The organism is Pseudogulbenkiania sp. MAI-1 (genome assembly GCF_000527175.1).
GTDB lineage: Bacteria > Pseudomonadota > Gammaproteobacteria > Burkholderiales > Chromobacteriaceae > Pseudogulbenkiania.
In genome coordinates this window covers 2,731,525-2,843,928 of the sequence record NZ_AZUR01000001.1, presented here as the reverse complement: position 1 = coordinate 2,843,928, position 112,404 = coordinate 2,731,525, and the positions used below count along the sequence as shown (strand labels likewise).

Here is a 112,404-nt window from a genome sequence, read left to right as displayed (position 1 = left end):
AGGGGGACGCCGTGGGTGAGCACCACCGTCACGGTTTTGAGTTCAGACATGCCAGCTCCCAGTTGATAACGTGGCGGGCGTTTCACGCCCATGCTGGCATTCTGGGTGGTGGTGAGGTGCGGGATAAGGGGGGGATTTGGGGAGAGAACAAGCCAGCGGGGGCGGGCTAGGTCTGTGCCACTGTGCAGTGGCAAACCGGCGTCTTATCTTCTGCGCCGGCCTCGTCCCCAGCCTCTCCCTCTGCTCTTGCCATAAGAGCGTGCAGAGGGAAAGTCGGTATAACTGTCTGCCAGATAGTCTGAGTGGACGCGCTTCCGTTTCGATGAAGCGGCAACCTGCTGGCGTTCCTCTTGCTCAAGTTCGCGCCGAAACTCTGCCTCCTGTTGCTGAAAAGCGAGCTGTTGCTCGCGTTCCTCTTGTTCCCAGCGGGCGCGCAGCTCTTCCTGCTTTCGTTTTTCTTCGGCCAGGGCCTGTTCGCGACGCTGCTGTGCCAGCGTCCGATTCTCATCGCTCAGTGCCGCATACATCGCGTTGGCGGCATGGACCTTCTCGTTGTAGGCATCAACAAGCGGTTTTGAAGCCGACAGTCTGTATTGTGCGACTGGTCTAGCTGTCCGGGAGACCAGACCGAACGTGCGTTCCACCTCTGCAAAGCGGCTTTCCTGCTTGTCCTCTGCAAACTTCTCGGCGGCGGCATGAAATTGCTCAATGGCGTCGAAGGATTCAGTCAGCAGCATATAACCAACGGTTCTGTTGGTATCCAGCGATTTATTTCTCCGGATCTCGGCCATATGACCCTTGGCTGTGACGACATCTCCAGCTATCAAGCTTTTCTCCAGATCATCTGCCGGGGAAGTAAATAGGCCGCCTGCTAACAAGGGATTTCCGCACCCTACAAAGAACAGGATAAGCGCCGCCAACGCCGCCTTTCTCATCGACTGCACACCTTCTTCGACTTACTGATCGTCCCGTCCTTGCACACAAACTTGCTACCGGAACAATGAGACACGCCGCCCTTTTTACCGGAGCACGGTGTGTTGCGGGCTTCGGCTAGCGGAGCGAGGAGAGAGAGGGACAGCAGGGCGAGCAGGAGTGTCTTCATGGCGTGCCAAATGCATAGTTAATGATTTTGGCATTTTGCAGAAAAGCGAAGTCGTGTACAAGAAGAAGCCCCGCCGAAGCGGGGCTGGAACGGTTGCCACACCGTGTGAAGGAGGAAGACACGCAGAAAGCACGGCCATTCTCTCGCCACGCGCCGTGCGGAAACAGGGGTGGAAATGGGTTACACCCGCTCGGCCGGTGCTCCGGTGAAGGTGATGTCCACTTCCTTCCCCTTCATTTCCACCTCGCCCTCGGTGCCGGCGTCGCGCACCAGGTAACGCTGTCCGCTGTCAGTCTCGAACACCAACGTGGCGCCCTCGATCTGCTGCAGGGCGACCAGGTCGGTGTCGTCGGCATGCAGCAGCGTGCACTTCACCTCGGCCGGCTTGATCTCTTCCGTGCTGTGGCCCGCGAAGCCGTTCACATCGGTTTCGGCCTTCCTGATGGCGCCGCCCACCTTGAGGCTGGCACCGGGCTTGGAGCGCAGCCGCGACCCGTTCAGGTTCACATACACAATGCCGGTCAGTTTTGCCATATCGATTTACCTCAAAGTCTGTACTGGACCGCGCCAGCGAACGTGATGAACTGGTTGACCATGTCGGGAGGAAGAACCGCATTGACGGCATCGACGTCGGCGGCACTGCGAACGACCTTGAGGTTTTTCTTGTACCCCTCGACGTCCTCGATCAGTTCCCCTTCCAGTTCGTAGGCCAGGGCGATCAGCTCGGCCTGAATGTCAGACGGCCTGACGGTTTTCGAGCAGGGGGCCACCCTGGTGCCGTCGCTCGCCAGCTTGTGCCGGGGAAAGCGCAGGGCGATCCGCACACGGTTGGCGTAGCGGAAGTAGTCGACAGACCACTTGGTTTCCAGACGCAGCAGGCTCTCGTCATCGATCCCGATGGGGTTTTTCTGATAGTTGGTGATCACGCGCTCAAGGATCACCTTGCCGCCCGAGTCCACAAACGTACTGCTGATGCCGTCACGCAGCAGCAGCTCACGCTCATTGCGGCCGAACCGGTCTTTCAGTCGAGGCGCCAATACCCCCGGCACGTCCAGGTTGCGTAGAGGTAGGGCGGGATCGATCGCGCCATTGAACTCGCATACGGCAGCAAAGGCGGCGGCGCGGACCGGCGCCCACGTCGGGCAGCCCTTGAGCCCCCAGGTACTGCCGTGCGGGCTGTTTCGGCCGGCGCCCCAGGTGGTGAGCTGGGCATGCGTGCCGTCCTTGGCATTGAAAATGTGGCCGGTACGCATGTCCATACCGCCCCAGCGGCCGTCCATCTCGGCCTCGAGCACGGCCAGGTTGGCCGCGTCGGTGTAGGGACTGACGATGGTGTAGTACCAGTCGTCGGCAATGGCCGCCAACGCGCTGCCCACGTCCGGATTGCCGGCGCCGTTGGCCAGGTTGACGCACACGGTGGTGATCCCCTCCGGCAGCACGTCCTCGTCGTAGTAGCTGGTGGCTAGTTCCATCCCGTTACCTGCCTCCCCCTTGTGCCGGCAGGTAACGGTGAGCACGCCGGCGACGGCGGCCGCCGTGACGGGCAGATCCGGGCTGGCGTTGATGGCGTCGGCAAGCTTGGTGGCCAACTGGGCGTTGGTATCGTTGAGGCTGGCCGCCACGCGCACGCGCTCGCCGCCAATGTACAGCGTGAGGACGCCCGCCTTGGTCACGGTGCCGGTCAGCGTCACCGTGCCGGCCGCTGCCGTACCGGACTCCAGATCGTCCAGGACGACAGCCCACACGTCGACCAGACCGTACCGCTTGATGACGGCATCGGTCGCAATGGCCATGCGATGGAGCATGGAGCCCTGGCCAAACTGGCCGGCAGCCTGCCCCGCATTGAGAATCCGCACCAGCGTATTGGTCGGCACGCTGCCGCCTGGCAGGCGCTGGCCGATCATCAGCAGCTTGCGCTCCATCTGTGGCAGGCCGTTGACCGCTTTGGTGTGATCGATCTCCAGAAACACGCCGCCTGTACGGCTGCCGACCGGAATCGTCATGAAAGTGATGTTATCCGGCATGGTCGCTTACTCCTTTGCCTTTTTGGTGGCACCGGCCGGAGCCGGCGCTTCGGTGTCCGCCAGGCGCTGGGCGATGGCGGCGTCTCGCTCCTGGTCGGTGCCCAGTTCCGCGTCGCCGTCACCGATGCGACGGCGCCAGTAGCTGGTGAGCGGCAGCAGCTTGCCGGCGGCCGGCAGGAAACCGCTGCCGTCCTCCAGCCGCACACTCAGCCCGGGCGCGGGCTTGATCAGTTCTTCATTCATGGGGTCGTCTCCGGAGTGATGTCTGCCTGTAAATCCGGCTGGCTGGTGCTGTAGTCCCCAGTCAGCCACTTGTTGTGTTCCGACGGCTGCTCATGCGGCCGGATGTCGATATCGACGTGCGCGGTTTTCAGCTCGCCGATCACCACCGACGGCGGATAGATCTCGTCATCGGCGCCATCGGCCAGATCCAGCGGCCCGGCGGTGACCTCGAGAGTCACCCAGCCGAACGGGAATTCCATCTGTGAGCTGGTGCGGAAGCTGGTCACGTTCAGCCGCGGTACGCCGGCGCCCGGGTTGCGGGCGAAGGCCAGCAGCTGCTGCAGGAGGGCCAGCTCGGCGTCGCGCACCTGGCGTGTGGTGCCGCCACGCTCCACCACCTTGACCTGGCCGACCAGCGTCAGCTTGAGGTCGGTCTCCCACTCGCTGGGCAGCGAGCCGGAGGGCAGCAGCAGGCACACCACACCGAGGTGGAGGTCCTCGACCTTGCGCTGTGGGTGGTCGACGAACTGGTCGCTGACCACCCGATCGGGTAGGGCGGCGATGAGTCCCGCCGTGATGCTGTCGAGGGCACGGGTGATCGGGTCGCTCATTTCCCACCACCCCGTGCGTCAAGCTGTCGATCGACCAGCTTGTCCAGCTTGGCGCTGATGTCCTTCAGCTCGCCCTTGACCTCGTTGTTCTGGTCTTTCACCCGTTCATCCTGCTGACGGTCGATCGCTACCTGCTGAGTCTGTTTCTCCTCGAGCACGGTCACGCGCTTGTCCAGGGTGATCATGAACACGGCCAGCGTGCCGACCAGGGCCACCGAAGAGAGGATGTCTCCCAGGTTGATCCGCTTCTCGAACTGCCACCCGGCAGTAGATGCTCGGCTCTCGGCGCTCACGGCTGGCCCCCTTTCGGTAACAGGTTGATCAGTTCGTCTCGCTGCGCTGCTACGGCCCGGCACCAGAGGCCGAGGTCGCGGGAATGGGCGAGGAGGTCCTCGCGTGATACCCCGCTGTCAGCGGCGCCGGCGGCGGCACCTTCCTGGTCAGGTTGATCGGTACCGGCGGTGCCGGATCCGGCATGCAGGCCGAAGGCGGCGTTGTAGAACTGCAGGCCGTCAACAGACAGCAAGCCAGGAGCAGGCTGGCCAGCCAGGGGCTGGGGCGGTTGTGCCGCATGGGAAATCCTCCGGGTGAGTTGTGCGCGGGCGCTGTCCAGATACTGTTGCACCTGGTCGAGTTGGGCGCTGGCGGCGGCCAGCGCGTCGACCTTGGCCTGGTAGCGGGTTTGGGCAGCGTCGGCATCCTTGGCGCGCTGCTCGGCCACCTGCAGCTTGTAGGCCGCCAACTCGACGCGGCCCACCTGCAGGCCAGCGTTGAAGCGGGTATGGCCGTACCACAGCACGGCACCGGTGACCAAGCCAGCCGAGACCAGCAGGGCAATCAGCTTGGCTTTACTCGGCATCGGTGCCTCCCTTCTGGTCTGGCATCAGCGCACCGACGATGCCGGCCACAAACAGCCCAGCGGTCACGATGGCCTCTTGCTGTTCCGGCGACAGAGAGACGCCCAGTGCGGTGGCCACCAGCACCAGGCCGCGCCAAGTGGAGGCTTCTCGAGCACGGGCCAGCAGGTAACGTTTCAGGCGGTCGCGTTGCATGCGGCCTCCTGCAGATGGTCAGCCAAGGGCCGCATACCGCCGGCCAGCCAGGTTTTCACGTTGAAGCCCGGGCAGATCTTCAGCCACTCGTTGCGTTCCACCACGCCGTCGCCGTCTTTGTCCGGGCTGTAGTCGCGGTGACCCAGCACGCTGGCCGTCGGGTGCTGCTGTTTCAGGTTGGAGACCAGATTGCGCAGCGTGGCCCACTGATCCAGGGTGAAGCGATCGGTGCCGATCAGGCACACGCCCAGCGTGAGGGAGTTGCTGCCCTGCACGTGGGCGCCGATCTCCTCGGGGTGGCGGCCGGGCTTCAGCGAGCCGTCGGTCTCGATCACGTAGTGGTAGCCGATGCTGGGCAGCTCATGGCCGAGCGCCGTCTTGTAACGGGTGATGGCCGCCGGCTGGCGGTGGAAGCCGCGCTGGCGGTGCATGGCATCGATGTCGGCACGGGTGAACGGCTTGCCGTTCGGCGTGGCGGCGCAGTGGATCACGACGCCGGTAATGGTTCGGGGCATGGTCAATCTCCGTAAGAGCTGCCGGTCATGGCGTAGTGGCCGCGCACGCCCAGGACAGCACGCACGCCCTCGGCCGCGCCCTCGCGCAGCATGGCCATCAGGCGGGTTTCGTTTTTCTCGAAAGCGGGTTTGAAGAAGGGGCGGGCCTCGGTGCCGTGGTCGCGGATATAGCGCGCCAGGCCGAAAGCGCGGCGCTTCGCCTCGCGCTCGTCGAGGCCGTGCTTGATGCGCAGCCACTCGGCCAGCGGCCGGGTCGGCGGCAGGCCTCGGTAGCCGGCCTGGGTGCCTTCCTCCACTTGGCGGGCGTACTTCACGCCGGCCCTCACGTCCCGGGCCAGAGGGAACGGCCGCTCCGGGCGGATGCTGTTCATCAGCGTCGAGAAGCCCATACTGCCGTTGCGGCGAAGCTCACGGCGGACTTCGCGCGCCAGGAACTGGCCGGCCTTGCCGACCGTGCCGTCCATGACGCGGTTCATCACGCCCGGCGCCCGCTCGAACGCCCGGCGCACCACCTCGTCGCCGATATGCACGCCGCCGATCACAGCTTCACCCTCCGCTCGAACTCGTCCATCAGCACGGTGTGCAAGTACGACGGCGTACCGTTACGCGGCGTGGCGCTGATGCCGTCACGCACCTGGTACGGTACGGTCGTGTGCTTGGCAGCCAGCTCGCGCAGCGCCTCGGCCTGTGCCCGCAGCACCACAAGCGGCACGTCCTGGTCGGCCAGCGTGCCGTCGGTCTCGCTCACCATGTGGGCGGCACCGTAGCGGTACGTGCAGGCAGAGCCCAAGAGGCTGATCTGGCGCGCCGAAGGGGCCGGCGTCAGGTACAGCACCCGGTTTTCACCTTGGCGCATGACGCGGATGGCCGGCAGCGCGCCGGGCCAGCGGTTGTCCCACGGGTCGAGCGTCAGCTTGGCGTCGCGCCCCCAGTCGCAGCCCAGCACCACGGTCAGTTCCGCGGGGCAGGGATACAAGGCCAGCCCGGCCTGCAGCGCCAGCGTGTCCACCATCTCCAGCGGGCGGTACCGGCTGAAGTCGGCAACCGCCACGTGCACATGGCGAGCGAAGTCTTCCGGGAGGAAGGACTCCGCAGTTGCCAGCAGCGAGGCCTGCAGCTTGGTGATCAGGCTGGCCTGGGTGGTCATTTCTTGGCGGCCTTAGCCGGGGTAGCGGTTTCAGCGGCCTCGCCGCCGGGCGCCTCTCCACCTTCGCCGCCCTGTTTGTCGCCCAGCTGCTCACCGCCAGCCTCGCCCGTGCCACCCTGCAGCGTGGTGTCGTGCTCGGCGGCAGCGTGCTCGAGCAGACGCTCAGCCACGGCGGCCAGCACTTCCTTGCGTGCCGCACGATCCTGCTCCAGCTCGCCCAGCAGCTCCACGTCCTCGATCGCCAGCGAAGGCAGCGCGGACAGAATGGCGGCCGAGGTGCCTGCCAGCAGCACGTCGACGATGTGCGTCGGCTCGGCCTGCACCGACTCGGCCTCGGCCGCCCGGTATTTCGGGTGGTGGGTCGGGTCGATCTCGCGGGCTTCGCCCGGCGGAACCATCACCCCGCCGATGAATTCGGTGTGCTTGTGGGGGTTGAGGTAGGGGATTTTTTCCATGTGAGGCTCCCGCCCCGGCCGCCGTCAGGCAGCCAGGGCGCTGACGGGGTTAGATGGCGGCGCGGGCGGTGGCGCTGTACGCCACCACACTGGTGAAGCGGTTGCGCACCGGCTTCGGCACGGTGATGGCGTTGTACTCCTCGCCATAGGCCACCTTCTTGCCGATGGGCTGGCCGTTGTTGGTCAGCTCGATCGGCTCGCCGGTGATAAACGGCTTGGCCACGGTATACGCGCCGACGCTACGCTGGCCCATCAGGATGCGTTCGTCGCCCAAATCCACGCCCGGGGCGTTGGTCCCAAAGCTCGGGACGCCCTTGATCGAGGCCAGATCGCCCTGACTGTCGGTGTCGCTGCCATCGCGCTTGCCTTGGGCGACGAACTGCTCGGCATTGGTGATGGTGTCGTTCAGCGATTCCGACATCAGCATGAAGTTCGGCTTCACGTAGCGCTGGCTGCTCATCATCGCCTTGCGGCTGCCGATCTTCTGCACCAGGCCGTTCAACCAGACTTCGTTGGTGACGCCTCCCTGGATGTCCAGATCAAACTTCACCACGTTGGTGGCCATGCCATAGCTGATGGTGTTGGTGCCGGCGTTGGCCGGAGTGACCGGCTCGCCCGCCTGGGTGACGAACTGGATCGTGCCCAGGTTGTACGACAGCACGCGCCAGTAAGTGCCGGCGGGCTGCTTGCCGCTGCCGTCCCATTGGCTGATCACCGTGCTGTTGAGCGTGACGGTGATCGGGTTCTCGGCCGTGCCCACGGCATTGCCCTGCAGGTCGCGCGCCTGGAACGGACGAACGATCGGGAAACCGGTGGTCTTGATGGTGTGCTTGGCGCCGGTCAGCTGGGCGGTGAACGACTCGTTCGCCACCGGCAAGGCCAGATAGCTGTCGGCCGCGCGCTGCAGTTCGTTGCAGATACGGCGGTGCACCAGCTCGCGCAGTACGCGGGCGTTGCTCTCGATGTTGCGCGCCAGGGCATCCCAGTTGATCGCCGAGGCACGGGTGAAGTGCATCACCTCGTTGGTGATCGACAGCGCCAGCTTCATCGGCGTGATGTAAGCCAGGTCCATCGCCTGGGTCACGCCGGCGAACGGAATCGGCTGCCCCTCGTAGACGATGCCGTCGTTCATCACCTGGCTGGTATCGCGCACCTCATACGGGATCTGGGTGGTGGCCTGAGCGCCGAAGTCGGTCAGCGTCTGCACCAGGGCCAGCACGTTGAGGTCGGATAGGGCCTCGCGGATCACTTCGCGCTGCACGCCCACCGGCAGGCTGGTGCTGCCCATGTCGGTGGCGCCCTGCGCCAGCACCTTCAGCTCGGCGTCCAGTTGGTAACCATGGATGCGATCGAACTCGGACAGCACCAGGGCGCAGAACGGGTGCAGCGGGGTTTTGGGGTCCAGGTGTAATTCACCGGCCGTGGAGGTGCGGCTCAGGTGCTCGCGGTACAGCTCGGACAGCTTCTTGGTGCCCTCATTCGGCACGACGATGTGCGGGGTGCCGGCCGGGTTGTAACCGATCACCGACAGCTGACGCGCGGCCACGATCTGATTGCCGACGTTGATCTGGCTCTGTGCCAGTGCGCGCACCTGGTCTTCGGACCAGTCAGCGGTGATGACGCTGTTCACGCCCTCGGACAGTTCCTTTTTCAGGCCTTCGTCCAGGCCTTCGGCGGCGCCGATGGTATCGGACAGCAGCTTGCGGCGGGCGTCGGTGGTCTCGGCCAGCTGACGCGCGCTGGTGGCTTGATCGGCCAGCACCTTGGTCACGGCGGCGTTGATGGCGTCCTGGCTCAGCGAGGAACCGACAGACAGCTGGATCACCGGGGCCGCATGGCCGGCCGGCAGATTGGCCAGCTGCTCGGACAGCTGCACGGCGGCCTGTTCCAGCAGCCCGCAAATGCGCTGGGCTTCGGCCTCGTCGGCAACGTCTTTCAGCTGGGTCTCGCCCAGTTGCTTCACGGTGTCCAGGGCTACTTGGGACAGATTCTTGGCCGCCAGTTTGTCCAGCAGCGCTTTCAGCACTTTATTCATGGTTTCTTTCGCCTCGGAGAGAAGGATTCGTGCAAGTTCGGGGTGAATGACTACAGTGGTGTCGCCGCCGGCGTCGCACGACAGCTGAACGGGGTCGAGGTGCTTGATGACCGGACGGGTGGTCAGGCCGGCACCTTGGAGCAGCGGGCCGTGGAGGTTGCCCTGCTCGTTGTCTCTGAAATTCTCGTGGTAGTCGGCGGAGAGATACTTGAAGCCGCGCTTCTGCACGGCCTCGACGCCGTAGTCGGTCCACTCCACCAGCGCGCGCAGCTTGTTGCCCTCGATGGCCAGCTTCTTGACCGTGGCCGCGGCGCCCTTGTCCGGCTCGTGGGCGACGTCCAGAAAGACGTCCACGCCCAGCGTGCGGGCATCGAAGTTCTTGATCATGCCCAGCAGCATGTCGCGGGTGATCTCGAACCGTCCGTAGCGCGGATCGGTGAACGAGCCGGTGCGCGTTATCGTGACCCAGCTCTGCCGGGTGCCATCGTCGGGAAGTAGGGCCTCACCGGCCAGCACCCGGATGTGCCGGTGTGCGGAGCCGTCGGAAAGTCGGATGTGTCGGGGTTTCTGCATCGCCTATCTGCCAGAAAACCCCGGCGGCTGGGAGGTCCGCCGGGAGCCGGTTGCCCGGCTGGTAGCAGATTAGGCGTGAGGGAGGTGCGGAATAAGGGGGGGAATTGGGGCGATGCCCAATAAATAAGCGCCGCAGTGTGCGGCGCTTTGGGGCTGGATTATGTTCGCGTGATAGCGGGGTTATCCACAGAAACTGTGGACGACGTTTCGGGTGTCAGCCGGGGACGTTGTTATCTTCAACCATCGCCTCAGCCAGAGATCGAAAGTAATTCGCCAGTTCGAGCGCTTCCGCCTTGTTGAGTTCTGAAATCTGGTAGTAATCGACTGAGTCGAGCAGCACCATCTGTTTTCGGTCAAGAGTGAGTCCCACATGCATTGGAATAAAGCATGGAGCAGGAAGCTCCAATACTGGATTCGGTGAGCCGCTGGCACCCCATGGTTCCCGGTTGGATTCCTGCAGGGTTATTTCCATATGTTCTAGTCCTAACAAGGTACTCAAAGCCGGTTAACTGTGGTCCGTCTATTATGGGCTGTCAAAAAGTCCTTTTCTGTCACTCCCCCTCGAACACCACCTCGACGAAAGATAGCGTATTCGGATGCGCCGGCCACGGGCAGCTGGCGCGATCCGGGTACACACCAGGCCCCAGCCCGTACAGATCCCGCGTGGCGTGCTCGTCGCAGATATCCCGCACCCGATGGTTCGGCGACAGCATGAACCGCACCCCGACCACCCCCTCCGTCTCGAACGCCCCGGCCATGTAGGCTTCGCCGTGGGCGCGGTTGATCTCCGTCCTGAACAGCCGTTCCGCCTGGTACACCACGCCCTTGCCGTTGACCGGGTCGGCCTCGCCCGTCATCAGGGCGCGCACCCGCCGCCCCAGCACCCCGGCCTTGGCGCCGTTGTAGGCCCGGGCGATATCGTCGGGCACGCCCCCGCCACGTCCCATGCTGCGCAGCATCGCTTGGTGCGCGCTCTCGCCGTTGATCACCGCGTACTGGATGTGATCGGACAGCGTTTCCACCACGCCGCGGTTCATCCGCCACAGCCGGTCCGACAGCTGCAGGCCGTCGGCGGCGACCAGCCCGCGCACAAACGACACCGCCTGGTGATTCACCGCAAACAGCGTGGAAGAAGGCAGCTCGCCAGCGAAGGCGCCGACCCCCAGCGCGGCGGCCTTATCCAGGTGGCGGTACAGCATCCCGTCGCGCTTCTCCTCCAGCTCCTTCAGCTGCTTGCGGACCTCGCTCAGCACCTGCTGCAGGTGATCCAGCGTCACCCTGTCGTCGCTGTTGCTGGCGCGCTCGATGTGCTCGGCGATCGCTTCGCCGGCATCGTCGTAGATCGTCACCAGCTGCTGGATCGCCTGGTCGCCCAGTTGGTTGCGCTCGCGTACCGCCTGCAGCGTCGCCTCGCGGATCTTGGCCGCGCGCTCGGCGTTAGTGGGCATGGCTAATATCCGTCGCTGATTCCCCCTTGCGGCCGTTGCCGGGTGTGACCTTCACCGTCGGTGCGCCGGCCTTGTCCGGCTCGGGGTAGGGGTCGTAGTGCTTGGCATCGCTCTGGCGCCTCGCCTCGACCTCGGCGGCGTTGTAGCCGATGGTCTCCCAGATCATCGACTGGGGCAGCCCCAGCGCCTTCAGCTTGAGGCTGCGGTCGACGGTCTGGCTCAAGGTCTCAGTGCGGCGCTCGGCGAAGGTGATGGTGAACGGGATCGCGTCCGGGTTGAGCCCCCGCAGCAGCAGCTGCAGGCGGAATCCGAAGTCGTACACCCACGCCATAATGTCCTGCAGCTGGTCCACCTCGTCGTAATAGTCCCGCTTCAGGTCCTCGAGGATGTCCCGGGCCAGCCCGTCGGTGTAGCCCATCAGGCCCTTGGGCAGCGGGGTGCCAGCGAAGAAGCTGTCGAGCAGGTAGACCACGTCGCCGATATCGCCGAGCGTGGCATCGCCCTGCATGGCGGTGACGCCGCCTTTTTTGTTCAGGTAGAAGTCGGTGGTGATCAGGTCCTTGTTCGCCTCCACCCTGTCCTGGTACGCCTGCAGCTCCGGCTCGGTCGCCCCCTCGAGCACGTGCGACAGCCGCAGCGGCGCCCTGTGTTTGCGGCGGATCACCAGGTCGGTGTCGGTCATGCGCAGCTTGCGCCAGATCTCGCGGCTGGCATCGATGAAGGGCCGCCCCAGGGCGGACATGTCGTCGAAGTTGTCGGGATCCATCCGGGCGACGGTCAGCTGCCACATCGGGAAGCTGGCCAGCTCGGTGCCGTTGAGCAGATCCATCTGGGTGTAGGCGGCGCGCACGTCCTTGAAGCGGCCATCGATCCCCACGTTCGGCCGGATCGTCTCCGCCGGCATCCGCACGGCGGACACCACGTTGCCGGCACCGTCCAACACCCACTGTATCGGCAGATTGCCCTCCATCAGCAGCCCGCGCGCGTCGCTTTTCAGTTTCTCCGGCCGGTTCAGCTGCAGGCGGCGGACAAAGGCCTCCCACTCTCGCCGGATACGCGGGTCCGGGTCGTTCTGCAGCAGCACCAGCCCGCCGCGGGTGACGTCGCGCGCCACCCGGTTGTGGATCCGCTTCACGCGGCCGTCCTGGCGGTCCATCGTGCGGATGTCCAGGATGGTGGACCGCAAGTCGTAGTCCACCTGCAGCTGCCGATAGACGGCCTTCATCTGGTTTTCTTGCGTCGGCCGTCGGCCCGCCTCGGTGGTGCCGGCGTTCTGCTGGTTGGCCGGCGAGGTCGCCACCGGTACGTCAGAGGCGGCTGGAGCCGCCACCGCTCGCTGAAGTCCCACGCGGGCCAGCAGGCTATCAATCATCCCCATGGTTCTGGTCCTCGATTGGGGTCACGGAAATAACGTCACGCCAGCCGTGAATCAGGCCGGCATCCACGAGCTCGCGGATAAAACTGTCGTCGCCGTTGAAGTGTTCGCGCCACTCGGCGCGCATACGGGCCGCGCGTTCGCGCTGCGCCGGCGTCAGCGGCGGCGCCGGCCTCAGCACAGGGCGGGCGGAGGGGTGAACGTGTTTGTATTTGCCGTAGCTCATCAGTGCATTCCAAGAAGCTGCTCGGGCGAGACCGCCCGGCTGCCGATGACGGTCGGGACGTAGCTCTGCACGCCGCGGGTGATCAGCGCCCACACGCCGGCGCTGGCCGCGTCGAACAAGTCGTCGCCGAACTTCGGGTTCGCCATCTTGTAGCTGTTATAGCTGGCACCCTGTACCGGCTTCGCCTTCAGGTTGCCCAACTGGCGGATGAACTTGCTCCAGTCGCTGGCATCCGGCTGCACCTGGTCGAGTGACGATGGGCCCCAGTGTGTGTTCGCCCGGTTCTTGGCGCGCAGCGCGTCGCTGCCGTCGTCGACATAAGGAATCGCCGCCTGGCCGTTGTGGAAGGCGGCGCGCAGGGCCGATGCCATGCTGTGCTTGGTCATGCCCTCGAAGCGAATCGGCGCGAAGGCCCAGTGCTGCCAGGTACTGGCGGTGGACTGGCCGTCCCCGATCGCGCGGCGATCGACCTCGGTCAGCCCCTGGGCAAACAGCTTGTCGTTCAGGCTGGTCAGCATGCCCAGGCCGTAGGCGTCGCCCATGGCGTAGTCGGGCCGGAAGTACTCCCACAGCCCCAGCAGGTCCCGCTCGACCACCGCGTCATCGGTGCCGGCCGGCCAAGTCTTCACGAAGGGGAAGGTGACGAAGTTGCCGACCTGCTCGCACACCACCAGCGCGGAACAAGAGGCGTGGGCGCTCTCGCCGTGGCCGGAATGGTCATACCCAAACGACAGCAGCCCGCGCTTGCGGTACCGCGCCCCGGGCAACGGCCCGGCCGGCTGCAGCCCGGCCGAGAGCCCCACCGCCATGGCCCGGCGGATATGCTTCTCCCAGATCCAGTTCTGAGCCGCGGCGTTGACACACAAGAACTGCCGGATGTATTCCGCCTCCGGCAGCTGGCTCTGCATCTCTAGCACGAAGGCCTCGTTCAGGATGCCGAGCTCGATCCCCAGGTACACGTCGACCGGCGGCAGGATGTGATAGCCCCCGGTTTCGATCAGGTGCGACAGCACGTCCGCCCCTTTGTGCACCCCGGTGATGCGGATCTGTGGCTTGAAGCTCACGCCCTGGTCGACGCCCAGGCGCCGCGCCGAGCCCAGCATCGGCAGGAACCGGGAGAACAGGCGATCGGCCGGCATGTCGTCGGTCTCCTCGAGGGAGGCGAACGAAATGCCGTCACCGTCGATCTGCGACATGATCCCGTAGCAACTGGCCTTGCTGCCGTTGGCGAACTGGTACTTCAGGTCCGCGATCTGGCGTCGGCCGCTCTTGTAGGCGATCCAGCCGGTCAGGATATCGGAGCGCCGGATGGCATCGAGGTGATAGGTGATGTTGGTCTGGCTCTGCTGCAACCGCGGCGCCACGATGCCTTCTTCCTGGAACGGCGTGGTAGCCAGGAATTCCAGGGCGTACATCTCTTTGACGGCCGTCTTGCCCGTCCGCCGGCACGAGAAGTCGACCGTGTTCTCGTGGTCGTCCATCTCCTGCATCTTCAACACCTGCATGGCGTCCAAGTCGACGTTGTGCACGTGCTTGGCCCACAGAGCATGCGGCTTGATCCCCGTCACCGGGTCCGGCCGCGCATAACGCATCACCTCCACCTCGGCCCGGTGCTGGATCTTGATACGCTGCGCGGCGCTGATGCGGTCGGAGCTCACTGGCCGTCACCGTTCTGCTGCTGGTACTCGATCAGCACCGGGTCGCGCTGCTTGCGGGCGTTGGCACGCTCGGCCAGCACCTTCAAGGCCTGCAGGGATTCGGCCTGTTTGGCGGCGAAGTCTTCCAGCGTCAACGTGGAAGGCTGCCCCTGGCCCGGCTGCAGCTTGCCCATCTGCTGTTCCTCTTGCTCAATCGCCTTCGGCGTCATGCCCATGTCGGCCAGCGAGAGGTTGTTCCTGGACAGGAATTCCTGCAGAGGCTTCAGAAGCGGGTGAGCCTTCACCTCCATGATGCGTTTGGTCTGGCCGGTGGCGATGTCCTGGTACTCCCCGATCACCACATTGCCCTCGCGGTCCACGGCCCAGGCCGGCGCCTCGAGCTTCACCCCGTCGGCGATGATGGTCTGCAGGATCTGCTGGATGATCGCGGTGATGCTCGCCTGGATGGAGGAGTAGATCGGCGTCAGGTGCTTGGGGTTACGCTGCTCGAAGGCGGCGTGGTGGACCATGAACAGCTGCGTCTGTTTGACGCAGGCCGGCTGCTGGGCGCAGTAGGAGTGATCGACGTCGCAGCTGCTGCAGGCGGGGTACTTACCCGGCCGGGAAGGGAAATACTGCGCGGTCTCGGCTGACATGCCGTGCTTCATCGCGTTGAAGCGGGTGCGTAGCGACTCCTCCGGAGTGGGGTGCCCCTCGATGTTTTTCGTGACAGCCGCCTTGCCGGCCGCCGTCCGAGGTCCCGTAGCATTCGCCCAGGCCTTCACCAGCGCCTTGTGGAACGGCGCCTGGCCGGCTTCCTCGCCGCAAAGCGGACACTCCGCCACGTATGAAAACGGGTGGTGTTCTAGCTCGGGCTCTTCATCCACTCGCAAGGGCTCGGCGTCGAAGGTGTGACGGCACGGGTTGCAGCGGAAAGAGACGGTTTCGAGGGGCTTGGATAGGTCGCGCTTTGGGGCCATGATGACATTGAACGTCACCCAGCCATGCGGGATAAGGGGTGGATTTGGGACTAGGCGGCTTTACGGAGAAAGCGGGAAGGCAGGTCAAAAGCGGCTCGGGCGGTTCGTAGTAAGACCTTCTCGGGGAGCCAGATTTATGAAAGGCCAGCACAATGTGCTGGCCTTTTGCATTCCAGACCAGCCGGCTCTTCCTACTGCCCGGTGGCAGCCGCTTCCCGCTGTCCTATAGTTCGCAGTACCGACATTCCCCGTTTCCTGCATCCCAATCCGGCGCGAGGCTGCGATGCGGCGATATCCCTGGCCAATGGCCCCATCTTGCGGCAAGAGCCTGCTGTGTCTGCTGCTCGCCCTGGTGCTGACCGCCTGTGGCCCGATGGAAGGACGACCCGACCTCGCCCGGCTGTACCGCATCGGCACCGGGGCAGGGGATGCCACCCCCGTCATCCTGATACCCGGCCTGTTCGGCTCCAAACTGAGGGACGCAGAGACCGGGCAGGAGGTGTGGCCGGGGTCCTGGAGCGACGTGCTGCTGAGCGACTACCGAGCGTTGGCCCTGCGCTTCGATCCCGTCACCCTGCGCACCCTGCCTGACCGGCTGGAAGCGTTCGACCTCGCCGAAACCGTGCTCGGCCGGGATTTCTACGGCCCCATCATCGACACGCTGCAGCGCTACGGCGGTTATCGCCGTGCCGTGCCAGGCGTGCCGGCGCGGGCAGGGGAGCGGCGCTACTATCTGTTCCCCTACGACTGGCGCCGCGACAACGTCGAGCAGGCGCAGGGGCTCGACCGGCTGATCGAAGCCATCCGGCGCGACTACCGCAACCCGGCTCTGCGCGTCGACATCGTGGCGCACAGCATGGGCGGGCTGATTGCCCGCTATTACCTGCGCTACGGCCCCGTCGACGTGCTCACCGGTCGCAGCGAGCAGGTGACCCAGTACGGCACCCCGCGGGTGCGCAAACTGGTGCTGCTGGGCACGCCCAACCTCGGCTCGGCCTCGTCGCTGCACGCCTTTCTTACCGGCGAGCCGGTCGGTCTGGGACGGGTTCCGCCCGAGGTGCTGGCCACCATGCCCAGCGGCTACCAACTGTTTCCCCATCCCCTGCTGACATGGCTGATCGACTCGAACGGCCATGCTCTGCACAACGACCTGTTCGACGTCGCCACCTGGCGCCGCTACGGCTGGTCGGTGTTCGATCCGGCGTTGCGGGAACGCATGGCGGCCGAGCCGGGTGGAGCGGCACGGCTGAAAGCGTTGCAGCGCTTTTTCGCCTACCGGCTGGAGCGGGCGCGCCGCTTTCTCTGGTCGCTCTCGACCCCGGAGCCGGAAACCCCGATCCGCTACGTGCTGTTCGGCGGCGACTGCACGCTGACGCCGGCACGCCTGATGCTGGAGAGCGAGAACGGGCAGCCGGTAGCACGCCTGGCGCCGGGCGATATCGAGCGGCGCATGCCTGGCGTGCCATACGAGGCACTGATGCTGGAGCCCGGCGACGGCAGGGTGACCAAGCCCTCCTTCCTGGCTCGCGAATCGCTCGATCCCACCGAACGCCCCAGCGAGGATACCGCCATCCCCATCGCCTACTGGTTCTTCCTGTGCGAGCGGCACGACCGGCTCACCGGCAACATCAACTTCCAGGACAACCTGCTGAGTGTGCTGCTGACGCGCAGCCTGCCGTGGGAAATGTCCGGCCCGGCGCGTTGAGAGCGGCGTCGTACAACGGTGGTTGTGGACACGGCACGGCTGTATGACAATGCTCTGCGTCGCTCAACACGCTGTTTTCATCCATGACACAAATTCTCGCCATCTGTGCCGGCGCCTCCAGTGGAGCGTTGCTGCGCTGGGTGCTGGGCCTGCGCCTGAACGCGCTGTTCCTGCCGCTGCCACTCGGCACCCTGTGCGCCAATCTGCTGGGCGGCTACCTGATCGGCTTCATCGTCGCCCTGCTGGCGCAGCATGCGACCCTGCCGCCGGAGTGGCGGTTGTTCCTGGTGACCGGCTTCCTGGGAGGCCTGACCACCTTCTCGACGTTCTCGGCCGAGGTGGTGGACATGCTGCAGCAAGGGCGTTTCGGCTGGGCGGTGGCGACCATCCTGGTGCACGTGGCGGGGTCCTTGCTGATGACCCTGCTCGGCCTCTGCACCTGGCAGTGGCTGCGCTCAGTCGTCTGACGGCCGCTCATCGGGATAGGCCCGCAGCAGTGAGTCCAGCAACAGGCGGGCCTGGGTCGTCGCCAGCACGGTGAGCTACGCGCAGTAAATGATTCCCTGGTGATCCGGGTGTCCGGCGACGTGGGGCAGCCCAGTGTGGTGTCCGACTGGGTGCCGAAGCCGGGCCGGGACGCAAAAAAGCCGCATGGGATTCCATGCGGCTTGTCTTGGCTGTAGAGCTGCAGCGGTCGGGAGGGGCGCTTACAGCTTGCCGGTCACCCAACCGTTGACCCCGGCCAGCGCCTCGGCCAGTTTTTCCGGCTGGGTACCGCCCGCCTGGGCCATGTCGGGACGGCCGCCGCCCTTGCCGCCAACTTGCTGGGCGACGAAGTTCACCAGCTCGCCGGCCTTGATCTTGCCGGTCAGGTCGGCGGTGACGCCGGCCACCAGCGACACCTTGCCGTCGGCCTTGGCGGCCAGCACGATGGCGGCGGATTTCAGCTTGTCCTTCAGCTTGTCCAGCGTCTCGCGCAGCGCGGTGTTGTCGGCGCCTTCCAGCTCGGCAGCCAGCACCTTGATGCCACCGATCTCGACGGCGCTGTCGGCCAGGGTGTCGCCGGCCGAGGCGGCCAGCTTGGCCTTGAGGCGGGCCAGCTCCTTCTCCAGCGTCTTCAGGTTGTCCTGCAGGCTGCCGATCTTGCCGACCACTTCCTCGCTGGTCTGCGCCTTCAGCGCGCCGGCGGCTTCCTTCAGCAGGGCCTCCTGCTGCTGCGCGTAGGCCAGGGCGCCTTCACCGGTCACGGCCTCGATGCGGCGCACGCCGGCGGCCACGCCGCCTTCCGCCACGATCTTGAACAGGCCGATGTCGCCGGTACGCTTGACGTGGGTGCCGCCGCACAGTTCGGTGGAGAACTCACCCATCTTCAGCACGCGCACCTCGTCGCCGTACTTCTCGCCGAACAGCGCGATGGCGCCGGCGCGGATGGCGTCGTCGTAGCTCATCAGCGTGGCGGAGACCTCGACGTTATGCAGCACGATGCGGTTCACCACGCGCTCGATCTCGGCGATCTGAGCGGCGGATACCGGTTCGTTGTGGGCAAAGTCGAAGCGGGTGCGCTCGGCGTTGACCAGCGAGCCCTTCTGCGCCACGTGGCCGCCCAGCACGTGCCGCAGGGCGGCATGCAGCAGGTGGGTGGCGGAGTGGTTGCGCGCGGTGGCGAGGCGCTTGTGCAGGTCGATGGTGGCCTGCACGGCGTCGCCGACCTTCAGCGTGCCACGGGCGAGGTGGCCGGCATGGCCGAACACGGCGGCCTTGATCTTCTGGGTATCGGCCACGTCGAACAGGGCGCCCACGCCGCCGGCGCTGGAAATCTCGCCCACGTCGCCGACCTGGCCGCCGCCTTCGGCATAGAACGCGGTGTTGTCGAGCACCACGATGCCTTCGTCGCCCGCGACGAGCTGTTGCACCGGTTCGTTGCCCTTGTACAGCGCCACCACCTTGGCGTCGACGCTGGCGGTCTCGTAGCCGTGGAAGGCGGTATCCACGCCCTCGTAGCTCACATTGCCGGCTACCTTGAAGCTGGAGGCAGCGCGCGCGCGTTCACGCTGGGCTTCCATCGCCCGTTCGAAGCCGTCCATGTCGACTTCGATATTGCGCTCGCGGCAGATGTCGGCGGTCAGGTCGACCGGGAAGCCGAAGGTGTCGTACAGCTTGAAGATGGTGTCGCCGTCCATCCGGGTCTTGCCGCCCTGCAGCGCGGCATCGACCAGCGCCATGCCGTGTTCCAGCGTCTCGGCGAAGCGGATCTCCTCGGCGCGCAGGTTGTCCTCGATGTGGGCCTGCTGCTGGCGCAGTTCCGGGTAGGCGTCGCCCATTTCGGCCACCAGGTCGGCCACGATCTTGTGGAAGAACAGCCCCTTCTGGCCTAGCTTGTAGCCGTGGCGGATGGCGCGGCGGGCAATACGGCGCAGCACGTAGCCGCGGCCTTCGTTGGACGGCAGGATGCCGTCGGCGATCATGAAGCAGCAGGCGCGGATGTGATCGGCGATCACTTTCAGCGACGGCACGTCCTGGCTGTACTCGACGCCGGTTTCGCGGGCGGCGGCGCGGACCAGACAGGCCAGCCCGTCGGTTTCGTAGTTGGAGTGCACGCCCTGCAGCACGGTGGACAGACGCTCCAGGCCCATGCCGGTGTCGACGGACGGTTTCGGCAGCGGGTGCAGCGTGCCGGTCTCGTCGCGGTTGAACTGCATGAACACGTTGTTCCAGATTTCCATGAAGCGGTCGCCGTCTTCGTCCGGGCTGCCCGGAGGGCCGCCGGCCACGCTCGGGCCGTGGTCATAGAAAATCTCGGTGCACGGACCGCACGGGCCAGTATCGCCCATGGTCCAGAAGTTGTCGGAGGCGTACGGCGCGCCCTTGTTGTCGCCGATGCGCACGATCTTCTCCGCCGGCAGGCCGACGACCTTGTGCCAGATGTCGTAGGCCTCGTCATCGGTGGCATACACCGTGACCATCAGCTTTTCCTTCGGCAGGGCGAGCCACTGTTCGCCGGTCAGGAATTCCCAGGCGTAGGTGATGGCGTCGTGCTTGAAGTAGTCGCCGAAGCTGAAGTTGCCCAGCATCTCGAAGAAGGTGTGGTGGCGCGCGGTGTAGCCGACGTTTTCCAGGTCGTTGTGCTTGCCGCCGGCGCGCAGACATTTCTGGCTGGTGGTGGCGCGGGTGTAGTCGCGTTTCTCGAAGCCGAGGAACACGTCCTTGAACTGGACCATGCCGGCCACGGTGAACATCAGGGTCGGGTCGTTGCCGGGAATCAGGCTGCTTGAGGGCACCACCTGGTGGCCCTTGGAGGCAAAGAAGTCCAGAAACTTCTGGCGAATTTCAGAGGTTTTCATAAATGTTGTTTCGTCAGGGTCTTTAAGACGGGCCGCCAACCGGGTGTTGCGGCGCACTAGGACATGGGTCGATTGTGTCAAGCCGTCCCGGCGCTGGCAAGGGTTTCGGCCCGCTTCTTGACGGCTTCGTTCATGCCGGAGAAGCCGTCACGGGTATGGTTGAGCAGGGTTTCGGAAAACAGCGGGGTCAGCAGGCCGCGAAAGGTCTCGCGCTGATGCAGCCGGGTGACGCCGCTATCCAGCGTTTCCAGCTCGAAGGCGTGCTCGCCGCAGAACAGCCGTTGAGCCAGCAGGATGCCGCGCCAGACCAGCTTCTGTCCTGGTTCGAGCTCGATCAGGGTCGGCCGGAAGGTCATGCGGCGCGTCTGGGGAGGGTGCAGCGTCACGCACAAGCGGGCGCCGCGCTGCAGCTTGCCGTGCAGGCCGACGATGAAGGGATTCCAGTACGGGTAGCTGGGCCAATCGGTCAGCACCTGCCAGACCTGTTCCGGACTGGCGTGGATGTCGATACGGCAGTCGATGGTCTTGATCGGCATCGCTCTACTCCTCCACGTCGGGAAAGTCTTCGTCCACCGCCCCTTGCAGTACCCGGCGGATCACGTCCATCGGGAAGCCGCGCGTGGCGAGGAAGCGCATTTGCCTGGCCCTGTCCTGCGGCGAGGCGGGTGGGGTGCCGAACTTGCGCTGCCACAGCGCGCGCGCCACCGCTTCGTCGTCCTGCTGCTCCAGCGCGGCGTGGATCGCTTCCCGGTCCAGCCCTTTCTCCCGCAGCGCCTGGGCGATGCGGCGGCTGCCGTACTTGCGGCCCTTCACGTCAGCAAACTGTTCGGCGAAGCGGCTGTCGGACTGCCAGCCGCTCGCGGCCAGTTCGTCGAGCAGGGCGGCGAGCTGCTCCTCGCTCTCGGCAAACGGCGCGAGCCGCCGCTCCAGCTCCCGGCGCGAGTGCTCGCGCCGGGAGAGGAGGTCGACGGCTCGCGCCTTCAGGCTTTTCTCCATGTCCCGGATCAGAACATGTCGTCGGCCAGTTCCTCTTCTTCCGGCTGGCCTTCGGTGATGGCGACATTCACGCCGACCGCTTCGCGGATCTTGCCCTCGACCTCGCGTGCGATGGCCGGGTTGTCCTTCAGCCACAGGCGGGTATTGTCCTTGCCCTGGCCGATCTTCTGGCCGTTGTAGCTGTACCAGGCGCCGGATTTCTCGATGAAGTTGTGCTCCACGCCCAGCTCGACGATTTCACCCTCGCGGCTGATGCCCTCGCCGTACAGGATGTCGAAGCCGGCCTGCTTGAACGGCGGGGACACCTTGTTCTTGACGACCTTGACGCGGGTCTCGTTGCCGATGATCTCCTCGCCCTTCTTGATACCGCCGATACGGCGGATGTCGAGGCGCACCGAGGCGTAGAACTTCAGCGCGTTGCCGCCGGTGGTGGTTTCCGGGCTGCCGAACATCACGCCGATCTTCATGCGGATCTGGTTGATGAAGATCACCAGCGTGTTGGTGCGCTTGATGTTGCCGGTCAGCTTGCGCAGCGCCTGGCTCATCAGGCGGGCGTGCAGGCCGACGTGGTTGTCGCCCATTTCGCCTTCGATTTCGGCCTTCGGCACCAGCGCCGCCACCGAATCGACCACGATCACGTCGAGGCCGCCGGAACGCACCAGCATGTCACAGATTTCCAGCGCCTGTTCGCCGGTGTCCGGCTGCGAGATCAGCAGGTCTTCGACGTTGACGCCGAGCTTCTGGGCATAGGTCGGGTCGAGTGCGTTTTCCGCATCGATGTAGGCGCAGGTACCGCCCAGCTTCTGTGCTTCGGCCACCACCTGCAGACACAGCGTGGTCTTGCCGGACGATTCCGGGCCGTAGATTTCGACCACGCGGCCGCGCGGCAGGCCGCCCACGCCGAGCGCCAGGTCCAGGCCGAGCGAACCGGTGCTGATCACCTGCAGGTTTTCGGTGATCTGGTTGTCGCTCATGCGCATGATCGAACCCTTGCCGAACTGCTTCTCAATCTGGGCAAGGGCTGCGGCCAGGGCTTTGCTCTTGTCTTCGGAACGCTCCGCCATGCTGTCTCCAAAAAACGGGTTTGATTGATAAAACGTACCGGCGGATTATCGCACAAAGCCCTTGGGGCTCAAACGCGCGTGTGCGGCCTGCCGGTGCCGTCGGTGGCAGCGAACTGGGCCGCAGGTGCTTGAAATGTAGGGCAGATGCAGCCACTTCTCTCTCCACGGGGGACGTGTAAAATGACTGGCATGCTGAACGAACGAGCGCAACGCCTGCTGAAAGCCCTAGTCGAGCGCTATATCGCCGACGGGCAGCCTGTCGGCTCGCGCACGCTGTCGATGGTGGCTGGGCTCGACCTGTCTCCGGCGTCGATCCGCAACGTGCTGGCCGATCTCGAGGAGATGGGGCTGATCGCTTCGCCGCACACCTCGGCCGGCCGCGTGCCGACCGCCAAGGGCTACCGCCTGTTCGTCGACCGGATGCTGACCATCCGGCCGCTGGAAGAGGGCACCCTGCACGAGCTGGAGCACAACCTGCAGCCGGACAGCCCGCAGCGCATCGCCCAGTCGGCCTCGTCGCTGCTCTCCGACCTGACCCATTTCGCCGGCGTGGTGATCACGCCGCAGCGGCTCGACGTGGCGTTCCGCCAGATCGAGTTCCTGCGCCTGTCGGAGCGGCGCATCCTGCTGATCCTGGTGACCATGGACGGCGATGTGCAGAACCACCTGCTCAACCCGTCGCGCGACTACACCCCGGCGGAGCTGATCGAGGCCGCCAATTTCCTCAACCAGCATTACGCAGGCCAGGGGCTCGCCAGCATCGCCCAGCGCATGGAGAGCGAGCTGCAGCAGCTCAAGGGGGATATCACCGAACTGATGGCGGCGGCCATCCGCTTCGGCCGCAGCGCGATGAGCGACGCCCCCGCCTCGGTGGTGATCGCGGGAGGCACCAACCTGCTCAATGTGCGCGACCTGTCCGACGACCTGACCCGGCTGCGCGAGCTGTACGAGACCTTCGAGCGCAAGACCGAACTGCTGGAACTGCTGAGCCAGAGCCGCAATGCGCAAGGGGTGAGTATCTTTATCGGCGAGGAGTCGGGCGTGATGACGCTGGGCGAGTGCTCGATCGTGACCGCGCCGTACTGCATCAACGGCCAGGTGGTGGGCACGCTCGGCGTGGTCGGCCCGACGCGCATGGCGTACGAGCGCGTCATTCCCATCGTGGACATCACCTCGCGCCTGGTGTCGAGCGCGCTGTCCTATCAATAACCCAGTCAGCCGGCCCTGATGCCGGCGGATGCCATACCGGAAGTCCCTGATGAAATTCCTTACCCGCCTGACCGGCGCCGCGCTCGCCCTGGGGAGTTCGCTGGCGCTGGCCGACGCCGCCTTCCTGGCCCGTCCCGACGTCCAGCGCTATATCGACGAGAAGGTAGCCGGCGGCCAGTTCAACCGCCCGGAGCTGGAGGCGGTGTTCGCCAACGTCGAAACCAAGCCGAACATCCTGCAGATACTCGACCGCCCGTCCACCTCGCGACCGTGGTACCAGTTCCGTCCGGCGTTTTTCAACGACCGCCTGATCGACGGCGGTGCGGCGTTCTGGAAAGAGAATGCCGACACGCTGGCGCGGGCCGAAGCGACCTACGGCGTGGCGCCGGAGATGATCGTGGCGATCATCGGCATCGAGACCGGCTACGGCCGCAATACCGGCAGTTTCCGCGTGGTGGATGCCTTGTCGACCATCGGTTTCGACTACCCGCGCCGTGCCGAGTATTTCCGCGGCGAGCTGACCGAATTCCTGCAGCTCGCCAAGGAGGAGGGCAAGAACCCGCTGCTGTTGAAGGGCTCCTACGCCGGGGCCATGGGCTGGCCGCAGTTCATGCCGTCGAGCTACCGCAAATGGGCGGTGGACTTCGACGGCGACGGCCACCGCGATATCTGGGGCAGCGTGCCGGACGTGATCGGCAGCGTGGCGCATTACTTCCAGTTGCACGGCTGGCGCCACGGCGACGACGTGATCCTGCCGGCCAGCCTGCAGCCGGGGGTGCAGGTCGATCAGTTGGTAGCCGACAAGTTCAACCTGCACTATACCGTCGGGGACCTTAAGAAGATGGGCGTGCAGCCGGACGCGCCGGTGGGCGACCAGGTGCCGGCGGTGCTGGTACCGCTGGAGAGCTCGCCCGGCGTGACCGAGTACTGGCTCGGCCTGAACAACTTCTATGTCATCACCCGCTACAACAAGAGCACGCTCTACGCCAAGGCGGCGCAGGAGGTGGCCGGGGCCATCCGCGAGCGCTACTTCGCGCAGCAGTTCGTCGCCCAGCAGCCCGCTGCCACGCCGCCGGCACCGTGAGCCGGATAGGGACGAAAAGGGTCGCCTTGCCTGCCAATTGGAATTAGAATCCGCCTCCATGACTTATCAAGTGCTTGCCCGCAAGTGGCGCCCGAAACGCTTTGCCGATCTGGTCGGCCAGGAGCATGTGGTGCGCGCCCTCACCAACGCCCTGGCCGGTGAGCGGCTGCATCACGCCTACCTGCTGACCGGCACGCGCGGCGTGGGCAAGACCACCATTGCGCGCATCTTGGCCAAGAGCCTCAACTGCGAGACGGGCACCACCGCCGAGCCGTGCGGCGAGTGCTCGGCCTGCCGCCAGATCGACGCCGGCCGTTTTGTCGACCTGCTGGAGATCGACGCCGCGTCCAACACCGGCATCGACAACATCCGCGAGGTGCTGGAAAACGCCCAGTACGCGCCCACCGCGGGGCGCTACAAGGTCTACATCATCGACGAGGTGCACATGCTCTCCAAGAGCGCCTTCAACGCCATGTTGAAGACGCTGGAGGAGCCGCCAGCCCACGTCAAGTTCATCCTCGCCACCACCGACCCGCAGAAGGTGCCGGTGACGGTATTGAGCCGCTGTCTGCAGTTCTCGCTGCGCAACATGACGCCGCAGCAGGTGGCGGGCCACCTGGCGCGCGTGCTGGACGTCGAGCAGGTGAGCTACGAGGCGCCGGCGCTGGCGCTGCTGGGCCGCGCCGCCGCCGGCTCGATGCGCGACGCGCTGTCGCTGCTCGACCAGGCCATCGCCTACGGCGTCGGCAAGGTCGAGGAAAGCGGCGTGCGTGCGATGCTGGGCGCGGTCGACCGCGCCTACCTCTATACTCTGTTGGAGGCCCTGGCCGAGGCCGACGGCCCGCGCCTGATTGCCGAGGCGAAGGCGCTGGCCGAGCGCGGCATCGGCTTCGATAGCGCGCTGGGCGAACTGGCCCTGCTGCTGCAGCAGATCGCGCTGGCGCAGACGGTGCCGGAGGCCATCGCCGCGGACGATCCCGACGGCGAGGCGGCGTTGGCACTGGCGCAGTTGATCGCGCCGGAAGACGTGCAGCTTTACTACCAGATCGCCATCCACGGCCGCAAGGACCTGGCCTTGGCGCCGGACGAGCACGCCGGCTTCACCATGACGCTGCTGCGCATGTTGGCGTTTCATCCGCTGAATGCCCCAGGGGACAGCAGCGCTCCGGCTCCCCGCCCGACGGTGCCAAGCCGTCCCGAACCGGCAAGCCGGCCGGCCGCGCCGAGCGAGCCGTCGGTGGAAGGAGCCTCGGCGGCCAAGGCCTTGCTGGCCCGCTTGGCCGGTCGCAACGGCGGCGCCCGCAGCGTGGCCGCGTCGCCGGACGAATCCGCACCGGCCGATCCCGAACCCGAGCCGGCGCGCGCCGAACCGCCGCTCCAGGCGCCCGTCGTGGCCGCCGAGCCGGTTGCGAAGCCGGTGCCGCCGGTGGTGGCGGAGATGGCAGCGATGCCGCAGGAACCGGCGCCGTGGGAGGATCTCCCGGACGACGACGGCGGCGACGTAGCCCCCGAGACGTGGAATGCGAGCGAGGCCGGCGATGTCGCTGGCGAGCCATGGCCGGAGCCGGTTGCGGTGCCTCCCGCCGCCGCCGAGCCCTACGTGTTCGACGGAGACTGGCCGGCCTTGGTGGCCGAGCTGGGTTCGCGCATGGGTGCGAGCCGCATGCTGGCGCACAACGCGGTGCTCAAGTCGTGGGACGGCCAGCGCCTGCAGCTGGCGGTGCCGGAGAGCTTCCGGCACATGGCCACGCGCGACTACCAGGAAAAACTCAAGGCCGTGCTGGCCGAACGCTTCGGCCGTGCGCCCGAGCTGTCGGTCAGCGTGGAAGAGCTGGGGCAGGAAACCCCGGCAATGCGCGAGGCGCGTTTCCGCCAGGAGCAGCTGGCGGCGGCGCGTGTCAATTTCGAAAACGATCCCGTGGTGCGGCAGCTGGTCGGCGAGTTCAACGCCGTGCTGCTCACCGAGACGATTCAACCTGTGCAGGAGTTGTAGCCCATGTTCGGAAAAGGTGGTATCGCCGGCCTGATGAAGCAGGCCCAGCAGATGCAGGAAAACATGAAGAAGGCCCAGGAAGAGCTGGGCAAGGTCGAAGTGGAAGGCCAGTCCGGCGCCGGCCTGGTCAAGGTCGTGATGACCTGCCAGCACGACATCAAGCGTGTGTCGATCGACGACAGCCTGCTGGAAGACGCCAAGGACGACAAGGAAATGCTGGAAGACCTGATCGCCGCCGCCGTCAACGACGCGGTGCGCAAGGTCGAAAGCACCACGCAGGAGAAGATGTCGGGCTTCACCGCCGGCCTCAACCTGCCGCCGGGCATGAAGCTGCCGTTCTGATCGCCTGTTCCTCACAAGGTTGGCCGAAGCGCAGGCTTCCGCCAACCTTTTTCCCTTTTGTGCCGCTCCCTGATGAAAAATCCCCCCTCGCTCGACCAACTGATCGCCGCGCTCAAGGTATTGCCCGGCGTCGGGCCCAAGTCGGCCCAGCGCATGGCCTTCCACCTCTTGCAACGCGACCAGGCCGGGGCCGACCGCCTAGCGCGTGCGCTCGACCGGGCGCTGGCCAACCTGACCCACTGCGAGCGCTGCAACACCTTCAGCGAGACCCCGCTGTGCAATCTGTGCGCCGACCCGGCCCGCAACCAGCGGCAGCTGTGCGTGGTGGAGATGCCGGCCGATCTGCTGATGCTGGAGCAGGCGCGCTGCTACGAAGGCTTGTACTTCGTGCTGATGGGGCGGCTGTCGCCGATCGACGGCATCGGTCCCAAGGACGTCAACCTCGACAAGCTGATGGTGCGCGCGCTCGACGGCGCGGTGGAGGAGGTGATCATCGCCACCAACTTCACCGCCGAGGGTGAAGTGACGGCGCACATGATCGCCGAGCTGCTGAAAGACCGCGGCCTGGCGGTCAGCCGCATCGCGCGCGGCATGCCGGTGGGCGGCGAGCTGGAATACGTCGATCCCGGCACGCTGGCGCAGGCGTTGTACGAGCGGCGCCAGCTGGGCGGGAAGTAGGGCGCTCCTGGCCTTGGCGGTTTGATTGCGCGGGCGAAGAGACAAGAAATGGGCCGAAGGCAGCGTTGCTTTCGGCCCATTCTTTGTCGGCGTCGTTACCCGGAGTGGTGGTCAGTGCGCCAGCTGCGGAAACAGCCGATACAGCCCGTCGACGATGATCTCCACCGACACCGCCGCCAGGATCATGCCCATCACCCGGTTGACGATGTTGATGCCGGTCTGGCCGAGCCAGCGGCTGATCGGAGTGGCCATCGCCATCGCGGCGTAGCAGGACAGCGCGATCAACAGGCCGCTGACGATCAGGTAGCCGACCGACATCCAGTTGTGCGCCGTGGTGCTGTAGATGATCACGGTGGAGATGGTGCCCGGCCCGGTCAGCAGCGGCATCGCCATCGGCACCACGGCAATGTTGGTGCGCAGCTCTGCCTCCACCCGCTCCTCGTCACTGGTCTTGGTCGGGTTCGGCTTGGCGTTCATCAGCGCCAGCGCGATCATCATCACCAACAGGCCGCCGCCTACCTGAAACGAGCCGATGCTGATGCCGAGGAACTTGAGCAGGCTCTCGCCGATCAGCGCCGAGGTGATGATGACCACCGCCACCGAGGTGGACGAAATCTTGGCGATCCTGCGCCGCTCGATCTGGCTCGCGTTCGGCGTCAGGCTGATGAACAGCGGAATCGCGCCGAGCGGATTGACCAGCACCAGCAGCGAGATGAAGATCTTGGCGATTTCCAGTTCTTTCATGAGCCGGATTCCCTTATTGTTCTAAAAGGCCGTTGGGCCGAGTGGTTCGGGGATGTATTCAAGAAAAATCGGCAGACGCGAGGTCTGCCGACGGCCTGCTTGCGGACGAACGGCATCAGAGCAGCAGGTTCTTCAGCGCGGCCTCGTAGATATCCGACAAGCGCTCGATGGCATGCACCTCGACGCACTCGTTGAGCTTGTGGATCGAGGCGTTGACCGGGCCGAATTCGGCCAGTTCGCGCGCGATGCGCTTGATGAAGCGCCCGTCCGAGGTGCCGCCGGTGGTCGACAGCTCCGCGTCCACTCCCATCACCTGCTTGATGGAGCGCTCCAGTGCCCGCGTCAGCGGCCCTTCCTCGGTCAGGAACGGGTTGCCGGACAAGGTCCAGTGCAGCTCGTAGGCCAGGCCGTGGGCGTCGAGAATCTGGTGTATACGGTCCTTCAGCGTCTCGGCGGTGTGCTCGGTCGAGAAGCGGAAGTTGAACTTGATCTCGCAGGTGCCGGGAATGATGTTGGTGGCGCCGGTGCCGGCGTGGACGTTCGAGATCTGCCAACTGGTCGGTGGAAAGTGGTGGTTGCCCTGGTCCCATTCTTCGGCGGCCAGTTCGGCCAGCGCCGGGGCGGCCAGGTGCACCGGGTTCTTCGCCAGGTGCGGGTAGGCGATATGGCCCTGGATGCCGTGCACGACCAGGTGGCCGGACAGCGAGCCGCGGCGGCCGTTCTTGATGGTGTCGCCCAGCACGTGGCTGGAGGTCGGTTCGCCGACGATGCAGTAGTCGATCAGTTCGCCGCGCGCTTCCAGCGTGTCCACCACGCGCACCGTGCCGTCGATGGCGCTGCCTTCCTCGTCCGAGGTGATCAACAGCGCGATCGAGCCGGGGTGGTCCGGATGCTGCGCCACGAAGCGTTCGATCGAGGTGATGAAGGCCGCCAGCGAGGCCTTCATGTCGGCCGCGCCACGGCCGAACAGGTAGCCATTGCGGATGGTCGGTTCGAACGGGTGGCTGTCCCATTTGTCCAGCGGGCCGGTCGGCACCACGTCGGTATGGCCGGCAAAGCACACCACCGGGCCGGTGCTGCCGCGCCGGGCCCAGAAATTGTCGACGTCGCCGTGGCGCATGCGCTCGACGGTGAAGCCGATGGCTTCCAGGCGGGCGATCATGCGCTCCTGGCAACCGGCGTCGTTCGGCGTGACCGAATCGAGACGGATCAGCTCCTCGGTCAGCATCAGGGTATTGGTCATCGGCCGAACGCCTTTCCGTAGAGGTCTTCCTTGAAGCCGAGCTCGACGGCGTCGCCGCGCTCCAGCACCGGGCGCTTGATCAGCGAAGGGTTGGCCTGGATCAGGCCGATAGCCGTGCCGGCATCGTCGGCCAGTGCCTTGTCGGCGTCGGAGAGCTTGCGCCAGGTCGTGCCCTGGCGGTTGATGAGCTTGTCGAGGCCGACGGCCTGGATCCAGTGCTGCAGGCGCGCCTCGGCGATGCCCTGCTTCTTGAAATCGTGGAACACGTGGTCGATCTGGTGCTGGGTCAGCCACTGGCGGGCTTTCTTGACCGTGTCGCAGTTGGGTATGCCGTAGAGGGTGGTGGTCATGTCGATGCGGGTTAAACGTCCAGGGTGAAGCCATCGAAGCTGGCGGGGGCATCCTTGCCGGCGGGCTTGGCCGAAGCCGGTTTCTGAGCGGACTCTTCGCCGGGCTTGTCGTGGCCGTGGTTGATCAGCCAGTACAGGTTGGTCGGCGAGTCGGCATTGCGCAACGCCTCGTCGAGCGTAATCTTGCCATCGCGGTAGAGACGGTACAAGGATTGCTCGAAGGTCTGGGCGCCTTCGCTCATGCTGTGCTCGATCGCCTCCTTGATGCTGGAGATCTCGCCGGCACGGATCAGTTCGGCAATGTGCGAGGTGTTGAGCAGCAGTTCCACCGCCGGCGTCAGCGTCTTGTCGACCGCCGGCACCAAGCGTTGCGAGATCACCGCCTTGAGCGAGACCGACAGGTCCATCAGTAGCGCGGTACGGTTGTCCGGCGGGAAGAAGCTGATCACGCGGTTGAGCATGTGATAGCTGTTGTTGGCATGCAGCGTGGTGATGCACAGGTGGCCGGACTGGGCATAGTTGATGGCGTACATCAGCGTTTCGGCGTCGCGGATCTCGCCGATCATCAGCACTTCCGGCGCCTCGCGCATGGCGTTCTTCAGCGCGGTCTGATAGCTCTTGGTGTCGATGCCGATCTCGCGCTGGTTGACGATGGACTTGTTGTGCTCGAACAGGAATTCGATCGGGTCCTCCACCGTCAGGATATGCCCGCTCTTGCTCTGGTTGCGGTGCTCCAGCAGTGCGGCGACGGTCGAGCTCTTGCCGCTGCCGGTGGCGCCGACCACGATGATCAGGCCGCGCTTCTCCATGATCAGCGGCTTCAGCATGGGCGGCAGGTTGAGTTTCTCCAGCGAGGGGATGGTCGGGGCGATGCGGCGGATGACCATCGCCGGCAGCCCCTTCTGGCGGAAGATGTTGACGCGGAAGTTGCCCAGATCGTCGACCTTGCGTGCAAAGTTCATCTCGAACTCGCGCTCGTATTCGGCGATCTGCTCGTCGTCCATCAGGCTGTAGATCAGCGTCTTGGCCTGCTCCGGGGTCAGCGGCTTGTCATTGACCGGCAGCGTCACCCCTTCGATCTTGATCTGGGCCGGCGCGTGGGCGGTGAAGAAGATATCGCTGGCGCTCTTGTCGGCCATCAGTTTGAAAAACGGCAACAGCAACATGGTTTGGCTCCTGCAATGCTTTTTGCAAGTGTAGCCTTAAATGACATAAAGAAACCCGCTCGCAGCGGGTTTCTTCGTGTCAGATGACAACGGCGTGGCTCACGGCGTCTTGGCCAGCTCCTGGTCGCGCAGCGCACGGCGCAGTATCTTGCCGACGTTGGTCTTGGGCAGTTCGTTGCGGAACTCGACGTAGCGCGGCACCTTGTAGCCGGTCAGGTTCTTGCGGCAATGCTCGATGACGTCTTTCTCGGTCAGCGAAGCGTCCTTGCGCGTCACGAACACCTTGACCACCTCGCCCGACTTCTCGTCGGGCACCCCGATGCATGCCACTTCCAGCACGCCGGGGTGCATGGCCACCACGTCCTCGATCTCGTTGGGGTAGACGTTGAAGCCCGACACCAGGATCATGTCCTTCTTGCGGTCGACCAGCTTGACGAAGCCTTCCGGCGTCACTATGGCCATGTCGCCGGTGGCGAGGAAGCCATCGGCGCCGATCACCTTGGCGGTCTCGTCGGGGCGGTTCCAGTAGCCCCTCATCACCTGCGGGCCGCGGATGAACAGCTCACCGGCTTCGCCGACCGGCAGCTCGCGGCCTTCGGCGTCGCGGATCTGGATCTCGGTCGACGGCACGGGCAGCCCGATGGTGCCATTGTACTCCTTCAGGTTGAGCGGGTTGATGCAGGCGGCCGGCGAAGTTTCGGTCAGGCCGTAGGCTTCCACCAGCGTGACGCCGGTGACCTGCTTCCATTTGTCCGCCACCGCCTTCTGCACCGCCATGCCGCCGCCCAGCGTCAGGCGCCAGCTCGAGAAGTCGATGGTCTTGAAGTCGGGGTGATTCAACAGCGCGTTGAACAGCGTGTTGACGCCGGTGATCGCCGTCACCTTGTAGTTCTTCATCTCCTTGATGAAGCCGGCGATGTCGCGCGGGTTGGTGATCAGCACGTTCAGCGCGCCGACCTCGGTGAAGGTCATCAGGTTGGCGGTCAGCGAGAAGATGTGGTACAGCGGCAGGGCGGTGACGATGACCTCCTGCCCCTCGTGGACAACCGGGCTGATCCAGGCGCCGGCCTGCAGCATGTTGGCGACGATGTTGCCGTGGGTCAGCATCGCCCCCTTGGCCACGCCGGTGGTGCCGCCGGTGTACTGCAGGAAGGCGATGTCGTCATGGCCGAGTTCGATGGGCGTCGGCGCCTGGCGGCGTCCTTCGGCCAGCGCGGCGCTAAAGCGCACGTGCCCCGGCAGGTTCCACGCCGGCACCATCTTCTTGATCTTGCGGATGACGAAGTTGACGATGGCGGACTTGGGGAAACCTAGCATCTCGCCGATCGATGTCACGATCACGTGCTTGATCCTGGTGCGCGCGATGACCTCCTCGAGCACGCTGGCGAAGTTCTCCAGGATGACGATGGTCTCGGCGCCGGAATCGTTCAGCTGGTGCTCCAGTTCGCGCGGCGTGTACAGCGGGTTGACGTTGACCACGGTCAGCCCGGCGCGCAGCGTGCCGAACACGCCGATCGGGTATTGCAGCAGGTTGGGCATCATCAGCGCGACGCGATCGCCTTTCTTGAGCCCGAGGCCGTGCTGCAGGAATGAGGCGAACGCGGCGGAATGGCGATCCAGATCATCGTAACTCAGCACCTTGCCCATATTGGCCATGGCCGGGCGGCTGCGGAATTTGCTGACCGAGCGCTCGAACACTTCGACGGCGGACTTGAAGCTGTCGACGTCGATGTCGTGCTCGACACCGGGCTGATAATGCTTGAGCCAGATTTTTTCCATATTGTGTTTCTCCATCGTGCTTGATTGGGGGCGCTTCGTTTCAGGTTTTTTGCCGAGCGTCTTTTTTGTTATTAGGTCAGTTGCCGTCGTTTGCCATGAACAAACGATCGTTTTATTTGTGTGCCAATGTACAGGAGCGACGATGGTATCGTAAAGACGCCCCCGCGCGGCATGTTGCGTCCGGTGCGCGATTGTTGCCGGGATTTCCTTTCGGGAAGAAATGTATTACAATCCCGACGGTTAGGGATGGGCGTTTCGCCCATTTTTTATTTGTGGAAAAAGCAATGGATGTACGTTTGCTGCTGGAGAACACGCTGCCGGGTCTGGGCTACGAGCTGGTGGACTTCGAATTGACCCCCGGGGGCGGTTTCAGGGTGTTCCTCGACAAGCCCGGTGGAATCACCGTGGAAGACTGCGTCAAGGTGAGCAACCACCTGACGCGGCTCTTCATGGTGGAGAACATAGATTACGAACGGCTGGAAGTATCGTCGCCGGGCCTGGACCGTCCGCTCAAGAAGGAGTCGGACTTTGTACGCTTCTCCGGACAGCGGGCCAAGATCAAGACCCGCATGCCCATCGAGCAGCAAAAGAAATTTTCCGGTCGTCTGGCTGGCGTCGAGGATGGCGCCGTACAGCTGGAAGTCGAAGGCCGGACCGTGGCCATTCCGCTCGCCATCATCGACAAGGCCAGGCTGGATCCTGAGTTCTGATCTGGGCGGGATCGACCCCACGGAAATGAGGAAAATTCGGAGGATTGCATGAGTCGCGAGATTTTGTTGCTGGTTGATGCCCTGGCGAGCGAGAAGAGCGTCAGCAAGGACGTGGTTTTTACGGCGCTGGAATTGGCGCTGGCGTCCGCCACCAAGAAGAAATTCAATCAGGATGATATCGACATCCGTGTCGAGATCGATCGCCATACCGGGCAGTATCATACTTTCCGCCGCTGGACCGTCGTCGAAGACGACATGCTCGAATTCGACGGCAAGGAAATCGAGCTGAGCGAAGCCCGCGAACGCGATCCGTCCGTCGAAATGGGCGGTTTCATCGAGGAGCCGATGGAAGCGGTCGAGTTCGGCCGTATCGGCGCTCAGGCGGCCAAGCAGGTTATCCTGCAGAAGATCCGCGACGCCGAGCGCGAGCAGCTCCTGAGCGAGTTCCTGCAGCGCCGCGAGCACCTGGTCAGCGGTACCGTCAAGCGCATCGAACGCGGCAACGCCATCATCGAGTGTGGCAAGCTGGAAGCCGTGCTGCCGCGCGAACAGATGATCCCGAAAGAAAACCTGCGCGTCGGCGATCGCGTCAAGGCCTACCTGATGCGCATCGACCGCCTGGGCCGCGGCCCGCAACTGGTGCTCTCCCGCACCTCGCGCGAGTTCCTGGTCAAGCTGTTCGAACTGGAAGTGCCGGAAATCGAAGAAGGCCTGCTGGAGATCAAGGAAGCCGCCCGCGACCCGGGTCTGCGAGCCAAGATCGCCGTCAAGGCCAACGACCCGCGCATCGACCCGCAGGGTACCTGCATCGGCATGCGCGGCTCGCGCGTGCAGTCGGTGACCCAGGAGCTGGCCGGCGAGCGTGTCGACATCGTGCTGTGGGCGCCCGAACCGGCGCAGTTCGTGATCAACGCGCTGTCCCCGGCCGAAGTCAACCGCATCATGATCGACGAGGACAACCACGCCATGGACGTGGTGGTGGAAGAAGACCAGCTGGCGCTGGCGATCGGCCGCAGCGGCCAGAACGTGCGCCTGGCGGCCGAGCTGACCGGCTGGTACCTCAACATCATGACGGTGGCCGAGGCCGAAGAAAAACATCAGGAAGAAGACGCCGCGCTGCGCGAAACCTTCATGAAGCACCTCGGTGTGGACGAAGCGACCGCGATGACGCTGGTGCAAGAAGGGTTCGCCACCCTGGAAGAAGTGGCGTATGTGCCAATTGCCGAAATGCTCGAGATCGAAGGCTTCGACGAGGAGTTGGTCAACGAGTTGCGCAGCCGCGCCCGTGACGCTCTGTTGACGCTGGCCATCGCCTCCGAGGAAAAGGTGGAAAGCGTATCGGACGACCTGAAGGGCATCGAAGGACTGGAAGATGCCGATCTGGTGCGCAAGTTGGCCGAAAATGGCGTGACCACCCGCGACGAACTCGCCGACCTTGCCGTGGATGATCTCGTTGATATGACCGGTATGGAGGCTGAAGCCGCACGTGCAATCATCATGAAGGCGCGCGAACACTGGTTTGCCCAGTAAGGCTTCGGGAAGTTATTGACGGAATTTGGGAAGACGCATGGTATTGACGAATGTAAAACAGTTTGCCAGTGAGCTTGGCTTGACACCGGATCGCCTGCTGGAGCAGCTGCGTGCCGCCGGTGTCGGCAAGAGCTCGCTGGATGACACCCTCTCCGAACGGGACAAATCCCAGCTCCTGGACTACCTGAAGCGCTCGCATGGTGCCCGTAACGAGACCCCGATCACGGTGACCCGCAAGCAGACCAGCGAAGTGCGTACGGCCGACGGCGGCACGGTGAAGGTGGAAACCCGCAAGAAGCGCGTGGTGCAGCGTCCGCTCGAGGTGCCGGCTCCGGCTGCCGCGGTGTCTGCCGCCAAGCCCGAGCCTGCCAAGGTGGCGGCTCCCGAGCCGGTTGCCCCGGCCCCGGTCGAAGTCAAGGCCGAGGTGAAGCCGGAGCCGGTCGTGGCGAAGGTGGAAGTCAAGGAAGAGAAAAAGCCCGAAGCGCCGAAGCCGGCAGTCGAGGCCAAGGCGGCAGCCAAGCCGCAAGAACCGGCTGCTGCGGAAGCCAAGCCGGCCGCCCCGGTGCGCCCGGCTCCGCTGTCCATCCTGTCGCCGGAAGAAATCGCCGCGCGCGAAGCGGAAGAGAAGCGACAAGCCGCGTTCCGTGCTCGCCAGGAAGCGCTGATGCGCGAAAAGATCGAGCGCGAAGAGCGTCGCCAGGCCGCCAAGCTGGCCGCCGAAAATCCCCCACCGGCTCCGAAGCCGGTGGAGGCCAAGCCGGTTGAAGCACGCCCGGCTGCCGCGCGTTCGGCCGATGGCCGTCCGCAGGAGGGGCGTGGTCCGCGCAGTGGCCAGCCGGCCGCCGGTCAGCGTCCAGGTTCTGCCGGCGTGCGTCCGGCCGCGGGCGGCCAGCGCTCGGCTCCGGCCGGAGCGCGTCCGGCACCGGCTGTCGCCGCTGCGGCAGCGGCTCCGGCACCGGCGCCGGGTTCGGCCGCTCCGAAGAAGGGCAAGAAAGGTGGTAGCGAACGCAGCTGGGATGACGGCAAGAAAGGCCGTGGCCTGCGCGTCAAGGGCGGCGATACCGGCAACGACTGGAAGAGCCGCAAGGCTGGTGGCAAGTCGCGCGCCAACAACCAGCATGCCTTCACCGCGCCGACCGAGCCGATCGTGCACGAAGTGCTGGTGCCGGAAACCATCACCGTGGCCGACCTGGCCCACCGCATGGCGGTCAAGGCCGTCGAGGTGATCAAGACCCTGATGAAGATGGGCATGATGGTCACCATCAACCAGGTGCTGGACCAGGAAACCGCGCTGATCGTGGTGGAAGAGATGGGCCACATCGGCAAGGCTGCCCAGATGGACGACCCGGATGCCTTCCTCGAGAACGTCGAGGGTGGTGCCGAGGTGGAGCGCCTGCCGCGTCCGCCGGTGGTGACCGTGATGGGTCACGTCGACCACGGCAAAACCTCGCTGCTGGACTACATCCGCCGCGCCAAGGTCGCCGCGGGCGAAGCCGGCGGCATTACCCAGCACATCGGTGCCTACCATGTGGAAACCCCGCGCGGCGTGGTGACCTTCCTCGATACCCCGGGTCACGAGGCGTTTACCGCCATGCGTGCCCGCGGTGCCAAGGCAACCGACATCGTGATCCTGGTCGTGGCCGCCGACGACGGCGTGATGCCGCAGACCATCGAGGCCATCCACCATGCCAAGGCGGCCGGTGTGCCGATCGTGGTCGCGGTGAACAAGATCGACAAGCAGGGCGCCAACCCCGAACGCATCCGCCAGGAACTGGTGGCGCAGGAAGTGGTGCCGGAAGACTGGGGCGGCGACTCGATGTTCGTCGAGGTTTCCGCCAAGACCGGCCAGGGCATCGACGACCTGCTGGAAGGCTTGCTGCTGCAAGCCGAGGTGCTGGAGCTGACCGCTGCGGTTGAGGCGCCGGCCAAGGGCGTGATCGTCGAAGCCCGTCTCGACAAGGGTCGTGGTCCGGTGGCCACGCTGCTGGTGCAGTCCGGCACCCTGAAGAAGGGTGACGTGGTGCTGGCCGGTACCGCCTTCGGTCGCGTCCGTGCCATGATCGACGAAAACGGCAAGCCGGTTGATGAAGCCGGTCCGTCGATTCCGGTGGAAATCCTCGGCCTGTCCGATGTGCCGGCCGCCGGCGAAGACGCCATGGTGCTGGTGGACGAGAAGAAAGCGCGCGAAATCGCGCTGTTCCGTCAGGGCAAGTTCCGCGACGTGCGCCTGGCCAAGCAGCAGGCCGCCAAGCTGGAGAACATGTTCGCCCAGATGGCCGAAGGCGAGGTGCAGAACCTCTCCATCATCATCAAGGCCGACGTGCAGGGTTCCTACGAAGCGCTGTCGCAGAGCCTGCAGAAGCTGTCCACCGACGAAGTGCGCGTCAACATCCTGCACTCCGGCGTGGGTGGCATCTCGGAATCGGACATCAACCTGGCGATCGCTTCCAAGGCCATCGTGATCGGCTTCAACACCCGTTCCGATGCCGCGGCGCGCAAGCTGGCCGAGAGCGAAGGTGTCGACATCCGCTACTACAGCATCATTTACGATGCCGTGGACGAGGTGAAGGCCGCCATGTCGGGCATGCTGTCGCCGGAGAAGAAGGAGCAGATCACCGGTACCGCAGAAATCCGCCAGGTGATCCCGGTGTCCAAGGTCGGCAACATCGCCGGTTGTATGGTGACCGACGGCCTGGTGAAGCGTGGTTCGATGATCCGCGTGATCCGTCGCAACGTGGTGGTGCATACCGGCGAACTCGAATCGCTCAAGCGCTTCAAGGACGATGTGAAGGAAGTGAAGCAGGGCTACGAGTGCGGCCTGATGCTGAAGAACTTCAACGACATCCAGGAAGGCGACCAACTGGAAGCGTTCGAAATCGTCGAAGTGGCGCGTACCCTTTAAGCGTGTCGTTCGGGCGAGCGTCCCTCTGGCTGCGGCCAGACGGCGCTCGCTTTTGTGTTTTCAGTGAATCAGGACTAACACCATGGCCAGAGCCAAAAAAGGTTTTTCCCGCTCGGATCGCATCGCCGACCAGATCCAGCGCGAGTTGGCTGAACTGCTGCGCAAGGGCTTGAAAGACCCGCGTGCCGGCTGGATTACCATCACTTCGGTCGAGGTGACGCGCGATTACTCGCACGCCAAGATCTATTACACCGTGATGGACGACAAGACGCGCGAGGTGACGCAGGAGGCGCTGGAGCACGCGGCAGGCTATCTGCGCAGCGAACTGGGCCGTTCCCTCCAGATCTTCACCACGCCGCAGTTGCATTTCGTCTACGACGAGTCGATCGAGCGCGGCATGCACATGACGCGCCTGATCAACCAGGTGTCCGAAGAGTACGCCGAGCGTCAGGACAAGCCGGAAGAGGGCGACGAGGCATGACGCAGATGCGTCGCAAGAAGCGCGCCGTCAGCGGCGTGCTGCTGCTGGACAAGCCGTACAACGTTACCAGCAACTCGGCTTTGCTCAAGGCGCGCTGGCTGTATAGCGCCGCCAAGGCTGGGCATACCGGCGTGCTCGACCCGCTCGCCACCGGCCTGTTGCCGGTGTGCCTGGGCGAAGCCACCAAGTTTTCGTCCTACCTGCTCGACGCCGACAAGGGCTATCGGGCAACGATCTGCTTCGGCAAGGTGACTTCCACCGGCGACCTCGAAGGCGAGGTACTGCGCGAGCGTCCGGTAACGTTCGACGAGGCCGCGCTGCGCCGCGTGATGGCGCAGTTTCTCGGCCCGATCAGCCAGGTGCCGCCGATGTATTCGGCGCTCAAGTTCCAGGGCAAGCCGCTGTACGAGTACGCCCGGGCCGGGGTCGACATCGAGCGCCAGGCGCGCGACGTGATCATCCATGCGCTGGAACTGGTCAGCTTCGATGGCCGCGAGGCGGTGGTCGACGTGCTGTGCAGCAAGGGCACCTACGTGCGCACACTGGCCGAGGATATCGGCGAGGCGCTGGGCTGCGGGGCTTTCCTGACCGGCCTGCGGCGCACCACCACCGGCGGTTTCGCGCTGGATCGGGCGATCACGCTGGAGGCGCTGGAGGCCGTGGCCGAAGCCGAGCGCGACGCATTGCTGCTGCCGGTGGACGTGCTGGTGGCGCACCTGCCGGAGATCGCCCTGGCGCCGGAAGAGGCGGGTCGTTTTCGCCAGGGGCAGCCGGTGCGCATTGCGAAAAAATGTGAGACAATGCCACGCTTCCGGGTTTACCTAGCGCAAACGCGGGAATTTGTCGGGCTGGGGGAGGTCAGAGAACCTGGCGTTCTTTCCCCCCTTCGGCTCATGGCTGCCTCGGCAGCCGAAGCGTGAAGTGCGGATGGGTTTCGGCTCGCCGCACTTGTCGGGCTTAACCGCCCTTACCTGATTGTGGAGTTCATTAGAAATGGCCATCACCGCCGCTCAAAAAGCAGAGATCGTTAAAAACTTCCAACACAAGGAAGGCGATACCGGTTCGTCGGAAGTGCAAATCGCCCTGCTGACCGCTCGTATCAACGATCTGACCCCGCACTTCAAGGCCAACACCAAGGATCATCACAGCCGTCGCGGCCTGCTGAAACTGGTGAGCCGTCGTCGCCGCCTGCTTGACTACCTCAAGCGCACCGACGCCGACAGCTACCGTGCCCTGATCACCCGTCTGGGTCTGCGCAAGTAATCGGTTCAGGTTCGAAAAAGTCGCAGCCCGTCTGCGACTTTTTCGTTTCCCGACCCACTAACTAAATGACACGACGGGAGGAGCCTCTAGACATGCCGGTTACCGATGCCAGCCGGTATTTCTAGGGGTTCCCGTTGTGAGTCCACTTGCCTCAAACAAATAGCAAAAGGGATGCCCTGTGTTCAACAAGATTAGCAAGACTTTCCAGTACGGCCGTCACACCGTGACCCTGGAAACCGGTGAAGTGGCCCGCCAGGCCTCCGGCGCCGTTGTCGTCACCATGGAAGACACCGTGGTGCTGGTATCCGTGGTCGGCGCGCAAAGCGTCAAGCCGGGCCAGGACTTCTTTCCGCTGACCGTCGACTACCTCGAGCGGACCTACGCCGCCGGCAAGATTCCGGGCGGCTTCTTCAAGCGCGAAGGTAAACAGTCCGAGAAGGAAATCCTGACCAGCCGCCTGATCGATCGTCCGATCCGCCCGCTGTTCCCGGAAGGCTTCTATAACGACGTGCAGATCGTCGCCACCGTGATGTCGCTGAACCCGGAAATCGACTCCGACATCCCGGCCATGATCGGCGCCTCCGCCGCGCTGGCCATTTCCGGCCTGCCGTTCAACGGCCCGATCGGCGCGGCCCGCGTCGGCTACGCCAACGGCGAATACATCCTCAACCCGACCAAGACCGAGCTGGAAACCTCCCAGCTCGACCTGGTTGTAGCCGGCACCCATCGTGCCGTGCTGATGGTCGAATCGGAAGCCAAGGAACTGCCGGAAGCCGTGATGCTGGGTGCTGTGGTGTTCGGCCACGATCAGATGCAGGCCGCCATCAAGGCCATCAACGAGCTGGCTGACGAAGTCAACCCGGTGATGTGGGACTGGGCCGCTCCGGCCCAGAACGACGAGCTGATCGCCAAGGTGCGTGAAGTGTCGGGCGAGAAGATCGCCAACGCCTTCCGCATCCGTCAGAAGCAGGCGCGCAGCCAGGTGCTGGCCGAAGCCTGGAACGACGTCAAGGCAGCGCTGATCACCGAAGAAACCGACACCCTGACCGCCAACGAGATCAAGGGCATCTTCAAGAGCCTGGAAGCCGAGATCGTGCGTGGCCAGATCCTGGCCGGCGAGCCGCGTATCGACGGCCGCGACACCCGCACCGTGCGCCCGATCGCCATCCGTACCGGCGTGCTGCCGCGTACCCACGGTTCGGCGCTGTTCACCCGCGGCGAAACCCAGGCCATGGTGGTGACCACGCTGGGCACCCAGCGCGATGAGCAGATTATCGATGCGCTGGCCGGCGAGTACACCGACCGCTTCATGCTGCATTACAACTTCCCGCCGTACTCGACCGGTGAAGCCGGCCGCATGGGCCCGCCGAAGCGCCGCGAGATCGGCCACGGCCGTCTGGCCAAGCGCGCCCTGGCGCAGGTGCTGCCGTCGGCCGACGAGTTCGGCTACTCGATGCGCGTGGTGTCGGAAATCACCGAGTCCAACGGCTCCTCGTCGATGGCGTCGGTGTGCGGCGGCTGCCTGTCGCTGCTGAACGCCGGCGTGCCGCTGAAGGCGCACGTGGCCGGTATCGCCATGGGCCTGATCCTGGAAGGCAACCGCTTCGCCGTGCTGACCGACATCCTGGGTGACGAAGATCACCTGGGCGATATGGACTTCAAGGTGGCCGGTACCGCCGAAGGCGTGACCGCGCTGCAGATGGACATCAAGATCCAGGGCATCACCAAGGAAATCATGCAGGTCGCGCTCGACCAGGCCAAGGAAGGCCGTCTGCATATCCTGGGCCTGATGAAGGAAGCCGTGGAAGGTCCGCAGCAGCTGTCCACCCACGCTCCGCGCCTGTTCGTGATGAAGATCAACCCGGACAAGATCCGCGAAGTGATCGGCAAGGGTGGCGAGACCATCCGCTCCATCACCAAGGATACCGGCACCGAGATCAACATCGAGGAAGACGGCACCATCACCATTGCCTCGGTGACCCAGGAAGGCGCCGATGCCGCCAAGAAGCGTATCGAGGAAATCACCGTCGAAGTCGAAGTGGGCAAGATCTACGAAGGCACCGTGGTGAAGATTCTCGACAACAACGTCGGCGCCATCGTTTCCATCCTGCCGGGCAAGGATGGTCTGGTACACATTTCGCAGATCGCCAACGAGCGCATCAAGAACGTGTCCGACTACCTGAAGGAAGGCCAGGTGGTGAAGGTCAAGGCGATCGAGATGGACGACCGCGGCCGCATCCGCCTGTCGATCAAGGCGCTGCTGGAAGACGAAGCCAAGACGGCGCGCGAAACCGCCGACGCTTTCGGCCTGAAGGCCGGCAACTAAGCTGCTTAGGCAGCCAACGAAAAGCCCGCGGATACGCGGGCTTTTTTGCTGCGGGGGAGGAACGAGCGTGGCTTGGGCCACCCCCTTGCCGCCGCCGTCAATCTTCGGCCGGGCGGCTCAGGTAGAGGGTCACGCCGCCGTCCGTGCCGGTTTCGAAGCGGTACTGGATCAGCGGGTAGTCGTCCAGCAGCGGAATCAGCGGGCCGGGAAAGTGCGGCAGGATGAAGGCTGCTTCGTCCCCGGCTTGCAGCTCGTCGGCGGCGTTGAGGATGATTTCGATCGGGCCGGGTGGGGCCATGTTTCTCAGGTCTTGGGCTGGCATAATGGCTCTCTTTGTAGGGTCGATAGTTATGCTATGGATAAAGTCGGCATCAACCGGGCTTGCCGTCCTCGCGCCGTTTCAGGTAGATGGGGATGAACAGCCTACCCCAGCATAGCAGCGTGAGCAGCCAGCCGCAGGCGGCCAGCACGTAAAGCAGCCCGGTCAGGCCGGCGGGCAGGATGTCGGCCAGCACGCGCGCCAGCGCCATCCACTGCGCGGCGAGGTAGAGACGCCAGACGCCGGGGCTGGCTTCGAGCGGCCGGCCGGAATGGCCGAGGCTCACCCGTGTCACGAAGGCGATCACCATGGTCAGGAAAAAACCGGTGGTGATGGCGTGCAGCGGGGCCAGGCCGAGCAGGTTGTGGCCGAAGAGGGCGGCGACGTCTTGCAGCGTGTAGAGGGCGAAGCCGATCGCCAGCCAGGCGAAGGCCAGATGCAGCATGCCCAGGAGGCGTACCGACAGGCTGGCGCGCAAGCGCCAGCGCCACGAGGTGTAGGCCAGCAGCACCGTTAGTGGCAGGTCGGCGGGCAGGGTGGTGACGGCGGCGATATGCAGCAGGCCGTGGCCGAACGAGCCGGCCAGCAGTGCGTACAGCAGCCAGTTCGGCCGCCAGGCTTGATAGCCGGTCAGCACGGTGGAGGAGAAGAACGGTACCATGCGGTGGCTGACGGTCAGGAAGACCGGCAGCAGAAAACCCCAGAGCGCCAGGTCGCGCATCACGGCCCAGCCGGTGATATCGCCGCTGAGCAGCCAGTAGAGTGCAGCCAGCAGGCCGGCGAGGCCAACGGCGAAGGCCAGCTCCACCGCGATGGCGTGGCGGCGGTCGGCTTGCGGGCTGGCCGCGATCGTTTTGCCGAAGACCAGCACCAGCCCGGCGAAGCCCAGCGTATAGCTCAGCAAGCCAGCCACGGACAGGGTGCTACCGAAGGCCAGGCCCGCCAGCCACAGCACCAGGCCGGCCGCCATCAAGGCCGGAATGGCAAGGTAGCTGCGGCGCGACGGTGCGGCGACGTTCAGCCAGCGCGGGCCGGCGGTCAGAATGAAGCCGGTCATGAAGAACGGGAAGATGCCATACAGCATCAGGAAGCCGTGCGCCAGCGTGGCGGGGATCGAGAGTGGCAGGGCGAAGCCGGCCACACGGCTGCTCATTTCCAGCGACCAGCCCGCCAGCAGCACGATGGCGAACACCATGCCGGGCAGGAAGGCCACGCGGTGCGGCGCCTGCAGGAAGGCCGGTATTGTGACCGCAGGTGACGGTTTCGGTGCAAGGCTGGGGGTAGGGGATAGTGGTGGCATTTTCATACAACTCCGGATGGGGTATCTGGGAGTATCGGGCGCTTGCCGCTCGAGCTGAATGATCAGAGTCAAGAATCGGAAGGAGAAAACCATGTCGGGGCCGTCAACGCACGCCTTTCTCAAGCACATTCCGCTGTTCAGCGCCTGCCACGAGGACGAACTGGCAAAGCTGGCCGACAAGGCGGTCGAGCAGCGTTACGAAAAGGGGCAGGTGCTGTTCCAGCGCGGCGACCCTTGCCAGGGCATGTACGTGGTAGTGTACGGCCGCATCAAGCTTGCCATCGTCGCCCGGCAGGGCACGGAGAAGGTGATCGAGATCATCCATCCGTCGCAGAGCTTCGGCGAGGCCGTGATGTTTCTCGAGCAGCCCTATCCGGTGATGGCGCAGGCGGTGGAGGATTCGCTGGTGCTGTTTATCCCGGCCGATACCTTGTTCGCCGCGCTCGACGAGGACAGCCGGCTGGCGCGGCGCATGCTGGCCGGCCTGTCGATGCGGCTGCGCACGCTGCTTCGTGACGTGGAAGCCTACACGCTGGAGTCGGCCGTGGAGCGGGTGGTGGGCTACCTGCTCAACAGCCTGGAAGACAGTGACGGCAATGTGGTCAGCCTGCCGGTCAACAAGCAGACGCTGGCCTCGCGGCTGAATCTGACGCCGGAAACCTTCTCACGGGTATTGCAAAAGCTCTCCGAGCAGGCCGGAATCGTGGTGGAAGGTCGCGAGATTCGTGTCCCAGACCGTAATAAACTATCCGAAATGCGCAATCTGGCATGATTTGCGCGGATCTGTCGCCCATTCGGGCTCCAAGGTTTTTGTAATCGCATGTCGCAAACCGGATATGGGGGTGTTTGCGGATTCGATTAGAATCGTTCGGACAATTACCCAAAAGTAGCCGTTACTGCACCAAGGAACTATCAAGATGAGCATCGCTGTTACCCGCGCCACGTTCGACCAGGTCATGGTCCCCAACTACTCTCCCGTCGAGTTCATTCCGGTGAAAGGGCTGGGTTCTCGTGTATGGGATCAGCAGGGCAATGAGTATATCGACTTTGCCGGCGGTATCGCCGTCAACTCGCTCGGCCACTGCCATCCCGAGCTGGTGGCCACGCTGACCGAACAGGGCAACAAGCTGTGGCACCTGTCCAATGTGTTCACCAACGAGCCGGCGCTGCAACTGGCCACGCGCCTGACCGAACTCACCTTCGCCGAGCGCGTGTTCCTGTGCAACTCGGGCGCCGAGGCTAACGAAGCGGCCTTCAAGCTGGCGCGCAAATACGCCACCGACCATTTCGGCGCCGACAAGTACGAAATCATCTCCTGCAAGAATTCGTTCCACGGCCGTACCGTGTTCACCGTCAACGTCGGCGGTCAGCCGAAGTACAGCGAGGGTTTCGGTCCCAATCCGACGGGCATCACCCACGTCGAGTTCAACAGTATCGAGGCACTGAAAGAGGCCATCTCCGACAAGACCTGCGCCGTGGTGATCGAGCCGGTACAGGGTGAAGGTGGCGTGTTGCCGGCCGACAAGGCCTACCTGGAAGCGGCCCGTGAGCTGTGCAATCAGCACAATGCGCTGCTGATCTTCGACGAAGTGCAAACCGGCGTCGGCCGCTGCGGCACGCTGTACGCCTACCAGGCTTACGGCGTGACTCCGGACATCCTGTCCTCGGCCAAGGGTCTGGGCGGCGGTTTCCCGGTAGGGGCCATCCTGACCACCGAGGCCATCGCCAAGAGCCTGGGCGTGGGCACCCACGGCACCACCTACGGCGGCAACCCGCTGGCGTCGGCCGTGGCCGGCAAGGTGGTCGAGATCGTCAGCCGTCCGGAAGTGCTGGAAGGCGTGCGCGCCAGGCACGACCGTTTCGTGGCCGGCCTGAACGCCATCAACGCCAAGTACCACGTGTTCAAGGCCGTGCGGGGCATGGGGCTCTTGATCGGCTGCGTGCTGGCCGACGAGTACGCCGGCCGCGCCAGGGATTTCCTCAAGGCGGCCGAGAAGCAAAAACTGATGGTGCTGGTGGCGGGTATGAACGTGGTGCGTCTGGCGCCGTCCCTGGTGATCGAGGACAAGGACATCGACGAGGGCCTCGCTCGTCTCGATGCGGCCATCGCCGAACTCGTTAGCGCCCGCTAAACCCGCTCCCTTCTCTTAACAATCGACGTTTTTCTCCCGCGACCTGCCTGCTTGGGCAGGTCGTAGGGGACGGCTGCGCCTGAAAAACGTCGCGATAATGATTTGACATGCTTGGGAGGGCTTGCCCATGTTAGTCGTCCGTCCAGTCCGGACCTCCGATCTGCCTGCGATTGAGCGCATGGCGGTGGCCAGCGGTATCGGCGTGACCAGTTTGCCCAACGACCGGGACAAGCTGTTCGAACGCATCCAGCAGTCGGCCACGTCTTTTGAGCACGAGGCCGTCCCGGATACCGGCCGCGAATTCTACATGTTCGTCCTGGAGGAGCACGGCGAGGTGGTGGGCACGGCCTCGATCAGTGCCTCCGCCGGTTTCGACGAGCCGTTTTACAGCTATCGCAGCGAGACCTTCGTGCACGCTTCGCGTCCGCTCAAGGTCAACAACCGCATCCATGTGCTGAACATCTGCCACGACCTGACCGGGATGGTCCAATTGTGCGGTTTCTACGCCGACCCGGCCAACGGCGAGCTGGGCAGTGAACTGCTGTCCCGCGCCCGCCTGCTGTTCATCGCCGGGCAGCGCGAGCGTTTCGGCAAACGCATCCTGGCCGAGATGCAGGGCATCCATGACGCGCAGGGCCAGTCGCCGTTCTGGAACGCCATCGGCCGCCGCTTCTTCAATATGGACTTCATCCAGGTGGAGCAGGCCTTCGTCTCGCACAGCAAGACCTTCATCGCCGAGCTGATGCCGGCCTACCCGATCTACGTGCCCTTGCTGCCGGATGAGGCGCAGAACGCCATCGGCCAGGTCCACCCGGATTTCGAGCGGCCGTTCAAGCTGCTGACCAACGAGGGCTTCGAGGCCGACAACTACCTCGACATCTTCGATGGCGGCGCCGTGCTGACCGCCGACGTGGACCGGCTGTGGACCGTGGAGAGCAGCCGCACCTACCCGGTGGAGGCGTCGGCCAGCCTGCCGGAGTCCGCCACGACCATGCTGCTCTCCAACGAGCGCGCCGACAACTTTACCGCCGTGGCCGCCAGGGTGGCGCTGGTCGATGGCGTGGCGCTGACGACCCAGGACGTGGTGCAGGCGCTATCGCTCGCCAACGGGCAGCCGGTGCGCGTGGTGCCGCTGCATGAGGCCAAGGAGAAAAGATCATGATGGTTATCCGTCCCATTGCCAGCCAGGACCTGCCCGGGCTGATGAAGCTGGCCGCCAGCGCCGGCGTCGGGCTGACCTCGCTGCCGATCAACGAGGAACGGCTGGCCAAGCGCATCCTGCGCTCGGTGCGCTCGTTCAGCGGGGAGGCCGAGTTGGCCGAGCAGGGTTACGTATTCGTGCTGGAAGACTGCAGCAACGGTACCGTCGCCGGCATCTGTGCCATCGAGGCTGCCGTCGGCCTGCGCGAGCCCTGGTACAACTACCGCGTCGGCACCATCGTGCATGCCTCGGAGGAGCTGGGCGTCTACTCGCGCCACGATACCCTGTTCCTGTCCAACGACCATACCGGCTATTCGGAGCTGTGCACGCTGTTCCTGCATCCGGATTACCGCGTCAACCGCAACGGCGGTCTGCTGTCGAAGAGCCGCTTCCTGTTCCTGGCTCAGTTCGCCGACCTGTTCGGCAAGATGGTGGTGGCCGAGATGCGCGGCGTATCCGACAGCGACGGCAAGTCGCCGTTCTGGGAAGCGCTCGGCCGGCATTTCTTCTCGATGGAGTTCGCCGAGGCCGACTACCTGACCGGCGTGGGGCAGAAGGCTTTCGTCGCCGAGCTGATGCCCAAGCATCCGGTGTACATCGACTTCCTGCCGCCGGCGGCCCAGGCGGTCATCGGCCAGACCCATGAGAATACCCGCCCGGCCGTCGCCATGCTGGAGTCCGAGGGCTTCCGCTATGAAGGCTACGTGGACATCTTCGACGCCGGCCCGACGGTGCAGGCCTATACCAGCGAGATCCGCGCCGTGAAGCAGAGCGTGCTGGCGAATGTTCACATCGCGACCGCGCCGGCTGACGGCGGGCGCAAGAACCTGCTGGTGTCGAATACGCAATTCGAAGGCTTCCGCGTGATCCTGGCGGAAACTGCGGTGGCGGATAACGAGATTTGGCTATCGCCCGAAGAGGCGCAGGCCCTGAACGTCGGCGAAGGTGACCCGGTACGCTGTGTCACGCTCTCGCCCAAGGAGACTATCTGAATGACAACGCTGTGTATCAATAGCCAGTGGTTCGCCGGGGAAGGCGAGCCGCTGAAGAAAACCAACCCGGCCACGGCCGAGGTGATCTGGGAGGGCAGGGGGGCTTCGGCTGCCCAGGTCGACGCGGCCGTCGTCGCCGCCCGCGCCGCCTTCAAGAGCTGGTCGCGCACTTCCTTCGATGAGCGCGTGGCCGTTGCCCGCCGCTTCGGCGAACTGTTGGCGGCCAACAAGAACGCCTTGGCCGAAGTGATCGCCAAGGAAACCGGCAAGCCGATGTGGGAAGCGCTGACCGAAGTGACCACCATGGTCAACAAGGTCGACATTTCGATCAAATCGTACAACGAGCGCACCGGCGAGAAATCCGCTGTCATGGGGGATGCTCAGGCGGTGTTGCGCCACAAGCCGCACGGCGTGGTGGCGGTGTTCGGTCCGTATAACTTCCCGGGTCACCTGCCCAACGGCCATATCGTGCCGGCACTGCTGGCCGGCAACACGGTCATTTTCAAGCCGTCCGAGCTGACGCCGTGGACCGCCGAGGAAACCGTCAAGCTGTGGCTGCAGGCCGGCCTGCCGGCGGGCGTGATCAACCTGACCCAAGGCGCCAAGGAAACCGGCATCGCCCTAGCCAACCATGCCGGCATCGACGGCCTGTTCTTCACCGGCAGCTCCGCCACCGGCAATTTGCTGCACAAGACCTTCGGCGGCCAGCCGGAAAAGATCCTGGCGCTGGAGATGGGGGGCAACAACCCGTTGATCGTCGGCAAGGTGGCCGAGGTCGATGCCGCCGTGCATCACGTGATCCAGTCAGCCTTCGTGTCGGCGGGCCAGCGCTGCACCTGCGCCCGTCGTCTGCTGGTGCCGGCCGGGGAGTGGGGCGATGCCTTCGTCGCCCGTCTGGTGGAGGTGGCCGCCAAGCTCAAGGTGGGCCTGTACAACGACGAACCGGCCCCGTTCATGGGCTCGGTGATTTCCAACGCCGCCGCCGAGGCGCTGCTCAAGGCGCAGGCTGCGTTGTGTGAAAGTGGCGGCAAGGTATTGCTGGAAATGCGCCGTCTGTCTGAGGTGGGCGCCATCCTGTCGCCGGGCATTATCGATACCACCAATGCCGAGCGGCCGGACGACGAATTCTTCGGTCCGCTGCTACAGGTGATCCGCTATACCACGTTCGACGAGGCCATCGAGATCGCCAACGATACCCGCTTCGGTCTGGCCGGTGGCGTGCTGTCGGACGACCGTGCCGAATACAAACACTATCTGCAAGAAAGCCGCGCCGGCGTGGTGAACTGGAACAAGCCGCTCACCGGCGCTTCCAGCGCCGCGCCGTTCGGCGGCATCGGCGCCTCGGGCAACCATCGCCCCAGCGCCTACTACGCGGCGGACTACTGCGCCTGGCCGGTGGCCTCGCTGGAATGCGACAGCCTGACCGTTCCGACTCAACTTTCTCCGGGGATCGTACTGTGAGCAACGCTTTTGAAGTGAATTTCGACGGCCTGGTCGGCCCGACGCACAACTACAGCGGCCTGTCCTACGGCAACGTCGCTTCCACCGGCAACCAGAACGCCGTATCGAACCCTAAACTGGCCGCCAAGCAGGGGCTGGCCAAGATGAAGGCGCTGCACGATCTCGGCTTCAAGCAGGGCGTGCTGGCTCCGCACGAGCGCCCGGACGTGGCCAGCCTGCGCCGTCTCGGCTTTAGCGGCAGCGACGCCCAGGTGGTCGAGCGCGCCGCCAAGGAAGCGCCCGCCATCCTGGCGGCGGCCTCGTCGGCCTCCTGCATGTGGACCGCCAACGCCGCCACGGTGAGTCCGTCCGGCGACACCGCCGACGGCCGCGTGCACTTCACTCCGGCCAACCTCAACAATAAGTTCCACCGCTCGATCGAGCACCCGACCACGCGCCGCATCCTGCAGGCGATGTTCGCGAACCAGGAGCGCTTCGTCGTGCACGAGGCGCTGCCGGCCCAGATGCACTTCGGCGACGAAGGCGCGGCCAACCATACCCGTTTCTGCGACCGTTACGACGGTGCCGGCGTGGAGTTCTTCGTGTTCGGTGCCTCGGCGTTCGATACCCGCTATCCGAAGCCGGCCAAATTCCCGGCGCGCCAGACGCTGGAAGCCTGCCAGGCGGTGGCCCGCCTGCACGGACTGAAGGAAGAGGGCGTGGTCTACGCCCAGCAGGACCCGGATACCATCGACGCCGGCGTGTTCCATAACGACGTGATCTCGGTCGGCAACCGCAACGTGCTGTTCCACCACGAGAAGTCTTTCCTGCATCAGGGCGAGGTGCTGGCCGAGCTGGACCGCAAGCTGGCGGCAGTGGGCGGCAAGTTCATCGCCATCGAGGTGCCGCAGGCCGAAGTGACGGTGGACGAGGCGGTGAAGAGCTATCTCTTCAACAGCCAGCTGCTGTCGAAGCCGGATGGCGGCATGATCATCGTGGTGCCGGAAGAGTGCCGCAACATCGAGCGCGTCTGGGCCTATCTGGAGAAGCTCAAGGCCTCGGGCGGTCCGATCAACGAAGTGCGCGTGTTCGATCTCAAGCAGAGCATGCAAAACGGCGGCGGGCCGGCTTGCCTGCGCCTGCGCGTGGCTTTGTCCGAGGCGGAGATCGCGGCGGTCAATCCGCGCGTGATGATGTCGGAAGCGTTGTTCGGCACGCTGAACGCCTGGGTGGACAAGCATTACCGCGATCGCCTGGCCCCGGAGGACCTCGGTGATCCGCAACTGTTGCTGGAATGCCGCACCGCGCTGGATGAATTGACCCGGATCATGGGGCTGGGATCGGTTTATCCGTTCCAGCTGGGCTGAGTCCGGTTCTGGTGCAAGAAAGGCAACCCGGTGCGGGTTGCCTTTTGTATTTTGTATACAACAAAAACTGACGACCCGAGTCGGGAAGGAGAGGAGAAAGACCTTGTTTTCTTGGCGATTTCCTTGTTGCCAGTGTGGGAGCGTGGCGTTAAATCTCTGTTTGGCTTGACATTCACAGGAAAATCGCCGGTTCAATCCGGGGCGTGGAATGTTTTGTTCTGGTGCAGTGCGGTATAAATGATGACTGGTCCGTTTGTTGTTTGAAAAATGCAATAAAATCAATTGCTTGTGTTTGTTTCTGCGGGTGATTAGTTAGGGGGTTTTTCGGCTCTTGTTAAGATTGACAGTCGATTGTAGACACACGCATAATCCGCCGAAGTTTCCGGATAGTGACAGCAAAAGTCATCAACCGGACACTAGATAGGCGATAACGAGAAGAGGGCTACCCCCGTCGTATCGCCGGGTCTTCAATCAAAGGAGAATTCCCACCGTGGACATTTTTTTTCAACAGATCCTCAATGGACTCGTCCTGGGTAGCATCTACGCGCTGATCGCGCTGGGCTACACCATGGTGTACGGGATCATGGGGCTGATCAACTTCGCCCATGGCGAAGTCGTCATGATGGGGGCCATGGTCACCATCACCGTCGTCACCTCCCTGATGGGCGCCGGCCTCGGCCTGCCCGGACCGGCGCTGGTGCTGATCGGTCTCTTGATTGCCATCCCGGCCTGCGCGCTGCTCGGCTTCACCATCGAGCGTGTCGCCTACCGCCCGCTGCGCAACGCCCCGCGTCTGGCGCCGCTGATCACCGCCATCGGCCTGTCGATCGTGCTGCAGCAGGTCGCCATCCTGATCTGGGGCCGCAACTACATCCCGTTCCCGCCGATCCTGAGCCATGACACCATCGAGATCTTCGGCGCCAGCATCACCATGCTGCAAGTCATCATCATCGTGCTGTGCCTGGCCATCATGGCCGGCCTGCTGATCATGGTCGAGAAGACCAAGCTCGGCCGCGCCATGCGCGCCACCAGCCAGAACCCGGGCGTGGCCTCGCTGATGGGCGTCAACGTCAACACCATCATCTCCACCACCTTCATGCTGGGCTCCGCGCTGGGCGCCATCGCCGGCGTGATGGTCGCCACCAACTACGACCAGGCGCACTACTACATGGGCTTCCTGATCGGCCTGAAGGCCTTCACCGCGGCGGTACTGGGCGGCATCGGCAACCTGGGCGGCGCGGTGGCGGGCGGCATCCTGCTCGGCATCATCGAAAGCCTGGGCGCGGGCTACATCGGCACCCTGACCGGCGGCTTCCTCGGCAGCCACTACCAGGACATCTTCGCCTTCATGGTGCTGATCCTGGTGCTGATCTTCCGTCCGTCCGGCCTGTTGGGCGAAAAAATGGCCGACCGTGCCTGATCGAAGGAGAACACACACCATGACCATGGCACTCGAAATGAACAAGCAAGCCAGCCCCAAGAAAGTCGGCCTGTTCCTGGTATCGGCCGTCGCCCTCGCGGTGCTGCCGTTCCTCATTGGCGGCCTCTTGGGCAACTCCTGGCTGCGCATCATCGACTTCGCGCTGCTCTACGTGATGCTGGCGCTGGGCCTCAACATCGTGGTCGGCTTCGCCGGCCTGCTGGACCTGGGCTTCATCGCCTTCTACGCCGTCGGTGCCTACACCTTCGCGCTGTTGGGCTCGCCGCACTTCGATATCCACCTGCCGTTCTACATCACCATCCCGCTGGGCGCCTTGCTCGCCGCCTTCTTCGGCGTGCTGCTGGGCACCCCGGTGCTGCGGCTGAAGGGCGACTATCTGGCGATCGTGACGCTGGGCTTCGGTGAAATCGTGCGCATCTTCATGAACAACCTGAACGCGCCGGTCAACATCACCAACGGCCCGCAAGGCATCAACCTGATCGACCCGGTCAAGGTCGCCGGCCTCTCGTTCGGCAAGCCGCTCGAAATCGCGGGCTACACCTTCAACAGCGTCTACCTCTACTACTACTTCTTCCTGGCGCTGACCGTGCTGGTGGTGATCATGGCCTGGCGCCTGCAGCACTCCCGCATCGGCCGGGCCTGGGTCGCGATGCGCGAAGACTCCATCGCCGCCGCCGCCATGGGCCTCAACATCCGCAACATCAAGCTGCTGGCGTTCGCGCTGGGCGCCTTGTCGGGTGGCGTGGCGGGCGGCCTGTTCGCCTCGTTCCAGGGCTTCATCTCGCCGGAATCGTTTGGCCTCTTGGAATCAATCATGATCCTGGCCATGATCGTGCTGGGTGGCATGGGCCACATCCCGGGCGTCATCCTGGGGGCGGTGGTGCTCACCGTGGCCCCGGAAATCCTGCGTGACGTGATCGGCCCGCTGCAGATGAAAACCTTCGGCCGCATGCTGATCGACCCTGAGAACGCCCGCATGCTGCTATTCGGCCTCGCCCTGGTGGTGATGATGCTGGTCCGTCCGGAAGGCATGTGGCCCTCCAAGCGCCGCAAGGCCGAATTCGACGACGCCAAGAAAGGTTAAGCCATGGCCCACGCCCTGCTCAAAATCGACGGCATCAACAAGCGCTTTGGCGGCCTGCATGCCCTCAACAACGTCGCCCTCACCATCAACAAGGGTGAAATCTACGGTCTGATCGGCCCCAACGGCGCCGGCAAGACCACGCTGTTCAACGTGCTCACCGGGCTCTACCAGCCCGACGAAGGGACCTTCACCTTCGACGGGAAGGACCTGTTCCGCGCCAAGCCGCACATCGTGGTCGAAAGCGGCATCGCCCGCACCTTCCAGAACATCCGCCTGTTCGCCGAGATGACCGCCCTGGAAAACGTCATGGTCGGTCGCCACATCCGCTCCAAGGCCAACGCCCTGGGCGCCATCCTGCGCGACAAGAAGACCATGGCCGAGGAAAAGGCCATCGAAGAGAAGGCCTGGGAACTCTTGGCCTACGTCGGCATCACCGACGTCGCCTATGAGCGCGCCCGCAACCTGTCGTACGGCCACCAGCGCCGCCTCGAGATCGCCCGCGCGCTCGCCACCGAGCCCAAGCTCTTGGCGCTCGACGAACCGGCCGCCGGCATGAACCCGAGCGAAACCGAAGACCTCAAGGCGCTGATGGAAAAGATCCGCAAGGACGGCGTCACCGTGCTGCTGATCGAACACGACGTCAAGCTGATGATGGGCCTGTGCGACCGCATCGCCGTGCTCGACTACGGCAAGAAGATCGCCGAAGGCGTGCCGGAAGTGGTGCGCAAAGACCCGAAAGTGATTGAAGCCTACCTGGGAGCGGCCCACGCATGAGTCTCTTGGAAGTCAAAAACCTGCAGGTGTCGTACGGCGGCATCCATGCCGTGAAAGGCATCGACCTGCACATCGAACAAGGCGAACTGGTCACGCTGATCGGCGCCAACGGCGCCGGCAAGACCTCGACGCTGCGCACCCTGGTCGGCATGGAAAAGAAATCCGGCGGCAGCATCGTCTACGACGGCAAGGAAACCGCCCACATCCCGGCGCACAACTTCGTGCGCCACGGCCTGGCCATGGTGCCGGAAGGCCGCGGCATCTTCGCCAAGCTGACCGTAGAAGAAAACCTGCTGATGGGCGCGTTCTACCGCGACGACAAGGCGGCGATCCAGGGCGAGCTGGAACACGTCTACGAGCTGTTCCCGCGCCTGAAAGAACGCTTCAAGCAGCTGGCCGGCACGCTGTCGGGCGGCGAACAGCAGATGGTGGCGATGGGCCGGGCGATCCTGTCCAAGCCCAAGCTGTTGCTGCTGGACGAACCGTCGATGGGCCTGGCGCCGATCATCGTGCAGAAGATCTTCGAGATCATCCAGATGATCTCGGCGCAGGGCGTGACTATGCTGCTGGTGGAGCAGAACGCCAAGCTCGCCCTGGAGATCAGCCAGCGCGGCTACGTGATGGAGAGCGGTCGCATCACCATGAGCGGCCCGGCGCGCGATCTGCTGAACGACGAGCGGGTGCGCAACGCCTATCTGGGCGGCTGACCCGAGCAAGCAATGAATGCGACTCTTGGCCCCGGCGTGCTGGTTCACCAGCTCCTCGGGGCTTTTTTATTGCCTCCGCTCAATGTCATCCTGCTGTTGCTGCTGGGGCTGTGGCTTAGGCGGCGCCACCGCTTTGCCGGCGGGCTGCTACTGACGCTGTCTCTGGTGCTGCTGTACGCCTTGGCTACCCCACGGATGGCGATGTGGCTGAGCGGCTCGCTCGAGCGCTTCCCGGTAGTGTCGCCGGCCGAGGTGCGGGCTACCGGCGCCATCGTGGTGCTGGGCGGCGGCAAGAAGCCGGCACCGGAGTACGGCCGCAACGAGCCGTCGGCCGACACGCTGATGCGGCTGCGCTACGCCGCCCATCTGGCGCGGCGTAGCGGGCGTCCGCTGCTGGTCAGCGGAGGCGCGCCCTTGGGCGGCGAGCCGGAAGGGGTGGTCATGGCCCGTACCTTGGCGGAGGACTACGGTGTGCCGCCGCGCTGGGTGGAGCAGGGCTCGGACACCACGCTGGACAACGCCCGCCTGTCGGCGCAGTTGCTCAGGGCCGACGGGGTGCGTTCCATCACGCTGGTGAGCCAGGGCTGGCACTTGTCGCGGGCGGTGCCGATGTTCGAGCAGCAAGGGCTGACCGTGTTGCCGGCGCCGACCGGTTTCGTGCGTTACGACGGCAGCGGCCCGATCTGGTATCTGCCTTCGGGGCGGGCCATGCAGGAAACCCATGCCGCGCTGCGCGAGTGGGTAGGGCGGCTATACTATGCTGGACGCGAGCGCCTGAGCGGGTTGAGTGCCCGGTTGCGCAGTTGAAATCACCCATTTCTCGGGAGCTGACCATGCAGGTAGGAGCCATCATCATTGGCGACGAATTGTTGTCCGGCAAGCGCCAGGACAAGCATCTGCCGGCGCTGATCCGCATTCTGGCGGCGCGTGGCATGAAGCTGGCCTGGGCTGAGTACCTGGGCGACGATCCGGTGCGCATCGAGGCGGCGCTGAGGCGGGCCTTCGCTAGCGGCGATCTGGTGTTCAGTTTCGGCGGCATCGGCGCCACCCCGGACGACCATACCCGTGGCTGTGCAGCACGAGCGCTGGGGGTGGAGCTGGTGGTGCATCCCGAAGCGCGTACCATCATCGAGGAGCGCTTTGGCGCCAAGGCCTACCCGCACCGCATCAACATGGGGGCCTTTCCGCTCGGGGCGTGCCTGATTCCCAACCCGGTCAATCGCATCGCCGGATTCTCGGTGGCCAACGTGCACTTCGTGCCGGGTTTCCCGTCCATGGCGTGGCCGATGATCGAGTGGGTGCTGGATACCCAGTATCCGCACTTGAAGAACGAGACACCCGACGTCGAGCGCAGTGTGATCGCGCTCAACGCGCGCGAGGGCGACCTGATCGCGCTGATGGAGGAGTTCAGCGCGCGCTACCCGGCGCTGAAGCTGTCCAGCCTGCCCAACTTCGGCAACGAGGCCATTCCGGAGATGCATATCGAGTTCGGCTTCAGCGGCCAGCCGGCGCTGGTCGACATCGCGCTGGACGAGTGGCGCAGGGCATTGTCCGAGCGGGGTTATGAGCTGCGCGACAAGGCATGATTCCCAAGTATTTGTTTTGAAATAAGCCATTTATTTGGCATTATTTTAAATTGTTTATATTTGTTTCGCGCGCTTGAACCTCTCCGGACGAGGGGCTAGGGTGGCGGCTTTTTTGCCCGCCCCCCCGCCATGAAACGTTTCCTGCTCCTGCTGTTGCCGCTCGTCCTGAGCGCCTGCCTCGGCCATGACCGACGTGACTCCGTCGCTGGCGATCCACAGGCAGCAAACTCTGTTCAATCCGAGTCCGTCGACTTGGTGTCCGGCAAGAAGGCGGTCGGCCATCGTGACTTTAACAACGCCAAGAAGGTGTTGCCTCAGGTATATGCCGGAATGGAGGAGGATTTCTATTGCGGCTGCGCCTACCACGGCAAGAAGGTCGACTTCGCCTCCTGCGGCTATGCGCCGCGCAAGAATGCCGAGCGTGCCAGCCGCATCGAGTGGGAGCACGTGGTCCCGGCCTGGGTGCTGGGCCATCAGCGGCAGTGCTGGCAGAACGGGGGACGTAAGAATTGCACATCAACCGACCCGGTTTTCCAGATGGCAGAGGGTGATCTGAACAACCTCGTGCCGGCGGTGGGCGAGGTCAACGGCGACCGCGGCAACCTGTCCTACGGCGCGTGGACGCGCCATCCGACGCCGATGTACGGCCAGTGTCAGACCATCGTCGATTTCAAGAACCGGCGCGTGCAGCCGCGCGAGGAAGTGCGCGGGCGCGCCGCCCGCATCACGCTCTATATGCACGACCGGTACGGCCTGCGCATGAGCAGCCAGGATCGCCAGCTGATGTGCGCCTGGGCCAAGAGCTACCCGGTGGATGAGTGGGAGCGCACGCGTGAGGAGCGCATCGTTGCCCTGCAGGGCAGCGGTAACCCATACGTGAGCGATCCGCAGCAACTGGCCAGGCGTTGCGGCTGAGCCGGGCTTGGAGAGTCAGGGGAGCTTGTCTGCCACGGGAATAGGTGGCCCGCCCGCTGCACGCCGGTTGGCGTGCAGCGGGCGGGCCGTTGCTCAGTCGCGGTAGAAGTGCTTGAGGATGCTGGAAAAATCCAGCTTGCCGTGCCCCTCGGCGACGTGTTCCTCGTACAGGTTGCGCGCCAGCGCGCCAAGCGGGTTGGCGGCATGGCAGGCCAGCGCCGCCTGTTCGGCCAGGCCCAGGTCCTTCAGCATCAGCTCCGCCATGAAGCCGCCGCTGTAGCCGCGGCTCGCCGGGACGTTTTCCATCACGCCGGGCCAGGGGTTGTACAGTTCCAGCGCCCAGTTGCGGCCGGAGCTCTTGGCCATGATCTCGGACAGCACCTTGGGATCGAGACCGCTCTTGACGCCCAGCGCCAGCGCCTCGGCGGTGCCGGCCATCAGGATGCCGAGCATCATGTTGTTGCAGATCTTGGCGCTCTGGCCGGCACCGTGGCCGCCGGCGAGGAACACGTTCTTGCCCATGGCCTCGAACAGCGGCCGGGCTTGTTCGAGGTCGGCCGCCTCGCCGCCGACGATGAAGGTCAGCGTGCCGGCGGCGGCGCCGGCGGTGCCGCCCGATACCGGGGCGTCGAGCATGCGCAGCCCGGCGGCGAGCGCGGCCTCGGCCACCTTGACGGCGCTGGCGGCGGCGATGGTGCTGCAGTCGATCACCAGCGTGCCCTTGGGCAGCCGGGCGATGAGGCCGTTCTCGCCGAGGTACAGGCCCTCGACGTGATGGCTGGCCGGCAGCATCGACAGCACGATGTCGGCGCCGGCGACGCAATCGGCGGCGCTCGTTGCCACCTTGGCGCCGGCTTCCGCCAGCTTTTGCATCGCGTCGGCCGAGAGGTCGAACACCGTGAGCGAAAAGCCCTTGCGGACGAGGTTGAGGGCCATCGGCCCGCCCATGTTGCCGAGGCCGATGAAAGAAATGTGTGTCATGGCTGTCTCCTTGCACCCCTTTCATTAGGCGGCTGCGCCTTTGCATTTTGAGTGCCGGCAGTGCGCGGAATCCTCATGTACTTCGTGTACATTCCGGTTCCTGTGCGCTGGCGGCCCTCAACCTGCTTTGGCTCGCTCGCCTACTGAAACGGGTTCTTAACTTTATTGGTAATTGATACAACTCAGCCCAGTGCCGCCAGCGGATGTTCGCCGTCACTCCACGGCGTGGCGAAGTGGCTGTCCACCCAGGCCTGGTCGACCTCGACCAGGGTCTTGCGGCTCCACTGCGGCTGGCGGTCCTTGTCCACCAGCAGCGCGCGCACGCCTTCGCGGAAGTCGGGCTTGCTGCAGAAGTTGACCGACAGAATCAGTTCCATGCGCAGCGCTTCGGCCAGCGACAGGTGCTTGGCGCGGCGGTAGATCTCCCAGGTGACGGCGGCCGAGCTCGGGCTGCCGTGGGCGAAGCTGTGCGCCGCCGCCTGCAGCCAGGGGTCGTCGAAGCGGGTTTCGGTCAGGGCCTGCGCCACGGCGGCGAGGCTGCCGCGGTTCATCAGGCGGTGGATGGCGACCAGCTGGCGCTCGACGTTGGACATCGGCAGGGCGGCGTGGGTCCCGCATTCCATCTCGTTGAGCAGGGCGGTGACGGCGGCGTGGTTGCTCGATATCGTGTCAGCCCAGTCGGTGGCCGCGAGCCGGGACAGCAGCTCGGGGTAGCCGTCCAGCGCGACGACGTGGTCGGCCAGGTTGACGATCAGCGCGTCGTGGGCGTTGAGCGGCGCGCCGGTCAGGCCGAGGAACAGCCCGAGCTTGGCCGGCATGCGCTGCAGGAACCAGCTGCCGGCCACGTCCGGGTACAGGCCGATGGTGATTTCCGGCATGGCGATGCGCGTGGCCGGGGTGGCGACGCGGTGGCTGACGCCGACCATCAGCCCGAGCCCGCCGCCCATGACGATGCCGTGGCCCCAGACAATGACCGGTTTGGGATAGGTGTGCAGGCGATGGTCGAGGGTGTATTCCTCGCGGAAGAAGGTCACCACTTCGGGGATCGGTCCGTCGCCGCGATGTTCCAGGATCGCGTCGCGCACCGCGCGCACGTCGCCGCCGGCGCAGAACGCCCGTTCGCCGGCGCCGCGCAGCAGCACGCAGGCGATGGCGTCGTCCGCCGCCCAGCGCTGCAGCTGCGCGTCGAGCAGGCGGATCATGCCCAGCGTCAGCGCATTGAGGGATTTCTCGGCGTTGAGCGTGGCGATGCCGATGCGCCGGCCGTTGGTGCTGTTCAGTTCGTCAAACACGACTTCGTCGGTCATGATGGTGTTCCTTTCGGCCAACTTGTCAGGCATTTTTCCACTGCGGCGGGCGCTTCTCCAGGAAGGCCGTCACGCCTTCGCGCTGGTCTTGGGTGTCGAACAGCTTGATGAAGCGCTCGCGTTCGTGGATCAGGTTGTACGACGGCGGCTCGATGCGGGCGCGCTGCACCAGCGTCTTGCATGCGGTGACCGACGAGGGCGACTGGCGCGCCACCTTCTCGGCCAGCGCCAGCGCGGCGGCGCGGGCCTGTCCCTTGCCGACCACTTCCTCCACCAGCCCGATGCGCAGCGCGGTGGCGGCGTCCACCCGTTCGCCGCACAGGATCATGCGCTTGGCCCAGCCTTCTCCTACCAGCCAGGGCAACAGCTGGGTGCCGCCGGCGCAGGGCAGCAGGCCGACGGCGGCTTCCGGCAGCGCGAGCTGGGCTTGCTCCTCGGCGATGCGGATGTCGCAGGCCAGCGCGCATTCCAGCCCGCCGCCCATGGCGTAGCCGTTGATGGCGGCGATGCTGACGCCACGAAACGCCGAGAGCGCCTCGAAGGCCTCGCCGAACAGCATGGTCATCTCGGTGGCGACGGCCTTGTCGCCGTCGGCGAACAAGGTGAGGTCGGCGCCGGCCGAGAAGAACTTCTCGCCGGAACCGATGATCACCAGCGCGTAGATATCGCGATCGGCGTTCAGGTCCGCCACCAGCGCCTTGAGCGCGGAAAGGCTCGCATGATTCCAGGTGTTGGCGGGTGGGTTGGCGATGGTCACCAGCGCGGTGTGGCCGTGTTTTTCGACGTCGAGATGGGCGTAGTTTGGCAAGATGTTCTCCTTGTTGTTGGCTGTGTCCCTGTGTCGTCTGCCGGTGGGCGGGTTTCTCCGAGCATGCCCGGTATGCGGGATGGGCGGAAGTGCCCAGAGCTGGAACCCCTCGGGGACGAGGGATGGGGATCGCCGTGCGCCACCCATCCCGTGGTGCTTTCGCTCCGGCCTGGCGCTCAGCGCAGCGTGTCCAGCGCGCCATCCTTCATCAGATGGCGGGCCACGATCATGCGCATGACTTCGTTGGTGCCCTCCAGGATCTGGTGCACGCGCAGGTCGCGCACGTGGCGCTCGAGCGGGAAGTCCTTCAGGTAGCCGTAACCGCCGAAGAGCTGCAGCGCCTGGTTGGCGACGTTGAAGCTCAGGTCGGTGGCCAGGCGCTTGGCCATGGCGCAGTAGGCGGTGGCGTCGGGGCTGCCGCTGTCGAGCTTCCACGCCGCCAGGCGCACCATCTGCCGCGCGGCGATGAGCTCGGTCAGCATGTCGGCGAGCTTGAACTGCACCGTCTGGAACTCGGCCAGCGGCTGGCCGAACTGCTGGCGCTCCTGCACGTAGCGTTGCGCGGCATTGAGTGCCGCCTGGGCGGTGCCGACGGCGCAGGTGGCGATGTTGATGCGCCCGCCGTCCAGCCCCTTCATGGCGAAGGTGAAGCCCTGGCCTTCCTCGCCCAGCAGGTTCTCGGCCGGAATCTCGACGTTGTCGAAGGTGACGGCACGCGTGGGCTGGCTGTTCCAGCCCATCTTCTTCTCCTTCTTGCCGTACTGCACTCCAGGGGCGTCGGCCGGCACCACGAAGGCCGACACGCCTTTCGGGCCCGGGCCGCCGGTGCGCGCCATCACCACCAGCACCTCGGTGCTGCCGGCGCCGGAGATGAACATCTTGGAGCCGTTGAGCACATAGACGTCGCCCTTCTTCTCGGCGTGGGTCTTCAGCGAGGCGGCGTCGGAACCGGCGCCCGGTTCGGTCAGGCAGTAGCTGCCGAGCTTGTCGCCCGCCACCATCTGCGGCACCCAGCGCTCGGCCACGGCGGGTTTGGCGAAGCTCGCGATCATCCAGCTCACCATGTTGTGGATGGTGAGGTAGGCGGCGGTGGAGGTGCAGCCGGCGGCGAGCTCCTCGAACACGATGGCGGCGTCGAGGCGGCTGAGCCCCAGCCCGCCGTAGGCTTCCGGCGTGTAGAGTCCGAGGAAGCCCATCTCGCCGGCGCGGCGGATCACGTCGAGCGGGAAGACTTCATGTTCGTCCCACTCCGCGGCGTGCGGCGCCAGCTCGTGCGCGGCGAAAGCGCGCGCGGCATCCTGAAAGGCGATCTGTTGTTCGGTCAGAGCAAAGTCCATGTTTCGGCCAATCCTGTCTGGCCCGCCGGGTAGGCGGGCGGATGTCGATGTGCGGTGCGTCCAGGGTGGTGAACGTACCGCCCTGAGAGCCGCTCACAATACCCTGCTGGCGTTGTTGCGCTCGCGTGCGAATCTTTGATTCGCCCAGCAAGCACGTGCCGTACTGCCTGTACTGTCTGCGGCAGCGCGCCTAGCCCGCATCGCTACGCTGGGTTTTGCTAGCGGCTCTTGATGGTTTGTCAGTGCAGCGAAATCGTCGTATTCACCTTGCCGCTCGAGGCGGCGTCGTCGAACCAGCGGCTGGTGATGGTCTTGGTCTGGGTATAGAACAGGATCACCTGTTTGCCGTAAGGCCCCAAGTCGCCGAGTTTCGAACCGCGCGAGCCAGTGAACGAGAACAAGGGCACCGGCACCGGGATCGGCACGTTGATGCCGACCTGGCCGACGTCGATCTCCTCCTGGAACTTGCGTGCCGCCGCGCCGCTCTGGGTGAAGATGGCGGTACCGTTGCCGTGCGGGTTGGCGTTGATCAGCGCGATGGCGTCGTCGAGCGAATCGGCCGCCACCAGGCACAGCACCGGCCCGAAGATTTCCTGGTCGTAGATCGCCATGCCGGGTTCGACGCCGGAGAAGATGGTCGGGCCGACGAAGTTGCCCTGTTCATGGCCGGGCACCTGCACGTGGCGGCCGTCCAGCTCGAGTTTCGCGCCTTGCTCGATACCCTTGGCGATCAGCCCCTCGACGCGCGCGCGCGCCGCACCGGAAATCAGCGGTCCCAGATCCGGGTTGTCCTGGCCCGGGCCGACCTTGAGCGCACGGGCCTTGGCCACCAGCTCGGGTATCCAGTTCTGCGCCTCGCCCACCAGGATCGCTACCGAGATCGCCATGCAACGCTGGCCGGCGGCGCCGAAGCCGGCCCCGACCAGCTGGTTCAATGCCTGCTCCTTGTTGGCGTCGGGCAGCACGATGGCGTGGTTCTTGGCGCCCATCATGCACTGCACGCGCTTGCCGGCCTGGCTCGCGCGCTGGTAGACGTGGGTGCCGACAGGGGTCGAGCCGACGAAGGACAATGCCTTGATGTCCGGGTGGTCGCACAGGGCGTCGACCACCGCCGCGCCACCGTGCACCACGTTCAGCACGCCGGCCGGGATGCCGGCTTCCAGCGCCAGTTCCACCAGCCGCATCGTCACCATCGGGTCCTGCTCGGATGGCTTCAGCACGAAGGTGTTGCCGCAGGCGATGGCCATCGGGAACATCCACAGCGGGATCATCGCCGGGAAGTTGAACGGGGTGATGCCGGCGCACACGCCCAGCGGCTGCTGCACGGTGTAGGTGTCGACGCCGCTCGCCACGTTCTCGGCGTGTTCGCCCAGTTGCAGGTTGCCGATGTTGGCGGCGTGCTCGACCACTTCCAGCCCGCGGAACACGTCGCCCTCGGCGTCGGCCAGCGTCTTGCCTTGCTCGGCGGTGAGGATGGCGGCGAGTTCCTTCATGTGTTCGCGGATCAGCTGCTGGTATTTGAGGAAGATGCGGGCGCGCGCGCCGATCGGCGTCTTCTTCCAGCTCTGGAACGCGGTCTTGGCGGCGGCCACGGCGGCGGCGACTTCCTCCGGCGTGGCCATCGGCACCCGCGCCAGCACTTCTTGCGTGGCCGGGTTGACCACGTCGCGCCAGTCGCTCGTCTTCGACTCGACGAACTCGCCGTTGATCAGCAGCTTGATGGTGGGAAGGTGGCTCATGGTGCTATCTCCTGATGTTGTGACAGCCGCTGCGGTGATTGCATTGGCCGCAGGCTTTTCTTTAATCGTAGTCGCCGGGGCGGAGATCATTTTCCTGATCTGCCGGGCGGCGGGAGCGGTTCTGGCATGGGAGCCGCTTCCTGGCGCGAACGCGGCGTCATCCTGGTGGGCGACGGGACCGGTACGGACCCAGCGTCGGCACAGCCAGGGCGGGGTATGACATGGCGTCCAGTAGCCTGATTACCTTTACGTAAAGGTAATGCTTTCTCGTTAAACTAAGCAAGCGCTTGGTTTTTTGCAAGGGCTTTGTGGGCCGACCGGCGAGAGGAAAAAACCGGCTGTTGTGCTTCCGTCACACCCGGCGGGCGGGTGTGACGGGGATTATAGGTAATGCGCTGATTAATAAGAGTAAAAGCCTTTTCCGCTCTTGCGCCCGAGCCGGCCGGCCGCCACCATCTGCGCCAGCAGCGGGCAGGCGCGGTACTTGCTGTCACGGAATTCGTCGTGAAGGATGTTCATGATGGCAAGGCAGGTATCCAGCCCGATCAGGTCGGCCAGCGCCAGCGGGCCGATCGGGTGGTTCATGCCGAGTTTCATCACCGTGTCGATGTCCTCGGCGCTGGCCAGGTTCTCGTACAGCGCGAACACGGCCTCGTTGATCATCGGCATCAGGATGCGATTGGAGACGAAGCCCGGGCCGTCCTTCACCGTCACCGGCGTCTTGCCCAGCTCCACGGCCAGCGCGTGCACCTGCTGGTGGGTGGCGTCGTCAGTCTGCAAGGCGCGGATGATCTCCACCAGCGGCATCAGCGGCACCGGGTTCATGAAATGCATGCCGACCACCCGTTCCGGGCGCTCGACCCAGGCGGCGATGCGGGTCAGCGAGATGGACGAGGTGTTCGAGGCCAGGATGGCCTCGGCCGGCAGGAGGCGCGCCAGCTCGCGGAAGATACTCTCCTTGATCGTGGCGTTCTCGGTGGCGGCTTCCACCACCAGCTCACAGCCGGCCAGGGCGGCCAGGCTGCCGGCGGTGGCGATGTTGGACAGGGTGAGGGCAGTGTCGGCCGGGCTGAGCAAGGCTTTCTTTTCCAGCTTGGCCAGGCTCGCGCGGATGGCGGCGAGCCCGTTTTCCAGCGCCTGCGGCGAGGTATCGACCATCGTGACCTGAAAGCCATGTCGGGCGAACGTCTGGGTGATGCCGTTGCCCATGGTGCCGGCGCCGATCACGCCGATGCGGGTAATTGCCATGATGCCTCCTTGTGGGATGTGCCCACCAACATAGTGTAACGTTTACGTAAACGTCAATATGCGTCGTCGCGAAAACGTCTTGCATGCCTTCTTCAGGATAGGTGTATTTCAGCACCCCGCGAGCGGCGCATCTTCGCGCGAGGCTCGCCGGGCATGGCGGGGCAGCATGGCCGGATGGCCGATCCTGCCGCCGCCGGCCGGTGCGGCATTCTCGCCACGCCGATTCACCCGCCGGCCTGTTTCTGGCGTATCGCCAGCAGCGCCTGGTTGCGCAGCGCCTTGAGCAGGTTCAGCGTTTCCGCGTCGGGCTTCAGGCTGTGGGCGCGCTGCCGCTCGCCGTACAGGCAGCCGATCGGCTTGTTCTCCAGCACCAGCGGCAGGATCAGGAAGGTCTCCGCCGGCGTGGTGCGGCGGAACCACTCCGGGATGCGGCCGGCGATATTGGGCGCGTTGACGTCCTCGATCAGGATGTCGGCGTTGCGCTCGAGCGCAACGCGGAACACGTTGGCCGGCTCCTGCAGGCTGAAACGGAAGCACGGAATCAGTTCGCCGATGCGCTCGCCGAAGCCGAAGCGCGCCACCATCTGGCCGAGCCGCGGGTCGCGCGTGCACAGCAGCACATGCTCGAAGGGCATGGCGCGGAACAGCGTTTCCAGCACCGTCTGCAACAGCTCGTTCAGGTTGAACGGAGCGAGCAGGGCATGGGTGATTTCCTGTATGCCGGCGCTGAGCAGGCGCTGGCTGCTGGCGCTGGCCGGTTCGAGGGCGGCGGCCGGTTCCAGCATCAGGTCGAGCTCCAGTTCCAGCGGGCGGTTCGACAATACGGCCTGTATGTCGGGCCGCGGCGGCGTGCCAACGCGCTTGGTGCCGGCCAGCAAGGGCGTGCTGCGCAGGCGGGTGAGGAAGCTGTCGGGGCGGGCCGTGATGCCGATGGAGTCGACATGTTCATCGAATGCCCTCAGCGCCTCGCGCAGATGCCCGATGACCTTGTCGGCGTTCAGCGGCAGCACGCGCTGGTAGCGTTCCAGCAAGGTTTCCAGCGCCTGGCGCGGGTTGCTGCCGGGGGCCTGCGCCAGCCGCGTCAGCTCGGCCGCGAGGTTGGCCAGGATGCACAGCCGGCCTGCGGCCCCCGCCGGCGGCCGGATCGGCCCGGCCGGCAGCAGCTCCATGCTCTGCACGATGCGTTCCGGGAAGCTCCAGTGTTCGGCCACGCCCATGCCCAGCGCGGCGAAGTCCAGCCCCAGCGTGTGAATGGCCGCCTGCGTCAGGCTCAGGCCGTTCTCCACCTTGAGGTCGATCAGTCGGCTCTCTTCACGGAAGTAGAAGCGGCAGAGCAGTTCGCCCAGGTGGTGGAACATGCCGCAGATCAGCGCTTCTTCGCTGTCGCCGGCGGGGCCGTCCTGCGCCAGTTCGCGCGTCAGCAGGCCGCAGAAGAAGGTGCGCAGCGCGGTGTCCTTGAGGGCGGCGGCGTGCACCTTGTTGTGCATGTGCTCGAACAGCAGCAGCGTGATCGCCAGGTTGCGGATGGTGTCGAAGCCGAGGATGACGATGGCGCGCGACACCGTGCTGACCGCGCCGCCGAAGTGGCTGTAGTGCACCGAATTGACCACCCGCAGCAGCTTGTTGGTCAGCGAGAAGTCCTGCAGGATGATTTCCGCCAGCTCCTGCACCCGGCCGGTATTCTCCTCGCTGACCTGGTTGATGGCCTGGATGGCCTGGGACAGGGCGGGGAAGTCGGATGAAACGCGCATGCGTTCCAGCAGGTTGTCCCAGGCGGTCGGGTTGGCGCTGCCCTTGATGAAGCGGTGCTGGCTGGTCAGCCAGGCCTGCAGCGCGGCGAGCAGCGAGGCGGCGTCGGCAAAACCCTGCCCCGGTGCGCTCTCCAGCGCGCCGGCGACGATGGATTCCAGCTCCTCGTCGATCAGCGGGTTCAACTGCCGCAGGGGCGTGGAACAGGGCGGCTGGCCGGTCAGCAACTGGTGCAGGATGCCGCCCAGTGCGTTCAGGTCGCGCTGGCGCATGCGCGGCAAGCCGCTGGCCGGCGGGGCCGGCAGCAGTCCGAGCCCGATCAGGTGCGGTTTGCGCTCGTCGTCGAGCAGCACGTGTTCCAGGTTGAGCCAGCCGTGCACCAGGCCTCGCGCGTGGGCATGCATCAGGGAGCCCAACAGCTCGCAGCACAGCGCGACCGCCTCCTTGGCCGGCAGCACGCCCGATTCGGCCAAGAGGCGCGCCAGCGGATGCCAGGCCGGCAGATCGTAGTGCCACAGGCAGAGGCCGTCGTGGTGTTCCTGATCGCTCGGCGGGGCGATGCCGGGGTGTTTCAGCGCGGCGGCCGGGAAATCGGGGACGGTCAGTTTCTGGGGCAAGGACAAGGTGTGGCGGGCCGTACCCTCAATGGTGGCCGGTGCCGTGGCCGGCCGGGCGGTGTCGTGGCGCAGGATCGGTGCGGTTGGTTGCATTCTTTTCTCCCCCGCAGACTATATAAGCAATCCGCCGTCTCGGGACAACTTTTCCTCGCGCCATTTTGTGGGCGGTTGCCGGTGTGGCGGCTATATGTCTGGTTATACAGTTTTTTCTGTCTAATAGAGCATATTGATATATCCATTCGGTTTTGCCTGGCTAGGGGGCTTCCGGTAGATTGGCGTCAAATGGCAGGCGGGTGTGCCGTCTGCACGCAGGAACAGAACTGGCCACGTGCCAACAGCGGGCGGAGCAAGATGACTATCAGTGAAGCAAGACTGACTCACCTCAAACAACTGGAAGCGGAGTCGATCCATATCATTCGCGAAGTGGCGGCGGAATTCGAGAACCCGGTGATGCTGTACTCCATCGGCAAGGACTCGGCGGTGATGCTGCACCTCGCGCTCAAGGCGTTCTACCCGGGCAAGCCGCCGTTCCCGCTGCTGCATGTCGATACCACCTGGAAATTCCGCGACATGATCGAATTCCGCGACCGCATGGCGGAGAAGGTCGGCATGAAGCTCCTGGTGCACACCAACGAAGAAGGGCGGGCCGCCAACATCAACCCGTTCGACCACGGCAGCGCCAAGTACACCGACGTGATGAAGACCGAAGCCCTGAAGCAGGCGCTGAACAAGTACAAGTTCGATGCCGCCTTCGGCGGAGCGCGCCGCGACGAGGAGAAGTCGCGTGCCAAGGAGCGCGTCTATTCGTTCCGCGACAAGAACCACCGCTGGGATCCGAAAAACCAGCGTCCGGAACTCTGGAACATCTACAACAGCAAGATCAACAAGGGCGAGAGCATCCGCGTGTTCCCGCTGTCCAACTGGACCGAGCTGGACATCTGGCAGTACATCTACCTCGAAAACATCGAGATCGTGCCGCTCTATTTTGCCAAGCCGCGCCCGGTGGTGAACCGCGACGGCATGCTGGTGATGGTCGACGACGAGCGCCTGCCGCTCAAGCCGGGCGAAGTGCCGGAAATGCGCAGCGTGCGCTTCCGCACCCTGGGCTGTTACCCGCTGACCGGCGCGGTCGAGTCGGAAGCGGCCACGCTGCCGGAAATCATCCAGGAAATGCTGCTGACCACCACCTCCGAGCGCCAGGGCCGCCTGATCGACCACGACCAGGCCGGTTCGATGGAGAAGAAGAAGATGGAAGGCTACTTCTAAGCCGGTCCTGAACAGCTTGTCGCGAATACCGCGTGCCGACGTGAACGCCCCCGGCCTCACGCCGGCCGAAGATGACGGAACACACCATGTCTCACCAATCCGAACTGATTGCCAGCGATATCCTGGCCTATCTCAAACAGCACGAAAACAAGGACCTGCTGCGCTTCATCACCTGTGGCAACGTCGATGACGGCAAGTCCACGCTGATCGGCCGCCTGCTGCACGACTCCAAGCTGATCTTCGAAGACCAGCTCGCCGCGATCCAGAAGGACAGCAAGAAGTACAACACCACCGACGACGACATCGACCTCGCCTTGCTGGTCGACGGCCTGCAGGCCGAGCGCGAGCAGGGCATCACCATCGACGTCGCCTACCGCTATTTCTCCACCGAGAAGCGCAAGTTCATCATCGCCGACTGCCCGGGCCACGAGCAGTACACCCGCAACATGGCTACCGGCGCCTCCACCTCGGACCTGGCGGTGATCCTGATCGATGCCCGCCGCGGCGTGCAGACGCAGACCCGCCGCCACAGTTACATCGTGAGCCAGCTCGGCATCCGTCACGTCATCGTCGCCATCAACAAGATGGACCTGGTCGACTTCAGCCAGGAGGTGTTCGACAAGATTCGCGACGATTACCTCGCTTTCGCCGAGCACCTGTCGATCCCGGACATCCGTTTCGTGCCGATCTCGGCGCTGCGTGGCGACAACGTGGTGAAGCCGAGCGAGCGCGCTCCGTGGTACGACGGCGCCACCTTCATGCAGCTGCTGGAGTCGGTCGAGCTGTCGCACGACAACGCGCTCGACGCCTTCCGCCTGCCGGTGCAGTACGTCAACCGCCCGAACCTGGACTTCCGCGGCTTTTGCGGCACCATCGCCGCCGGCCGCGTGCACCCGGGCGACGAGATCACCGTGCTGCCGTCGGGCAAGACCAGCAAGGTCAAGGCCATCGTCACCGCCGACGGCGATCTGGCCAGTGCCCACGTTGGCCAAGCCATCACCCTGACGCTGGAAGACGAGATCGACTGCTCGCGCGGCGACATGATCGTGCGCACCGGCGAGGCCGCGCCGCAGGTGTCGGCCGCCTTCGACGCGCACATCGTGTGGATGAACGAAACCCCGCTGCAGGTCGGCAAGGAGTACGCCTTCAAGCTGGCCGGCAAGAACGTGTTCGGCCGCGTCGAGCACATCCTGCACCGCGTCGACGTCAACACCATGGAGCAGTTCGCCGCCGACGAGCTGAAGCTCAACGAGTTCGGCCTGTGCCGCGTCGTCGTCAACGCCCCGGTGGTGTTCGACGCCTACCGCCAGTGCCGCGGCAGCGGCAGCCTGATCGTCATCGACCGCCTGTCCAACGCCACCGCCGGCGCCGGCATGATCATCGGCGCGGCGCAGAGCGACAGCAGCGCGCACGAAGCCAACGACCTGGCGCGCCTGCGTGCCTTCGAACTGGAGCTCAACGCGCTGGTGCGCAAGTACTTCCCGCACTGGGAGGCCAAGGACATCAGCCAGCTGCTGAAGTAAGCCCGGCAGTGTCCGAACAAAAGCCCACGGAGTTCATCCGTGGGCTTTTTGTATTTGGGGCGGTGCGGAAGCGTGGCCGAAGCCTCAGTTCTCGTGCTGTTCCAGCGTGAAGCCGGCGCCCTTGTCCACCCCCAGTACCTCGACCAGGTAGGGCATCACCTGTTCTAGCGTGGCGTGCAGCGTCCACGGCGGGTTGAGGATGAACATGCCGCTGCCGTGCATGCCGAAGCCGTCCTTCGACGGCGCCTGTATCGACAGCGTGACGTTGAGCCAGCTCTTCACCGGCAGCTTTTTCAACTGCTGCGGCAACTCCTTGGCTTCCTGCCGTTGCAGGCAGGGGTACCACACAGCGTAGGTGCCGGTGGCGAAGCGCTTCAGCCCTTCCTTCAGCGCCGTGACCACGTGCTGGTAGTCGCGCTTGTCCTCGTAGGGCGGGTCGATCAGCACCAGGGCGCGGCGTGGCGGGGGCGGCAGGATCGCCTTGATGCCGTCGAAGCCGTTGGCCGCCTGCACCTGCACCCGGCGTCCGGCATCGGCGAAGTTCCGCTGCAGGATCTGGCTGTCGCTCGGGTGCAGTTCGAACAGGCGCAGCTTGTCGCTCTCCGGCATCACCTCGCTCGCCACCAAGGGCGAGCCGGGGTAAAGCCTGAGCCGGCCGTCCGGGTTGAGGCGGCGCACCACCTCGACGTAGCCCGCCAGCGGCTGGGGCAGGTCGTCGCGCTGCCACAGCCGGGCGATGCCGGTTTCGAACTCGGCGTTCTTGGTGGCGTAGCCTTCTTCCAGCGAGTAGCAGCCGGCGCCGGCGTGGGTGTCGATGTACCAGTAGGGCTTGTCTTTCTGCCCGAGGTAGCGCAGCAGCTCGACTTCGACAAAGTGCTTCAGCACGTCGGCGTGGTTGCCGGCGTGAAAGGCGTGACGGTAACTCAGCATGAATCGGTCTTTCTTCGGTCAGGCGCAGATTGTAGCCGATGGCCGGGCCTGCCGCTGTCAAAGCGTGGCCGAAGACTCGTCTCCCAGCCAGGCCGTAGGATGGGTGGAGGCACTTGGTGCCGGAACCCTTCGATGATGGGTTGCGCTGCGCTCCACCCATCCTACGCGTAGTGCAGAATCCCGCGCCGCAGGATCGTGAACCGGTCAGCCAAGCTTGGCCGAAACCCCGTCTCCCAGTCAGTGTGCCGGCAGCGCCTCGCTCCAGCCCAGCGCGCGTACCACGGCGGCGAAATCGTCGGCCAGTGGTGCGGTCAGCGTCACGGCCTCGCCGCTTTCCGGATGGGTGAAGCGCATTTCCATGCAGGCCAGCAGCAGGCGCGTGCTGCCGAACAGTTCGCCGAACAAGCGGTTGTGCCTCCCCTTGCCGTAGGTGGCATCGCCGATGATGGGGTGCGAGATGTGTTTCAGGTGGCGGCGCAGCTGGTGGCGCCGGCCGGTTTCCGGCGTCAGCTCGACGAGCGCGTAGCGGCTGTGCGGGTACTTGTCGACGGCGTAGGGCAGTTCCACCGTGGCGAGGCGGCGGTAGCGCGTCAGCGCCGCCTGCGGCGTGGTGTCGACCTTCTCGCCGACCCATTCCAGATCGTCCGGACGACGCGTCAGTGCGTGCTCGATCACGCCCTGTTCGTCCGGCCAGCCGCGCGCCACCGCCAGGTAGCGCTTGTCGACCTGCTGGCGCTCGAACTGCCAGCTCATCTCGCGCCCCATGTCGCGGTCGAGCGCGAACAGCAGCACTCCCGAGGTGCCCTTGTCGAGGCGGTGCACCGGGTAGACGCGCTGGCCGATCTGGTCGCGCAACAGCTGGATGGCGAAGCGGGTTTCGTGCTTGTCGAGCACGGTGCGGTGCACCAGCAGGCCGGACGGTTTGTGGATGGCGATCAGGCGCTCGTCGCGGTAGAGGATGGGCAGCATGGGAACGGGGCGGATGCGTGAAGAGCCGGCATTATGCGCCGTGTGCTCCTGGCTTGGGAACCGTCGCCTTGTTCCGTGCGGGAACGGAGCCGCGGCAAAGTGTTCTATGGTGGTAGTACACGACATGACGTTGGAGATCGCCATGGTGCTTGGTGCAGCGCAGAGCTTCCTGCCTTCTTGGCCGCTGCCGGTGGGCGGCGTGTTCTGGATGGCGGTGACGCTGGTGTTGACCGGTTTGGTGGGCGAGTGGTGTTACCGCCGCCTGGGTTTTCCGCGCATCGTGGCGTATTCCGCCACCGGCATGGCCATCAAGCTGGCCGGGGTGGCGCCCTTGGTCGGGGTGGCCGACAGCGGTCTGCGCGTGGTGCTGGACCTGGCACTGGCGCTGCTGCTGTTCGAACTGGGCGCGCGCGTCGACGTGCGCTGGCTGCGGCGCAATCCCTGGCTCCTGGCCAGCAGCGTGGCCGAGGCGGGGCTGAGCTTCGTGGTGGTGAGCTTCCTGCTGTCCCGGCTGGGCGTCTCGCCGCCGGTGACCTTGAGCGTCGCCGCCATCGCCATGGCGACGTCGCCCGCCATCGTCAGCCGGGTGGTCAGCGAATTCCAGGCGGTGGGGCAGGTCACCGAGCGTCTGCTGCTGATGACCACGCTCAACAGCATCTACGCCATCCTGCTGATCAAGCTCTTGACCGGCTGGATGCACAGCACCACCGGCAACCCCTTGCTGGCGGTCAGCGTGCCGCTGTATGTGCTGACCGGTTCGCTGCTGGTGGCGCTGCTGCTGGCCGGCGGCGTCGAGCGGCTGTCGCGGCATCTGGATGTGCAGAGCGAGGCCGCCACCGTGCTGCTGTTCGGCCTGATCCTGCTCGCCACGGCGCTGCTGCAGATGCTGAATCTCTCCACCCTGCTGGCGCCGTTGCTGGCCGGCGTGGTATTCCGCAGCCGCCGCGTGCGGCCCTGGGTCTGCCCCGATCACTTCAGCGCGGCCGGCAGCCTGCTGGTGGTCGTGCTGTTCGTGGTGAGCGGTATGATGCTGTCGCCGTACCTGCTGCTGACCGGCGCCGCGATGGCCGTGGTGGTGCTGGCGGGGCGCTTTGTGGCCAAGCTGGCCGGGGTGCTGGTGTTTGCTCGGCTGAGCGGGCTCAGCCTGCGCCAGGGGGTGATGCTGTCGCTGGCGCTGACGCCGGTTTCGATCATCGCCTTCGTGCTGGCTACCGATCTGGGCCTGACCTTTCCCGGACTCAGACAAGAGCTTGCGTCGGTGCTGATGGGCGCGGTGGTGCTGATGGAGCTGGCCGGCCCCCTGCTGGTGAAATGGTCGCTCGAACGCAGTGCGGAGATAAAATCATGAGCCTGGAGCGCTTTGCCTCGTCCCGACCGCTGACCATGGGAGTGGAGCTGGAAATCCAGGTCGTCAATCGCCACGACTACGATCTGGCCCCCAGCGTGGAAGACCTGCTGCGCGTCCTGAAGGGAGTCGATATTCCCGGCGAGGTCAAGCCGGAGATCACCGACTGCATGCTCGAGCTATCGACCGGCGTCTGCAACAGCTACCAGGAAGTGATCGATCAGCTGGAGCTGATTCGTGGCGAATTGCTGCGCGCCGCCGACAAGCTCAATCTCGGCCTGTGCGGCGGCGGTACGCACCCGTTCCAGCAGTGGACCCAGCGCCAGATTTTCGAGGCCCCGCGCTTCCGGCATCTGAGCGAACTGTACGGCTATTTGTCTAAGCAGTTCACCGTGTTCGGCCAACACGTGCACATCGGTTGCCCTGGTCCGGACGAGGCGCTGTGCATGCTGCACGCCCTGTCGCGCTACATCCCGCACTTCATCGCCTTGTCGGCCTCGTCGCCCTACGTGCAGGGGGTGGACACCGGCTTCGATTCGGCCCGCATCAATTCGGTGTTTGCCTTCCCGTTGTCCGGCCGGGCACCGTTCCTGCTCAATTGGGACGATTTCACGCGCTATTTCGAGCGCATGACGCAGACCGGGGTGGTCGAGAGCATGAAGGACTTCTATTGGGATATCCGGCCCAAGCCGGAGTACGGCACCATTGAGGTGCGCGTGATGGACACGCCGTTGACCGTGGAGAAGGCCGCCCGCCTCGCCGCCTACATCCAGGCCATCGCACGTCGTCAACTGGTGGAAAAGCCCGACCGCCCACTCGAGGACGACTACCTGGTCTACACCTTCAACCGTTTCCAGGCCTGCCGTTTCGGCTTCGACGGGGACTTCGTCGATCCGCGCACGCTGGAGCATCGCACGATCCGCGACGACATCCTGCTGACCCTCGACCTGCTGGAACCGCACGCCATCGAACTGGGAGGCGACGCGGCCTGCCGCGAATTACGGCTCGATGCGCTGGGGCGCGGCAACGATGCCGGCTGGATACGGGCGCTGCAGCGTGAAGAAAACCTGCTGCCCGAGGTGGTCCGGCAGCAGTGTGTGCGCTGGAGTCAGTGAAGCAGGGCGCTTATGGACAAGAGACCCCTGAAGATCGGACTCTCCGCACGGCTGATGCACACCCCGCCCACGGAGTTGGGGTTCCGCAACAAGACGCTCCAGTACATCGAGCAATCCATCGCCCACTGGGTGATGGCCCACGGCGCCCTGGCCTTCATGGTGCCCACCCTTGAGACGGGAGGCGAGGTGGAACGCTCCAGCCTGTCGGTCAAGAACGTGGTGCGCGAGCTCGACGCCTTGCTGCTGCAGGGCGGGGCCGACGTCTGTCCGCTGAGCTACGGCGAAGAGCCGCTGCGACCGGAGTGGTCCGGGGACCGCATTCGCGACCTGTACGAGATCGAACTGTTCTGGGAGTTCGTGTTCCAGCGCAAGCCGGTGCTCGGCATCTGTCGCGGCTCGCAGCTGATCAACGTCGCCATGGGGGGAACGCTGTACCAGGACATCCTGACCCAGCGGCCGGAAGCCCACCCGCACGTCGACGCCGACCTCTACGACAAGTACTTCCACCGTATCGAGATTTTGCCGGAATCGCACCTGGCGCAGCTTTATCCCGACCAGGCCGTCGCCCACGTCAACAGCATCCATCACCAGGCGGTGAAGGATCTGGGCAACGACCTGGCGATCGAGGCGGTGTCGGAGCAGGACGGTATCGTCGAGGCCATCCGCTGGAAGGGCGACGGCTTCGTCGCCGGCTTCCAGTGGCACCCCGAGTTTCACGGCAGCAACCGGAATCTGCTCGACAGTGCGCCGGCACTGCTGGACTTCCTGTTCGCGGCCGAGCAGCAGCGGGATAGCCGGTAATGCCCTTGTGGTAAGTATTTGTTAATGTATTTTCAATTTAAATAATAGGAATTTTTACGAATACCGCCGCATGGCCTAGGAAGCTATAGTTCGTCCGTCGAGTATCGAACCTGGTGTCAAGGCGAAGTGCCCTTGGCAGGCGGGAGAAGCGTCATGCTGAATGTCGAGGTCAGCCCACATTCATGATGACCTTTTCGATGTCAGGTCTTCCTTCGGTTTGGTTTGTTTCGATATTGGTAATTGGTCCCTTGCCCGGGTCCGCCACAGGCGGATCCGGTTTTTTTTTCGTCCTTTCCTCGGGACAGCGGCGTGCCTGACGCATCCCGTCATGGCCTCCTGCCGCCGTATCTCCTACAATACGGGCCAGATCAACCGGGCGGCCAAGCAGCCGCTTTTTTCTTTCAGGATGTGCCATGGAACCCGTACGACTTTCGAAACGCCTCGCCGAACTCGGCATCTGTTCGCGCCGCGAGGCCGACAGCTATATCGAGCAGGGCTGGGTGAAAGTGGACGGCCAGGTGGCGGTGCTCGGTCTCAAGGTGCTGCCTCATCAGCAGATCGAACTCGACCCACGCGCCAAGAAGGCGCAATCGGCGCGCGTCACCATCCTGCTCAACAAGCCGGTGGGCTATGTCTCCGGCCAGGCCGAAAAAGGCTACAAGCCGGCCGCCATGCTGGCGGTGCCGGCCAACCACTGGGAGGGCGACAAGAGCGGCATCCGTTTCAGCCCCAACCACCTCAAGGGCCTGGCGCCGGCCGGACGGCTCGACATCGACTCGGTCGGCCTCTTGGTGCTGACCCAGGACGGCGTGGTGGCCAAGCAACTGATCGGGGAGAACTCCACGGTGGAGAAAGAGTATCTGGTGCGCGTCACCGGACAGTTGATCCCCGACGGGCTGAAACTGCTCAACCACGGCCTGTCGCTCGACGGCCAGCCGCTGCGCCCGGCCAAGGTGACCTGGCAGAACGAAGACCAGCTGCGCTTCGTGCTGCGCGAGGGCAAGAAGCGCCAGATCCGCCGCATGTGCGAACTGGTCGGCCTGCAGGTGGTGGGGCTCAAGCGGGTGCGCATCGGCAACGTCATGCTGGGCGATCTGCCGCCCGGGCAGTGGCGCTACCTGCGCGAAGACGAACGGTTCTGAGCGGCGCATGCCGACACGGTAAGTCCCATGCTCAAGCAACTGGTCGATCTGCTTCTCAACCGGCGTAGCGGTTCCTCCAAGAACCGCCGGCAGTTGCTGGCCGAGTTGGAGCGGGTGATCGAGACGGTCGAGCCGCGCTTGCGCCTGGCGCCCGGCTACCCGCGCGCGTTGCTGCGCGGCATGACGCGGACGCTGGATTTCGCCGGGCAGCTGACGCAGGACCTGCCCGAGCCGTTGGAGCTCTCCTGGCGCAGCTTCACCACCGACCGCCGGCTCGGGATGTTCTTTGCCTCGCCGGCCAGCCTGCTCGACCTGCTGCAGACCAGCGAGGAGCTACGCGATTTCTTCTCTCATCCCGCCAACGGCGACTGCGCATTCTGCCTGCTCATCATGCATCGCAGCGACAACCAGCGCCTCGGCATGGTCAACCATAACGGCGAGGTGAGGGCCGAAGTGCCGCAGGTGGTGGTCAGTTTCGACAATCATAGGCTGACCCTGCCTTGCGCCTCGCTGGAGCAATTCGTCCCGCAACTGGCCGAGCGAGGGGTGGAGCGGTTGACGACGGTGATCTCGCGCCGCCTGCGCGACAAGGAAGCGCGGCGGGTGGAGTTGGAGAGCGAGCTGCTGCGCGTCGAGCTGCGCCTGAAGACCCTGCGTGCGCCCGGCCAGGTGGTGGTGGACGCCATGGCGGACCAAGGGCCGGCCTTGCCCGATTCGCCGCAGGCGCTGAAACGCCATTTCGACGAGGTGCGCGCCGAATTGGCGGCGCTCAAGTCCCAGTTGACGCTGGATGGCATGCTGCGCGAAGTGCGTCAGATTCTGGAGCATCCGACCGACTACTTCAGCAGCAGCCGCGTCACGCTCAATCTCGACCGCATGGGTGTGGTGCAACCGGACGACGGCTCGGGGAATGGCAATCCGATCTGTTTCGAAGAAGTGGTGCTGTGCGAGATTCCGCCGGTGCGCCGCGTGGTGGTGCCGGCCAGGGTCACCCGGCAGGCGATCCGCGAACTGGAAGCGAATTTCGGCGAGGGCTGAACGCGGGCGCTTCAGCCTTGCTGGTCACGTTTTGCCGGAGAGGCGGAGAGCGTTTCCGACTCGGCCAGGATCACCGGCCACAGCCGTTCGGCCTCGGCCGCGTCGTAATCGTGGTGTTTGCGCTTGACCACGCCGAACGCCGACAGCACCACGTGGCGGTCCGCTTCTACCCCTGCGTTGGCGAGACAGGCCTTGACGCAGGCGAGCGGACAGCCGTCCAGTGCCAATATCGGCCGCCCCGAGCGGGCGAGCCGCACCAGCGCCGGCACGCCCCCGCCGACGCCGGAAATGCAGGACATTTCGGCCGCGCCGTTGCGGGTCAGCCGCAGGGCAAAATCGTTGGCCATCTGGGCCGCGCTGGAACAGCCCGAGCAGGCGTAGACCAAGGGTAGAGGAGTCTTCGCTTTCATCGGCCCACCATACGCCTGCCATGCGTGGGTGACCATCCACCGCTCGTTTTAGGGGCGCTAGTCCATCTTGCCTATGGCGAGTATTCCGTCATGCCCGTGATGGCCGGGGTTGCGGCTCAGCGCCCGTCGAACACGATCAGCGGCACCGTCATCTCCGCCGCGCTGACGCCGGCGTGCACGCCGGGCAGGTAGTAGGGCTTTTCGCCGGGGGCGAGGTCGCGCAGCGTCCAGTCGTCCTTCATGATCAGCGCCACCTCACCGATGCGCCGGGGGAGCCCGGCGTGCTGCGGGCCGGGGCCGAAGGTGCCGGCTTCGAGCAACTGCCGGCTCTCCAGGCACCAGGCGGCGTGGCCGAGCAGGCGGCGGGCGTTGGCGAGGAAGCGCTCCTCGCGGCCGGGGCGCACGTGGCAGAACGCGACGCGCCGCTCGCCGGACAAGGGAGCGCGCAGATCTTCCAGCAACTCGGGGTAGTCTTCCAGATCGAGCTGTCGCTCCAGCGGGGCGTCGATGAAACCGTGATCGGCAGTGACCAGCACCGTGACGTCCTGGCCGCGCAGTGATTCGGTGAACAGCCGGAACGCCTGATCGATCTGGGCGAACAGCTGCCGCACTGGCTCGGCTCCGGTGCCATGCGCGTGCATCGCCGCGTCGAGCTGCGGCAGGTAGCCATAGATGAAACTCGGGCCGCTGTCGGCCTGCACGATCTGCTGCAACTGCTCGAACATGTCTTCGATGCTGCGATAGGGCAGGCGTTGCGCCTGCCCCGAGTGCTGGCGGCTGTAGGGTGAGTCGGCGATGTAGACCGGATGCAGCACCGTCGCCGGGCGGGCAAAGCGGTCGAACAGCGCGGGCGTCTCGAACAGGGTGTCGGCCACGGTGGCGGCATCGCTGGTGTCGTCCTCCGGCCAGCGTACCGACAGCGGCAGGGCGGCGACGATGCGCTCCGGGTTTTCCTGATAGACGTGCCAGCCCGTCAGCCCATGCCGTGCCGGCGGCTCACCGGTCATCAGCGTGGTGATGGCGGCGGCGGTAGTCGATGGAAACACCGAGGTCAGCGTGCTCTGCTGGTGCTGGCGCAAGGCACTGTCCGGCCCCAGCGTCTGAAGCTGCTGCTGGCCGAGCCCGTCGATCACCAGCAGAATCACGTGTCGGCGCGTGGCCAGCCCGGCGAGGGCCGGGTGGCGCAGCGGCGCATGGCCGGTGGGGGCACCGAGAGCGGCGGCCAGGGTGGCGGTCAGGTTGAGCAGGCTGCAGCCGTGGTAGTCGGGCCAGTGCGAACCGGGGCAGTGTTGGAGCATGGGTGGATATCTCGCGGTAAGAAACGGTTTCCGATCAGGGGCGCGTAGTAAGATCGTGAATGGTTTCTGAGGGTTGCCCGAGGTAGGGGCATGAGGGCATTATCCGCCAGAAACCCATCCGTAGCCTGCAATCTGGAGTCCCCACCGTGACAGACCGTCTGCACAATGCCTGTCTTTCCTGTGGCGCCTGCTGCGCCGCCTTCCGCGTCACCTTCCACCGCTCCGAGCTCGATTGCGAGCCGGGCGGGCGCGTCCCGGAACGGCTGGCCGACGAGGAAACCGCCTCGCTGGTGCGGCTGCGCGGCACCGATTACGCCCGGCCGCGCTGCATCGCGCTGGTCGGCAAGATCGGCCAGGAAGTGCGCTGCGGCATCTACGAACACCGTCCGTCGCCCTGTCGTGAATTTGCGTCACGGGCGGGCATCGGGGTGTACGAGGAGGCCTGTAACCGGGCTCGCGCGCAGCACGGCTTGCCGCCGCTGCCGCTGGAATGACACCGGTGCGCGGCGATTGATTTTACGTTGACGTTAACGTAATGTAACTAGATCAATGTCCCCTTCAGCGAGGTGCAGCATGCAGAACCAGTCTATCGTGATCGTCGGAATGGCCCGGACCCCGATGGGGGGGCTGCAGGGCAGCTTGTCGGCCTTGAGCGCCAGCGAACTGGGCGCGGTGGCGATGGCGGCGGCGGTCGAGCGCGCCGGCGTCGATCCCGCCAGCGTCGACGAAGTGATCATGGGCTGCGTGCTGCCGGCCGGGCAGGGCCAGGCGCCGGCGCGCCAGGCCAGCCTCAAGGCCGGGCTGCCGCTGGCCACCGGCTGCACCACCATCAACAAGATGTGCGGCTCCGGCATGAAGGCGGTGATGCTGGCGCACGACCTGCTGCTGGCCGGCTCGGCCAAGGTCATGGTGGCCGGCGGCATGGAAAGCATGTCCAACGCCCCCTATCTGATTCCGAAGGCACGCGGCGGCCTGCGCCTGGGGCACGGCGAACTCAAGGACCACATGTTCCTCGACGGCCTGGAAGACGCCTACGACAAGGGCAAGCTGATGGGCGTGTTTGCCGAGCGCTGTGCCGAGCATTACGGCTTCAGCCGCGCCGCTCAGGACGAGTTCGCGCTGACTTCGCTGGCGCGGGCCGTGGCGGCCATCGAAGGCGGCGCTTTCGCCGGCGAGATCGCTGCCGTCAAGCTGCCCGGCAAGGGTGGCGAAACCGTGGTCGACACCGACGAGCAGCCGCTCAAGGCCCGCCCGGACAAGATTCCCTCCCTGAAACCCGCCTTCAAGCCGGACGGCACGGTGACCGCCGCCAATGCGAGCTCGATCTCCGACGGTGCCGCCGCGCTGGTGCTGATGAGCGAGGACGAGGCCCGTGCACGCGGGCTCACGCCGCTGGCGCGCATCGTCGGCCACAGCACCTTCGCCCAGGAGCCCTCCTGGTTCACCACCGCGCCGGTCGGCGCCATCCGTCAGCTGTTCGCCAAGACCGGCTGGCAGGCCGACGAGGTCGACCTGTACGAGATCAACGAGGCGTTTGCCGTGGTGACGATGGCGGCGATGCAGGAGCTGGGCCTGCCGCACGACAAGGTCAACGTCAACGGCGGCGCTTGCGCGCTGGGGCACCCGATCGGCGCCTCCGGCGCGCGCATCCTGGTGACGCTGATCGCCGCGCTGCAGCGCCGTGGCGGCAAGAAGGGCGTGGCCAGCTTGTGCATCGGCGGCGGGGAGGCGACGGCGCTGGCGGTGGAGCTGCTGTAAGCCTTCCCCATTAAGTCGGCTGCGCCTTTGCATCTTGAGCGCTGGCGGTGCTCTGAGCGTGCGAGTCTCTTATAGAGACTCGCTCAGCCATGATCCTCATGGACTACGTGTCCACTCCGGTTCCTGTGCTCCGGCAGTGCTCAACCTGCTTTGGCTCGCTCGCTTACTGGGGCTGGCCCCGTGGCTGTTACGCTTCGGCCTCGGTCTCTTCGTCGTTGTTCAGCCAGAACTGGAACAGCGTGAAGCCGATCGCCAGCAGGGTGGGGCCGATGAACAGGCCGATGATGCCCCAGGCCAGCAGGCCGCCGATGACGCCGAGGAAGATCAGCGACAGCGGCAGCTTGGCGCCCTGGCTGATCAGCAGGGGCTTGAGCACGTTGTCGATGGTGTTGACCAGCAGAAAGCCCCACAGCAACAGGAACACGCCCATGCCGGTGGCCCCGGTGTAGAACACCCAGCCGGCGGCCGGCAGCCAGACCAGCAAGGTCGGCAGCTGGGCGACGGCGATGATGAAGCACAAGAAACCCAGCGCCAGGGCACCGGGCACGCCGGCGATCAACAGGCCGATCACGCACAGGATGGTCTGGACCAGCGCGGTGCCGACCACCCCGGTAGTGACGCCGCGGATGGTGCGCGCCACCACCTGCGGCAGTTCGCTGGCCGAGGCGCCGCCCAGCTTGTTGATGACGCGTTCGGCGGTGCGCCACAGGGTCTCGCCGTTGGCCAGCAGCAGGCCGGCCACGATGATGGCCATGACGATCTCCAGCAGGCTGATACCCAGCACGGCGCCGCGCCCCAGCAGCCAGAGCACGGCCTGGTTGATCCAGGGCTTCAGCTTGGCCAGCAGGCCGGGCAGGTCGTTCTGCGCCGTGATCCAGTACTGGCTGAGCGATTCGCCCACCAGCGGCAGGCCGCTCAGCCAGGCGGGCGGGGGCGGGAGCGTCACGCCGGCGAGCTCGTGGGCGACGCTGTTCAGATGCGGGATGGTGTCGGTCAGGGTCATCACCATCAGCCCCAACGGCACGGCCAGCGCCAGCCCCAGCAGCAGCACGACCAGCAGGGCCGCCAGCTTGCCGCGGCCGTGTAGCCGGCTCGTCAGGCGCAGGTACAGCGGCCAGGCGGAAATGGCGATGATGGCGGCCCAGGTCAGCGCCCCGAGAAAGGGCAGGATGATCTGCAGGCAGGCCAGTACCAGCAGGGCCACGATGGCGACTCGCAGCACGGCCATGACGCCGATCCCGGCAAAACCCTTGTCCAGCATGAAGGAACCCCGTCGGGTAAGAAAACAGACGTCATTCTAACGGGGTGGGGCCGGCTTGTCCGGCCGGCGCGGAGTCTGGCGGCTCAGAACCTGTTCACAATCTGTCGCGAGTGGTTCATAGGATGGGTGACGCGCAGCAGAACCCATTCGTTCCGATGGGTTACGGCACTGGCTGAGCGAGGCAAGCGTAGTGTCGCGAAGGAATAGTGCCTCCACCCACCCTACGTTGCTGGGCAGTGCATGAGGAGCGTGAGCAGGGTCTCAGCGCGCCAGCTTTTGCAGTCTCACCAGGAACGGCTCGGCCTCCATGAAGCCGATGACGCGGTCTACCTCGCGGGCTTGTCCGTCGAACAGGATGATGCCGGGCGGGCCGAACAGGCCAAAGCGCTTGAGCAGCGCCTGGTGCTCGGCGCTGTTGGCGGTGACGTCGGCGCGCAGCAGCGTGAAGCGGCCCATCTGATCGGCGACGCGGGCGTTGCCGAAGGTGTATTCCTCCATCTCCTTGCAGGAGATGCACCAGTCGGCATAGAAGTCGAGCAGGACCGGTTTGCCGCCGGCGGCGGCCAGCCGCTGCTCGAGCTCGGCCACGTTGTTGACCGGTTGGAAGGCGGGCGCCGTGCTGCGCGCCTGGGCGCTGGTGCCGGCCAGCCATTTCAGCGGATAGCGTGGGTTGGTTTCGCCGCCCAGCACGCCCAGCAGCTGGGCCGCGCCGATCAGGAACAGCGCCAGCCCGATCGCCTTGCCGATCTTGGCGACCGGGTGGGCGTTGCCGGTGAGGTTTTCGAAGGTCTTGAGGAACACCGCCGAGCCGATGCACAGCGCGGCCCACAGCAGCATCACCAGCGTGCCGGACAGGAACGGCGTGGCGAGCCAGATCGCCAGGGCCAGCATCACGACGCCGAAGATGCCCTTGACGCCGCGCATCCAGGCCCCGGCGCGCGGCAGGATGTGACCGCCGTAGGTGCCGATCAGAATCAGCGGCAGGCCCAGGCCCAGCGCCATGGCGTACAGCGCCACGCCGCCTAGCAGCGCGTCGCCGGTGCTGCCGATATAGCCCAGCGCCAGCGCCAGCGGCGGTGCCACGCAGGGGCCGATGATCAGCGCGGACAGCGTGCCCATGCCGAAGACCGTGGCCACCTTGCCGCCGCTCAGGCGGTTGGAGGTCTCGCTCAGGCGGGTCTGCCAGCTGCTCGGGAGCTGGATCGAAAAGATGTCGAACATCGACAGCGCGAAGATCACCAGCAGCGCGCTGGCCGACAGCACCACGGCCGGCTGCTGCAGCCATACCGTGAGCAGCGAGCCGGTCAGGCCGGCCACCACGCCGACGGCGGTATAGGTCAGCGCCAAGCCCTGCACGTAGGTCAGCGACAGCTGGAAGCCGCGGCGGCGGGTCAGGGTGTGGCCCTGGCCGGCGATCAGCGACGAGACGATGGGCAAGAGCGGGTACATGCAGGCGGTGAACGCCATGCCAAGCCCGGCCAGGAAGAAGGTGCCCAGCGTCGCCAGCCAGCCCTGGCCGGCCAGCCGGGCGCTGTCGTCCTGACCGGCGGTGGTGGCCGCCGCGGGCTTCAGCCAGTCTGACAGGGCCGAGGTGGCTCCGCCCACGCTCAGCGTCTGGGTGAACGGCGGGTAGCAGACGCCGACGTCGGCGCAGCCCTGGGCCGTCACCTGGAGCTTGAGTCCGTCCGCCGTGGCTGTCTTGAGCGGCACGGCGATGTGGATTTGCTTGTGGTACACGCTCTGCTTGCCGAAGAATGGGTCGTTCTTCTCGTCGGCGGGCGGGAAGGCCGGATCGCCGATCTGCCCGGCCGGGTCGGAGACGATCTTGGTGCGGTCGCGGTAGAGATAGTAGCCGTCGGCGATGTCGAAGGTGACCCGCAATTGGTTGCCGTCTTGTTCGACGCGGGCGGGGAAGGCTTTCTCCGGCGGCAGCAATTCTTCCGGGGAGACGGCCAGGGCGAGTGACGAGGCGCACAGGAACGCCAGCAGCAGGGCCAGGCGGCGCCAGAGGGAGGGGGGGCGGGTCTCGGTCATTATCAACGGCGTTGTTCCAGGGGCTGGCGGAAAGACCACGGCGGATGGCCTGGGTTCCGCGGCAGACCTATTCTGCACTAGCGTCATCGGGGGAAACAGATCCCGTATGATAGCGCAGCCATCACTGGAATTATCTGACACGAATCAGGGGCTAAGCAAAAACATCAAGGAAATCGTGGAGAAAGACATCGTCACATTTGGCGCACGCCACAGCTTTCCGGCCAGCGAGTACTGTAAGTTACTCGATAGCTTAGAACCTGTTCACGATCTTGCTGCGCGTCCCTGATCGGGGCTCATGCGCACTGCGTGCGAATCTATTGATTCGCTCAGCGATCGGAAATCCTCATGTACTGTGTGTGTACATTCCGGTTTCTGCGCTGCTCTTCACCCCGCTGAGGGCCGCTCGCGACAGATCGTGAACAGGTTCTTAGACGGCATTCGGGCTTAAGGAAACGCACGAACGAAAAAGCGGCATCCCACGGATGCCGCTTTTTCGGAGAGCACAGAGACTCAGCCCTTCCGCTTGTCGCGTTCGATCAGCGCGTAGGCCGAGTGGTTGTGGATCGACTCGAAGTTTTCCGATTCCACCACGTAGGCGTGGATGCGCTCGTCGCGGTCCATGGCGGCGGCGACGTCGCGCACCATGTCCTCGACGAACTTCGGGTTCTCGTAGGCGCGTTCGGTGACGAACTTCTCGTCCGGGCGCTTGAGCAGGCCGTAGAGTTCGCACGAGGCCTGGTCTTCGGCGATGTCGATCAGTTCCTCGATCCAGACGTGCTCGTGGGTGCTGGCGGTCAGCGTGACGTGCGAGCGCTGGTTGTGCGCGCCGTACTGGGAAATCTTCTTGGAACAGGGGCACAGGCTGGTGACCGGCACCACGACCTTCATGGTGAAGTGGTACTGGCCGTCGCGCAGTTCGCCAACGTAGGTCACTTCGTAGTCCAGCAGGCTTTGCACGCCGGAGACCGGGGCGACCTTGTTGACGAAATAGGGGAAGCTCATCTCGACGTAGCCGGATACGGCCTCGAGGCGTTGCACCATCTCGCGCACGATGGTCTCGAACGAGGACACCGAGATCTCGCGTTCATGGTGGTTGAGGATCTCCACGAAGCGCGACATGTGCGTGCCCTTGAAGTGGGCCGGCAGGTGCACGTACATGTTGAACAGGCCGACGGTATGCTGCACGCCGTTGTCGCGCTCGGCTACCTTGATGGGGTGGCGGATGGATTTGATGCCCACCTTGTTGATGGGAATGTTGCGGCTATCGTGCGAGCTTTGCACGTCAGGGATGGCGGTTTGGTTCATTGGCGTTATTGTGTAACACACTGGGTGGGTACTCGGGCAGTATAACGCCGGAGTAATAGTTGAGTAAAGAAGTCGGATATCATTCGCATCAACTTCCGCCGGCGGCACTGATCAGCAATCCTCCGATCATACCCGCGATCGAGGCGATGAAGGTCGGCAGGCAGCGCCAGGCGAGGGTGCGCCCGCCCAGGCTGGCGATCAGGCCGTACTTGAACATGTTGTTGGCGAGCACCGCCAGCACCACGCTGTTGACCACCTGGCTGATGCCGAGGCGATTCTCGCCAAACAGGTTGAGCACGGTCAGCGTGATCGGGTCCACGTCGTTGATGCCCGAGATCAGTGCCACCGCATACACCCCCTTGCTGCCGAAGAGGTCGTTCAGCCAGGCCGAGCAGAACATCACCACGGCAAACATCGCGGCAAAACCGAGCGCCAGTTTCAGTTCGGTGGGGTTGGACAGGGTCAATTCCGGGCGGGACTCCCGGGTCTGGTCGTGGCGGAAGCGGATGACGGTGGTGATCAGGCCCAGTGCCAGTGCTGGCAGCATCACCAGGGCTACGGGCCCTAGTGCGGCAGGCATGATAATGGCCGCCAGCACGGTCAGCCGCATGAACAGCACGATGTTGGCGAGCAGGATGACCGAGGTGGCAAAACCGAGCGAGCCGGGATTGCTACGTGCTTCGCGGGCGTAGACCAGGCTGGTGGCGGTGGAGGACACCAGTCCACCCAACAGGCCCAGCAGGGGGCCACTGGCGCGTTCGCCAAGTAGTCGTACTGCAAGATAACCGGACAGGCTGACTCCGACGATCAGCACCACCATCAGCCAGATTTTGTGCGGATTGAGCGCCAGATAGGGTCCCATGGCACGGTCGGGCAATATCGGCAGGATGATAAAGGTCAGCGTGGCGAACTGCAGCAGCGACAAGAGATCGCGTCGTTCCAGCTTGTGCGCCATGCCGGTCAGTTCGGGTTTGAGGTAGAGCAGGGCCGTGGCGAGGATGGCCGTGGCGATGGCCAGCTCGCTTTGCCGGTACCACACCAGCACACCCAGCCCGTAGGCCAGCATCAGGCTCACCAGCGTGGTGGTGCGGGGCTCCTGCACTTCGGCTTCCTGGTGGCCCTCCGGCAAGAAGCCCAAGGCGATGATGCCGACCAAACCGACCGCGATCAGTACTGGACTGACGGTCGTCTGCGCCAGCATGGCGATCAGGGTGCCCAGCATGGCGGCCAGTGGAAAGGTGCGGATGCCGGCCAGCGGATGCTGCTTGCGTTCGCGCTCGACGCCCAGCAGCAGGCCGATGGCGAGGCTGGTCACGAACAGCGACAACGGCTCGAAGGGGGTGCCCTCCAGGTTCAGCCATTCTTCCAGGCCGAGGCCGCTCATGCCGGCTCCTTGTTTGTTTATTGTGCCGCCAGGCGAGCCGCGATGCGGTTCTCGATGCCTTTCGCGTCCAGCCCGCAGTCGGCCAGCAGCAGGTTCGGGTCTCCATGTTCAACATAGTCGTCGGGCAGGCCGAGCAGCAAGGTTGGGGTGGTGATGCCCATGTCCTGCATGGCCTCGAGACAGGCCGCGCCGGCGCCGCCCATGACGACGTTTTCCTCGACCGTGACGATCAGCTCGTGGCTGTCGGCCAGGGTTTTGATCAGCTCGGTGTCCAGCGGCTTGACGAAACGCATGTCGGCCACGGTGGCGTCGAACGCCTCGGCGGCCTGCAAGGCCGGCGTCACCATGCTGCCGAAGGCGAGGATGGCCACCTTGCCGTGCCCTTGGCGGCGGATGTGGCCGCGCCCGATCGGCAGCGTACTCATCTCGTGCTGCACGTGGGCGCCCGGGCCGGTGCCGCGCGGGTAGCGCACGGCGGTCGGGGTGTCCAGCGTGAACGCGGTGTACAGCATCTGGCGGCATTCGTTCTCGTCCGACGGCGCCATCACCGTCATGTTGGGAATGCAGCGCAGGTAGGAGATGTCGAAGGCGCCGGCGTGGGTCGGGCCGTCGGCGCCGACCAGGCCGGCGCGGTCGATGGCGAACACCACCGGCAGGTTCTGCAGCGCCACGTCGTGGATCAGCTGGTCATAGCCGCGCTGCAGGAAGGTGGAGTAGATCGCCACCACCGGCTTCATGCCGTCACAGGCGAGGCCGGCGGCGAAGGTGACGGCGTGCTGTTCGGCGATGGCGACGTCGAAGTAGCGCTCCGGGTGTTCCTGTTCGAAGCGCACCAGGCCGGAGCCTTCGCGCATGGCCGGGGTGATGCCGACCAGCCGCGTGTCGCGCTTGGCCATGTCGCAGATCCAGTCGCCGAAGATCTGGGTGTAGCTGGGTTTGCTGCCCGATTTGCCGCCCGCGAGGCCGTTGGCCGGATCGAACTTGGACACGCCGTGGTAGGCCACCGGGTCGTTTTCGGCGAGCTTGTAGCCCTGGCCCTTCTTGGTGACGATGTGCAGGAACTGCGGGCCTTTCAGGCTCTTGATGTTCTTTAGGGTGTCGACCAGCACGTCGAGGTCGTGGCCGTCGATCGGGCCGATGTAGTTGAAGCCGAACTCCTCGAACAGCGTGCCCGGCGTGAACATGCCCTTGACGTGCTCTTCGACCTTGCTGGCGATCTCGCGCAGCGGCGGGGCGATGCCCAGCACCTTGTTCGAGCCCTGTTTCATCGCGGCGTAGAAGCGCCCGGACATCAGCTTGGCCAGGTAGTTGTTGAGCGCGCCGACGTTGGGCGAGATCGACATGTCGTTGTCGTTGAGGATCACCAACAGGTCGAGATCCATCGCCCCGGCGTTGTTGAGCGCCTCGAAGGCCTGGCCGGCGGTCATCGCGCCGTCGCCGATGATGGCCACGCTCTTGCGCTCGATACCCTGCGCCTTGGCCGCCGCCGCCATGCCGAGCGCGGCGCTGATCGAGGTGGACGAGTGGCCGACGCCGAAGGTGTCGTATTCCGACTCCTCACGCTTGGGGAAGCCGGCCAGGCCGCCCTTCTGGCGCATGGTGTGCATCCGGTGGCGGCGTCCGGTGAGAATCTTGTGCGGGTAGGTCTGGTGGCCCACGTCCCATACCAGGCGGTCGTGCGGGGTGTCGAAGACGTAGTGCAGGGCGATGGTCAGTTCGATGCTGCCGAGGTTGGAAGCGAAGTGACCGCCGGTCTTGCTCACCGACTCCACCAGGAACTGGCGCAGTTCGCCGGCCAGTTGCGGCAGTTCATGGCGCGCCAGGCGCTTGAGGTCGGCCGGATAGTTGATCGTGTCGAGCAGCGGATACATTGTGTGTTTGCGTGTGTGCAGATTTAGAAGGAGCGGGCGACGATGTAGTCGGCCAGGTCCTTGAGTCGTTGGGCGCCGGGGCCGAAACTGTCCAGCGCGGCGAAGGCTTCGTCGCGCAGCTCGCGGGCGAAGGCGCGCGCTTCGGACAGGCCCATCAGGCTGACGTAGGTCGGCTTGTCGTTGGCGGCGTCCTTGCCGGCGGTCTTGCCGAGCGTGGCAGTGTCGGCGTCGACGTCGAGCACGTCGTCGACCACCTGGAAGGCAAGCCCGATGCGCTTGGCGAAGTGGTCGAGCCGCTCGGTTTCGTCGGCCGAGAGCGGCTTGCCGGCCAGCGCGCCCAGCAGCACCGCGGCGCGGATCAGTGCGCCGGTCTTGAGGCAGTGCATGTATTCCAGCTCGGGCAGCGACAGCGTCTGGCCGACGCTGGCCAGATCGATGGCCTGGCCGCCGGCCATGCCGCCGTGGCCCGAGGCGCGCGCCAGCGTGCGCACCATCTCCAGCTGGGCGGTGGGCGCCACGCCGTCCATCGGGGTGGCGATGACGTCGAAAGCCAGCGTCTGCAGCGCGTCGCCGACCAGGAGGGCGGTGGCCTCGTCGAAGGCCACGTGACAGGTCGGCTTGCCACGGCGCAGCACGTCATCGTCCATGCACGGCATGTCGTCGTGCACCAGCGAGTAGGCGTGGATCATCTCCACCGCCGCGCCGATGCGCGCGAGGTGCTCGGGCTGGGCGCCAACCAGTTCGCCGGCGGCGTGCACCAGGAGCGGTCGCACGCGCTTGCCGCCGTCCAGCGTGCTGTAGCGCATCGCCTCGTGCAGGCGCTGCGGCGCCGTGTCGGGGTTGGGCAGGAAGCGCGCGAGCGCGTCTTCCATGGTTTGCTGGATGCCGGTCATCCAGCCGATGAAGTCGTCATTGGCCATTCGGCAGATCCAGCGTTTTGAGTTCGTTGTTTTCGAGGATTTTCAGCTGCTGCTCGGCGTCGGCCAGCTTGGCCTGGCAGAACTTGATCAGTTCGACGCCCTGCTTGTACGAGGTGAGGGCGGTCTCCAGCGGCATGTCGCCGCTTTCCATTGCCTGGATGATGTCCTCCAGCTGGGCCAGCGAGGCTTCGAAGCTGGCCGGGGCCTTGGCGGATTTGGCCATGGCGGTCCTTCCTGGTTCTTTGGGATCAGACCGTCATTTTACGGGGTTTGTCCCCCGCCTGTCAGCGCGGGGGCGGCGAATTGTTGGCCCGGCCGGCCGTGAGGGGTGCCGGGTTCAGGGATTGGTGGCGTTGAAGGCGATCGAGATGCGCTCGCCGACGCCCTCGAATGGCGCGACGCGGTGTTCGAGCCAGGCCGGGAACAACAGCAGCTGGCCGGTGGCGGGTGAAAACGGCACGCCGGTGCCGCTGCCGACCCACGGCAGCTCGATGCCGGGCGTCTCGTACATCGCCACGGCCGGGCCGCGCGGGTCGCGGAACACGATCTCGCCACCCTGCATCGGCTGCGGGACGCGCACGTAGTAGACGGCCGAGAGAAAACTGCCCGGATGGCAGTGCAGCACGTTGTAGTCGCCCGCCCGGTTGACGTTGATCCAGCCTTCCAGCCGGAAGCGGTCCTGCTTCTTGCGCTCCGGCGGGCGGAAGTGGTTGAGAAAGGCCTGCACGTGCTGTTCCATGTAACCGCGGAACGCCTCGACCACCGGCTCGTCCAGCCGGAACAGGTCGTCAGCGTAGTGCCAGCCCCCGGCGTTGGTGCGGTGGCCGGCGTTGCGTTCGTCCTGCATCAGGCGGTGGGCGAGCTCTTCCAGCGGGCCGTTCAGGTTGCGCGGCCCGTCTTCGCAGAGGTAGACCCAGCTCGAGAACAGCGGCATCACGCCGACTTTGACTTGCCTGTGGGGCGCATCGGCGGGGCGTTCTTCCGTGCCGGCGGGCGGGGAAGCGGTGGCGGTGCTCATGTGGGGCTCCTGGATGAATGCGGGGCGGCTTACCACCATGACCAGAATTCGACCCTTAGCGTGCTGATCAGGTCGTGCCCCAGCACCGCGATCAGCGGCCGGTCGTCGGCTTCGATCTTGGCGACTCCCGTCATGTCGGACTTGAGCAGGCCGCCGGCGTTGTCGATCACTGTCCGGACGCGCACGACCTTGGAGCCCGAGGGGCGGTCGGATGCGGCGGTGGCGGGCGAGATGCCGGTCACTGTGCCCTCGAAGGTTTCGCCGGCGAAGGCGCGGGCCTTGAGCCGCACCGGCTGGCCGACCCGCACGTCGGCGATGTCGAGCTCGGGCACCGAGATCTCGGCGGTCACCTTGTGCAGGTCGTGGACCTTGGCGATCAGCCCGCCTTTGAAGACATGCTGGCCGACCATCTCTTCCAGCCGGGGCGTGGTGATCACGCCGGCGTGGGGGGCGCGGATCTCCGCGCGCTGGATCTGGTCGCGCAGATTGGCGCGCCGCGCCTCGAGGCTGGCGACCTCGGCTTCGGCGGCCTCTATCTCTTCCGGGCGGCTGCCGGCCTGCAGGCGCTGCAGTTCACGCTCCGCCTCCTGGCGGCCGGCCGCGGCCAGCGCCATGTCCTTACGGCGCTCCTCCAGGTTCTGGGAGCGTACGTATTGCAGCGTGGCCTGGGCTTCTTCCAATGTCTTGCGCCGGATCACGGCGTCCGATTCGGCTTCCTTGAGTTCCAGCGGCGAGATGGCACCACTGCCCTCCAGTGGCTTCATCTGCACGAATTTCTCTTCGGCGAACTTGAGCTGCTCCGCGGCTTTGCTGGCGCCGGCCTGGGCGGCGGCCAGGCGTGCCGCATGTAGTTGCACCTCTTCGGCATAGAGCCGTTTCGTCTCTAGTTCGCGCGTACTGGCGGTGGCCAGCCGCTGGCGCAGCAGTGCGATGTCTTCGCTGCGGGCGCCGAGGCGCAGCATTTTCAGTTTGGCCTGCCGTTCCAGGATCGCCGCGTCGAGCTGGTCGAGCGCGGCCTGGCGGTCGCGGTTGGACAGCCGGGCGATCAGCGCGCCTTTCCCGACCCGGTCGCCTTCCTTGACGTAGATCGCTTCGATGACACCGTCCACGTCGGGGCGGATGTCGGCGTTCTGGGTCGGCAGCACGGCGAAGTTGCCGGATACCATCATCGGCACCGGCAGCACGGCGATCAGGGCCAGGAGGGCGAGCACCGCGATGCGGGTCCGCCGCTTCGTCGAGTCGGAGCCGGCGAGCCCCGAGCGCAGGCGCTCGGGCAGCACGTGCAGCGACTGCTTGAGAGGATGCCTGAATATCATGATGAGCAGTCCCATAAAGATCAGAAAACCCAGTCCCCGGTAACGCTCGACGAGGTACTGGCCGAACCAGGCGGCGACGTAGCCCAGCAGCAGGACGGAATAGATGCCGGCGAGTACGCCGTAGGCGATGAAGATGCGCCGCTCGCGTGCCGTCGGCGTGTCGGTGGGGGCGGATGCCCCCCACAGCCGGCGCCACAGTCCGCCCAGGTAGCGGAAGGCGCGGAAGCGCAGATTGTGGATTTCGACCAGGTCGGCGAGAAAGTAATAGGCGTCGAGCTTGATCAGTGGGTTCAGGTTGAGCAGGGTGCGGGCTACGGTGGTGAGCATCACCACCAGCGCGGTGAAATGGACCCAGCTGTCGGGGTCCGTCACGCGCCAGACGACGGTGGCGATCGCCCACAGCAGCATGTCCAGGTACGGTCCCGCCGCCGCCACCCAGAGCCGTTTCGATTTCTCGGCGAACAGCCAGGCATCGTTGACGTTGCAGTACACCGCCGGCTGGAAATAGATCAGCATGAAACCCATCTCGCGCACCTGTCCGCCGAAATGCTTGCAGGCCAGGCCGTGGGCGTACTCGTGGCCGGCCATCGTCGCCAGCAGGACGAACCAGGCGTAGGCAAGGGCGTGGAAGTGGTCGAGCCGGGCGAATTCCTCGCGGACATCCGCTGCGTTGCCGACGAGGATGGCCGACGCCAGCAGCCCCACTAGCACGCTGCAGACGACGAAGCCGCGCGTGAAGCAGAAGCGGAACTTGGGCAGCAGCCATTCCAGCTGTCGGTCCGGGTCGATGGCCTTGAGTCGCAGGTAGAGCGGGTCGCCGCGGACCCGCCTGCGTGCGGGGGCGGGTCCATTATCACCGGGTTGTTCCCCCTCCAGCAGCCCGATGCTGCGGGCCTGGCTCAGGAATTTCTCCAGCACCTCGGCCGGCAGTTCGCTGCCGAACCGGGCCTCGGCACGGTGGCGGATTTCCTCGGGGGAGGTGGCGCCGTCGAGCTGACGGGCGATGAAGTATTCCGACTCGCCGAAGCGGAAGAAGCGTCCGCCCTCCGGTGTGCCGATGACGTAGACGGTACCCTCGCGCGTGTTTTGCTCGCTGATGCGCAGATCGTGACGCAGCCGCGGATACTCGCAGAAAGATTCGCGTAGTGGGGTCGCCGTATTCATGGCCAATAACCTGGCGCAAAAAAAACGCGCTATCACCGGCCCCCTTGATGGTGGATGCAGCTGTTTCTTGATGTCGACAGACGGCCTCACGATGTCTGCCTCGTATCTTCCTGCGCCTCAGGTGCACCTGGTGGTGGCGAAAGAGGATACGGCAGCCTCGTGAGGCCGTACCGTTCCTTTGTGGAGTTGCAACAGCTACTTAGCCGACGGATGCGTCGTCAATCACGGATTGTGAGCGGCACCGCCTTGGTTACCCGGCTGGCCTTCGTAACCCTGCAGGCCGTTGCCTTGGTTGCCCGGCTGGCCTTCATAGCCCAGTTGGCCGACTGCTGTCGGGGCAATCCGCTCTTCAAGCTCTTCGATTTGCAGGTCGAGCTTGTCTACCATTTGATCCGATTTGCTCATAGCGAAAAACTCCTTTCCTCTCTGAACCGGTTACGGCCGTACTGCCCACCGTGATGGCAGGGAAGGTGCCGACTGCAACCTCCTTGCGCCGATTGGGTTGGCGATCGCTCGCCACCGGCACAACCTTGCACCCCTTGCGGTATTCGCTGCGGCATACCGCAAAACCGGGGCGGCTTTAAAACAAAACCGATACATTCCCCCTCCTTTTGGTGCCAACCGCCATAGCGGTTCTTGCCTCAATTCAGGGGTCTCTGTATCGGACCTTCTTTTCTTGCTTAAAGCGTAGGCGGCTATCTTGCCGGGCGCAGGAGGGGGTTGTCCTGTTTTGCAGGGGGCAGGTGTACCGAATATGAAGGGGGGAAGGCGGGACAAACGTCCCGGAGGTGGTGGGATATTACGACCCGGCTGTGTTGTCTGGCGATTGCCCCAGTCCGCATTGACTGGCGTAAGCGAACAGGTCGAGGCGGTTCGCCACGTCCAGCTTGCTGTAGATCCGCGACAGGCGGTTGCGCAGCGTGTGCTCGCTGAGGTAGAGCAGGTCCGCCAGCTCGCGGGTGCGGGCGCCGGGGTGGTTGACGACGGCGGCGATAATGTCGAGCTCCCTGGGGGTGAGCGTCGCCAGCCGCTGTGCCTCGGGGTCGGGCGGGCTGTTGCCCGACAGCTCCCCGAACAGGCTGCCGGTGGTGATCCGGTCGAGCCAGAGTTCGCCTTCATGCACCCTTTCGATGGCCTTGACGATGGCTTCCACCGGCTCTTCCTTGCGCAGGATGCCGTGCGCGCCGTTGAGGACGGCGCGGTCGAGCTGCTGCTTGTCGCTGGTCCCGCTGAGGATCAGCACCCGCCCGTGCGCGTCGCGCAGCAAATCGGGGATGAGGTCGATGTTGTTCTCGCCGCCCAGTTCGAGCTCGAGCAGGGTCACGTCGGGCCGGTACTTCTCGGTCAGACTCAACAACTCGGCGTTGCTGATGGCCTTGGCGATGACCTTCATGCGCGGTATCTCGGCGTTGATCAGTTTCTCGAGGCCCCACAGGATGATCTGGCGATCATTGGCCAGCAGCACGCGGATGGTATGGACGAGGGTCCGCCGCCGATGAAATTTGCCGTTGTTGAGGGTGCCGGTATCGCCCGGCGGGGTTTTCCCCGGGGAGCCGGGTTGCTCGCCGGCCAGCCGGAACGACAGCCGCGTCAGCTCGGGCGCCGTGCGGGCAGGTCGAGCCGGGACGGAGGCGGGAGGGTGGGGGGAGCGCCGGTGGCGGGCAGGGGAAGCCGCCCTGGAGGCTCCGGTAGCGTGAAAACCTCCCACAGGCCGATCGATCCGATCGCCCCGGTGGGAGGCGGGTAAACGCATGGGGAAATTTCGCACGGCAGGCCTCGCGCCACGACCATTCTTGTTACTTGTTGCTGCGATGATTGAGTATAGCTGTCAGGGGGCGGGCGCAACAAAAATCACCCTCGGAAGGCCGAAAATCGGGGGTGGAGGGCCAGTAGTGGGGCAGCAAGGCCGCTACGTTCAAGCGAAGCGCACGCAATAGACCGGCGGCAGGTGGTCCGAGAGGCACTGCCAGCTCTCGCCGCCGCTTTCGGACAGCCACAGGCCGCCGGTGGTCGAGCCCATCGCCAGGCGCTCGCCCGAGGCGTCCACGGCCAGGCCGTGGCGGTACACCAGATCGTAGGCCGGGGGCGGTGGCAGGCCGTCGTCCAGCGCCTCGAAGCTGCCGCCGCCGTCGCGGGTGCGAGTGACGACGAAGCGGCCGTCCACCGGTACGCGGCACTGGTCCTTGACGGCCGGGACGAACCACGCGGTGTCGGGCTCCAGCGGATGCACGGCGACGGCAAAGCCGAAACTGGAGGGCTGGGCGTACAGCCGTTGCCACGAGGCCCCACCGTCGGTGGAGCGGAAGATGCCGTTATGGTGCTGGATCCACAGCATGTCGGGACGATGCTCGCATTGCACCATGCGGTGCGGGTCCTGGATGTTGGGGTCTTCGCAGCGCTCGGGCGGCATGTAGTCGGCTTGCAGGCCGGCGCTGGTGCAGGTCCAGCTGGCGCCGTCGTCATGGCTCTGCCACACCCCACCGCAGGACACGGCGATGGTGACGTGGCGGCTGTCGCGCGGATCGACGCAGATGGAGTGGATGCCCGGGTAGTCGTAGCCACCGCCGAACCATTCGCTGCGTTCCGGACGGTCCCACAGCGCCCGGTTCAGCTCCCAGCTGTCGCCGCCGTCATCGGAGCGGAACAGGCCGCCGGGGATGGTGCCGGCCCACAGCGTACCGGGCTGGTCGCGGCCGCCGGCCTCCAGCGCCCAGATTTGCTGCACTGACCACGGTGCGGCGGGTGGCTGCCCCGGCAAGGGCTCGGGCAGCGGGTCCGGCTGTGGCGGATAGCGCGGTACGATGCATTCCTCCCAATCCGCAGCAGCGGCACGCCGGCGCCACAGCTTGACGCCGAAATGGCCGAGGTTGAGCGCGGCGTACAGCGTGTCGTCGCGCGGATCGGCCAATGCCATGCTGACCGGTTCGCCGAGGAAGTGGGTCTGGGTCGTCTGCCATTGCCCGCTACTGCTGCGTTGCAGGATGAACAGCCCTTTGCGCGTGGCAACGAGAAGTCGGTCGCTCATGGGGAGGGTCCTGTGTCAACCGCCGGACAGCGCCTGCACCACGTAGAGGCGGCTGTCCTGGCCGATCGGGTCGCTCAAGTGCTGACGATCGCGGATGGCGCGGCCGTCGACGAAGATCGCCATGTGGCGGCGCAATTGTCCCTGATCGTCCAGGATGTAGCCGCGCAGCTCAGGCTGGATGCCGAACACCGCCTCCAGCGCCGCGCCCACCGTCGCCCCGGAGACGTCGCGTTCCGGGCTGGCGATGTGTCGCTGGATGGCGGGGGCGAAGACGATATGGGGCATGAGGGAGGCGTCGGGAAAAACGGATACCTCTCAGTGTAGGCCATTCCAGCGTGCTTGCCGTGTGACTTGCCCTCCGGGTTTTTTGTGGCCGGGCCGCTGGCGGTTCAGCCAGCCTGCATCCGCCTCAGCACCGTGCCGAACGCGCCCTGCGTCAGGCTCACCCCCAGCAGGATCAGACCGCCGCCCAGCCAGTGGTAGGCGTGGATGGCTTCCCCCAGCGTGGCGCTGGCGATCAGTGCGGTGAACAGCGGCAGCAGGTTCATGAAGATGGCGGTGCGCTGGCTGCCCAGGCGCGCGATGCCGCGCATCCAGAAGTAGGCGGCCAGCACCGAGGAGGCGATGCCAGCGAACAGCACCAGGCCCACGCCCTGCGGCGGGATGGCCAGGCTGTCGGCGCTGAGCGCCAGCGGGGTGAGCATCGCCACCGCCAGCAGCACCTGCATGTAGAGGTTCAGCCATGGCCCGAACGGCGGCGCCCAGCGCTTGAGCAGCAGACCGTACAGCGCGTAGGCGGTGGAGCCGATCAGGATCAGCCCGTCGCCGAGGTTGACGCCGGAGGCGAGCAGGCTGGCCGGGTTGCCCTGGCCCAGCAGGTAGAGCACGCCGCCGAGCGACAAGGCCACGCCCAGCATGGCCGACGGGCCGACACGCTGGCCGAACACCAGGCCGGAGAGCAACAGGCCCAGGAGCGGGATCAGCGCGCAGATCACCCCCATGTTGGTGGCGCTGGTGCTGTGCGCGGCGTAGTAGGCCAGGCACTGGTACAGCACCATGCCCAGCAAGGACAGCACGGCAAAGCGCGGCAGGTGCGGGATCAGGGCGCGACGCTGGCGCCACAAGGGAAGGAGGCAGAACGGGGTGAGCACCAGCGCGGCCACCAGCCAGCGGTAGAAGGAAATCGCGGCGGGATCGAACACCGTGGCAGCGGCCTTGGATACCACGGTATTGGCGGCCCAGATCAACACCGCCAGCAGCGGGAACAGCACGGGCATGGTTGGCTCCCAGGGATGGAATGCCGCCAGTTTAGTGGTGTCGTATTCTCTGCTTATAATTCGAATCGGACAAAGCGATGCGACAAAGCCGACAATATGGACCTGCCCTATAGAGACGCCGACCTGCAGTTGCCGCCACCCGCGCCGCTTCACTTCCGCTATGACCAGTTCGAACCCCATACCGGCTTCGAGCTGCACCGGCACCCCTGGGGCCAGCTCAACCGCATCAGCCTGGGCCTGATCGAACTGGAGGTGGAAGGACGGAAGCTGACCGCGCCGGCCGATTACCTGGTATGGGTGCCGGCCGACCTGCCGCATGCGGCCTACGTGCGTCTGTCGATGGAATACGCCTCGGTCTACGTCAGCGAGGAACTGGCGGCACGCCTGCCGGCCGGGCCATGTCTGATCGCGCAGACCCCGGTGGTGCGTGCCTTGCTGGAGGATTTCTGCCAGCGCCGCGTGTCGGCCATGACGGACGACTGGGACGTGCGCCAGGCCGAGCTGCTGGTGGAGCACTTGGTGCGTGCCGGCAAGGAAGACAGCTACCTGCCGGAGAGTGCCGATCGGCATCTGGCACCTATCCTGCACGCCATCCGCTTCGACCCGGCCGACGCCACTACGCTGGCACAGTGGGCCGTGCGCGTGCACAGCACCGAGCGTACGCTGGCGCGGCGCTTCCAGCGTGAGCTGGGCATGAGCTTCGTGCAGTGGCGCAACCGCGTGCGCCTGCTGCAGGCACTGGCGTGGCTCAAGGACGGCTGGCCGGTGCACGAGATCGCGGCGCGGCTGAGCTACGGCACGCCCTCGGCCTTCATCGCGATGTTCCGCAAGCAGGCGGGCTGCTCGCCGGAGCGCTACCGGCGGCAGTTGCTGGGCGCCTGATGCACTTTATGCGGTGATGGCCAAGCCTGTTAATCGTTCAGCTTGTGGTTTTGCATGGGGGCATCATTCATCGAGATGTCCCGGCGTACCCTTCGCAGGTGTTGCTCGACGTAAAAGGCCGCCGCCTCTTCATCACCGTGGACGATGGCTTCATAAATAAACTGGTGTTCCGCGACGTAGAGACTGATGCGTTCTGCGTCGTAAATGCCGTCATCCCGCAGGCGCTGCCATAGCGGTTGCTCCATCGTTTTCGCAATTTCGTCCGCGATACGCACCATCAAAGAGTCTCCGGTCATGACCGCCAACTGCCGGTGGAACAGGCGGTCGCATTCACTCCAGAGTGCTTGCTGCGATTGGATGTCGATGTTCTTGACGTTCTTCATCAACGCCAGATAGTGCTCGGCTTTTTCATCTCGCCGACCTCTTCGTGCCGCCATGCGGGCGATGGCGGGTTCCAGCATGAGCCGTACTTCCAGGGTCGATACGGGGCTGTCGTCCGAGTGGCCAAGGTCGCCGGCTGGCCTGGTTTGCTGCAGCAACTGCAGCGCATCGGCGCACACATACGTCCCGGAACCCCGGCGAGTCATGACCAACTGTTGGTTTTGCAAGGCACCGATGGCTTCGCGCACCGCCGGTCGGCTGACGCGGAAACGCGCCGCGAGGTCACGCTCCGATGGCAGGCGCGACTCGGGCGGGAATTCCCCTCCAGCAATGCTGTTGCGAATTTGTTCTGCAACCTGCTCGTAGATGGGGAGAGGTTGAAAGTGGTTCTGCTCTTGCATGGCGGCATCCATGATTGGTTCCTTTGTGGCCAATTTGTTGCGCATTGGTGACAAATTTGACCGGTGAGCCGGTATCTGATCGGTGCTGCTTGCCCGCTGCTTCGATTATTGGTAATTTTTAAGACATGTTTTAGCTGCAAGTGTTCCGATTGTCGACCAGTTGGTGGTGGTTCTACTCCAAACTCATGAGTGTTCACCTTTATCTGGTTTTAATTTTACCAATTTCAAGAGGTGACACCCTATGTGCAGTGCCACAAGTCTGCCGGTTCTTTCTGCCCGTCAAACCAAAGACCTGCTGCCGATTTCCCTCCTTTGCCAAGCCCTCGCCGCAGCGGCAGAGGAGTACATGGCTGGGCGGATACGCAGCCCGGAGCGCCAGGTGTTGCCGTTGCAGGGGGAGGGGGTGCTGCTGTCCATGCCTGCCACCGCCCACGATATCGGCATGCACAAGCTGGTCAATGTCTGCCCCCACAACACCAACCATGGCTTGCCCACGATCCATGGCGTGGTCAGTGTTTACGACGCCGCCAACGGCAGACCCTTGCTGATTCTGGATGGTCCGACGGTCACCGCCCAGCGTACGGCGGCGGTATCGATGTTGGCGATCCAGTCCTTGCATTCGCGCTCCCCCCAGCATGTCGCCCTGATTGGTTCCGGCAAGCAAGCGTCTGGCCATCTCGACGCCTTGGCCGAACTGTTCCCGGGCATTCGGGTGGATGTGCATGGCCTGGATTTGGCATCCGCTACCGAGTTTTGCCGACAGCACGCTGAACTTGGCCTGGTGCTCCAGCCCAAGGCTGGCCGTATTGCCGACGAGGTGGAGGTCGTGATCATGCTGACTACCAGCAAGGTGCCTGTCTACAACGAAGCGGCGCGGGCCGATCGCTTGCTGATCGGGGTGGGCGCTTTCCGCCCGGACATGGCCGAATTGGGGCCGCTATCGATTGCCGGCAGCCAGCTGTTCTCGGACGACCCGGTGGGGGCGCGCCATGAAGCGGGCGATCTGATCCAGGCCGGTATCGACTGGTCGACGGTGTCGTCGCTGGCCGATGCCGTGGCCGGACGATTCGATGCCGATCGCCCACGCCTCTTCAAGAGCGTTGGGACCGCCGCTTGGGATTTGGCGGCGGCGCGTTGTGCCTTGGCCAATTATTCCTCGAGCGGAGCTACCGATGAGTGTCGTGGCTGAGGGCGCTGCTGATGTCATCGTGGTGGGGGCCGGCGTGGTCGGCATTGCCACTGCGTTGCAACTGCGCTTGGCCGGCATGGATGTCCTGCTGCTTGATCGTGACCCGCCCGCAGCCGGTACCTCGTCGGGCAATGCCGGCGCACTGGCGATCAGCGAGGTGATCCCGCTGGCCGAACCGGGAGTGCTGCGACAGGTGCCGCGCTGGCTGCTTGATCCCCTGGGGCCTCTGGCGGTTCGCTGGCGTTATCTTCCGGGATTGCTGCCGTGGCTGAGCCGTTTTGTGCTGGCCAGTAGGCCTGCACGGGTGGAGACGCTGAGCCGCCAACTGGGCAAGCTGCTGGCGCGGGTCATTCAGGATTACGCCCCGCTGATCGCGCGCAGCGGTCTTGGCGACAGTTGGCGCCGTCATGGCGCATTGGCACTCTATCCCGACGCCGGGACGCTGCAGGCCAATCTGGCATGCTGGCAGCGGCGCGGCGAGCTTGGCGTACGCTGGCGGCGCTGCGATACGGCGGAGCTGGGCCGTATCGAGCCGGCCCTGCGAGCGCCGTGGCAGCAACAGGGCGTGCTGATTCCCGATTGGTCGCATGTGGACGATCCCTACCTCTTCAGTCTCGGGCTGTTTCAGCAGTTCTTGCGTGAAGGCGGGCGATTTGTCCAGCAGCCGGTGGATGCTGTTCGCCAACAGTCTGGTCAGGTGACGGGGGTCGTTCTGGCGAATGGCGAGCGCCTTCGGGCCGGGCAGGTGGTGATCGCCAGTGGCGTGTGGAGCGATCGCTTTGCCAAGCAAACCGGACAACCCCTGCCACTGGAAAGCGAGCGTGGCTATCACCTGAACCTGCCAAAGGCCGGTCTTGTCTTGCAGCACTTTTTGCTCAATGCCACGGAGAGCTTCGTCATTCTTCCTATGGCCAACGGCGGTTTACGTATCGCCGGGACGGTGGAACTGGCCCATCGCGATGCCCCTCCCGATTACCGGCGCGCGCATCTGTTGCTGGATAAGGCCCGTTCCATGCTGGGCGATTTGGGCACTGACGGAATGACTGCATGGATGGGGAATCGCCCCTCGGTTCCGGATACCGTGCCGGTCATTGGCCCCTCATCGAAAGTAAAAAACCTGTTCTTTGCCTGCGGCCATGGCCACCTCGGGTTGACCCTGGCCGCAACCACCGGTGCGCTGTTGCGCGACCACCTGACAGGAGTGGCCGACATTCCAACCGAGCTCTGGCCCGGACGTTTCCGCTAGCGATTCTGGCGGGATGTAAATGCAGTCGAAGTAAAGCTGTCGCTGTGCCCCTTGTTGATTCATCTACTTCATCAGGATGCAAAAATGAAACACACCCTCCTCGTTACACTGCTTGCTCTGGGCGGTATCAACGCTGCTTCTGCCGCCGAAGTGGTAAAGATCGGCTTCATCGGTCCGCTGACCGGGCCCGACGCCCATTGGGGCAAGGACAACCAGAACTGTGCCCAGCTCGCCATCGACACCCTCAACCGCAGCGCGCTGAAAATCAACGGCAAACAGGTGCAGTTCGAACTGGTGTCGCAAGACGATCAGGAAGATCCGAAGCAGTCGACCCTGGCCGCCCAAAAATTGCTGGATGAAGAGGTAAAGGCGGTAGTTGGCCCGTTTACCTCGGGCACCACCATTCCCGCCGCACGCATTATCAATCAGGCCGGGCTGCCGCAATTCTCGGTGGCGGTCAACGCCACTTATACCAGTCTGGGTTATGGCAACGCTTTCCGCCTGAGTGCGGTGGATACCCGTATGGGGCCGGCCATGGCGCAGTACGCGCTGAGTGAACTGAAGGCCAAGCGTATTGCCATGATCGATGATCGTACTGCGTATAGCCAAGGGTTGGCCGACAAATTCGAGGCCGAAGCCAAGCGCCTCGGCGCGCAAGTGATCCGCCGTGAATATACCACTCCGGGACAGAACAACTTTAGCCCCATCCTGACGTCAATCCGTGCCGCCAAACCCGATCTGCTGTTCGTCGCCATGTCGGATAGCCAGGCGGCGCCCTTGGCACTGCAGATGAAGCAGTTGAGTTTGTCGACCAAGGTGCTCAGCGGCGACATGATCCAGACCGACACCTTCATCAAGCTCTCCGGCAGCAACAGCGAGGGTTTCATGGCGGCGGTGGCGGGCAACGTGTTGGAGAAGCGTAGCCAGGGACGGGAATTCATCAAACAGTACCAAGCAAAATACGGCAAGTTGCCCTTGTCCTACGGTCCGCAACATTACGACGCCGTGATGTTGATTGCCAAAGCCATGCAGCAAGCAAACAGCACGGAGCCGGGCAAGGTGACTGCCGCCCTGAAGAAGATTTCGTATGAGGGTGTAAACGCCAATTACCGTTTTGATGCCCGCGGCGACCTGATACAGGCTCCGATCACGGTTTATCAAGTAAAACAGGCCAAGTGGGTCCCCGTAAAAGTTACTTACTGATTTTCCCTGTAGAGTAGTCACTCTTTGCCCGGCCTTGACCGGGCATTTTTTATAAGCCCAGCGCGATGTTCTCTTTGCCAGACAGTGGCCGGCAGCCGCGTTGTGCTTCACACAATTCATCGCAACGAAGAGGTGGGCAGAGATGAAAACAGAAGAATGGGAAGGCTTTGTCGTCGAAACGGTCGAGATGCATACCGGTGGTGAACCGGTGCGGATCGTCTGCAATTTGATCGATCACATCGAGGGCAACGACATTCTCGCCAAGCGACGCTTCATGAGTGAGAACCTTGATGATGTGCGGCGCTTGCTGATGTTCGAACCGCGCGGCCATTACGACATGTACGGTGCCGTATTGGTGCAGCCTTCGCTGCCTGGGGCCGACCTGGCGGTGTTGTTCACGCATAACGAAGGCTACAGCACGATGTGTGGCCATGCGGTGATCGCATTGGCCCGCTTTGCCGTGGATACCGGTCGGGTGCCGGCTGTCGAGCCCTTGACCCGAGTGGGCATCGAGTGCCCTTGCGGTCTGGTCGAGGCCTACGTCGAAGTCAGCGAGGGCAAGACCGGGGCCGTTCATTTCGACAGCGTACCGGCTTTCGCTTTTGCTCTCGATCTGCCGGTGAAGGTGCCGGGTGTGGGTGAGGTGACGGTGGATATCGGTTACGGCGGTGCCTTTTATGCCATCGTCGATGCAGCAAAACTCGGGGTTTCGCTGGATGGCCGGCTCCGCGATCTGGTCGACGCTGCCTCGGTGCTGTCCCAAGCGGTGCGCGACACGATTTCCGTCCGCCACCCTGCGGCAGAAGACCTCGGCTTTCTCTACGGCAGCATCCTCACCGATGGCCGCGATACCTCGAGTGCCGGTATCAGCCGCAACGTCTGCGTCTTTGCGGACGCCGAAGTGGATCGCAGCCCGACCGGTTCCGGTGTGACGGCTCGCATGGCCCTGCGTCACGCCAAGGGGCTTGTGCAGATGGGTGAGAGCTGTGAATTCGAGAGCCTGACTGGCGCGCGATTCACCGCCTCGGTCAAGGAACCGGTCGCGTTGCCGGGGCACGAGGCGGTGACCGTGCGAGTCGCCGGCCGCGCCTACTACAGCGGCAAGGCCAGCTGGTCGCTGGAAGCCGGCGATGTGATTGGCCGGGGCTTCCTGTTGCGTTGATCTGACAAAGGCAGGTTGCCGGCGGCAGCTCGCCGGCGTCCGGCACCTCTCACGGCCGCTTCCCCTCTGCGCTACTATTAAAGGCACGCTTCCAGCCAAGCGAGCCCACTCGTGAACCCGGTTCCCTTCTTTCATCCGGCGGTGGCACAGTGGTTTGTCGATACCTTCTCCACGCCCACCGCCGCCCAAGCGCAGGCCTGGCCGGTCATCCAGTCCGGCCGGCACGTGCTGATCGCCGCGCCGACCGGCTCCGGCAAGACGCTGGCAGCCTTTCTCGCCGCGATCGACACCCTGGTGCGCGAAGGGCAGGGCGGCGAGCTGCCGGACGAAACCCAGGTGGTCTACGTCTCGCCGCTCAAGGCGCTGTCCAACGACATCCACAAGAACCTCGAAGAACCGCTGGCCGGCATCCGCGAGGCCTTGAAGGCGCGCGGCCTGCCCGAGGTGGAGATCCGCACCCTGGTGCGCACCGGCGACACGCCCCAGGCCGAACGCGAGAAGATGCGCCGCCGCCCACCGCACATCGTCGTCACCACGCCGGAGTCGCTCTACGTGCTGCTGGGTTCCGAATCCGGCCGCCGGATGCTCGCCACCACGCGCACGGTGATCGTCGACGAGATCCATGCGCTGGCGCCGAACAAGCGCGGCTCGCACCTGAGCCTGTCGCTGGAGCGGCTGGCGGCGCTCACCGGCAACAAGCTGGTGCGGGTCGGCCTGTCGGCCACGCAAAAGCCGATCGAGGAGGTGGCGCGCTTTCTGGTCGGTGCCGCGCCGGACGGCAGCCCGGCCGCCGAATGCACCGTCATCGACACCGGCCACGTGCGGCAGCGCGATCTGGCGCTCGAAGTGCCGGCCTCGCCGCTCGAGGCGGTGATGTCGGGGGAGGTATGGGAGCAGACCTATGGCCGGCTCGCCGAGCTGATCGACCAGCATCGCACCACGCTGGTGTTCGTCAACACGCGCCGGCTGGCCGAGCGGGTGACGCGGCACTTGTCGGAACGGCTCGGCGAAACGCAGGTTGGTGCGCATCACGGCAGCCTGGCGAAAGAAGCGCGGCTCGACGCCGAGCAGCGCCTCAGACGCGGTGAACTGCGCGCCCTGGTCGCCACCGCCTCGCTCGAACTCGGCATCGACATCGGTGACGTCGACCTGGTGTGCCAGCTCGGCTCACCGCACACCATCTCGGCCTTCCTGCAGCGGGTCGGGCGCTCCGGCCATGCGGTGAGCGGAACGCCGAAGGGCCGGCTGTTCCCGCTGTCGCGCGACGATCTGGTGGAGTGCGCGGCGCTGCTCGACAGCGTCCGCCGTGGCGAACTGGACCGGTTGACCATCCCGCCCCAGCCGCTCGACGTGCTGGCGCAGCAGATCGTCGCCGAAGTCGCGGCATGTGACTGGGGCGAGGACGCGCTGTACCGGCGCCTCTGCCGCGCCTGGCCGTACCGGGCACTGGCGCGCGAGGAGTTCGCCGCCGTGCTCGCCATGCTGGCCGAAGGCTACAGCACGCGGCGTGGCCGCCACGGTGCGCTGATCCATCACGATGCCATCAACCACGTGCTGCGTGGCCGGCGAAATGCGCGGCTGACCGCGCTCACCAGCGGCGGCACCATCCCGGATACCGCCGACTACCAGGTGCTGCTGGAGCCGGAGAACCATGTCGTCGGCACCGTGAACGAGGATTTCGCGGTCGAGAGTACCGCCGGCGATATCTTCCAGCTCGGCAACAACGCCTACCGCATCCTGCGCATCGAGCGCGGCACGGTGCGGGTGGAGGACGCCCACGGCCTGCCGCCTTCGATCCCGTTCTGGTTTGGCGAGGCGCCGGGTCGCAGCGACGAGCTGTCGCAAGCCGTGTCGCGGCTGCGCGCCGCCATCGCCGAACGGCTGACGGCCGAGCCGGACGGGCAGGGCGGGGACGGGCAGGATGTCGTGCGCTGGCTGGCCGACGACCTCGGCGTGGCCGAGCCGGCCGCCCGCCAACTGGCCGAGTATCTGACAGGGGCGCACAAGGCGCTGGGCTGCCTGCCGACGCAGGACACGCTGGTCATCGAACGCTTCTTCGACGCCGTCGGCGGCATGCAGCTGGTGATCCACTCGCCTTATGGCAGCCGTATCAACCGCGCCTGGGGGCTGGCGCTGCGCAAGCGCTTCTGCCGCAAGTTCAATTTCGAGCTGCAGGCCGCCGCCACCGAGGACAACATCGTGCTTTCGCTGACCACGGCGCACAGCTTCGAGCTGGCCGAGGTGCCGCGCTATCTCCACCCGGCCAGCGCGCGCCTAGTGCTGATCCAGGCGCTGCTCGACGCCCCGATGTTCATCACGCGCTGGCGCTGGGTCGCCTGCATCGCCCTGGCCTTGCCGCGTTTCCGTGGCGGCAAGAAGGTGCCGCCGCAGTTCATGCGCATGGACGCCGAAGACCTGGTGGCGGCGATCTTCCCCGACCAGCTCGCCTGCGCCGAAAACCTGGTGGGCGAGCGCGAGATTCCGGATCACCCCCTGGTACGCCAGACCCTGGCCGACTGTCTTCATGAAGCGATGGACGTGGAGGGCTTCGAGCGCCTGCTCGCCGGCATCGAATCCGGCGCCATCCGCGTGGAAGTGCGCGACCTCACCGAACCCTCGCCGTTGGCGCTAGAAGTGCTCACCGCCAAGCCCTACGCCTTCCTCGACGACGCGCCGCTGGAAGAGCGCCGTACCCAGGCGGTGATGAGCCGGCGCTGGCTCGACCCGGAAACCGCCGCCGATCTCGGCCGGCTCGATCCGGCGGCGATTGCCCGCGTGCGCGAGGAAGCCTGGCCGGATGCCGCCAACGCCGACGAACTGCACGATGCGCTGGTGTGGCTGGGCTTTGTCACCGAAGGGGAGGTCGCGGCGCAGCCGGGTTGGAGCGACTGGCTCGCCGCCCTCGCCAGGCAGAAGCGCGTGGCGCGCGTGCGGAACGGAACCGCGACGCTATGGATCGCTGCCGAACGGCTGAGCCCGTTCCGGGCGTTGTGGCCCGGCCTCGAGCCGAAGCCGGCGATCGCTGCGCCGGAAGGCGAGGCGCGGTGGGAGTGGACGCCCGAGACCGCACTGGTCGAGATCGTGCGTGGCCGGCTCGAAGGGCTGGGGCCTGTCACTTTATCGGCCTGCGCTGCGGCGCTCGGCATGGCTCCGGGCGAGATCGCAATCGCGCTCGCCGCGCTGGAGGGGGAAGGCTTTGCACTGCGCGGCCGTTTCAGCGACGACGCGGCGGAGGATGAATGGTGCGAGCGGCGGCTGCTGGCGCGCATCCACCGCTACACCGTCAAGCAGTTGCGCGCCGAGATCGAGCCGGTCGCCGCGCGCGATTTCCTGCGCTTCCTGTTCGGCTGGCAACACGTCGCGCCGGACACGCGCATGGAGGGGCCGGACGCGGTGGCGGCAGTGGCCGCGCAACTGGAAGGCTACGAAGCGCCGGCCGGGGCCTGGGAAACCGAGCTGCTGCCTGCGCGCATCCCCGCCTACGAGCCGGCCTGGCTCGACGACCTGTGCCTGGCCGGGCGTCTTTCCTGGGCGCGCCTGACGCCACGCAACGTCAGTCCGGACAAGCCTGGCAAGGGGGCAGGGCCGATCCGCACCACACCGATCACGCTGTTCGCACGCCGCAACGCGGTGCTGTGGACGCAACTCGCCGCCGTGCCGGAGCCGCAGCCACTCGGCGTGCGCGCCCAGGCGGTGGCCGACTGCATCCGCCAGCACGGCGCCTCGTTCTTCGACGAACTGGTCGACGGCGCCCACTTGCTGGGCGTACAGGTGGAAGAAGCATTGGCCGAACTGGTAGCGGTCGGGCTGGTCAACGCCGACAGCTTCGGCGGCCTGCGCGCCTTGCTGGTGCCGTCCGAGCGGCGCCGCCCCAGCGGCAGCAGCACGCGCCGGCGCCACCACCGCACCGTGATGTTCGGCATGGAAGACGCCGGGCGCTGGGCACTGGCCCGACGCACCGGTTCGACCGTCTCCGACGCCGAAGCGCTCGAGCACGTCGCGCGCACGCTGCTGCGCCGCTACGGCGTGGTGTTCTGGCGGCTGCTCGAGCGCGAGGCCGACTGGCTGCCGCCGTGGCGCGACCTATTGCGCGTGTACCGGAGGCTCGAAGCACGCGGCGAAATCCGCGGCGGGCGTTTCGTCGCCGGCTTTTCCGGCGAACAGTACGCCTTGCCCGAGGCGGTGGGCGCGTTGCGCGAGGTGAGGCGCCAGCCGTATTCGGGCGAATGGCTGTCGCTGTCCGGCGCCGATCCGCTCAACCTGGTCGGCATCCTCACCCCCGGCCCCAAGCTGCCCGCGCTCACCGGCAACCGCGTGCTCTACCGCGACGGCCTGCCGATCGCGCTGTTCGCTGCCGGCGAGGTGCAGTACCTCGAAGCGCTGGATGCGAAAGAACAATGGGACGCGCGCCACGCGCTGCTGCGGCGCCACGTGCCGCCGCTGCTGGCCGATTTTTCCTGAAGCCAAGACGGAATCGCCTTGAAACCGGTCCCTTCCCGTGCCATTTACAATTCATAGCGCAGAGGCATGAGCACCATGAGATCTCGCGACCTGATGTCCTGGATGTGGGGGGACGCCCTGTCCTTGCTGGAGCAGGCAGAACGGCTGCACTGCCAGTTTTTCCGTGCCGGTCCGACTCGCATGCCGTGCCTCGAACCGCCCATCGACGTGGTGGAAAGCGAGGAAGCCATGATCGTCTACGTCGCCCTGCCGGGGGTGCCCGCGGCGGCCATCGTCGTGGCCTTCGAGCCTGGCGGGGTCACCGTGACGGGGGAGCGCCGCGTCCCCGCCTCCAGCTCCGCCCACATCCACCGCATCGAGATTCCCTACGGCCGGTTCGAACGGCACATTCCCTTGCCCCTGCATGTTCTCGAACCCGCCCCACCGGAACTGAGGGACGGTTGCCTGGTATTGACCTTCAGAAAAGCGAGAGAGGTTCCACGATGAAGCACTGGCCAAAGCAGCAGCAAACGCGGTCCGACGAGGCTGCCGGGCCGGTCGCGGGCGCCAACCCTCCATCCACGGCCCCGCTCGCCGACACCGCCAAACCGCTGCCGGCGGACGCGCTGATCCTGATCCCGCTGCGCAGCGCGGTGCTGTTTCCCGGCGTGCTGTCGCCGGTGACGGTCGGACGTGCCTCCTCGATTGCCGCGGCTCAGGAAGCGGTGAAGAACGAACTTCAGGTGGGTTTCCTGCTGCAGCGCGACCCCCAGAAAACCGACGTCGGGCCGTCCGATCTCTACTGGGTGGGCACGGCCGGCCTGATCGCGCGCTACATCACCGGCAAGGAGGGGGCCGATCACCTCGTGGTGCAGGGGCTGTCGCGCTTCCAGGTGCTGGAATTCCTCGAGGGCTGGCCCTTCCTCGTGGCCCGGGTAGTGCTGATCGAGCAGCCGGAAGTGATGACGCCGGAGATCGAGGCGCGCTTTCTGCAACTGAAGGAACTGTCGATCGAGGCGATCGGGCTGCTGCCGCATATGCCGGACGAGCTGCGCGAGGTGGTGCGCGGGATCGGCTCGCCGGCGGCGCTGGCCGACATGGTGGCCAACCTCATCGATGTGAAAGCCGAGGAGAAGCAGGACATCCTCGAAACCTTCGACCTTATGCGCCGCCTGGACAAGGTGCTGGCCTTGCTGTCGGCGCGTGTCGAAGTGCTCAAGCTCTCGCGCGAGATCGGCGAGAAGACGCGGGCGCAGTTCGACGAGCGCCAGCGCGAGCACATGCTGCGCGAACAGATGCGGCAGATCCAGAAGGAACTGGGCGAGGACGAGGAAACGGCCGCCGAGATCGAAGAACTGAAGGCGGCCGTCGCCAAGGCCGGGATGCCGGACGAGGTGCGCAAGCATGCCGAGAAGGAACTCAAGCGCCTGCAGCGCACGGGCGAGGGGGGAACCGAATATTCCATGCTGCGCACCTACCTCGAGTGGCTCACGGAGCTGCCATGGAAACAGGAGCTGCAACAGCCGATCGACATCGCCGAAGCGCGGCGCGTGCTGGACGAGGATCACTTCGGACTCGACAAGATCAAGCGGCGCATCCTGGAGTATCTGGCCGTGCGCAAGCTCAAGCCCGAGGGCAAGAGCCCGATCCTGTGCTTCTCCGGCCCGCCCGGCGTGGGCAAGACCTCGCTCGGTCAATCCATCGCCCGGGCCACCGGCCGCGCTTTCCAGCGCGTCGCCCTGGGCGGGGTGCACGACGAGGCGGAAATCCGCGGGCATCGGCGCACCTATATCGGCGCCTTGCCCGGCAACATCATCCAGGCGATACGCCGTGCCGGAACGACCCATACGGTGCTGATGCTCGACGAAATCGACAAGCTGGGAGCGGGCGGCTTTCACGGCGACCCCGGCAGCGCGCTCTTGGAAGTGCTCGATCCCGAGCAGAACCACAAGTTTCGCGACAACTACCTGGGAGTGGACTTCGACCTGTCGCGCGTCATGTTCATCTGCACCGCGAACGTGCTCGATACCATTCCGGGGCCATTGCGCGACCGCATGGAAGTCATCCAGCTTCCCGGTTACACCGAGGAAGAAAAGATCCAGATCGCCCGGCGCTACCTGGTGCAGCGCCAGCTCGAAGCCAACGGCCTGGCTGCCGAACAGGCCGGGCTGACCGATGCGGCGCTCGCCGCCATCGTGCGCGACTACACGCGCGAGGCCGGGGTGCGCAACCTCGAGCGCGAGATCGGTTCGGTGCTGCGCCGCGTGGCGATGCGCATCGCCGAAGGGCAGGCCGGGCAGGTGACGGTGGACGCGCCGGACCTGCCCGACATCCTCGGCCCGCAGCGCTTCGAGAGCGAGCTCGCCCTGCGCACCAGCGTGCCCGGCGTGGCCACCGGGCTCGCCTGGACGCCGGTGGGCGGCGACATCCTGTTCATCGAGGCCAGCAAGGTGCCGGGCAGCGGCCGCCTGATCCTCACCGGCCAACTGGGCGATGTCATGAAGGAATCGGCCCAGGCCGCCCTGACCCTGGCCAAGATCTGGACCGGCGACGCCCTGGCCGACAGCGACGTGCACGTGCACGTTCCCGCCGGCGCCACGCCCAAGGACGGTCCCAGTGCCGGCGTGGCCATCTTCCTGGCGCTTGTGTCGCTCCTGACCGACAAGCCGGTGCGCTCCGACGTCGCCATGACGGGTGAAGTGAGCCTGCGCGGGCTGGTGCTGCCGATCGGCGGTGTGAAGGAGAAGACGCTGGCGGCCTTGCGCGCCGGCATCCACACGGTGATGCTGCCGCGCCGCAACCAGAAAGACCTCGAAGACGTGCCGGCCGAGGCCCGCGAGAAGCTGCAGTTCGTCTGGCTGGACCGGGTCGAAGAGGCGGTACGCTTCGCCATCGGGGAAGTGGTGCCTGCCGGCCAAGAGAAGAAGGACTGAGGCTGCTCGCCCCCGGCATTCCTCTATGGGGCATGGGGTCAAAGACGTGTCGCCGGAACGGGCCATGGCGATGATGAATAGCACGATGTTTTTGCCTGGGTGGGGCTGGCGAAACAAAGCGAAGATGCCGCGATCAAACAGCATGAGGCTGGCAATGCCAATGTGCCGGCGTCTTGGACTGGGATGGGCAATGAGGCGCGTCAGCCCGTTCTCGCCTGACTGTAAGGAAAGGGAACTGCGATGAAACAGCTCTTGTTAAGTTCGATTTTTGCCGCCTTGGCGGTCCCGGCGTTCGCGGCGGATGTCGGTGTCGGTGTCTCGATCCGCATCGGCGATCCTCATTTCTACGGCCAGATCGACATCGGCGATTTCCCGCGGCCGGTACTCATCTACGACGAACCGATCATCATCCGGCGCCCGGCTGTGGTTTATGAACCGATCTACCTGCGCGTTCCCCCCGGACATGCCAAGCGCTGGAAACGCTACTGCGCTGGCTATCATGCCTGCAGCCGGCCGGTGTATTTCGTCCGGGACGACTGGTACACCGACGTCTACGCCCCGCGCTACCGGAAGCGCCACCCCGGTGACTGGGGCGGCCATCCGGGCAAGGGGCACGGCAAAGGGCATTGGAAAGAGTAGTGCCGGCGGTTGGTCGGTCCGGATCGCTTTATCGGTGCAGGTCGGCATCCGTCATCAAGATGAACGACAGGGTGGAGCGGATGGCTGGTGCCATGAAAACCCAGCAAGAAAAAAATCGAATCCCTCACCGAGCGCGTGATCCGGCTGGAAGCCTTGTTAAGCCTTGTTGGAAATTGCCCTGGCGCAGCAAGGAATGCTCACCGTCCGGCAGGGGTAGCTGGAAGATAAAACCTGAGCCGGGGTGCGGGTTGTAGTCCTGAATCACATCGATACGGCCATCAGGAGCGTGCGCGGCATTATCAACGACCTGCGCCAAGAAAGCCTACTCGTTCGGGCTGGTAGGCATGGAGGAGCGTGTCAGCATGCTGGGCGGCGAGTTCAACATCGACAGTGCGCCGGGCCAAGG

The 112,404-nt window shown here is 65.1% G+C and carries 104 protein-coding genes and 1 other RNA gene (1 of these 105 only partly in view); 46 read left to right on the top strand and 59 right to left on the bottom strand.

Annotated features, from left to right (window positions below; translation table 11 throughout):
• The 20 genes from PSEMAI1_RS0113180 to PSEMAI1_RS0113085 all read right to left on the bottom strand — a co-directional run.
• On the bottom strand, positions 1–50 hold the start of the coding sequence (locus PSEMAI1_RS0113180; RefSeq protein WP_024303327.1) for a phage tail assembly protein. 289 nt of this gene lie to the left of the window's left edge; only the first 50 of its 339 coding nucleotides appear in the window; the start codon lies at positions 48–50; its stop codon lies beyond the left edge, outside the window.
• A gap of 153 nt (positions 51–203) precedes the next feature.
• A complete protein-coding gene (locus tag PSEMAI1_RS21830) occupies positions 204–935 on the bottom strand; it encodes a hypothetical protein (protein ID WP_156943136.1) in 732 nt (243 codons plus the stop codon).
• A gap of 347 nt (positions 936–1,282) precedes the next feature.
• A complete protein-coding gene (locus PSEMAI1_RS0113170; RefSeq protein ID WP_024303325.1) occupies positions 1,283–1,636 on the bottom strand; it encodes a phage tail tube protein in 354 nt (117 codons plus the stop codon).
• A gap of 11 nt (positions 1,637–1,647) precedes the next feature.
• Positions 1,648–3,126: a phage tail sheath subtilisin-like domain-containing protein gene (locus PSEMAI1_RS0113165; protein WP_024303324.1), complete on the bottom strand. Its 1,479-nt coding sequence runs from the start codon at positions 3,124–3,126 to the stop codon at positions 1,648–1,650.
• Positions 3,127–3,132: 6 nt separating this feature from the next.
• A complete protein-coding gene (locus PSEMAI1_RS0113160) occupies positions 3,133–3,369 on the bottom strand; it encodes a DUF2635 domain-containing protein (RefSeq protein ID WP_024303323.1) in 237 nt (78 codons plus the stop codon).
• Complete coding sequence (locus PSEMAI1_RS0113155) at positions 3,366–3,959, bottom strand: hypothetical protein (protein WP_024303322.1); 594 nt, start codon at positions 3,957–3,959, stop codon at positions 3,366–3,368. Before PSEMAI1_RS0113155 ends, PSEMAI1_RS0113160 begins: the two co-directional genes overlap by 4 nt.
• Positions 3,956–4,252, bottom strand: a complete 297-nt coding sequence (locus PSEMAI1_RS0113150) for a hypothetical protein (RefSeq protein WP_156943135.1) — start codon at positions 4,250–4,252, stop codon at positions 3,956–3,958. Before PSEMAI1_RS0113150 ends, PSEMAI1_RS0113155 begins: the two co-directional genes overlap by 4 nt.
• Entirely contained in the window at positions 4,249–4,818 is a 570-nt protein-coding gene (locus tag PSEMAI1_RS0113145) for a hypothetical protein (RefSeq protein WP_024303320.1), read from the bottom strand. Before PSEMAI1_RS0113145 ends, PSEMAI1_RS0113150 begins: the two co-directional genes overlap by 4 nt.
• A complete protein-coding gene (locus PSEMAI1_RS0113140; protein ID WP_024303319.1) occupies positions 4,808–5,011 on the bottom strand; it encodes a hypothetical protein in 204 nt (67 codons plus the stop codon). The genes PSEMAI1_RS0113145 and PSEMAI1_RS0113140 overlap by 11 nt, the downstream gene beginning before the upstream one ends.
• On the bottom strand, positions 4,993–5,526 hold the full coding sequence (locus PSEMAI1_RS0113135; RefSeq protein WP_024303318.1) for an N-acetylmuramoyl-L-alanine amidase: 534 nt from the start codon (positions 5,524–5,526) through the stop codon (positions 4,993–4,995). The genes PSEMAI1_RS0113140 and PSEMAI1_RS0113135 overlap by 19 nt, the downstream gene beginning before the upstream one ends.
• A gap of 2 nt (positions 5,527–5,528) precedes the next feature.
• Positions 5,529–6,068 (bottom strand): hypothetical protein, encoded by a 540-nt coding sequence (locus PSEMAI1_RS0113130; RefSeq protein WP_024303317.1) that lies wholly within the window; start codon positions 6,066–6,068, stop codon positions 5,529–5,531.
• Positions 6,065–6,673 (bottom strand): hypothetical protein, encoded by a 609-nt coding sequence (locus PSEMAI1_RS0113125; protein ID WP_024303316.1) that lies wholly within the window; start codon positions 6,671–6,673, stop codon positions 6,065–6,067. Before PSEMAI1_RS0113125 ends, PSEMAI1_RS0113130 begins: the two co-directional genes overlap by 4 nt.
• On the bottom strand, positions 6,670–7,128 hold the full coding sequence (locus PSEMAI1_RS20630; RefSeq protein WP_024303315.1) for a hypothetical protein: 459 nt from the start codon (positions 7,126–7,128) through the stop codon (positions 6,670–6,672). The genes PSEMAI1_RS0113125 and PSEMAI1_RS20630 overlap by 4 nt, the downstream gene beginning before the upstream one ends.
• A gap of 49 nt (positions 7,129–7,177) precedes the next feature.
• On the bottom strand, positions 7,178–9,736 hold the full coding sequence (locus PSEMAI1_RS0113115) for a phage protease (protein WP_084612695.1): 2,559 nt from the start codon (positions 9,734–9,736) through the stop codon (positions 7,178–7,180).
• Between the two features lie 214 nt (positions 9,737–9,950).
• Positions 9,951–10,208, bottom strand: a complete 258-nt coding sequence (locus PSEMAI1_RS21825) for a hypothetical protein (RefSeq protein ID WP_156943134.1) — start codon at positions 10,206–10,208, stop codon at positions 9,951–9,953.
• A gap of 79 nt (positions 10,209–10,287) precedes the next feature.
• A complete protein-coding gene (locus PSEMAI1_RS0113105; protein WP_024303313.1) occupies positions 10,288–11,184 on the bottom strand; it encodes a hypothetical protein in 897 nt (298 codons plus the stop codon).
• On the bottom strand, positions 11,174–12,562 hold the full coding sequence (locus tag PSEMAI1_RS0113100) for a hypothetical protein (protein WP_024303312.1): 1,389 nt from the start codon (positions 12,560–12,562) through the stop codon (positions 11,174–11,176). The genes PSEMAI1_RS0113105 and PSEMAI1_RS0113100 overlap by 11 nt, the downstream gene beginning before the upstream one ends.
• Complete coding sequence (locus tag PSEMAI1_RS0113095; protein ID WP_024303311.1) at positions 12,549–12,785, bottom strand: hypothetical protein; 237 nt, start codon at positions 12,783–12,785, stop codon at positions 12,549–12,551. Before PSEMAI1_RS0113095 ends, PSEMAI1_RS0113100 begins: the two co-directional genes overlap by 14 nt.
• Positions 12,785–14,443: a hypothetical protein gene (locus tag PSEMAI1_RS0113090; protein ID WP_024303310.1), complete on the bottom strand. Its 1,659-nt coding sequence runs from the start codon at positions 14,441–14,443 to the stop codon at positions 12,785–12,787. Before PSEMAI1_RS0113090 ends, PSEMAI1_RS0113095 begins: the two co-directional genes overlap by 1 nt.
• Positions 14,440–15,402, bottom strand: coding sequence for a hypothetical protein (locus PSEMAI1_RS0113085; protein ID WP_024303309.1), 963 nt, complete (start codon positions 15,400–15,402; stop codon positions 14,440–14,442). The genes PSEMAI1_RS0113090 and PSEMAI1_RS0113085 overlap by 4 nt, the downstream gene beginning before the upstream one ends.
• 304 nt (positions 15,403–15,706) lie before the next feature.
• Between PSEMAI1_RS0113085 and PSEMAI1_RS0113080 the strand changes: the two genes are divergently transcribed.
• Positions 15,707–17,107 carry a triacylglycerol lipase gene (locus PSEMAI1_RS0113080; protein WP_024303308.1) on the top strand — a complete coding sequence of 467 codons (1,401 nt, stop codon included), beginning with the start codon at positions 15,707–15,709 and terminating at the stop codon, positions 17,105–17,107.
• Between the two features lie 83 nt (positions 17,108–17,190).
• Positions 17,191–17,574 carry a fluoride efflux transporter CrcB gene (crcB, locus tag PSEMAI1_RS0113075; protein WP_024303307.1) on the top strand — a complete coding sequence of 128 codons (384 nt, stop codon included), beginning with the start codon at positions 17,191–17,193 and terminating at the stop codon, positions 17,572–17,574.
• A gap of 240 nt (positions 17,575–17,814) precedes the next feature.
• On the opposite strand, the gene alaS is transcribed toward crcB, so the two are convergent.
• The 4 genes from alaS to recA all read right to left on the bottom strand — a co-directional run bounded on the left by alaS (position 17,815) and on the right by recA (position 22,508).
• Positions 17,815–20,448: an alanine--tRNA ligase gene (gene alaS / locus PSEMAI1_RS0113070; RefSeq protein WP_024303306.1), complete on the bottom strand. Its 2,634-nt coding sequence runs from the start codon at positions 20,446–20,448 to the stop codon at positions 17,815–17,817.
• Between the two features lie 77 nt (positions 20,449–20,525).
• Positions 20,526–20,984, bottom strand: coding sequence for an SRPBCC domain-containing protein (locus tag PSEMAI1_RS0113065; protein WP_024303305.1), 459 nt, complete (start codon positions 20,982–20,984; stop codon positions 20,526–20,528).
• Positions 20,985–20,988: 4 nt separating this feature from the next.
• A complete protein-coding gene (gene recX, locus PSEMAI1_RS0113060; protein ID WP_024303304.1) occupies positions 20,989–21,444 on the bottom strand; it encodes a recombination regulator RecX in 456 nt (151 codons plus the stop codon).
• Positions 21,445–21,452: 8 nt separating this feature from the next.
• Positions 21,453–22,508: a recombinase RecA gene (gene recA / locus PSEMAI1_RS0113055; RefSeq protein WP_024303303.1), complete on the bottom strand. Its 1,056-nt coding sequence runs from the start codon at positions 22,506–22,508 to the stop codon at positions 21,453–21,455.
• A 189-nt stretch (positions 22,509–22,697) separates the two neighbouring features.
• Between recA and hrcA the strand changes: the two genes are divergently transcribed.
• The 5 genes from hrcA to recR all read left to right on the top strand — a co-directional run bounded on the left by hrcA (position 22,698) and on the right by recR (position 27,814).
• Positions 22,698–23,717 carry a heat-inducible transcriptional repressor HrcA gene (gene hrcA / locus PSEMAI1_RS0113050; protein WP_024303302.1) on the top strand — a complete coding sequence of 340 codons (1,020 nt, stop codon included), beginning with the start codon at positions 22,698–22,700 and terminating at the stop codon, positions 23,715–23,717.
• Positions 23,718–23,766: 49 nt separating this feature from the next.
• Positions 23,767–24,801 (top strand): lytic murein transglycosylase B, encoded by a 1,035-nt coding sequence (gene mltB, locus PSEMAI1_RS0113045; protein WP_024303301.1) that lies wholly within the window; start codon positions 23,767–23,769, stop codon positions 24,799–24,801.
• 58 nt (positions 24,802–24,859) lie between these two features.
• On the top strand, positions 24,860–26,794 hold the full coding sequence (gene dnaX / locus PSEMAI1_RS0113040; protein WP_024303300.1) for a DNA polymerase III subunit gamma/tau: 1,935 nt from the start codon (positions 24,860–24,862) through the stop codon (positions 26,792–26,794).
• 3 nt (positions 26,795–26,797) lie between these two features.
• Positions 26,798–27,136 (top strand): YbaB/EbfC family nucleoid-associated protein, encoded by a 339-nt coding sequence (locus PSEMAI1_RS0113035; RefSeq protein WP_024303299.1) that lies wholly within the window; start codon positions 26,798–26,800, stop codon positions 27,134–27,136.
• 72 nt (positions 27,137–27,208) lie between these two features.
• Complete coding sequence (gene recR / locus PSEMAI1_RS0113030; protein ID WP_024303298.1) at positions 27,209–27,814, top strand: recombination mediator RecR; 606 nt, start codon at positions 27,209–27,211, stop codon at positions 27,812–27,814.
• Positions 27,815–27,925: 111 nt separating this feature from the next.
• Here the strand turns inward: recR and PSEMAI1_RS0113025 are convergent, their stop codons facing one another.
• From PSEMAI1_RS0113025 to PSEMAI1_RS0113005, 5 genes are all read right to left on the bottom strand, one after another.
• Positions 27,926–28,558, bottom strand: a complete 633-nt coding sequence (locus tag PSEMAI1_RS0113025; RefSeq protein ID WP_051460223.1) for a MarC family protein — start codon at positions 28,556–28,558, stop codon at positions 27,926–27,928.
• A 115-nt stretch (positions 28,559–28,673) separates the two neighbouring features.
• Entirely contained in the window at positions 28,674–29,801 is a 1,128-nt protein-coding gene (gene dapE, locus PSEMAI1_RS0113020) for a succinyl-diaminopimelate desuccinylase (RefSeq protein ID WP_024303296.1), read from the bottom strand.
• Positions 29,798–30,151, bottom strand: coding sequence for an ArsC family reductase (locus PSEMAI1_RS0113015; protein ID WP_024303295.1), 354 nt, complete (start codon positions 30,149–30,151; stop codon positions 29,798–29,800). Before PSEMAI1_RS0113015 ends, dapE begins: the two co-directional genes overlap by 4 nt.
• An 11-nt stretch (positions 30,152–30,162) precedes the next feature.
• Positions 30,163–31,317: a PilT/PilU family type 4a pilus ATPase gene (locus tag PSEMAI1_RS0113010; protein ID WP_024303294.1), complete on the bottom strand. Its 1,155-nt coding sequence runs from the start codon at positions 31,315–31,317 to the stop codon at positions 30,163–30,165.
• A 99-nt stretch (positions 31,318–31,416) separates the two neighbouring features.
• On the bottom strand, positions 31,417–33,096 hold the full coding sequence (locus PSEMAI1_RS0113005) for a long-chain-fatty-acid--CoA ligase (protein WP_024303293.1): 1,680 nt from the start codon (positions 33,094–33,096) through the stop codon (positions 31,417–31,419).
• Between the two features lie 284 nt (positions 33,097–33,380).
• On the opposite strand from PSEMAI1_RS0113005, the gene rimP reads away from it, so the two are divergent.
• From rimP to pnp, 7 genes are all read left to right on the top strand, one after another.
• Positions 33,381–33,806, top strand: a complete 426-nt coding sequence (rimP, locus tag PSEMAI1_RS0113000; RefSeq protein ID WP_024303292.1) for a ribosome maturation factor RimP — start codon at positions 33,381–33,383, stop codon at positions 33,804–33,806.
• Positions 33,807–33,854: 48 nt separating this feature from the next.
• The gene (gene nusA / locus PSEMAI1_RS0112995) at positions 33,855–35,336 is read left to right on the top strand and encodes a transcription termination factor NusA (RefSeq protein ID WP_024303291.1); all 1,482 of its coding nucleotides are present in this window, start codon (positions 33,855–33,857) and stop codon (positions 35,334–35,336) included.
• Positions 35,337–35,373: 37 nt separating this feature from the next.
• Positions 35,374–38,238, top strand: coding sequence for a translation initiation factor IF-2 (infB, locus tag PSEMAI1_RS0112990; protein ID WP_024303290.1), 2,865 nt, complete (start codon positions 35,374–35,376; stop codon positions 38,236–38,238).
• Positions 38,239–38,320: 82 nt separating this feature from the next.
• A complete protein-coding gene (rbfA, locus tag PSEMAI1_RS0112985; protein ID WP_024303289.1) occupies positions 38,321–38,719 on the top strand; it encodes a 30S ribosome-binding factor RbfA in 399 nt (132 codons plus the stop codon).
• The gene (gene truB / locus PSEMAI1_RS0112980; protein ID WP_024303288.1) at positions 38,716–39,639 is read left to right on the top strand and encodes a tRNA pseudouridine(55) synthase TruB; all 924 of its coding nucleotides are present in this window, start codon (positions 38,716–38,718) and stop codon (positions 39,637–39,639) included. Before rbfA ends, truB begins: the two co-directional genes overlap by 4 nt.
• A 73-nt stretch (positions 39,640–39,712) precedes the next feature.
• On the top strand, positions 39,713–39,982 hold the full coding sequence (gene rpsO, locus PSEMAI1_RS0112975) for a 30S ribosomal protein S15 (RefSeq protein WP_024303287.1): 270 nt from the start codon (positions 39,713–39,715) through the stop codon (positions 39,980–39,982).
• 178 nt (positions 39,983–40,160) lie between these two features.
• Positions 40,161–42,308 carry a polyribonucleotide nucleotidyltransferase gene (pnp, locus tag PSEMAI1_RS0112970; protein ID WP_024303286.1) on the top strand — a complete coding sequence of 716 codons (2,148 nt, stop codon included), beginning with the start codon at positions 40,161–40,163 and terminating at the stop codon, positions 42,306–42,308.
• A 97-nt stretch (positions 42,309–42,405) separates the two neighbouring features.
• Here the strand turns inward: pnp and PSEMAI1_RS0112965 are convergent, their stop codons facing one another.
• A complete protein-coding gene (locus PSEMAI1_RS0112965) occupies positions 42,406–42,630 on the bottom strand; it encodes a DUF2249 domain-containing protein (protein WP_024303285.1) in 225 nt (74 codons plus the stop codon).
• Between the two features lie 49 nt (positions 42,631–42,679).
• Positions 42,680–43,927: an NnrS family protein gene (locus PSEMAI1_RS0112960; protein ID WP_084612755.1), complete on the bottom strand. Its 1,248-nt coding sequence runs from the start codon at positions 43,925–43,927 to the stop codon at positions 42,680–42,682.
• Between the two features lie 91 nt (positions 43,928–44,018).
• Between PSEMAI1_RS0112960 and PSEMAI1_RS0112955 the strand changes: the two genes are divergently transcribed.
• The 13 genes from PSEMAI1_RS0112955 to PSEMAI1_RS0112895 all read left to right on the top strand — a co-directional run bounded on the left by PSEMAI1_RS0112955 (position 44,019) and on the right by PSEMAI1_RS0112895 (position 57,566).
• Positions 44,019–44,699, top strand: a complete 681-nt coding sequence (locus PSEMAI1_RS0112955) for a Crp/Fnr family transcriptional regulator (protein WP_024303283.1) — start codon at positions 44,019–44,021, stop codon at positions 44,697–44,699.
• Positions 44,700–44,844: 145 nt separating this feature from the next.
• Positions 44,845–46,059, top strand: a complete 1,215-nt coding sequence (locus PSEMAI1_RS0112950; RefSeq protein WP_024303282.1) for an aspartate aminotransferase family protein — start codon at positions 44,845–44,847, stop codon at positions 46,057–46,059.
• A gap of 127 nt (positions 46,060–46,186) precedes the next feature.
• Positions 46,187–47,221, top strand: a complete 1,035-nt coding sequence (aruF, locus tag PSEMAI1_RS0112945) for an arginine/ornithine succinyltransferase subunit alpha (RefSeq protein WP_024303281.1) — start codon at positions 46,187–46,189, stop codon at positions 47,219–47,221.
• Positions 47,218–48,252 carry an arginine N-succinyltransferase gene (gene astA / locus PSEMAI1_RS0112940; RefSeq protein ID WP_024303280.1) on the top strand — a complete coding sequence of 345 codons (1,035 nt, stop codon included), beginning with the start codon at positions 47,218–47,220 and terminating at the stop codon, positions 48,250–48,252. Before aruF ends, astA begins: the two co-directional genes overlap by 4 nt.
• Positions 48,253–49,713 carry a succinylglutamate-semialdehyde dehydrogenase gene (gene astD / locus PSEMAI1_RS0112935; RefSeq protein WP_024303279.1) on the top strand — a complete coding sequence of 487 codons (1,461 nt, stop codon included), beginning with the start codon at positions 48,253–48,255 and terminating at the stop codon, positions 49,711–49,713. It begins immediately after the preceding gene.
• The gene (gene astB, locus PSEMAI1_RS0112930) at positions 49,710–51,059 is read left to right on the top strand and encodes an N-succinylarginine dihydrolase (RefSeq protein ID WP_024303278.1); all 1,350 of its coding nucleotides are present in this window, start codon (positions 49,710–49,712) and stop codon (positions 51,057–51,059) included. The genes astD and astB overlap by 4 nt, the downstream gene beginning before the upstream one ends.
• Before the next feature lie 490 nt (positions 51,060–51,549).
• Entirely contained in the window at positions 51,550–52,479 is a 930-nt protein-coding gene (locus PSEMAI1_RS0112925; RefSeq protein WP_024303277.1) for a branched-chain amino acid ABC transporter permease, read from the top strand.
• Between the two features lie 19 nt (positions 52,480–52,498).
• On the top strand, positions 52,499–53,584 hold the full coding sequence (locus PSEMAI1_RS0112920) for an ABC transporter ATP-binding protein (RefSeq protein ID WP_024303276.1): 1,086 nt from the start codon (positions 52,499–52,501) through the stop codon (positions 53,582–53,584).
• A gap of 3 nt (positions 53,585–53,587) precedes the next feature.
• Entirely contained in the window at positions 53,588–54,358 is a 771-nt protein-coding gene (locus PSEMAI1_RS0112915; RefSeq protein ID WP_024302053.1) for an ABC transporter ATP-binding protein, read from the top strand.
• Positions 54,355–55,065 (top strand): ABC transporter ATP-binding protein, encoded by a 711-nt coding sequence (locus PSEMAI1_RS0112910; protein WP_024303275.1) that lies wholly within the window; start codon positions 54,355–54,357, stop codon positions 55,063–55,065. Before PSEMAI1_RS0112915 ends, PSEMAI1_RS0112910 begins: the two co-directional genes overlap by 4 nt.
• 12 nt (positions 55,066–55,077) lie before the next feature.
• Positions 55,078–55,872, top strand: a complete 795-nt coding sequence (locus PSEMAI1_RS0112905; protein ID WP_029770703.1) for a YdcF family protein — start codon at positions 55,078–55,080, stop codon at positions 55,870–55,872.
• 26 nt (positions 55,873–55,898) lie between these two features.
• Positions 55,899–56,651 (top strand): molybdopterin-binding protein, encoded by a 753-nt coding sequence (locus PSEMAI1_RS0112900; protein WP_024303274.1) that lies wholly within the window; start codon positions 55,899–55,901, stop codon positions 56,649–56,651.
• Positions 56,652–56,981: 330 nt separating this feature from the next.
• Complete coding sequence (locus PSEMAI1_RS0112895) at positions 56,982–57,566, top strand: endonuclease (RefSeq protein WP_232219910.1); 585 nt, start codon at positions 56,982–56,984, stop codon at positions 57,564–57,566.
• A gap of 93 nt (positions 57,567–57,659) precedes the next feature.
• Here the strand turns inward: PSEMAI1_RS0112895 and mmsB are convergent, their stop codons facing one another.
• The 7 genes from mmsB to PSEMAI1_RS0112860 all read right to left on the bottom strand — a co-directional run bounded on the left by mmsB (position 57,660) and on the right by PSEMAI1_RS0112860 (position 67,445).
• Positions 57,660–58,547, bottom strand: coding sequence for a 3-hydroxyisobutyrate dehydrogenase (gene mmsB / locus PSEMAI1_RS0112890; protein WP_024303272.1), 888 nt, complete (start codon positions 58,545–58,547; stop codon positions 57,660–57,662).
• 182 nt (positions 58,548–58,729) lie between these two features.
• A complete protein-coding gene (locus PSEMAI1_RS0112885) occupies positions 58,730–59,854 on the bottom strand; it encodes an enoyl-CoA hydratase/isomerase family protein (protein ID WP_024303271.1) in 1,125 nt (374 codons plus the stop codon).
• 25 nt (positions 59,855–59,879) lie between these two features.
• Positions 59,880–60,662, bottom strand: coding sequence for an enoyl-CoA hydratase (locus PSEMAI1_RS0112880; protein ID WP_024303270.1), 783 nt, complete (start codon positions 60,660–60,662; stop codon positions 59,880–59,882).
• Positions 60,663–60,838: 176 nt separating this feature from the next.
• Positions 60,839–61,999, bottom strand: a complete 1,161-nt coding sequence (locus tag PSEMAI1_RS0112875; RefSeq protein WP_024303269.1) for an acyl-CoA dehydrogenase family protein — start codon at positions 61,997–61,999, stop codon at positions 60,839–60,841.
• A 239-nt stretch (positions 62,000–62,238) separates the two neighbouring features.
• The gene (locus PSEMAI1_RS0112870; protein WP_024303268.1) at positions 62,239–63,738 is read right to left on the bottom strand and encodes a CoA-acylating methylmalonate-semialdehyde dehydrogenase; all 1,500 of its coding nucleotides are present in this window, start codon (positions 63,736–63,738) and stop codon (positions 62,239–62,241) included.
• Between the two features lie 399 nt (positions 63,739–64,137).
• Positions 64,138–64,986: a 3-hydroxybutyryl-CoA dehydrogenase gene (locus PSEMAI1_RS0112865; RefSeq protein WP_024303267.1), complete on the bottom strand. Its 849-nt coding sequence runs from the start codon at positions 64,984–64,986 to the stop codon at positions 64,138–64,140.
• Between the two features lie 224 nt (positions 64,987–65,210).
• Positions 65,211–67,445: an HDOD domain-containing protein gene (locus tag PSEMAI1_RS0112860; RefSeq protein ID WP_024303266.1), complete on the bottom strand. Its 2,235-nt coding sequence runs from the start codon at positions 67,443–67,445 to the stop codon at positions 65,211–65,213.
• A gap of 258 nt (positions 67,446–67,703) precedes the next feature.
• Here PSEMAI1_RS0112860 and cysD point away from each other — a divergent pair, with 258 nt between their 5' ends.
• Both cysD and cysN read left to right on the top strand, forming a co-directional pair.
• Positions 67,704–68,618 (top strand): sulfate adenylyltransferase subunit CysD, encoded by a 915-nt coding sequence (gene cysD / locus PSEMAI1_RS0112855; protein WP_024303265.1) that lies wholly within the window; start codon positions 67,704–67,706, stop codon positions 68,616–68,618.
• A gap of 86 nt (positions 68,619–68,704) precedes the next feature.
• Positions 68,705–70,141: a sulfate adenylyltransferase subunit CysN gene (gene cysN / locus PSEMAI1_RS0112850; protein ID WP_024303264.1), complete on the top strand. Its 1,437-nt coding sequence runs from the start codon at positions 68,705–68,707 to the stop codon at positions 70,139–70,141.
• Between the two features lie 84 nt (positions 70,142–70,225).
• On the opposite strand, the gene PSEMAI1_RS0112845 is transcribed toward cysN, so the two are convergent.
• The gene (locus tag PSEMAI1_RS0112845) at positions 70,226–71,071 is read right to left on the bottom strand and encodes a 23S rRNA (adenine(2030)-N(6))-methyltransferase RlmJ (protein WP_024303263.1); all 846 of its coding nucleotides are present in this window, start codon (positions 71,069–71,071) and stop codon (positions 70,226–70,228) included.
• 237 nt (positions 71,072–71,308) lie between these two features.
• Entirely contained in the window at positions 71,309–72,040 is a 732-nt protein-coding gene (locus PSEMAI1_RS0112840; RefSeq protein ID WP_024303262.1) for a tRNA pseudouridine(65) synthase TruC, read from the bottom strand.
• Between the two features lie 106 nt (positions 72,041–72,146).
• Between PSEMAI1_RS0112840 and PSEMAI1_RS0112835 the strand changes: the two genes are divergently transcribed.
• From PSEMAI1_RS0112835 to PSEMAI1_RS0112825, 3 genes are read left to right on the top strand one after another with little or no spacing between them, the layout of a single operon-like run.
• Positions 72,147–73,388 carry a cation:proton antiporter gene (locus PSEMAI1_RS0112835; RefSeq protein WP_232219909.1) on the top strand — a complete coding sequence of 414 codons (1,242 nt, stop codon included), beginning with the start codon at positions 72,147–72,149 and terminating at the stop codon, positions 73,386–73,388.
• The gene (locus PSEMAI1_RS0112830) at positions 73,385–74,500 is read left to right on the top strand and encodes a YbdK family carboxylate-amine ligase (RefSeq protein ID WP_024303260.1); all 1,116 of its coding nucleotides are present in this window, start codon (positions 73,385–73,387) and stop codon (positions 74,498–74,500) included. The genes PSEMAI1_RS0112835 and PSEMAI1_RS0112830 overlap by 4 nt, the downstream gene beginning before the upstream one ends.
• Before the next feature lie 12 nt (positions 74,501–74,512).
• Entirely contained in the window at positions 74,513–75,301 is a 789-nt protein-coding gene (locus PSEMAI1_RS0112825; protein WP_024303259.1) for a gamma-glutamyl-gamma-aminobutyrate hydrolase family protein, read from the top strand.
• A gap of 169 nt (positions 75,302–75,470) precedes the next feature.
• Here PSEMAI1_RS0112825 and PSEMAI1_RS21820 read toward each other — a convergent pair whose 3' ends face one another.
• Positions 75,471–75,716 (bottom strand): hypothetical protein, encoded by a 246-nt coding sequence (locus PSEMAI1_RS21820; RefSeq protein WP_156943133.1) that lies wholly within the window; start codon positions 75,714–75,716, stop codon positions 75,471–75,473.
• Between PSEMAI1_RS21820 and PSEMAI1_RS0112820 the strand changes: the two genes are divergently transcribed.
• Positions 75,715–76,443, top strand: a complete 729-nt coding sequence (locus PSEMAI1_RS0112820) for a pseudouridine synthase (protein ID WP_024303258.1) — start codon at positions 75,715–75,717, stop codon at positions 76,441–76,443. The genes PSEMAI1_RS21820 and PSEMAI1_RS0112820 overlap by 2 nt on opposite strands.
• A 27-nt stretch (positions 76,444–76,470) precedes the next feature.
• Positions 76,471–77,481 (top strand): hypothetical protein, encoded by a 1,011-nt coding sequence (locus PSEMAI1_RS0112815; RefSeq protein ID WP_024303257.1) that lies wholly within the window; start codon positions 76,471–76,473, stop codon positions 77,479–77,481.
• An 11-nt stretch (positions 77,482–77,492) separates the two neighbouring features.
• Here PSEMAI1_RS0112815 and PSEMAI1_RS0112810 read toward each other — a convergent pair whose 3' ends face one another.
• The gene (locus PSEMAI1_RS0112810; RefSeq protein ID WP_024303256.1) at positions 77,493–77,891 is read right to left on the bottom strand and encodes a putative zinc-binding protein; all 399 of its coding nucleotides are present in this window, start codon (positions 77,889–77,891) and stop codon (positions 77,493–77,495) included.
• A 116-nt stretch (positions 77,892–78,007) separates the two neighbouring features.
• A complete protein-coding gene (locus tag PSEMAI1_RS0112805) occupies positions 78,008–79,189 on the bottom strand; it encodes an alkaline phosphatase family protein (protein WP_024303255.1) in 1,182 nt (393 codons plus the stop codon).
• A gap of 146 nt (positions 79,190–79,335) precedes the next feature.
• Here PSEMAI1_RS0112805 and PSEMAI1_RS0112800 point away from each other — a divergent pair, with 146 nt between their 5' ends.
• From PSEMAI1_RS0112800 to PSEMAI1_RS21380, 3 genes are all read left to right on the top strand, one after another.
• Complete coding sequence (locus PSEMAI1_RS0112800) at positions 79,336–79,683, top strand: YkgJ family cysteine cluster protein (protein ID WP_024303254.1); 348 nt, start codon at positions 79,336–79,338, stop codon at positions 79,681–79,683.
• 79 nt (positions 79,684–79,762) lie between these two features.
• Positions 79,763–80,947, top strand: a complete 1,185-nt coding sequence (locus PSEMAI1_RS0112795; RefSeq protein WP_024303253.1) for an acetyl-CoA C-acetyltransferase — start codon at positions 79,763–79,765, stop codon at positions 80,945–80,947.
• A gap of 98 nt (positions 80,948–81,045) precedes the next feature.
• Positions 81,046–81,125: non-coding RNA, sX9 sRNA (locus tag PSEMAI1_RS21380), on the top strand.
• 9 nt (positions 81,126–81,134) lie between these two features.
• On the opposite strand, the gene PSEMAI1_RS0112790 is transcribed toward PSEMAI1_RS21380, so the two are convergent.
• From PSEMAI1_RS0112790 to PSEMAI1_RS0112725, 14 genes are all read right to left on the bottom strand, one after another.
• Positions 81,135–82,208 (bottom strand): AI-2E family transporter, encoded by a 1,074-nt coding sequence (locus PSEMAI1_RS0112790; RefSeq protein ID WP_051460222.1) that lies wholly within the window; start codon positions 82,206–82,208, stop codon positions 81,135–81,137.
• 261 nt (positions 82,209–82,469) lie between these two features.
• A complete protein-coding gene (gene dsbD, locus PSEMAI1_RS0112785) occupies positions 82,470–84,242 on the bottom strand; it encodes a protein-disulfide reductase DsbD (protein ID WP_029770701.1) in 1,773 nt (590 codons plus the stop codon).
• Between the two features lie 510 nt (positions 84,243–84,752).
• The gene (folE2, locus tag PSEMAI1_RS0112780; protein ID WP_024303250.1) at positions 84,753–85,547 is read right to left on the bottom strand and encodes a GTP cyclohydrolase FolE2; all 795 of its coding nucleotides are present in this window, start codon (positions 85,545–85,547) and stop codon (positions 84,753–84,755) included.
• 88 nt (positions 85,548–85,635) lie between these two features.
• Positions 85,636–86,931 (bottom strand): MgtC/SapB family protein, encoded by a 1,296-nt coding sequence (locus PSEMAI1_RS0112775; RefSeq protein WP_024303249.1) that lies wholly within the window; start codon positions 86,929–86,931, stop codon positions 85,636–85,638.
• 17 nt (positions 86,932–86,948) lie between these two features.
• Positions 86,949–88,802, bottom strand: coding sequence for a 1-deoxy-D-xylulose-5-phosphate synthase (dxs, locus tag PSEMAI1_RS0112770; protein ID WP_024303248.1), 1,854 nt, complete (start codon positions 88,800–88,802; stop codon positions 86,949–86,951).
• Positions 88,803–88,825: 23 nt separating this feature from the next.
• A complete protein-coding gene (locus PSEMAI1_RS0112765; protein WP_024303247.1) occupies positions 88,826–89,722 on the bottom strand; it encodes a polyprenyl synthetase family protein in 897 nt (298 codons plus the stop codon).
• A complete protein-coding gene (locus PSEMAI1_RS0112760) occupies positions 89,712–89,945 on the bottom strand; it encodes an exodeoxyribonuclease VII small subunit (RefSeq protein ID WP_024303246.1) in 234 nt (77 codons plus the stop codon). Before PSEMAI1_RS0112760 ends, PSEMAI1_RS0112765 begins: the two co-directional genes overlap by 11 nt.
• Before the next feature lie 114 nt (positions 89,946–90,059).
• Positions 90,060–90,740: a TIGR02466 family protein gene (locus PSEMAI1_RS20945; protein ID WP_024303245.1), complete on the bottom strand. Its 681-nt coding sequence runs from the start codon at positions 90,738–90,740 to the stop codon at positions 90,060–90,062.
• Between the two features lie 29 nt (positions 90,741–90,769).
• The gene (locus tag PSEMAI1_RS0112750; protein ID WP_024303244.1) at positions 90,770–93,220 is read right to left on the bottom strand and encodes an efflux RND transporter periplasmic adaptor subunit; all 2,451 of its coding nucleotides are present in this window, start codon (positions 93,218–93,220) and stop codon (positions 90,770–90,772) included.
• A gap of 222 nt (positions 93,221–93,442) precedes the next feature.
• On the bottom strand, positions 93,443–93,625 hold the full coding sequence (locus PSEMAI1_RS0112745; protein ID WP_024303243.1) for a hypothetical protein: 183 nt from the start codon (positions 93,623–93,625) through the stop codon (positions 93,443–93,445).
• A 394-nt stretch (positions 93,626–94,019) separates the two neighbouring features.
• Complete coding sequence (locus PSEMAI1_RS0112740; RefSeq protein WP_198019617.1) at positions 94,020–94,928, bottom strand: response regulator transcription factor; 909 nt, start codon at positions 94,926–94,928, stop codon at positions 94,020–94,022.
• A gap of 207 nt (positions 94,929–95,135) precedes the next feature.
• Complete coding sequence (locus PSEMAI1_RS0112735) at positions 95,136–96,245, bottom strand: sialidase (RefSeq protein WP_024303241.1); 1,110 nt, start codon at positions 96,243–96,245, stop codon at positions 95,136–95,138.
• 15 nt (positions 96,246–96,260) lie between these two features.
• Positions 96,261–96,530 (bottom strand): MoaD/ThiS family protein, encoded by a 270-nt coding sequence (locus PSEMAI1_RS0112730; RefSeq protein ID WP_024303240.1) that lies wholly within the window; start codon positions 96,528–96,530, stop codon positions 96,261–96,263.
• 104 nt (positions 96,531–96,634) lie between these two features.
• On the bottom strand, positions 96,635–97,522 hold the full coding sequence (locus PSEMAI1_RS0112725; RefSeq protein ID WP_024303239.1) for a DMT family transporter: 888 nt from the start codon (positions 97,520–97,522) through the stop codon (positions 96,635–96,637).
• A gap of 96 nt (positions 97,523–97,618) precedes the next feature.
• Between PSEMAI1_RS0112725 and PSEMAI1_RS0112720 the strand changes: the two genes are divergently transcribed.
• A complete protein-coding gene (locus tag PSEMAI1_RS0112720; RefSeq protein ID WP_024303238.1) occupies positions 97,619–98,404 on the top strand; it encodes a helix-turn-helix transcriptional regulator in 786 nt (261 codons plus the stop codon).
• Positions 98,405–98,433: 29 nt separating this feature from the next.
• Here the strand turns inward: PSEMAI1_RS0112720 and PSEMAI1_RS0112715 are convergent, their stop codons facing one another.
• Complete coding sequence (locus PSEMAI1_RS0112715) at positions 98,434–99,198, bottom strand: FadR/GntR family transcriptional regulator (protein ID WP_232219908.1); 765 nt, start codon at positions 99,196–99,198, stop codon at positions 98,434–98,436.
• A 229-nt stretch (positions 99,199–99,427) separates the two neighbouring features.
• On the opposite strand from PSEMAI1_RS0112715, the gene lhpI reads away from it, so the two are divergent.
• From lhpI to PSEMAI1_RS0112675, 8 genes are all read left to right on the top strand, one after another.
• Complete coding sequence (gene lhpI, locus PSEMAI1_RS0112710; RefSeq protein WP_024303236.1) at positions 99,428–100,375, top strand: bifunctional Delta(1)-pyrroline-2-carboxylate/Delta(1)-piperideine-2-carboxylate reductase; 948 nt, start codon at positions 99,428–99,430, stop codon at positions 100,373–100,375.
• A complete protein-coding gene (locus PSEMAI1_RS0112705; RefSeq protein ID WP_024303235.1) occupies positions 100,359–101,621 on the top strand; it encodes an FAD-binding oxidoreductase in 1,263 nt (420 codons plus the stop codon). The genes lhpI and PSEMAI1_RS0112705 overlap by 17 nt, the downstream gene beginning before the upstream one ends.
• 84 nt (positions 101,622–101,705) lie before the next feature.
• On the top strand, positions 101,706–102,824 hold the full coding sequence (locus PSEMAI1_RS0112700; protein ID WP_024303234.1) for a branched-chain amino acid ABC transporter substrate-binding protein: 1,119 nt from the start codon (positions 101,706–101,708) through the stop codon (positions 102,822–102,824).
• Between the two features lie 142 nt (positions 102,825–102,966).
• Positions 102,967–103,986, top strand: a complete 1,020-nt coding sequence (locus PSEMAI1_RS0112695; RefSeq protein WP_024303233.1) for a proline racemase family protein — start codon at positions 102,967–102,969, stop codon at positions 103,984–103,986.
• A 111-nt stretch (positions 103,987–104,097) separates the two neighbouring features.
• Positions 104,098–108,447: a DEAD/DEAH box helicase gene (locus tag PSEMAI1_RS0112690; RefSeq protein WP_024303232.1), complete on the top strand. Its 4,350-nt coding sequence runs from the start codon at positions 104,098–104,100 to the stop codon at positions 108,445–108,447.
• 75 nt (positions 108,448–108,522) lie between these two features.
• Positions 108,523–108,933, top strand: a complete 411-nt coding sequence (locus tag PSEMAI1_RS0112685; protein ID WP_024303231.1) for an Hsp20/alpha crystallin family protein — start codon at positions 108,523–108,525, stop codon at positions 108,931–108,933.
• Positions 108,930–111,359, top strand: coding sequence for an endopeptidase La (gene lon / locus PSEMAI1_RS0112680; protein ID WP_024303230.1), 2,430 nt, complete (start codon positions 108,930–108,932; stop codon positions 111,357–111,359). Before PSEMAI1_RS0112685 ends, lon begins: the two co-directional genes overlap by 4 nt.
• Positions 111,360–111,599: 240 nt before the next feature.
• A complete protein-coding gene (locus tag PSEMAI1_RS0112675; RefSeq protein ID WP_024303229.1) occupies positions 111,600–111,998 on the top strand; it encodes a hypothetical protein in 399 nt (132 codons plus the stop codon).
• A gap of 124 nt (positions 111,999–112,122) precedes the next feature.
• Here the strand turns inward: PSEMAI1_RS0112675 and PSEMAI1_RS21815 are convergent, their stop codons facing one another.
• On the bottom strand, positions 112,123–112,314 hold the full coding sequence (locus PSEMAI1_RS21815) for a hypothetical protein (RefSeq protein WP_156943132.1): 192 nt from the start codon (positions 112,312–112,314) through the stop codon (positions 112,123–112,125).
• Positions 112,315–112,404: the final 90 nt, after the last annotated feature.

What these genes read in the sequence shown, in the direction of transcription:
- PSEMAI1_RS0112965 (WP_024303285.1), bottom strand. Translation starts at nt 42,630, where the DNA reads ATGCCAGCCCAAGACCTGAGAAACATGGCCCCACCCGGCCCGATCGAA.
- PSEMAI1_RS0112860 (WP_024303266.1), bottom strand. Translation starts at nt 67,445, where the DNA reads ATGCAACCAACCGCACCGATCCTGCGCCACGACACCGCCCGGCCGGCC.
- recA (WP_024303303.1), bottom strand. Translation starts at nt 22,508, where the DNA reads ATGGCGGAGCGTTCCGAAGACAAGAGCAAAGCCCTGGCCGCAGCCCTT.
- PSEMAI1_RS0112950 (WP_024303282.1), top strand. Translation starts at nt 44,845, where the DNA reads ATGAGCATCGCTGTTACCCGCGCCACGTTCGACCAGGTCATGGTCCCC.
- PSEMAI1_RS0113065 (WP_024303305.1), bottom strand. Translation starts at nt 20,984, where the DNA reads ATGCCGATCAAGACCATCGACTGCCGTATCGACATCCACGCCAGTCCG.
- lon (WP_024303230.1), top strand. Translation starts at nt 108,930, where the DNA reads ATGAAGCACTGGCCAAAGCAGCAGCAAACGCGGTCCGACGAGGCTGCC.
- PSEMAI1_RS0112905 (WP_029770703.1), top strand. Translation starts at nt 55,078, where the DNA reads ATGAATGCGACTCTTGGCCCCGGCGTGCTGGTTCACCAGCTCCTCGGG.
- PSEMAI1_RS0112795 (WP_024303253.1), top strand. Translation starts at nt 79,763, where the DNA reads ATGCAGAACCAGTCTATCGTGATCGTCGGAATGGCCCGGACCCCGATG.
- hrcA (WP_024303302.1), top strand. Translation starts at nt 22,698, where the DNA reads ATGCTGAACGAACGAGCGCAACGCCTGCTGAAAGCCCTAGTCGAGCGC.
- PSEMAI1_RS0112790 (WP_051460222.1), bottom strand. Translation starts at nt 82,208, where the DNA reads ATGCTGGACAAGGGTTTTGCCGGGATCGGCGTCATGGCCGTGCTGCGA.
- PSEMAI1_RS0113165 (WP_024303324.1), bottom strand. Translation starts at nt 3,126, where the DNA reads ATGCCGGATAACATCACTTTCATGACGATTCCGGTCGGCAGCCGTACA.
- PSEMAI1_RS0112920 (WP_024303276.1), top strand. Translation starts at nt 52,499, where the DNA reads ATGACCATGGCACTCGAAATGAACAAGCAAGCCAGCCCCAAGAAAGTC.
- PSEMAI1_RS0113095 (WP_024303311.1), bottom strand. Translation starts at nt 12,785, where the DNA reads ATGAGCTACGGCAAATACAAACACGTTCACCCCTCCGCCCGCCCTGTG.
- cysD (WP_024303265.1), top strand. Translation starts at nt 67,704, where the DNA reads ATGACTATCAGTGAAGCAAGACTGACTCACCTCAAACAACTGGAAGCG.
- PSEMAI1_RS0112675 (WP_024303229.1), top strand. Translation starts at nt 111,600, where the DNA reads ATGAAACAGCTCTTGTTAAGTTCGATTTTTGCCGCCTTGGCGGTCCCG.
- PSEMAI1_RS21830 (WP_156943136.1), bottom strand. Translation starts at nt 935, where the DNA reads ATGAGAAAGGCGGCGTTGGCGGCGCTTATCCTGTTCTTTGTAGGGTGC.
- dnaX (WP_024303300.1), top strand. Translation starts at nt 24,860, where the DNA reads ATGACTTATCAAGTGCTTGCCCGCAAGTGGCGCCCGAAACGCTTTGCC.
- PSEMAI1_RS0113005 (WP_024303293.1), bottom strand. Translation starts at nt 33,096, where the DNA reads ATGGAAAAAATCTGGCTCAAGCATTATCAGCCCGGTGTCGAGCACGAC.
- PSEMAI1_RS0113100 (WP_024303312.1), bottom strand. Translation starts at nt 12,562, where the DNA reads ATGGGGATGATTGATAGCCTGCTGGCCCGCGTGGGACTTCAGCGAGCG.
- PSEMAI1_RS0113115 (WP_084612695.1), bottom strand. Translation starts at nt 9,736, where the DNA reads ATGCAGAAACCCCGACACATCCGACTTTCCGACGGCTCCGCACACCGG.
- PSEMAI1_RS0113135 (WP_024303318.1), bottom strand. Translation starts at nt 5,526, where the DNA reads ATGCCCCGAACCATTACCGGCGTCGTGATCCACTGCGCCGCCACGCCG.
- PSEMAI1_RS0112720 (WP_024303238.1), top strand. Translation starts at nt 97,619, where the DNA reads ATGGACCTGCCCTATAGAGACGCCGACCTGCAGTTGCCGCCACCCGCG.
- PSEMAI1_RS0113140 (WP_024303319.1), bottom strand. Translation starts at nt 5,011, where the DNA reads ATGCAACGCGACCGCCTGAAACGTTACCTGCTGGCCCGTGCTCGAGAA.
- PSEMAI1_RS0112820 (WP_024303258.1), top strand. Translation starts at nt 75,715, where the DNA reads ATGGAACCCGTACGACTTTCGAAACGCCTCGCCGAACTCGGCATCTGT.
- PSEMAI1_RS0112825 (WP_024303259.1), top strand. Translation starts at nt 74,513, where the DNA reads ATGGACAAGAGACCCCTGAAGATCGGACTCTCCGCACGGCTGATGCAC.
- PSEMAI1_RS0112960 (WP_084612755.1), bottom strand. Translation starts at nt 43,927, where the DNA reads ATGCCACCACTATCCCCTACCCCCAGCCTTGCACCGAAACCGTCACCT.
- PSEMAI1_RS0112875 (WP_024303269.1), bottom strand. Translation starts at nt 61,999, where the DNA reads ATGGACTTTGCTCTGACCGAACAACAGATCGCCTTTCAGGATGCCGCG.
- astD (WP_024303279.1), top strand. Translation starts at nt 48,253, where the DNA reads ATGACAACGCTGTGTATCAATAGCCAGTGGTTCGCCGGGGAAGGCGAG.
- PSEMAI1_RS0112830 (WP_024303260.1), top strand. Translation starts at nt 73,385, where the DNA reads ATGAGCCTGGAGCGCTTTGCCTCGTCCCGACCGCTGACCATGGGAGTG.
- cysN (WP_024303264.1), top strand. Translation starts at nt 68,705, where the DNA reads ATGTCTCACCAATCCGAACTGATTGCCAGCGATATCCTGGCCTATCTC.
- PSEMAI1_RS0112730 (WP_024303240.1), bottom strand. Translation starts at nt 96,530, where the DNA reads ATGCCCCATATCGTCTTCGCCCCCGCCATCCAGCGACACATCGCCAGC.
- PSEMAI1_RS0113010 (WP_024303294.1), bottom strand. Translation starts at nt 31,317, where the DNA reads ATGTTGCTGTTGCCGTTTTTCAAACTGATGGCCGACAAGAGCGCCAGC.
- mmsB (WP_024303272.1), bottom strand. Translation starts at nt 58,547, where the DNA reads ATGACACACATTTCTTTCATCGGCCTCGGCAACATGGGCGGGCCGATG.
- PSEMAI1_RS0113025 (WP_051460223.1), bottom strand. Translation starts at nt 28,558, where the DNA reads ATGAAAGAACTGGAAATCGCCAAGATCTTCATCTCGCTGCTGGTGCTG.
- truB (WP_024303288.1), top strand. Translation starts at nt 38,716, where the DNA reads ATGACGCAGATGCGTCGCAAGAAGCGCGCCGTCAGCGGCGTGCTGCTG.
- infB (WP_024303290.1), top strand. Translation starts at nt 35,374, where the DNA reads ATGGTATTGACGAATGTAAAACAGTTTGCCAGTGAGCTTGGCTTGACA.
- PSEMAI1_RS0113125 (WP_024303316.1), bottom strand. Translation starts at nt 6,673, where the DNA reads ATGACCACCCAGGCCAGCCTGATCACCAAGCTGCAGGCCTCGCTGCTG.
- PSEMAI1_RS21820 (WP_156943133.1), bottom strand. Translation starts at nt 75,716, where the DNA reads ATGGCACATCCTGAAAGAAAAAAGCGGCTGCTTGGCCGCCCGGTTGAT.
- PSEMAI1_RS0112870 (WP_024303268.1), bottom strand. Translation starts at nt 63,738, where the DNA reads ATGAGCCACCTTCCCACCATCAAGCTGCTGATCAACGGCGAGTTCGTC.
- dxs (WP_024303248.1), bottom strand. Translation starts at nt 88,802, where the DNA reads ATGTATCCGCTGCTCGACACGATCAACTATCCGGCCGACCTCAAGCGC.
- PSEMAI1_RS0112865 (WP_024303267.1), bottom strand. Translation starts at nt 64,986, where the DNA reads ATGGCAATTACCCGCATCGGCGTGATCGGCGCCGGCACCATGGGCAAC.
- PSEMAI1_RS0113015 (WP_024303295.1), bottom strand. Translation starts at nt 30,151, where the DNA reads ATGACCACCACCCTCTACGGCATACCCAACTGCGACACGGTCAAGAAA.
- alaS (WP_024303306.1), bottom strand. Translation starts at nt 20,448, where the DNA reads ATGAAAACCTCTGAAATTCGCCAGAAGTTTCTGGACTTCTTTGCCTCC.
- mltB (WP_024303301.1), top strand. Translation starts at nt 23,767, where the DNA reads ATGAAATTCCTTACCCGCCTGACCGGCGCCGCGCTCGCCCTGGGGAGT.
- rpsO (WP_024303287.1), top strand. Translation starts at nt 39,713, where the DNA reads ATGGCCATCACCGCCGCTCAAAAAGCAGAGATCGTTAAAAACTTCCAA.
- PSEMAI1_RS0112715 (WP_232219908.1), bottom strand. Translation starts at nt 99,198, where the DNA reads ATGGATGCCGCCATGCAAGAGCAGAACCACTTTCAACCTCTCCCCATC.
- PSEMAI1_RS0112765 (WP_024303247.1), bottom strand. Translation starts at nt 89,722, where the DNA reads ATGGCCAATGACGACTTCATCGGCTGGATGACCGGCATCCAGCAAACC.
- PSEMAI1_RS0113155 (WP_024303322.1), bottom strand. Translation starts at nt 3,959, where the DNA reads ATGAGCGACCCGATCACCCGTGCCCTCGACAGCATCACGGCGGGACTC.
- rbfA (WP_024303289.1), top strand. Translation starts at nt 38,321, where the DNA reads ATGGCCAGAGCCAAAAAAGGTTTTTCCCGCTCGGATCGCATCGCCGAC.
- crcB (WP_024303307.1), top strand. Translation starts at nt 17,191, where the DNA reads ATGACACAAATTCTCGCCATCTGTGCCGGCGCCTCCAGTGGAGCGTTG.
- PSEMAI1_RS0112685 (WP_024303231.1), top strand. Translation starts at nt 108,523, where the DNA reads ATGAGATCTCGCGACCTGATGTCCTGGATGTGGGGGGACGCCCTGTCC.
- PSEMAI1_RS0113085 (WP_024303309.1), bottom strand. Translation starts at nt 15,402, where the DNA reads ATGGCCCCAAAGCGCGACCTATCCAAGCCCCTCGAAACCGTCTCTTTC.
- aruF (WP_024303281.1), top strand. Translation starts at nt 46,187, where the DNA reads ATGTTAGTCGTCCGTCCAGTCCGGACCTCCGATCTGCCTGCGATTGAG.
- PSEMAI1_RS0112760 (WP_024303246.1), bottom strand. Translation starts at nt 89,945, where the DNA reads ATGGCCAAATCCGCCAAGGCCCCGGCCAGCTTCGAAGCCTCGCTGGCC.
- recX (WP_024303304.1), bottom strand. Translation starts at nt 21,444, where the DNA reads ATGGAGAAAAGCCTGAAGGCGCGAGCCGTCGACCTCCTCTCCCGGCGC.
- PSEMAI1_RS0113080 (WP_024303308.1), top strand. Translation starts at nt 15,707, where the DNA reads ATGGCCCCATCTTGCGGCAAGAGCCTGCTGTGTCTGCTGCTCGCCCTG.
- PSEMAI1_RS0113160 (WP_024303323.1), bottom strand. Translation starts at nt 3,369, where the DNA reads ATGAATGAAGAACTGATCAAGCCCGCGCCCGGGCTGAGTGTGCGGCTG.
- PSEMAI1_RS0112955 (WP_024303283.1), top strand. Translation starts at nt 44,019, where the DNA reads ATGTCGGGGCCGTCAACGCACGCCTTTCTCAAGCACATTCCGCTGTTC.
- PSEMAI1_RS0112845 (WP_024303263.1), bottom strand. Translation starts at nt 71,071, where the DNA reads ATGCTGAGTTACCGTCACGCCTTTCACGCCGGCAACCACGCCGACGTG.
- folE2 (WP_024303250.1), bottom strand. Translation starts at nt 85,547, where the DNA reads ATGAACCAAACCGCCATCCCTGACGTGCAAAGCTCGCACGATAGCCGC.
- PSEMAI1_RS0112775 (WP_024303249.1), bottom strand. Translation starts at nt 86,931, where the DNA reads ATGAGCGGCCTCGGCCTGGAAGAATGGCTGAACCTGGAGGGCACCCCC.
- PSEMAI1_RS0112700 (WP_024303234.1), top strand. Translation starts at nt 101,706, where the DNA reads ATGAAACACACCCTCCTCGTTACACTGCTTGCTCTGGGCGGTATCAAC.
- PSEMAI1_RS0112815 (WP_024303257.1), top strand. Translation starts at nt 76,471, where the DNA reads ATGCTCAAGCAACTGGTCGATCTGCTTCTCAACCGGCGTAGCGGTTCC.
- PSEMAI1_RS0112810 (WP_024303256.1), bottom strand. Translation starts at nt 77,891, where the DNA reads ATGAAAGCGAAGACTCCTCTACCCTTGGTCTACGCCTGCTCGGGCTGT.
- PSEMAI1_RS0112750 (WP_024303244.1), bottom strand. Translation starts at nt 93,220, where the DNA reads ATGAATACGGCGACCCCACTACGCGAATCTTTCTGCGAGTATCCGCGG.
- PSEMAI1_RS0112705 (WP_024303235.1), top strand. Translation starts at nt 100,359, where the DNA reads ATGAGTGTCGTGGCTGAGGGCGCTGCTGATGTCATCGTGGTGGGGGCC.
- PSEMAI1_RS0112900 (WP_024303274.1), top strand. Translation starts at nt 55,899, where the DNA reads ATGCAGGTAGGAGCCATCATCATTGGCGACGAATTGTTGTCCGGCAAG.
- PSEMAI1_RS0112835 (WP_232219909.1), top strand. Translation starts at nt 72,147, where the DNA reads ATGGTGGTAGTACACGACATGACGTTGGAGATCGCCATGGTGCTTGGT.
- PSEMAI1_RS0112745 (WP_024303243.1), bottom strand. Translation starts at nt 93,625, where the DNA reads ATGAGCAAATCGGATCAAATGGTAGACAAGCTCGACCTGCAAATCGAA.
- PSEMAI1_RS0112840 (WP_024303262.1), bottom strand. Translation starts at nt 72,040, where the DNA reads ATGCTGCCCATCCTCTACCGCGACGAGCGCCTGATCGCCATCCACAAA.
- rimP (WP_024303292.1), top strand. Translation starts at nt 33,381, where the DNA reads ATGGATGTACGTTTGCTGCTGGAGAACACGCTGCCGGGTCTGGGCTAC.
- PSEMAI1_RS20630 (WP_024303315.1), bottom strand. Translation starts at nt 7,128, where the DNA reads ATGGAAAAAATCCCCTACCTCAACCCCCACAAGCACACCGAATTCATC.
- dapE (WP_024303296.1), bottom strand. Translation starts at nt 29,801, where the DNA reads ATGACCAATACCCTGATGCTGACCGAGGAGCTGATCCGTCTCGATTCG.
- PSEMAI1_RS0112910 (WP_024303275.1), top strand. Translation starts at nt 54,355, where the DNA reads ATGAGTCTCTTGGAAGTCAAAAACCTGCAGGTGTCGTACGGCGGCATC.
- PSEMAI1_RS0113145 (WP_024303320.1), bottom strand. Translation starts at nt 4,818, where the DNA reads ATGCCGAGTAAAGCCAAGCTGATTGCCCTGCTGGTCTCGGCTGGCTTG.
- PSEMAI1_RS0112915 (WP_024302053.1), top strand. Translation starts at nt 53,588, where the DNA reads ATGGCCCACGCCCTGCTCAAAATCGACGGCATCAACAAGCGCTTTGGC.
- PSEMAI1_RS0112725 (WP_024303239.1), bottom strand. Translation starts at nt 97,522, where the DNA reads ATGCCCGTGCTGTTCCCGCTGCTGGCGGTGTTGATCTGGGCCGCCAAT.
- PSEMAI1_RS0113035 (WP_024303299.1), top strand. Translation starts at nt 26,798, where the DNA reads ATGTTCGGAAAAGGTGGTATCGCCGGCCTGATGAAGCAGGCCCAGCAG.
- PSEMAI1_RS0113170 (WP_024303325.1), bottom strand. Translation starts at nt 1,636, where the DNA reads ATGGCAAAACTGACCGGCATTGTGTATGTGAACCTGAACGGGTCGCGG.
- nusA (WP_024303291.1), top strand. Translation starts at nt 33,855, where the DNA reads ATGAGTCGCGAGATTTTGTTGCTGGTTGATGCCCTGGCGAGCGAGAAG.
- PSEMAI1_RS20945 (WP_024303245.1), bottom strand. Translation starts at nt 90,740, where the DNA reads ATGAGCACCGCCACCGCTTCCCCGCCCGCCGGCACGGAAGAACGCCCC.
- recR (WP_024303298.1), top strand. Translation starts at nt 27,209, where the DNA reads ATGAAAAATCCCCCCTCGCTCGACCAACTGATCGCCGCGCTCAAGGTA.
- PSEMAI1_RS0112695 (WP_024303233.1), top strand. Translation starts at nt 102,967, where the DNA reads ATGAAAACAGAAGAATGGGAAGGCTTTGTCGTCGAAACGGTCGAGATG.
- lhpI (WP_024303236.1), top strand. Translation starts at nt 99,428, where the DNA reads ATGTGCAGTGCCACAAGTCTGCCGGTTCTTTCTGCCCGTCAAACCAAA.
- PSEMAI1_RS21825 (WP_156943134.1), bottom strand. Translation starts at nt 10,208, where the DNA reads ATGGAAATAACCCTGCAGGAATCCAACCGGGAACCATGGGGTGCCAGC.
- dsbD (WP_029770701.1), bottom strand. Translation starts at nt 84,242, where the DNA reads ATGACCGAGACCCGCCCCCCCTCCCTCTGGCGCCGCCTGGCCCTGCTG.
- astA (WP_024303280.1), top strand. Translation starts at nt 47,218, where the DNA reads ATGATGGTTATCCGTCCCATTGCCAGCCAGGACCTGCCCGGGCTGATG.
- PSEMAI1_RS0112895 (WP_232219910.1), top strand. Translation starts at nt 56,982, where the DNA reads ATGGAGGAGGATTTCTATTGCGGCTGCGCCTACCACGGCAAGAAGGTC.
- PSEMAI1_RS0112735 (WP_024303241.1), bottom strand. Translation starts at nt 96,245, where the DNA reads ATGAGCGACCGACTTCTCGTTGCCACGCGCAAAGGGCTGTTCATCCTG.
- PSEMAI1_RS0112805 (WP_024303255.1), bottom strand. Translation starts at nt 79,189, where the DNA reads ATGCTCCAACACTGCCCCGGTTCGCACTGGCCCGACTACCACGGCTGC.
- PSEMAI1_RS0112885 (WP_024303271.1), bottom strand. Translation starts at nt 59,854, where the DNA reads ATGACCGACGAAGTCGTGTTTGACGAACTGAACAGCACCAACGGCCGG.
- PSEMAI1_RS0113105 (WP_024303313.1), bottom strand. Translation starts at nt 11,184, where the DNA reads ATGCCCACTAACGCCGAGCGCGCGGCCAAGATCCGCGAGGCGACGCTG.